The 115,343-nt window shown below is 59.9% G+C and carries 103 protein-coding genes and 2 tRNA genes (2 of these 105 only partly in view); 55 read left to right on the top strand and 50 right to left on the bottom strand.

The genetic code is table 11. The features are described from left to right. Nucleotides 1-897, top strand: the end of a protein-coding gene (locus M9924_04305) for a pyrroloquinoline quinone-dependent dehydrogenase (GenBank protein MCO5063620.1). Its footprint begins 1,053 nt before the window's first position; only the last 897 of its 1,950 coding nucleotides appear in the window; the start codon falls outside the window, past its left edge; it ends in the stop codon at nt 895-897. On the opposite strand, the gene M9924_04300 is transcribed toward M9924_04305, so the two are convergent. Beyond that, a complete protein-coding gene (locus M9924_04300) occupies nt 894-2,321 on the bottom strand; it encodes a mannose-1-phosphate guanylyltransferase/mannose-6-phosphate isomerase (GenBank protein ID MCO5063619.1) in 1,428 nt (475 codons plus the stop codon). The genes M9924_04305 and M9924_04300 overlap by 4 nt on opposite strands. 185 nt (nt 2,322-2,506) lie before the next feature. Between M9924_04300 and M9924_04295 the strand changes: the two genes are divergently transcribed. Further along, entirely contained in the window at nt 2,507-4,357 is a 1,851-nt protein-coding gene (locus M9924_04295) for an adenylate/guanylate cyclase domain-containing protein (GenBank protein MCO5063618.1), read from the top strand. A 185-nt stretch (nt 4,358-4,542) separates the two neighbouring features. Here the strand turns inward: M9924_04295 and M9924_04290 are convergent. Next, a tRNA-Arg gene (locus M9924_04290) sits at nt 4,543-4,619 on the bottom strand. Between the two features lie 224 nt (nt 4,620-4,843). Between M9924_04290 and M9924_04285 the strand changes: the two genes are divergently transcribed. After that, nucleotides 4,844-5,488 carry an OmpA family protein gene (locus M9924_04285; protein MCO5063617.1) on the top strand — a complete coding sequence of 215 codons (645 nt, stop codon included), beginning with the start codon at nt 4,844-4,846 and terminating at the stop codon, nt 5,486-5,488. Between the two features lie 6 nt (nt 5,489-5,494). On the opposite strand, the gene M9924_04280 is transcribed toward M9924_04285, so the two are convergent. Beyond that, nucleotides 5,495-5,686 carry a hypothetical protein gene (locus M9924_04280; GenBank protein MCO5063616.1) on the bottom strand — a complete coding sequence of 64 codons (192 nt, stop codon included), beginning with the start codon at nt 5,684-5,686 and terminating at the stop codon, nt 5,495-5,497. Nucleotides 5,687-5,777: 91 nt separating this feature from the next. On the opposite strand from M9924_04280, the gene M9924_04275 reads away from it, so the two are divergent. Together M9924_04275 and M9924_04270 are read left to right on the top strand one after the other, a co-directional pair. Next, entirely contained in the window at nt 5,778-6,107 is a 330-nt protein-coding gene (locus M9924_04275) for a hypothetical protein (protein MCO5063615.1), read from the top strand. Nucleotides 6,108-6,176: 69 nt separating this feature from the next. Further along, entirely contained in the window at nt 6,177-6,872 is a 696-nt protein-coding gene (locus tag M9924_04270) for a class II aldolase/adducin family protein (protein ID MCO5063614.1), read from the top strand. 4 nt (nt 6,873-6,876) lie between these two features. On the opposite strand, the gene rhaI is transcribed toward M9924_04270, so the two are convergent. The 10 genes from rhaI to M9924_04220 all read right to left on the bottom strand — a co-directional run bounded on the left by rhaI (nt 6,877) and on the right by M9924_04220 (nt 18,183). Beyond that, nucleotides 6,877-8,166 (bottom strand): L-rhamnose catabolism isomerase, encoded by a 1,290-nt coding sequence (rhaI, locus tag M9924_04265; GenBank protein ID MCO5063613.1) that lies wholly within the window; start codon nt 8,164-8,166, stop codon nt 6,877-6,879. Between the two features lie 11 nt (nt 8,167-8,177). Then, complete coding sequence (locus M9924_04260; protein ID MCO5063612.1) at nt 8,178-9,017, bottom strand: TIGR01459 family HAD-type hydrolase; 840 nt, start codon at nt 9,015-9,017, stop codon at nt 8,178-8,180. Beyond that, nucleotides 9,014-10,291: an FGGY-family carbohydrate kinase gene (locus M9924_04255; GenBank protein ID MCO5063611.1), complete on the bottom strand. Its 1,278-nt coding sequence runs from the start codon at nt 10,289-10,291 to the stop codon at nt 9,014-9,016. The genes M9924_04260 and M9924_04255 overlap by 4 nt, the downstream gene beginning before the upstream one ends. After that, the gene (locus tag M9924_04250; protein ID MCO5063610.1) at nt 10,288-11,328 is read right to left on the bottom strand and encodes a class II aldolase/adducin family protein; all 1,041 of its coding nucleotides are present in this window, start codon (nt 11,326-11,328) and stop codon (nt 10,288-10,290) included. Before M9924_04250 ends, M9924_04255 begins: the two co-directional genes overlap by 4 nt. 64 nt (nt 11,329-11,392) lie before the next feature. Then, nucleotides 11,393-12,499, bottom strand: coding sequence for a substrate-binding domain-containing protein (locus M9924_04245; GenBank protein MCO5063609.1), 1,107 nt, complete (start codon nt 12,497-12,499; stop codon nt 11,393-11,395). Between the two features lie 58 nt (nt 12,500-12,557). Further along, on the bottom strand, nt 12,558-13,502 hold the full coding sequence (locus tag M9924_04240) for an ABC transporter permease (GenBank protein ID MCO5063608.1): 945 nt from the start codon (nt 13,500-13,502) through the stop codon (nt 12,558-12,560). 4 nt (nt 13,503-13,506) lie between these two features. After that, complete coding sequence (locus M9924_04235) at nt 13,507-14,511, bottom strand: ABC transporter permease (GenBank protein MCO5063607.1); 1,005 nt, start codon at nt 14,509-14,511, stop codon at nt 13,507-13,509. Continuing rightward, complete coding sequence (locus M9924_04230; GenBank protein ID MCO5063606.1) at nt 14,511-16,025, bottom strand: sugar ABC transporter ATP-binding protein; 1,515 nt, start codon at nt 16,023-16,025, stop codon at nt 14,511-14,513. The genes M9924_04235 and M9924_04230 overlap by 1 nt, the downstream gene beginning before the upstream one ends. After that, nucleotides 16,022-17,407 (bottom strand): carbohydrate kinase, encoded by a 1,386-nt coding sequence (locus M9924_04225; GenBank protein MCO5063605.1) that lies wholly within the window; start codon nt 17,405-17,407, stop codon nt 16,022-16,024. The genes M9924_04230 and M9924_04225 overlap by 4 nt, the downstream gene beginning before the upstream one ends. Continuing rightward, a complete protein-coding gene (locus M9924_04220) occupies nt 17,404-18,183 on the bottom strand; it encodes a DeoR/GlpR family DNA-binding transcription regulator (GenBank protein ID MCO5063604.1) in 780 nt (259 codons plus the stop codon). The genes M9924_04225 and M9924_04220 overlap by 4 nt, the downstream gene beginning before the upstream one ends. Nucleotides 18,184-18,408: 225 nt before the next feature. On the opposite strand from M9924_04220, the gene M9924_04215 reads away from it, so the two are divergent. Then, complete coding sequence (locus M9924_04215) at nt 18,409-20,511, top strand: bifunctional rhamnulose-1-phosphate aldolase/short-chain dehydrogenase (protein MCO5063603.1); 2,103 nt, start codon at nt 18,409-18,411, stop codon at nt 20,509-20,511. Here the strand turns inward: M9924_04215 and M9924_04210 are convergent. Both M9924_04210 and M9924_04205 read right to left on the bottom strand, forming a co-directional pair. Then, a complete protein-coding gene (locus tag M9924_04210) occupies nt 20,501-22,990 on the bottom strand; it encodes a heavy metal translocating P-type ATPase (protein MCO5063602.1) in 2,490 nt (829 codons plus the stop codon). The genes M9924_04215 and M9924_04210 overlap by 11 nt on opposite strands. A gap of 91 nt (nt 22,991-23,081) precedes the next feature. Continuing rightward, nucleotides 23,082-24,230, bottom strand: coding sequence for an Mrp/NBP35 family ATP-binding protein (locus M9924_04205; GenBank protein MCO5063601.1), 1,149 nt, complete (start codon nt 24,228-24,230; stop codon nt 23,082-23,084). A gap of 95 nt (nt 24,231-24,325) precedes the next feature. On the opposite strand from M9924_04205, the gene M9924_04200 reads away from it, so the two are divergent. The 6 genes from M9924_04200 (at nt 24,326) to M9924_04175 (ending at nt 31,366) form a co-directional block, all read left to right on the top strand. Continuing rightward, complete coding sequence (locus M9924_04200) at nt 24,326-25,249, top strand: LysR family transcriptional regulator (protein ID MCO5063600.1); 924 nt, start codon at nt 24,326-24,328, stop codon at nt 25,247-25,249. Between the two features lie 96 nt (nt 25,250-25,345). Continuing rightward, complete coding sequence (locus tag M9924_04195) at nt 25,346-25,819, top strand: formate dehydrogenase subunit gamma (GenBank protein ID MCO5063599.1); 474 nt, start codon at nt 25,346-25,348, stop codon at nt 25,817-25,819. Continuing rightward, the gene (locus M9924_04190) at nt 25,816-27,378 is read left to right on the top strand and encodes an NADH-quinone oxidoreductase subunit NuoF (protein MCO5063598.1); all 1,563 of its coding nucleotides are present in this window, start codon (nt 25,816-25,818) and stop codon (nt 27,376-27,378) included. Before M9924_04195 ends, M9924_04190 begins: the two co-directional genes overlap by 4 nt. 37 nt (nt 27,379-27,415) lie before the next feature. Next, nucleotides 27,416-30,292 carry a formate dehydrogenase subunit alpha gene (gene fdhF / locus M9924_04185; GenBank protein ID MCO5063597.1) on the top strand — a complete coding sequence of 959 codons (2,877 nt, stop codon included), beginning with the start codon at nt 27,416-27,418 and terminating at the stop codon, nt 30,290-30,292. A gap of 17 nt (nt 30,293-30,309) precedes the next feature. Continuing rightward, nucleotides 30,310-31,134 (top strand): formate dehydrogenase accessory sulfurtransferase FdhD, encoded by an 825-nt coding sequence (fdhD, locus tag M9924_04180; GenBank protein MCO5063596.1) that lies wholly within the window; start codon nt 30,310-30,312, stop codon nt 31,132-31,134. Then, nucleotides 31,124-31,366, top strand: a complete 243-nt coding sequence (locus M9924_04175; protein ID MCO5063595.1) for a formate dehydrogenase subunit delta — start codon at nt 31,124-31,126, stop codon at nt 31,364-31,366. The genes fdhD and M9924_04175 overlap by 11 nt, the downstream gene beginning before the upstream one ends. 4 nt (nt 31,367-31,370) lie before the next feature. On the opposite strand, the gene M9924_04170 is transcribed toward M9924_04175, so the two are convergent. Next, the gene (locus M9924_04170) at nt 31,371-32,225 is read right to left on the bottom strand and encodes a sugar phosphate isomerase/epimerase (GenBank protein ID MCO5063594.1); all 855 of its coding nucleotides are present in this window, start codon (nt 32,223-32,225) and stop codon (nt 31,371-31,373) included. A gap of 273 nt (nt 32,226-32,498) precedes the next feature. Between M9924_04170 and M9924_04165 the strand changes: the two genes are divergently transcribed. Beyond that, nucleotides 32,499-33,383, top strand: coding sequence for a phosphotransferase family protein (locus M9924_04165; protein MCO5063593.1), 885 nt, complete (start codon nt 32,499-32,501; stop codon nt 33,381-33,383). An 11-nt stretch (nt 33,384-33,394) separates the two neighbouring features. Here the strand turns inward: M9924_04165 and M9924_04160 are convergent, their stop codons facing one another. After that, complete coding sequence (locus tag M9924_04160; GenBank protein MCO5063592.1) at nt 33,395-33,847, bottom strand: carbon monoxide dehydrogenase subunit G; 453 nt, start codon at nt 33,845-33,847, stop codon at nt 33,395-33,397. Nucleotides 33,848-33,992: 145 nt separating this feature from the next. Here M9924_04160 and M9924_04155 point away from each other — a divergent pair, with 145 nt between their 5' ends. Beyond that, nucleotides 33,993-35,792, top strand: a complete 1,800-nt coding sequence (locus M9924_04155) for a dihydroxy-acid dehydratase family protein (GenBank protein ID MCO5063591.1) — start codon at nt 33,993-33,995, stop codon at nt 35,790-35,792. A 19-nt stretch (nt 35,793-35,811) separates the two neighbouring features. On the opposite strand, the gene M9924_04150 is transcribed toward M9924_04155, so the two are convergent. Continuing rightward, on the bottom strand, nt 35,812-37,308 hold the full coding sequence (locus M9924_04150; GenBank protein MCO5063590.1) for a PLP-dependent aminotransferase family protein: 1,497 nt from the start codon (nt 37,306-37,308) through the stop codon (nt 35,812-35,814). A gap of 284 nt (nt 37,309-37,592) precedes the next feature. Between M9924_04150 and pgi the strand changes: the two genes are divergently transcribed. Next, nucleotides 37,593-39,158, top strand: a complete 1,566-nt coding sequence (gene pgi, locus M9924_04145) for a glucose-6-phosphate isomerase (GenBank protein ID MCO5063589.1) — start codon at nt 37,593-37,595, stop codon at nt 39,156-39,158. Nucleotides 39,159-39,241: 83 nt separating this feature from the next. Continuing rightward, a complete protein-coding gene (locus M9924_04140) occupies nt 39,242-39,949 on the top strand; it encodes an HAD family hydrolase (GenBank protein MCO5063588.1) in 708 nt (235 codons plus the stop codon). On the opposite strand, the gene M9924_04135 is transcribed toward M9924_04140, so the two are convergent. Both M9924_04135 and M9924_04130 read right to left on the bottom strand, forming a co-directional pair. Further along, a complete protein-coding gene (locus M9924_04135) occupies nt 39,946-41,814 on the bottom strand; it encodes a long-chain-fatty-acid--CoA ligase (GenBank protein MCO5063587.1) in 1,869 nt (622 codons plus the stop codon). The genes M9924_04140 and M9924_04135 overlap by 4 nt on opposite strands. Nucleotides 41,815-41,941: 127 nt before the next feature. After that, a complete protein-coding gene (locus M9924_04130; protein MCO5063586.1) occupies nt 41,942-42,496 on the bottom strand; it encodes a DUF924 domain-containing protein in 555 nt (184 codons plus the stop codon). A 219-nt stretch (nt 42,497-42,715) separates the two neighbouring features. Here M9924_04130 and M9924_04125 point away from each other — a divergent pair, with 219 nt between their 5' ends. From M9924_04125 to modA, 6 genes are all read left to right on the top strand, one after another. Then, nucleotides 42,716-44,308 (top strand): ABC transporter substrate-binding protein, encoded by a 1,593-nt coding sequence (locus M9924_04125; protein MCO5063585.1) that lies wholly within the window; start codon nt 42,716-42,718, stop codon nt 44,306-44,308. A 117-nt stretch (nt 44,309-44,425) separates the two neighbouring features. Beyond that, the gene (locus tag M9924_04120) at nt 44,426-45,436 is read left to right on the top strand and encodes an ABC transporter permease subunit (protein MCO5063584.1); all 1,011 of its coding nucleotides are present in this window, start codon (nt 44,426-44,428) and stop codon (nt 45,434-45,436) included. A 12-nt stretch (nt 45,437-45,448) separates the two neighbouring features. Then, nucleotides 45,449-46,369, top strand: coding sequence for an ABC transporter permease subunit (locus M9924_04115; protein ID MCO5063583.1), 921 nt, complete (start codon nt 45,449-45,451; stop codon nt 46,367-46,369). Nucleotides 46,370-46,371: 2 nt separating this feature from the next. Further along, complete coding sequence (locus M9924_04110; protein MCO5063582.1) at nt 46,372-47,256, top strand: ABC transporter ATP-binding protein; 885 nt, start codon at nt 46,372-46,374, stop codon at nt 47,254-47,256. Then, a complete protein-coding gene (locus M9924_04105; protein ID MCO5063581.1) occupies nt 47,253-48,089 on the top strand; it encodes a dipeptide ABC transporter ATP-binding protein in 837 nt (278 codons plus the stop codon). The genes M9924_04110 and M9924_04105 overlap by 4 nt, the downstream gene beginning before the upstream one ends. Before the next feature lie 198 nt (nt 48,090-48,287). Continuing rightward, the gene (gene modA, locus M9924_04100; GenBank protein MCO5063580.1) at nt 48,288-49,007 is read left to right on the top strand and encodes a molybdate ABC transporter substrate-binding protein; all 720 of its coding nucleotides are present in this window, start codon (nt 48,288-48,290) and stop codon (nt 49,005-49,007) included. A 3-nt stretch (nt 49,008-49,010) separates the two neighbouring features. On the opposite strand, the gene M9924_04095 is transcribed toward modA, so the two are convergent. Both M9924_04095 and M9924_04090 read right to left on the bottom strand, forming a co-directional pair. After that, nucleotides 49,011-49,307 carry a DUF167 family protein gene (locus tag M9924_04095; GenBank protein ID MCO5063579.1) on the bottom strand — a complete coding sequence of 99 codons (297 nt, stop codon included), beginning with the start codon at nt 49,305-49,307 and terminating at the stop codon, nt 49,011-49,013. Nucleotides 49,308-49,336: 29 nt separating this feature from the next. Further along, nucleotides 49,337-49,630 carry a YggT family protein gene (locus M9924_04090; protein ID MCO5063578.1) on the bottom strand — a complete coding sequence of 98 codons (294 nt, stop codon included), beginning with the start codon at nt 49,628-49,630 and terminating at the stop codon, nt 49,337-49,339. 121 nt (nt 49,631-49,751) lie between these two features. Here M9924_04090 and M9924_04085 point away from each other — a divergent pair. Continuing rightward, nucleotides 49,752-49,827, top strand: a tRNA-Ala gene (locus M9924_04085). A 167-nt stretch (nt 49,828-49,994) separates the two neighbouring features. Here the strand turns inward: M9924_04085 and M9924_04080 are convergent. Beyond that, nucleotides 49,995-51,026: a LacI family transcriptional regulator gene (locus M9924_04080; protein ID MCO5063577.1), complete on the bottom strand. Its 1,032-nt coding sequence runs from the start codon at nt 51,024-51,026 to the stop codon at nt 49,995-49,997. A gap of 368 nt (nt 51,027-51,394) precedes the next feature. Between M9924_04080 and M9924_04075 the strand changes: the two genes are divergently transcribed. The 9 genes from M9924_04075 (at nt 51,395) to M9924_04035 (ending at nt 60,933) form a co-directional block, all read left to right on the top strand. Continuing rightward, a complete protein-coding gene (locus M9924_04075) occupies nt 51,395-52,387 on the top strand; it encodes an ABC transporter permease (GenBank protein MCO5063576.1) in 993 nt (330 codons plus the stop codon). A gap of 26 nt (nt 52,388-52,413) precedes the next feature. Then, complete coding sequence (locus M9924_04070; protein MCO5063575.1) at nt 52,414-53,445, top strand: substrate-binding domain-containing protein; 1,032 nt, start codon at nt 52,414-52,416, stop codon at nt 53,443-53,445. 78 nt (nt 53,446-53,523) lie between these two features. Then, entirely contained in the window at nt 53,524-54,354 is an 831-nt protein-coding gene (locus M9924_04065; protein MCO5063574.1) for an ATP-binding cassette domain-containing protein, read from the top strand. Next, complete coding sequence (locus M9924_04060; protein ID MCO5063573.1) at nt 54,351-55,247, top strand: hypothetical protein; 897 nt, start codon at nt 54,351-54,353, stop codon at nt 55,245-55,247. Before M9924_04065 ends, M9924_04060 begins: the two co-directional genes overlap by 4 nt. Next, nucleotides 55,247-56,089, top strand: a complete 843-nt coding sequence (locus M9924_04055; protein ID MCO5063572.1) for a hypothetical protein — start codon at nt 55,247-55,249, stop codon at nt 56,087-56,089. Before M9924_04060 ends, M9924_04055 begins: the two co-directional genes overlap by 1 nt. Next, nucleotides 56,086-57,279 (top strand): CoA transferase, encoded by a 1,194-nt coding sequence (locus tag M9924_04050; GenBank protein MCO5063571.1) that lies wholly within the window; start codon nt 56,086-56,088, stop codon nt 57,277-57,279. Before M9924_04055 ends, M9924_04050 begins: the two co-directional genes overlap by 4 nt. Before the next feature lie 214 nt (nt 57,280-57,493). Further along, nucleotides 57,494-58,462 (top strand): substrate-binding domain-containing protein, encoded by a 969-nt coding sequence (locus M9924_04045; protein ID MCO5063570.1) that lies wholly within the window; start codon nt 57,494-57,496, stop codon nt 58,460-58,462. A 29-nt stretch (nt 58,463-58,491) separates the two neighbouring features. Then, on the top strand, nt 58,492-59,961 hold the full coding sequence (locus tag M9924_04040; protein MCO5063569.1) for a sugar ABC transporter ATP-binding protein: 1,470 nt from the start codon (nt 58,492-58,494) through the stop codon (nt 59,959-59,961). 9 nt (nt 59,962-59,970) lie between these two features. Beyond that, a complete protein-coding gene (locus tag M9924_04035) occupies nt 59,971-60,933 on the top strand; it encodes an ABC transporter permease (protein ID MCO5063568.1) in 963 nt (320 codons plus the stop codon). Nucleotides 60,934-60,971: 38 nt separating this feature from the next. Here M9924_04035 and M9924_04030 read toward each other — a convergent pair whose 3' ends face one another. The 5 genes from M9924_04030 to M9924_04010 are packed head-to-tail and all read right to left on the bottom strand — an operon-like array spanning nt 60,972 to nt 65,147. After that, a complete protein-coding gene (locus M9924_04030) occupies nt 60,972-61,784 on the bottom strand; it encodes a hypothetical protein (protein ID MCO5063567.1) in 813 nt (270 codons plus the stop codon). Next, nucleotides 61,781-62,683 (bottom strand): hypothetical protein, encoded by a 903-nt coding sequence (locus tag M9924_04025; protein MCO5063566.1) that lies wholly within the window; start codon nt 62,681-62,683, stop codon nt 61,781-61,783. Before M9924_04025 ends, M9924_04030 begins: the two co-directional genes overlap by 4 nt. 1 nt (nt 62,684) lies before the next feature. Next, entirely contained in the window at nt 62,685-63,446 is a 762-nt protein-coding gene (locus M9924_04020) for a 3-oxoadipate--succinyl-CoA transferase subunit B (GenBank protein ID MCO5063565.1), read from the bottom strand. Next, nucleotides 63,443-64,366 (bottom strand): hypothetical protein, encoded by a 924-nt coding sequence (locus M9924_04015; protein ID MCO5063564.1) that lies wholly within the window; start codon nt 64,364-64,366, stop codon nt 63,443-63,445. Before M9924_04015 ends, M9924_04020 begins: the two co-directional genes overlap by 4 nt. A 1-nt stretch (nt 64,367) precedes the next feature. Beyond that, a complete protein-coding gene (locus M9924_04010; protein MCO5063563.1) occupies nt 64,368-65,147 on the bottom strand; it encodes an ATP-binding cassette domain-containing protein in 780 nt (259 codons plus the stop codon). Nucleotides 65,148-65,284: 137 nt separating this feature from the next. Between M9924_04010 and M9924_04005 the strand changes: the two genes are divergently transcribed. From M9924_04005 to M9924_03970, 8 genes are all read left to right on the top strand, one after another. Beyond that, complete coding sequence (locus tag M9924_04005; GenBank protein ID MCO5063562.1) at nt 65,285-66,307, top strand: LacI family transcriptional regulator; 1,023 nt, start codon at nt 65,285-65,287, stop codon at nt 66,305-66,307. A 146-nt stretch (nt 66,308-66,453) separates the two neighbouring features. Continuing rightward, on the top strand, nt 66,454-67,416 hold the full coding sequence (locus M9924_04000) for a sugar ABC transporter substrate-binding protein (GenBank protein MCO5063561.1): 963 nt from the start codon (nt 66,454-66,456) through the stop codon (nt 67,414-67,416). Nucleotides 67,417-67,498: 82 nt separating this feature from the next. After that, the gene (locus tag M9924_03995; GenBank protein ID MCO5063560.1) at nt 67,499-68,470 is read left to right on the top strand and encodes an ABC transporter permease; all 972 of its coding nucleotides are present in this window, start codon (nt 67,499-67,501) and stop codon (nt 68,468-68,470) included. A 10-nt stretch (nt 68,471-68,480) separates the two neighbouring features. Next, nucleotides 68,481-69,374: a hypothetical protein gene (locus M9924_03990; GenBank protein MCO5063559.1), complete on the top strand. Its 894-nt coding sequence runs from the start codon at nt 68,481-68,483 to the stop codon at nt 69,372-69,374. After that, nucleotides 69,371-70,210: a hypothetical protein gene (locus M9924_03985; protein ID MCO5063558.1), complete on the top strand. Its 840-nt coding sequence runs from the start codon at nt 69,371-69,373 to the stop codon at nt 70,208-70,210. The genes M9924_03990 and M9924_03985 overlap by 4 nt, the downstream gene beginning before the upstream one ends. A gap of 33 nt (nt 70,211-70,243) precedes the next feature. After that, nucleotides 70,244-71,983 (top strand): acetolactate synthase catalytic subunit, encoded by a 1,740-nt coding sequence (locus M9924_03980; GenBank protein ID MCO5063557.1) that lies wholly within the window; start codon nt 70,244-70,246, stop codon nt 71,981-71,983. A gap of 15 nt (nt 71,984-71,998) precedes the next feature. Further along, a complete protein-coding gene (locus tag M9924_03975; protein ID MCO5063556.1) occupies nt 71,999-72,997 on the top strand; it encodes a dihydroxyacetone kinase subunit DhaK in 999 nt (332 codons plus the stop codon). After that, entirely contained in the window at nt 72,994-73,587 is a 594-nt protein-coding gene (locus M9924_03970) for a dihydroxyacetone kinase subunit L (protein ID MCO5063555.1), read from the top strand. The genes M9924_03975 and M9924_03970 overlap by 4 nt, the downstream gene beginning before the upstream one ends. Before the next feature lie 82 nt (nt 73,588-73,669). Here the strand turns inward: M9924_03970 and M9924_03965 are convergent, their stop codons facing one another. After that, complete coding sequence (locus tag M9924_03965; protein ID MCO5063554.1) at nt 73,670-74,398, bottom strand: cyclase family protein; 729 nt, start codon at nt 74,396-74,398, stop codon at nt 73,670-73,672. A 314-nt stretch (nt 74,399-74,712) separates the two neighbouring features. Between M9924_03965 and M9924_03960 the strand changes: the two genes are divergently transcribed. From M9924_03960 to M9924_03940, 5 genes are all read left to right on the top strand, one after another. Next, entirely contained in the window at nt 74,713-75,651 is a 939-nt protein-coding gene (locus M9924_03960; GenBank protein ID MCO5063553.1) for a substrate-binding domain-containing protein, read from the top strand. Between the two features lie 122 nt (nt 75,652-75,773). Then, nucleotides 75,774-77,303, top strand: a complete 1,530-nt coding sequence (locus tag M9924_03955; GenBank protein ID MCO5063552.1) for a sugar ABC transporter ATP-binding protein — start codon at nt 75,774-75,776, stop codon at nt 77,301-77,303. After that, on the top strand, nt 77,303-78,265 hold the full coding sequence (locus M9924_03950) for an ABC transporter permease (protein ID MCO5063551.1): 963 nt from the start codon (nt 77,303-77,305) through the stop codon (nt 78,263-78,265). Before M9924_03955 ends, M9924_03950 begins: the two co-directional genes overlap by 1 nt. Next, a complete protein-coding gene (locus tag M9924_03945; GenBank protein ID MCO5063550.1) occupies nt 78,265-79,251 on the top strand; it encodes an ABC transporter permease in 987 nt (328 codons plus the stop codon). The genes M9924_03950 and M9924_03945 overlap by 1 nt, the downstream gene beginning before the upstream one ends. Nucleotides 79,252-79,271: 20 nt before the next feature. Next, nucleotides 79,272-80,018, top strand: a complete 747-nt coding sequence (locus tag M9924_03940; protein ID MCO5063549.1) for an SDR family oxidoreductase — start codon at nt 79,272-79,274, stop codon at nt 80,016-80,018. 87 nt (nt 80,019-80,105) lie between these two features. On the opposite strand, the gene M9924_03935 is transcribed toward M9924_03940, so the two are convergent. Beyond that, the gene (locus M9924_03935; protein MCO5063548.1) at nt 80,106-80,312 is read right to left on the bottom strand and encodes a helix-turn-helix domain-containing protein; all 207 of its coding nucleotides are present in this window, start codon (nt 80,310-80,312) and stop codon (nt 80,106-80,108) included. A 159-nt stretch (nt 80,313-80,471) separates the two neighbouring features. Here M9924_03935 and M9924_03930 point away from each other — a divergent pair, with 159 nt between their 5' ends. Next, nucleotides 80,472-81,458 carry a restriction endonuclease gene (locus tag M9924_03930; GenBank protein MCO5063547.1) on the top strand — a complete coding sequence of 329 codons (987 nt, stop codon included), beginning with the start codon at nt 80,472-80,474 and terminating at the stop codon, nt 81,456-81,458. A 32-nt stretch (nt 81,459-81,490) separates the two neighbouring features. On the opposite strand, the gene M9924_03925 is transcribed toward M9924_03930, so the two are convergent. The 6 genes from M9924_03925 to M9924_03900 all read right to left on the bottom strand — a co-directional run bounded on the left by M9924_03925 (nt 81,491) and on the right by M9924_03900 (nt 88,868). Then, on the bottom strand, nt 81,491-82,915 hold the full coding sequence (locus M9924_03925; GenBank protein ID MCO5063546.1) for a terminase: 1,425 nt from the start codon (nt 82,913-82,915) through the stop codon (nt 81,491-81,493). Then, a complete protein-coding gene (locus M9924_03920; protein ID MCO5063545.1) occupies nt 82,902-83,375 on the bottom strand; it encodes a DUF5681 domain-containing protein in 474 nt (157 codons plus the stop codon). Before M9924_03920 ends, M9924_03925 begins: the two co-directional genes overlap by 14 nt. Beyond that, complete coding sequence (locus tag M9924_03915; protein MCO5063544.1) at nt 83,368-84,726, bottom strand: site-specific DNA-methyltransferase; 1,359 nt, start codon at nt 84,724-84,726, stop codon at nt 83,368-83,370. Before M9924_03915 ends, M9924_03920 begins: the two co-directional genes overlap by 8 nt. Before the next feature lie 906 nt (nt 84,727-85,632). Continuing rightward, on the bottom strand, nt 85,633-87,111 hold the full coding sequence (locus M9924_03910; GenBank protein ID MCO5063543.1) for an ethanolamine ammonia-lyase reactivating factor EutA: 1,479 nt from the start codon (nt 87,109-87,111) through the stop codon (nt 85,633-85,635). Between the two features lie 10 nt (nt 87,112-87,121). Next, a complete protein-coding gene (locus tag M9924_03905) occupies nt 87,122-88,360 on the bottom strand; it encodes a cupin domain-containing protein (protein MCO5063542.1) in 1,239 nt (412 codons plus the stop codon). Between the two features lie 190 nt (nt 88,361-88,550). After that, entirely contained in the window at nt 88,551-88,868 is a 318-nt protein-coding gene (locus M9924_03900; protein ID MCO5063541.1) for a non-heme iron oxygenase ferredoxin subunit, read from the bottom strand. Between the two features lie 290 nt (nt 88,869-89,158). On the opposite strand from M9924_03900, the gene M9924_03895 reads away from it, so the two are divergent. Genes M9924_03895 through M9924_03885 form a run of 3 tightly spaced genes read left to right on the top strand, consistent with a single transcriptional unit; the run spans nt 89,159 to nt 92,493 of the window. Next, nucleotides 89,159-90,358: an aromatic ring-hydroxylating dioxygenase subunit alpha gene (locus tag M9924_03895; GenBank protein ID MCO5063540.1), complete on the top strand. Its 1,200-nt coding sequence runs from the start codon at nt 89,159-89,161 to the stop codon at nt 90,356-90,358. Between the two features lie 30 nt (nt 90,359-90,388). Continuing rightward, complete coding sequence (locus M9924_03890; GenBank protein MCO5063539.1) at nt 90,389-91,462, top strand: IclR family transcriptional regulator; 1,074 nt, start codon at nt 90,389-90,391, stop codon at nt 91,460-91,462. A 32-nt stretch (nt 91,463-91,494) separates the two neighbouring features. Next, the gene (locus M9924_03885) at nt 91,495-92,493 is read left to right on the top strand and encodes a 2Fe-2S iron-sulfur cluster-binding protein (GenBank protein MCO5063538.1); all 999 of its coding nucleotides are present in this window, start codon (nt 91,495-91,497) and stop codon (nt 92,491-92,493) included. A gap of 104 nt (nt 92,494-92,597) precedes the next feature. Here the strand turns inward: M9924_03885 and M9924_03880 are convergent, their stop codons facing one another. From M9924_03880 to M9924_03870, 3 genes are all read right to left on the bottom strand, one after another. Next, the gene (locus M9924_03880; GenBank protein ID MCO5063537.1) at nt 92,598-93,533 is read right to left on the bottom strand and encodes a tripartite tricarboxylate transporter substrate binding protein; all 936 of its coding nucleotides are present in this window, start codon (nt 93,531-93,533) and stop codon (nt 92,598-92,600) included. 222 nt (nt 93,534-93,755) lie between these two features. Further along, nucleotides 93,756-94,544, bottom strand: coding sequence for an SDR family oxidoreductase (locus M9924_03875; protein ID MCO5063536.1), 789 nt, complete (start codon nt 94,542-94,544; stop codon nt 93,756-93,758). 73 nt (nt 94,545-94,617) lie between these two features. Continuing rightward, entirely contained in the window at nt 94,618-95,598 is a 981-nt protein-coding gene (locus M9924_03870; GenBank protein ID MCO5063535.1) for a tripartite tricarboxylate transporter substrate binding protein, read from the bottom strand. Nucleotides 95,599-95,833: 235 nt separating this feature from the next. Here M9924_03870 and M9924_03865 point away from each other — a divergent pair, with 235 nt between their 5' ends. Both M9924_03865 and M9924_03860 read left to right on the top strand, forming a co-directional pair. Further along, the gene (locus tag M9924_03865; protein ID MCO5063534.1) at nt 95,834-97,456 is read left to right on the top strand and encodes a GMC family oxidoreductase N-terminal domain-containing protein; all 1,623 of its coding nucleotides are present in this window, start codon (nt 95,834-95,836) and stop codon (nt 97,454-97,456) included. Nucleotides 97,457-97,546: 90 nt separating this feature from the next. Beyond that, nucleotides 97,547-98,476: a fumarylacetoacetate hydrolase family protein gene (locus M9924_03860; GenBank protein MCO5063533.1), complete on the top strand. Its 930-nt coding sequence runs from the start codon at nt 97,547-97,549 to the stop codon at nt 98,474-98,476. Between the two features lie 55 nt (nt 98,477-98,531). Here the strand turns inward: M9924_03860 and M9924_03855 are convergent, their stop codons facing one another. The 5 genes from M9924_03855 to M9924_03835 form a co-directional block, all read right to left on the bottom strand. After that, nucleotides 98,532-99,383: an NAD(P)-dependent oxidoreductase gene (locus M9924_03855; protein ID MCO5063532.1), complete on the bottom strand. Its 852-nt coding sequence runs from the start codon at nt 99,381-99,383 to the stop codon at nt 98,532-98,534. 46 nt (nt 99,384-99,429) lie between these two features. Beyond that, nucleotides 99,430-100,935: a tripartite tricarboxylate transporter permease gene (locus M9924_03850; GenBank protein ID MCO5063531.1), complete on the bottom strand. Its 1,506-nt coding sequence runs from the start codon at nt 100,933-100,935 to the stop codon at nt 99,430-99,432. Further along, nucleotides 100,935-101,492 carry a tripartite tricarboxylate transporter TctB family protein gene (locus M9924_03845; GenBank protein MCO5063530.1) on the bottom strand — a complete coding sequence of 186 codons (558 nt, stop codon included), beginning with the start codon at nt 101,490-101,492 and terminating at the stop codon, nt 100,935-100,937. The genes M9924_03850 and M9924_03845 overlap by 1 nt, the downstream gene beginning before the upstream one ends. Before the next feature lie 379 nt (nt 101,493-101,871). Continuing rightward, nucleotides 101,872-103,341 carry an aldehyde dehydrogenase family protein gene (locus tag M9924_03840; protein ID MCO5063529.1) on the bottom strand — a complete coding sequence of 490 codons (1,470 nt, stop codon included), beginning with the start codon at nt 103,339-103,341 and terminating at the stop codon, nt 101,872-101,874. Nucleotides 103,342-103,373: 32 nt separating this feature from the next. Next, nucleotides 103,374-103,886, bottom strand: a complete 513-nt coding sequence (locus tag M9924_03835) for a hypothetical protein (GenBank protein ID MCO5063528.1) — start codon at nt 103,884-103,886, stop codon at nt 103,374-103,376. Between the two features lie 304 nt (nt 103,887-104,190). Between M9924_03835 and M9924_03830 the strand changes: the two genes are divergently transcribed. Further along, nucleotides 104,191-105,579: an MFS transporter gene (locus tag M9924_03830; GenBank protein ID MCO5063527.1), complete on the top strand. Its 1,389-nt coding sequence runs from the start codon at nt 104,191-104,193 to the stop codon at nt 105,577-105,579. A gap of 52 nt (nt 105,580-105,631) precedes the next feature. Here M9924_03830 and M9924_03825 read toward each other — a convergent pair whose 3' ends face one another. Then, nucleotides 105,632-106,990: an MmgE/PrpD family protein gene (locus M9924_03825; protein MCO5063526.1), complete on the bottom strand. Its 1,359-nt coding sequence runs from the start codon at nt 106,988-106,990 to the stop codon at nt 105,632-105,634. A gap of 380 nt (nt 106,991-107,370) precedes the next feature. Here M9924_03825 and M9924_03820 point away from each other — a divergent pair, with 380 nt between their 5' ends. Continuing rightward, nucleotides 107,371-108,129: an SDR family oxidoreductase gene (locus tag M9924_03820; GenBank protein ID MCO5063525.1), complete on the top strand. Its 759-nt coding sequence runs from the start codon at nt 107,371-107,373 to the stop codon at nt 108,127-108,129. Between the two features lie 69 nt (nt 108,130-108,198). Here M9924_03820 and M9924_03815 read toward each other — a convergent pair whose 3' ends face one another. Further along, nucleotides 108,199-109,563 carry an MmgE/PrpD family protein gene (locus M9924_03815; GenBank protein ID MCO5063524.1) on the bottom strand — a complete coding sequence of 455 codons (1,365 nt, stop codon included), beginning with the start codon at nt 109,561-109,563 and terminating at the stop codon, nt 108,199-108,201. Between the two features lie 364 nt (nt 109,564-109,927). Here M9924_03815 and M9924_03810 point away from each other — a divergent pair, with 364 nt between their 5' ends. Then, nucleotides 109,928-110,872, top strand: a complete 945-nt coding sequence (locus M9924_03810) for an NAD(P)-dependent oxidoreductase (protein MCO5063523.1) — start codon at nt 109,928-109,930, stop codon at nt 110,870-110,872. Between the two features lie 107 nt (nt 110,873-110,979). Here the strand turns inward: M9924_03810 and M9924_03805 are convergent, their stop codons facing one another. The 4 genes from M9924_03805 to istA form a co-directional block, all read right to left on the bottom strand. After that, nucleotides 110,980-111,945 (bottom strand): LysR family transcriptional regulator, encoded by a 966-nt coding sequence (locus M9924_03805; protein ID MCO5063522.1) that lies wholly within the window; start codon nt 111,943-111,945, stop codon nt 110,980-110,982. Nucleotides 111,946-112,003: 58 nt separating this feature from the next. Continuing rightward, nucleotides 112,004-112,441, bottom strand: coding sequence for an ethanolamine ammonia-lyase reactivating factor EutA (locus M9924_03800; GenBank protein MCO5063521.1), 438 nt, complete (start codon nt 112,439-112,441; stop codon nt 112,004-112,006). An 81-nt stretch (nt 112,442-112,522) separates the two neighbouring features. Continuing rightward, complete coding sequence (istB, locus tag M9924_03795) at nt 112,523-113,317, bottom strand: IS21-like element helper ATPase IstB (protein MCO5063520.1); 795 nt, start codon at nt 113,315-113,317, stop codon at nt 112,523-112,525. Then, entirely contained in the window at nt 113,307-114,836 is a 1,530-nt protein-coding gene (gene istA, locus M9924_03790; GenBank protein MCO5063519.1) for an IS21 family transposase, read from the bottom strand. Before istA ends, istB begins: the two co-directional genes overlap by 11 nt. Nucleotides 114,837-114,887: 51 nt before the next feature. Here istA and M9924_03785 point away from each other — a divergent pair, with 51 nt between their 5' ends. Next, nucleotides 114,888-115,343 carry the 5' portion of an alpha/beta hydrolase gene (locus tag M9924_03785; protein ID MCO5063518.1) on the top strand. It continues 264 nt past the right edge of the window, so the window shows 456 of its 720 coding nt (coding positions 1-456); the start codon lies at nt 114,888-114,890; its stop codon lies off the right edge, out of view.

The raw sequence follows: 115,343 nt of genomic DNA, 5'->3' as shown, positions 1-115,343 counted from the left end.
CCCGCGCTGGTGCAGACCTCCAAGCAGGGCTTTCTCTACGTATTGAACCGCGAGACGGGCGAGCCGATCTATCCGATCGAGGAACGGCCCGTTCCGGCCTCGACCGTGCCGGGCGAGCAAGCCGCTCCGACGCAACCCTATGTCGCCCTGCCGAAATCGGTGGTTGAGGACAAATGGCCGGGCGTGTTCTGGCTGGCCGACGCAATGAGCTTCGGCTATTGCAGCCGCACCGCAGCCAAGCTGCGCGACGAGGGGCGCTTCACGCCGCCGAGTCTTGAAGGAACGCTTGTCTATCCCGGAACAATCGGCGGGACGGAATGGGGCGGCGGCGCCGTCGATCCGCGAACCGGCATTTTTGTCGTCAACTATTCGAGCGCGGTGCAGATCTACAAGCTCATACCGCGCGCCGACTATGAAACCGCCGCCCAAAAAGGATCGGAGACCGGAGGATATTTCCCGATGACGGGCGCGCCATACGGCGTGCAACTCACGACATTCCTGAACCCCATAGGCATGCCGTGCTGGAACCCGCCTTATGGTTCGATGGCCGCCTACGATCTCAAGACCGGCCAGCAGATCTGGAACAAGCCATTCGGCCAGGTGCAGCACTGGGGCTTCTACATGCCGGAACCCTGGGGGTCCATTACCCTCGGCGGCCCGGCGATCACCGCAAGCGGACTGGTTTTTGCCGGAGCATCGATGGATTCCTATGTCCGTGCCATCGACATTCGGACCGGCGACGTTCTTTGGAAGAGCCTTGTGGGCGCGCCTGCCGTCGCCCTTCCAGCGATCTATGAATACAAGGGCAAGCAGTATGTCGTCTTTACCGCCGGAGGCAATTCGATCCTCACGCCCCGCGTGAGCGATGAAATCGTCGCGTTCACCTTGCCTAACTAGACTCGGGCATAGATGTCGTCGAACCGGACGATGTCATCTTCTCCGGTATATGAGCCGACCTGCACCTCGATAATCTTCAGGTCGGTCGTACCCGGATTGCGCAGGCGGTGGACGCAGCCGATGGGGATGTGGACCGCCTCATTCTCATGAAGGTATCTGACCTCATCGGCGATGGTCACTTCGGCCGACCCCTCTATGACGACCCAATGCTCGGCACGAAGGCGGTGCATCTGAAGCGAAAGCGCAGCGCCTGCGCGCACGCAGATGCGCTTTACCTGAAAGCCCTGCCCGACATCGATCCGCTGATACCAGCCCCACGGGCGACGGGTGCGCGCATGCTGCGTGGCTTCTGCCCGACCTTCCTCGAGAAGCACGCCGACGAGGTCCTTGACCTTCGACATCTCGCCCCGCGACGTGACCAGTACGGCGTCCGGCATTGAGACCACCGCCACTTTCTCCAGCCCGACGACACAGGTCAAAGGGCCTTGCGACAGCACGAGGCTGTCTCTTGTGTCCACCACCGAAACCTTGCCATCCAGCACATTGCCGTCGGCATCGGCAGGCCCTGCGGAAAACACCGCTTCCCATGACCCCATGTCCAGCCATGAAAACCCTGCGACAATGACCGCGCCGCGCTCTGTCTTTTCCATGACGGCGCGGTCGATGGAGATTGCGGGCGCGGCACTGAGCGCTTTGGCGTCGAGCCGCAGGAAATCCGGGTCGCGCCGCGCACCTTCAAGGGATTTACTGACCGCCGCCAGCACACCAGACGCATGCATCCGCATTTCCTCGATCATCGTGGCGGCGGAGAACACGAAGTTGCCGGAGTTCCAGAGCAGTCCGCGTTCGATGAACGCCTGCGCAAGGACCGCGTCCGGCTTTTCCGTGAACGCCTTCAGGTCGCGGACGCCCCCTTCGGCCGGTGTGTCCGCCTCGATATAGCCAAAGGCGGTCGACGGATGATCGGGCCTGATGCCGAACACGACGATCCGCCCACCGCGCGCAATGGCCGCCGCATTGAGGCAATCCGCCAGAAAGGCATCGTTGTCAGCAATAAAATGATCGGATGCGAGCGCGAGACAAACGGAGTGCGGATTCTGCTCCGCCACTCGGGCGGCACCCGCCGCCACCGCTGCCGCGGAGTCGCGCGCGACTGCCTCCAGAATGATCTCGCCATCGACGCCGATTTCCTGCATCTGCGCCGCCGCAATGAAACGGCAGTCCTCGCGCGTCACGATGACCGGCGGCGCGAAATGGGGACCGTGCGAGCGCAGAAGCGTGCGCTGGAAGGTCGAATGGCCACCGACCAACATTTGGGAAAATTGCTTCGGCATGGACGCGCGTGAGACGGGCCACAAACGCGTTCCCGATCCACCCGCGAGAATGATAGGAACAATCAATCCGCACTGACGCGTACTCTCCATCGCGGATGACTCTCGAACAAGGACGTCCGGACTGCATATATGTATATTAGGCAACTATAATATTGTATGGCCGGGATATTCACCGCTATTTGCTGTGTCTGCCGACCGGACGCGGCCGAATGGACATCTCCGCACGGCGGAAATACGATCCGCTCCACGTTTCCGCCTCAGGTGCATCTCGCTCAATGACCGAAGAACGCGTCCAGCGCCGACTTGCAGCAATCGTCATGGCGGATGTCGTGGGATATTCGCGGCTGATGGAAACGGACGAACTGGCCACACTCGCCACCCTCAAGGATGTTCGCGCGACGATCCTCCAGCCGATTGCGCTGGCGCATGGCGGGCGGATCGTCAAGGTGATGGGCGACGGTTTCCTGATGGAGTTCACCAGCGCGGTAAACGCGGTTGCGGCGGGTATCGAACTACAGTCGCGGATGGCAGAGGCAAATTCGAGCCTGCCCGAAGCACGCCGCATCGTCCTGCGCGTCGGCATCAATCTCGGCGATGTGGTCATTGACGGCGGCGATCTCTATGGCGACGGGATCAATGTCGCCGCGCGGCTTCAAAGCCTGGCCCAGCCCGGCGAGATATATGTTTCCGCAAGCGTTCACGATCAGGTCAACCGCAAGATCGCCTCGACATTCGACGATCTCGGCCCAAAATCGCTCAAGAACATCGCAAGGCCCGTCCAGATCTACCGGGTTCGGACAGTTCCGCTCGACCGTGCACCGGAGCCATCGGTCGTCTCGCCGCCCGGCAAGCCGTCGATTGCGGTCTTGCCTTTTGAGACTGGCGGCAACGATCAGGAATGGTTCTCTGACGGCATTGCGGAAGACATCACCACGGCGCTGGCAAAGAGTCGGAGGCTGCGGGTCGTCTCGAAGAACTACAGCTTCGCCACAAGGGGGCGCGACCTGCGAGGAAGCGAGATCGCGCGGGATCTCGGCGTTCAATATCTTCTGGAAGGAAGCGTGCGCCTTCTCGACGAGCGCGTGCGTGTCTCCACGCGCCTGCTTGAAGGTGCAAGCGGCGAACTGCTTTGGGCCGAGCGATTCGACCGCAACTTCGCGAATGTGTTCGCAATTCAGGATGAGATAACCGAGGCTGTTGTCCGGCACCTTGAACTGGAACTTCTGCCGGATGAGCGACAGGCTATCCGGCAGGCGCGTACCGAGAACATCGAGGCGTACCATCATGAACTGCGCGGCAGGCAGTTGATGCAGGCCTTGACCAAATCCAACCTCCTGCTTGCCAGGCGCATGTTCGGAAAGGCGGCGGAACTTGATCCGGGTTACGCGCGCGCCTATGCGGGCATGGTCATTTGCGATTGCTATCTGCGCGATTGGCATGGCCAGCACGTGTCCGCAGACGATATCCTGCCGATTGCAGAAAAGGCGCTCGACCTCGACCCCGGTCTTCCCGAAGCACGTATCGCCCACGGTTTCGCGCAATTCTGCATGGAGAAATACGATGAGGCGGATCGCTCATACAAGGAAGCGCTTGTTCTCGATCCCAATTCGTTCGAAGCCAACTTCTTTTACGCGTCAACCATCGTCCGCTTCCGCAACGACCGGAAGCATATGGTTTCCTTGTTCAAGCTGGCTGCCCGCCTGCGACCGGACGACTACGTTTCACCGATCATGATCGCCGGCTTTGTCGACAAGGACGATCCCGACAGGATTGAATGGGCACGAGAGTGCGTCGAGAGGGCGGAACGGGCGTCGCGCCTCTATCCGGAAATGGCTTCGCCATTGCACCGGGGCGCGCTCGCATTTGCTTATCTCGGGGACAGAACGAAAGCTTATGCTTGGTTGGAGCGTGCGCTCGCGATCGACCCGGACGAATTCATAGCTCTGGTCAATGCCGCCGGTATCCACGCAAGGTTCGGCGAGGTGGAGGATGCGCTGCGCTATCTCGAAAGGGCGGGCCGGGACGTTCCTCAGAACACCATCGATATGATGAGAAACGACGCCGACTTCGATTCAATCCGGGAAGACCCGCGCTTCTCGCAAGTGTTGCGGCCGCGCGAATACTGACGCGTCACGAAGCGCGAGCGAACTTGAGAAATTGAGCCGTGCCACATTTGAGTATGCTCTTGTCCGGACAGTGACACTCACGGCGTGAACCGGGCGAATCGCCGGGACGGCTATGCCTAAGCTGCCGCCCTGCCAGAACGGGTGACCGTGATAGCCAAAGCTTCCTCGCTCTTTCTCAGGATGCCTGGCGCACCCGACAGGATTCGAACCTGTGACCTCTGCCTTCGGAGGGCAGCGCTCTATCCAGCTGAGCTACGGGTGCTGATGGCACGGCAGCGATGAAATATCAAACGCTCGCGCTACATAGCCGAAGCAATTGCGGCCATCAACAGCGAAACACAACCTGCCCGGAATGCGCGGTGCGGAAACTGCCGAACTGTGGAGATGGTGGGCATTGAGGTTGCCGCGCTTTCAATTCCGCCATATTCCGACAAATACAAATGGAATCGGTTGGTGCTCGCACGAGCGTTGGAAAGGGAGCCAAAGATGAAGAAACTGGTTGCGGGTGCCGTCGCGATGACCCTTATCGCAGGCTGCACCACCGATCCATTTACGGGCGAGCAAAAGCTTTCCAATACTGCCGGCGGCGCTGGCATCGGTGCGCTTGCCGGTGCAGGCATTGGCCTGCTTGCAGGCGGAAATGACCGGCGAAATGCGTTGATCGGCGCTGGCATCGGTGCGCTCGCGGGCGGCGCGGTCGGTAGCTACATGGATCGGCAGGAGGCTGAACTGCGCGGCTTCCTTCGCGGCACCGGTGTGTCTGTCACCCGCAACGGCGACCAGATCATCCTCAACATGCCGTCCAATATCACCTTCGCGACCGACCAGGATCAGGTGGTCCCGGCCTTCTATGAAACGCTCAACGCGGTGGCGCTGGTCATCAACAAATACAATCGCACAATCGTCGACATCAACGGCCACACCGATTCGACCGGCTCTGCGAGCCACAATCAGGCATTGTCGCAACGCCGCGCCTCATCCGTTGCATCCTATCTCGTGAGCCAGCGCGTGGATGGCCGCCGCTTGGCGATCAACGGTTTCGGAGACACGCGTCCCATCGCCAGCAACGCCACGCCCGAAGGTCGCGCCCAGAACCGGCGCGTGGAAATCTATCTTTCGCCGCTCACGTGAAGCGGTCTAGCTGAAGAACAGAATCCGGTAGAGCGCGAAAGCGCCAAGCCAGACTGCGGCAAGCATTGTGCCCGCCATGGCCAGCAGCCCGAGGCCGATGGGGTTGTCGCTTATGCCCAGCGCGCCCACGATAATGAGCGGCAACCAGCTCAGGACAAGCAAGGCAACTGTGATCTTTATCGCGGTGCTGACCCTCATTCATGCCTCCCGGATCGTCCACATATAAGTTCGTATGGACTGGCGCAAAGCGGGTTCCGCAACGTAAACGGGGTGTCCAGGATCGACATTCATGCCCCGCAAAATCTTCCCATTGCCAAGCGTCGAAGACCCGAAAAGCGCGCGAACGCTTGGGGAGTATATCGCGAGCGGCTATCAGGTGCGAGCGCGATGCACGAATGCCGGCTGCAATCACAATGTGAGCGTGAACCTCGTCGTCGTCGCACGTTATCTCGGCGCGACGCATGGCGCGGCGCCCGACGAGCTGAAGCCCTATTTCTACTGCCCTCCCTGCCGCGAGGCTGGGCTTGGAGACGACAATATCGTCTTTACGCACTATTCTCCGACTGCGCCTTGCTGCACGGTTTCGCAGCGTTGGGTCGTCGACAAAACTGCCGCGTAGCGACGGAGGCTGCAAGCCACTTGGCAATCTGAAATTTGGTCGATAACAGCATGGCCAGCATCAGATGGAGTGGCTGAAATGACGGATAACGCGGCGCTGCGCAGGGAAATGGTCGGTATCTGCCGCCGGATGAACAGCAGCGGCATCAATCAGGGCACGGCAGGCAATCTCTCCGTGCGGCTGGACAAGGGCTTTCTTATCACGCCCTCCGGCATGCCCTACGATACGATGAGCCCGGACGACATCGTGGAGATGGATTTTGACGGCACCTATATCGGCCATCGTCCTTCATCCGAGTGGCGCTTTCACCGCGACATCCTCAAGGCGCGCACCGATATCAACGTGGTGCTGCACTGCCACTCGATCTTTGCGACTACCCTGGCGTGCCATCACAAGACGATCCCGAGTTTCCACTACATGACGGGGGTGGCGGGCGGCACCACGATACGCTGCGCGGACTACGCCACATTCGGCACGCAAGCGCTTTCCGACAACGCCCTTGTCGCGCTCAAGGACAGGCTGGCCTGCCTGCTTGGCCAGCACGGCCAGATTTCGCTCGGCAAGAATATGGAAGCCGCGCTCTGGCTCGCAATCGAGGTCGAAACGCTCTCGCGCATGTATGTCCACGCGCTCATGCTTGGCGAGCCGCCGATCCTGCCCGACGCCGAAATGACGCGGGTCATCGATCAGATGAAGCGCATGAGCTATGGGCTGGCGCCCGATGCGGAAGGCACGAACGACAGCGCGCGTCCGCGCAAGGCCTGACCTTTCAAACTATCCCGCCGCCGCCTGATGCGACGGCGGGCCGTTCCCCGGCGACCTTGGCCCGATAGCCGCTCGCGCGATAGGTCGCAACCGGATCGATGGCGCCACCCGTCCTGTGCCGCGCCATGGCAAGAATAGGCTCGACATCCGTGCGAAACGCCGTCTTGAGCGCCTGCGAGGCCATCAGCGCATCGTTGCTTTCCTGGAATGACCGCAATGCGTCGCGGTCGACCAGCAGCGCGGCGGCATAGGCGCGCAGCACCTCGATTGCCGACATCATCAGGCTTTCAATCGGATCGGTCACGTTGTGGCTCTGGTCGAGCATATGCGCCGGATCGAACCCCTTCGTTCCGGCAAGCTCGGCATCGACCAGTTCGTTGAAAACGAGGAAGAGGCGATAGGGATCGATGGACCCCGCGTCGAGATCGTCATCGCCATATTTGGAATCGTTGAAATGGAAGCCGCCAAGCTTGCCGAACTGGATCAGCCGCGACACGATCATTTCAATGTTCACGTTCGGCGCATGATGGCCGAGATCGACAAGGCAAAAGGCGCGCTCGCCAAGCTCCTTCGCAATGATGTAGTTCGTTCCCCAATCCTGCACGACGGTCGAGTAGAATGCGGGTTCATACATCTTGTGTTCCGTAAACAGCCGCCAGTCCTGCGGCAGTTCCGCATAGATCGCGCGCATTGAGTCGAGATAGCGCTCGAACGCGCGCGCGAAATTGACCTGTCCCGGAAAATTCGAGCCGTCGCCGATCCAGACCGTAAGCGCCTTCGAACCGATCTCCCTGCCGATCTCGATGCATTCGATGTTGTGTTCGATTGCCTGTTGCCTTGTCGCCCGGTCGGCATGGGAAAGCGAACCGAATTTGTAGGACAGCTTCTGGTCCGCGGCGTCAGAGAAGGTGTTGGAGTTCATCGCGTCGAAGCCTAGGCCAAAGCGCGCCGCGGCCTGCTTGAGGCGCTTCGGATCTGCCTTGTCCCATGGAATGTGGAGTGAAACGGTCGGCGTCGCGCGGGTCAGTTGCTGGATCACCGCGCAATCCTCGATCTTGTCGAACACGTCGCGCGGCTCTCCCTGGCCGGGAAAGCGGGCAAAACGGGTGCCGCCCGTTCCCACGCCCCAGGAAGGAATGGCGACTCCGAACGCCTCGACCTTTTTCAGGATGGTGTTTATGTCGATCCGCCTGCGGTCGAGTTGCTCGCCAAGGGCGTCGAAATCGCTTTGGAGCGCCTTGAGGCGTGTGTCGTTTTCTTTCGCGACGACGTCGCGGCCAATCATTGTTTCCATATGATCGATCCTCACCACGCGAAGGCAGGCAGCAAATAGTCAGGGGCCGCGCCATGTTTCTTGTACAGTTCGGCCCGTTCGCCATCGGACAGGCTGTCCAGCACGCCCGTCGCGACAAGGACCGTCGACAGGCCCGCCTGCTGCCCGCCCGCAATGTCATGCTCGATGCTGTCGCCAATGCAGGCGGTTCGCGCGGCGAGCGCATGGCCGATGAGTTCCTTCGCCGCATCATAGATTTCCGGAAAGGGCTTGCCGATCCATTTCACCGGGCCGCCCATGCCGGCATAGACTTCGGCGATCTGCCCCGCGCCGAAACGCGGGCCAACCGGGGTCAGCATGATCTTGTCCGGGTTCGTGCAGATGCAGGGGACTTGTCGCGTAGCGGCAGGCTCGAGCAATCTGCGATAGTGGTCCATGTCATATGTGTCCGCCTCGCTGCCCGACAGCAGGACGACATCAGCATCGTTCCCGGTTTCGACGAGGTTGAGCGGCAGTCCCTCAATCGCAGACTTGTCCCCGCCGCGCGCGAGCAGCAGGCAATTGCGGCCAGCATGGTCGGGGGAGGTGGCAAGCATGCGCCAGGCGACTTCGCCGGATGACAAAAAGCTGTCCCAACTTCCCTTCCTGAAGCCAAGACGCAGCAATCGTTCTTCATTGGGCGCGGAGCGGCGGCCCGAATTGGAGAGCAGCACGATCGTCTTACCCGTACTCTTGAGGTTCGTCAGGGTCTCCACCGCGCCGGGGTAGGGCGCACTGCCATCGTGAAGCACGCCGAACTGGTCGATGAGGAACGCATCGAACATCGGAACCAGATCCCGCACGCCGCCGAGCTGGTGGTGCGGAAAACTCATGCCACTACTCCCGAAGCGATTGCGCCCTTGAGCGCAAGCCGAGCCGTGCCCACCGCCGCATCCGTGCTGTCGGCATCCGGCATTGGAACGCTCAGGAGTCTGTGTCGAATTGCTGTCCACACTGCGTTGGCGGCGCCGCCGCCGACCGTGCGCAGGCTCGACAATTGTGGCGCGCCAAGCTCAGCGAGACGCTGGTATCCCAATTGCTCGATGGCGGCTATTCCCTCCAGCAACCCCTGCAGAAACAATGCGTCATCGCCGGGGCGCGGTGACATGCGCGGCTCCAGACCGGGATCGGCGAATGGAAAACGCTCGCCGCGCGACGGCAGCGGGTAATAGTTCAGGCCGCTCGGGGTTGAGGGGTCGATCCGGGCCGACAGTGCGGCCAGCCGGTCTGCGTCGAAGAATTGGGCGAGCACCCGCCCGCCCGTGTTCGAAGCGCCACCCGCCAGCCAGGTGTCGCCGATGCGGTGGCTGTAGATCCCGAATTGGGGCGCGAAGATCGGTCGGTCGCAGAGAAGCTTGATGGTGAGCGATGAGCCCAGCGCGGTTACGCCGTCGCCCGGTTTGCTCGCGCCCGTGGCGAGAAACGATGCGCAGCCGTCCGTGGTACCCGCCACGATGACGACATCATCCGGCAGGCCAAACCGGCGGGCCGCGGCTTGGGCGATTGTGCCGAACGGACTGCCGGGTTCTCTCACCTCCGGCAGCAGCGCCGGAGAAAGGCCGGTCTCGGCGATCCAGTCCGGCCAAGCCCGAGTGACGGGGTCATAGCCTGTCTTGAGCGCATTGTTGTCGTCGCTCAGGTCGAAGCGGCCGGAGAAGTGGCCCGCAATCCAGTCGGCCTGATGGATGATCTTGCGGACATGCGCGACGTTCGAGAACAGGAGCGCTCGCGCAAGGCCGGAATTCGCGCCGTGGGCGGCGCTTTCGGCGGGCGCCAGTCGGGAAATGTTCGTGACGATGGATTGGTCGGAAACCGCATCATTGTACATGAGCGGCTGTGCCAGCGGCGTGCCTGCCGCATCAACGGGTAACACCGTACCTGACGTACCATCGACAGCGATGGCACGCACCGTCTTTGGATCGATCTGTTGCAGGACGGCGGTCAACGCCTTGCCGACCGCATCCCACCAGCGCTCGGGATTGCGCACCGTGCTGTCCGCCCGACCGAAGCTGGTTGCCGCCTGCGCCGCGATCGTTCCCCTGACGCCCATGGCTGCGGCTCGCGCGCCGGAGGTGCCGATGTCGATGCCGACGACGAGCGGGCTCATGCCGAAGCCGCGCGGTTCAGTTGCTGCCGGTATTTCTCGGCATCCCAGTTGAGAAGCTGGTCGTGATCCTCTTCAGAAAGATAGCGGATCGGCGCGCCTTCCGGGATGCGCAGTGTCACGTCCGAGAGGCAGCGCGCCATCGCCTGCGCGCCTTCCGTCGCATCGGAGCGCATCAATACGCCCCGCCCCGGAAAGACCAGTGCCGCGGGGGCGAAACCGAGGCGCGCCTCGACCTGTTCGAGGGTTTCACCGTCTTGCGCGACCGCAGTTCCGGCTCCGAGAAAGATGACGTGGTCGGGATAGAGGCTACCGCCTTCGGCCACCTTCAACGCCCATTCATCCAGCGCAACGCCGTGGACGGCCTCGTCGGTCGGCAGGCGATAGTCGCCTGCATTTGCGTGCCTCGCCAATGCCGTTTCGTCGAAGGAACCGACATTGCGCGGAGCGGCGCGCAGCCTTTGTTTGACTGTGTCGAGCAGACGTTCCGCTTCCTCAACCGTGTCGGCGGCGACGACCAGTCCGTGATTGGCAAGCACAAGCACATCCGGCTCTGTGCCGAGTTTCGCATCAATGGCGAGCGCCAAGGGTAGTCCGGGCCGCGCATAAGGGACCAGCGCCCATCTGATGCCGTCGAGGCGTTCTGCCAGCAGCGTTTCGCAATCGGTGCGGACGGCCAGCGCGATTGTGTCGACGCAGTGCACATGTACCACCACGCGATGCGGCATCAAGGCGTGAACCGTGGTCTCGATGGAAGGGCGCAAGCCGCCCGGATTGAGTTCGGTCAGTGTAAATTCCTGCGCGCGGTCGGCACGCGGGTCGAAGCTGCGTACCGCATCGATGAGGGGTGGAATCGCGACCGGAACCATGATCTCGCGCTCGCGCGCATGGGCGAGCCAGGTGCCCGATGCCTTGATCCACAAGACATCGCCAGCCTTGATCGACGTGTTCCCGCCCGCTCCCTGCGTCAGCAGCGGGTCGGCACCGATCCGTGCTGAGAAATCGCGAAGCGCCTCAAGTTCAGTGTGCCAGTCGGACATCGTTTTATTCCGGGAAAGGTTGCGGCCCGCCGCGATGCAGCGGACCGCCTCGACAAGAGATGTGTCAGAAGTCGAAATCGTTGATGTTGTCCTTCGTGAACACGAAGGGCGCGCCGAGCAGGATTTCCGAACCGTTGATGACGGACAGATCACCCAGCTTCCCGGCCTTCACCGAGGTCGCTCCGGCCTTGAGGTCGCCGTCGGCCACGGCGCGCAGCACATAGGCCGCCGCATAGCCGAGATCGACCGGGTTCCAAAGCACCACCGATTTGACGCAGCCGGAGGACACGTATGGCTTCATGGCATTCGGCGTCGCCAGTCCCACGACCGAGATGCTGCCGCACTTGTTGGCCTGTGTCACGGCGTCGGCGGCAGCCGGGGTGGCAACCGAAGTCATGCCGAAGATGCCCTTCATCTCATCGCCATATTTGTTGATGAGCGTATTCGCCTGATTGAAGGACAGGATATTGTCTTCCTGTGCTTCCACCGTTTCGAGCCACTTCATGTTTGGATGGCACTTGGCCTGATAAGCGGCCATCTCGGAGATCCAGCGTGCCTGGTTCGGCGTCGTGAAGGTCGAGGTCACGATGGCGAAAGCACCGTCGTCCCCGATCTCGGCGGCCATCGCGTCGACCATCGACTTGGCGATGCCGTTGAACTCCGCCTGATTGACGAACCACTGGCGCGCATCGGGCGTGGAGTTGGCGTCATAGCCGACCACGTTGATGCCGGCCGCGAGCGCCTTCTTCAGCACGGGCGCGATGGCCACCGGATCGTTGGCGGCGAACAGGATGCCGTCCACGCCGCTGGTGATGTAGTTGTCGATCAGCGTGATCTGGTCATCGATGTTCGCCTTGCTCGGGCCGTCCGTCTTGGCGTTCATCGTGCCCATTTCCTTGGCCGCATCGGCAATGCCTTTGGATGTGGCGTTGAAATAGCCGATGCCGACCAGCTTCGGCACGTCCACGACTTCGAGCGTCTTGCCCTTGCGGTCCGGCGCATTGGTGGGCTCACCGCCGTCATAGGGCTTGGCCGTCGCCGTCGGTGGGGTGGCGTCGCAGGCCAGCGGATTGGTAGGCAGGTCATCGCCGCCGGTCCATGCCGACTGCGCTTGGCTGAGGCTTGTCGAGAAGGACAAGGCCAGGAATGCGGATAGCAGTACTTTACCCATTTTCTCCTCCAGATATCGTCTCACCGGAGAGCGGCAGTGACGACGATCTACTCCCGAATTATCGAGTGCCGCTCCTCTCGAAGAGGTTGCTGGCGAGTATCGCCAGTATCAGAACTGCGCCGATCAGCATGATTGTGCCGTCGCCCTTGACGCCTGCCAGAGACAGGCCGTTCTTCAATGCCTGAATGAGGCACAGGCCGATCATGGTGCCGACGATCGTGCCGCGACCGCCGAAGATCGATGTGCCGCCGAGCACCACCGCCGTGATGGCGTCCAGCTCGATACCTGTGCCCATGTCCGAGCGGGTCGTCGAGACACGGGAAACGAAGATCACTGCGGCAACGGCAGCCGCGAAACCCGAGACGGTGTAAAGCGCAAGCTTTGTGCCTTCGACGGAAAGGCCCGAAAAGCGCGCTGCGACTTCGTTGTTGCCGATGGCGTACACCGTGCGTCCCCAGCGCGTATAGGCAAGGATGATCGAGGCAAGGATCGCGGCGACGAAGAGCAGCCACAACTGCGTCGGGACGCCAAGCACCTCGCCTTGTCCGAGCACGTAAAACCAGTCTGGATAGCCGCGCACGGAGCGCGCTTGGCTGATGCCTTCCGCCAATCCGCGATAAAGCGCGAGCGTGGCGAGGGTGGCGATCAGCGGCGGCACGCGGAAGCGCGTGATGATGACGCCGTTTACAAATCCCGCGAAGGTGCCGACGGCGATTGCCGCCAGCGCCGCGAAGGGGAGCGGCAGGCCGACATTCTGCCAGAAAACGCCAGTCAGGATCGCCGTCAGACCGAGGATCGAGCCGACCGATAGGTCGATGCCGCCTGTTGCGATGATGAAGGTCATCGCGATGGCGATCAGGCCTGTTTCGGTCATCAACCGTCCCTGGTTGAGCAGGTTGCTAACGGTGAAGAATTTGTCGGACTGGAATGACAATATGAGCAACACGACCGCCAGAAGGATGGCGAGTAACACTTCGTGCCTCAGCAGGGATGCGAGCCTCATCGCCTCAGATCCTCCTGCTGCGCCGGTACATGTCGGCAAGCACCGTCGCAAGGATCAGCAGGCCGATCACCGCGCGCAGCCAGTAGGCGGATACGTTCGTGAAGATAAGCGCCGAGCCGATGGTGGCGAACAGGATCGCGGCGAGCGTCGAGCCGATCACGGTGCCTGAGCCGCCGAGGATCGAGACGCCACCGATCACCGCCGCCGTGATGATGGTGAGTTCGAGGTTCGGCGGAACCGTCGACTGGATGACCTGCAATTGCGTGGCGAACAGGATGGTCGCCAGCCCGGCGAACATGCCGTGAATGACGAACACGGCAACGATGCGCCGCTCGGCGGGGATGCCGGTTGCGACTGCCGCTTCCGCATTGCCGCCAAGCGCGTAGAGCGAGCGCCCGAAGGCCGAGTAGCGCATCCATGCAGCCGCAAGCAGCGTCAGCACGACCATCGCCACGAGCGGCACCGGCAGGCCGAACAGCTTCTTCTGCGCGATCATGAAGGTTGGGGGCAGGTCGCTGATCCATGTGCCACCGGTCGCGCTGATGAGGCCTCCGCGCAGGATCGACAGCGCGCCGAGCGTGACGACGATGGACGGAATGCGGGCATAGGCAACGAGAGTGCCGATCACGCCATTGATCGCCATGCCGACCAGCACGGGGATGAACCACGCAACCCATACCGGATATCCAGCGACGGCGAGCGTGCCCGATATGGTCGCGAGAACGCCGATCAGCGCGCCGACGGACACGTCGATATTACCGGTGATGATGACCATCGACATGCCGATGGCGGCGATGGCGATATAGGCGTTGCCGGCGAAAATGGTGGTGAGGTTGTTGGCGCTGATGAAGCGCGGGTTGACGATGGTCACAACCACGAACAGCGCGACGATAGCGAGAAGGACGACGATCTCCTGCCCATAGTCGGACATCAGCCGCTGGAATGCGCCGGGCCGTTGGGCCACTCGGGCTGGCCGGACCGGAGGCAGGTCGAGGTCGGTCATGGCCATCATGCCGCCTCCGCCGTTCGATGCGCGGTCATCGCGGCGCCGACCCGTTCCGCCGTGGCGTCCGCGCGTGAAATCACGTCGGTGATGCGTCCGCCGCTCATCACGAGGATACGGTCGCTCATGCCGAGAACTTCCGGCAGTTCGCTGGAGATCATCAGGATGGCCACGCCGTTGCGCACCAACTCGCCCATGATGGAATGGATTTCGGATTTCGCGCCGACATCGACGCCGCGCGTCGGCTCGTCGAGGATCAGCACCTTCGGATGGGTTTCCAGCCATTTGGCGATGACGACCTTCTGCTGATTTCCGCCCGAAAGCTGGCCGACCGGCTGGTCGATGTCGCGGCAGCGCACGCCGAGCCGCTTCACCGCCGCGAGCGCCCGTTTTGCCTCTGCAGAAGCGCGGATGAAGATGCCGCTCGACACCTTGTCGATGGTCGCCATCGTGATGTTCTTGCGGATGGCCATCGCCTTGACGAGACCTTGCAGGCCGCGATCTTCCGGCACATAGGCGATGCCCAGGTCGCGCGCCTGTATGGGCGAACCGATGCGCACCGGCCTGCCGTCGAGCGTGACTTGGCCGCTCGTTGCGGGCGTCATTCCGAACAGGGTGAGCGCAAGTTCCGTGCGCCCGCTACCAACGAGACCCGCCACGCCGAGGATTTCACCCTTCCGCAACGAAAAGGAAATGTCCTGCACATGGCGTCCGTGATTGAGGCTCTTAACCTCAAGCACGGTCTCGCCGATGGGAACGTCCGCCTTCGGAAACAGGCTCTCGATGGAGCGTCCGACCATCAGCGACACGAGGTCCTGCTCGGTGACTTCGTGGATGTCCTTCGTCGCGACGAATGCGCCGTCGCGCAGCACGGTCACGCGGTCTGCCAGCGCGAAAATTTCCGGCATGCGATGGCTGACATAGATGATGCCGACGCCGCGTTCGCGCAGCTGGCGGACAATGGACATCAGCCGCTGGACGTCGGATTCAACCAGTGAGGCAGTCGGTTCGTCCATGATAAGGATGCGCGCATTTCGGCTGAGCGCCTTGGCGATCTCGACGCGCTGGCGTTGCGCGACCGACAGCGTCAGCACCTTCGCGTCCACGTCAAGCTCGTAGGTATCGAGCGAGTCCAGCAGGTCGCGGGTGCGTGCGCGCACAGCCGACCAGTCGATGATGCCCGCTGCCGTGCGCGGGTAGTGGCCAAGGAACACGTTTTCCGCGACGGACAGCTCGGGAAACAGGAGAAGCTCCTGATAGACGGTTGCGATGCCCGCCGCAGTCGCATCGCGCGTCGAGCCGAATTTCGTTTCTTCGCCGCCAACGAAGATGGAGCCGCCATCAGGTTGGTACAGTCCAGACAGGATTTTGATGAGGGTCGATTTTCCGGCCCCGTTTTCGCCGAGCAGCGCGTGAACTTCGCCGGGCCGCACGTCGAAGCTCACATCCTTCAACACTTTCACGCCGACGAAGGATTTGGAGATTTTCTCCAGCCTGACGAAGGGTTCGGAGGTCGTCATGCGCCGCGCTCCCTTGCCCGACGGGTTTCCGCGAGTTCGCGCCAGCGGTCCCGATAGGCTTCCAGACCGTCGATCGCACCCGCGTCAATTTCAACGGTTTCGTCGCTGAACGGGGCCAGCCCGAGCGCCTTGAACGCAAGCGCGGCGGCCCCCGTCGCGGAGCCTTCGCTCATCGAACTGCGGAGCATTTTCTGCCCTCTGCGAAGTTGTCCGAGCATGGAAGTGAAGGCTTCGATCCTCGCAAGCCCACCATCGACTATAATCGCATTGTCCGAGTGGATCAGGTCGAGCGACAGATCGGTCATCATCACCACATAGAGAACCGCCGCTGCTGCGCGCTCCTCGCCTTCCGCGTCGCCGCCGACGATTTCGCCACGCGTCTCGGGAAAGGGACCTCCTGCGGTCCAGGACGGCATGACGAACACACCCCGTGCAATGACGTTCTCGATCGCCGTGCGTGAGATCGGTTCGTTCCATCCGCCGCTTATGAGGTCATATTCGCGGCCGCCCATGAAGCGCAGCGAAGGCGCGGGTTCGCCGTCGACCGTGACATTCGAGATCATGTCCCGGTCCTTGTCGAGCGCATCGAGCGGACAGTCGAGATTGATGATGATGACCCAGGTTCCGGTTGAAACAAGCGTAAAACCGGTAAGGCCGGTCATGCGGTAATAGGCCAATGCGGCGTTCGAATCGTGCACGCCGTTGTGCACCGCAAGCGCGATCTCGCGTCCGTCGGAAAGCGCGATGCGAGCTTCGCCGACGATGGCGCCTGCGGGCGCAATCGGCGGAAACTTGCCTCGCCAGCCGAGCCGGTCCACCAGTGAAGAGAAGTCGCGCTTCAGCGGCGCCCACAAATGACTGTGCGCGCCAAGATAGGAAAATTCGGCAAAGGGCCTGCCGCAAAGTCGCCAGACCCAGAATTGCGGGTAGCAGAGAATATTGTCCGTCGCTGCAAGGCGTTCCGGCTCTTCGGCCTCAAGCCAGTAGAGATGCCGCGCAATGCAGAAGCCGAGCGGCAGATGGGGCGTAAAGGTCTCGGAAAAATCCGGAAGCATCGGGTCGATCACCGCTGCGACCGCGTCGGGAATTTCCTGCTCATAGTCGAGCACGGGATGCAGAAGCTCGCTCTCGCCCCGCGTCAGCGCGAAGGTGCAGCCATGGGCGGAGATCATGACGCCGGAGAGATCGAAGCGGCTCGCCGCGTCACTGAGTTCCTGTATCATCCAATCGCCGAGGCGCTGGTCGTCCAGCACGCTGCGACCCCGATACTGCATCCAGACCGGCTTCATACGCCGTTCGTCTAGCAATGCGCCCTCGTGCGAAAAGACGAAAAGCTTGGAATTGGTTTTGCCGAAGTCGAAGACGGCCAGCGCGCGGTTCATGGCGCACCTCCTGGCCCGGCGATCTTGATTGCGATGCCGGCATTCTCCAGCATGCGCGCGGCCTGATCGGTGAGGCCGTCATCGGTGATGACGGCTGCGATGCGCGACAGCGGAAGCGAAACGTTGCGGGCATGAATGGAGAACTTGCGGCTGTCCGCCAGAACGATGATCTGGTCGGAATTCTGACTCAGCTCGACGATCGAGCGCACCATCAGCGGGTGCGATTCGAGGAGGCCGTCCGGCCCGATGCCCTGCGCGCCGAGGAAGAATTTCGATGCATAGAATTGCGGCATGAACTGCGGTGAATAGATGACGCGCGGCTCACGGTGCAGTTCACCGCCTGCAACGGTCAGGCTGCACTTTCCGTGATCGCCCAGAAATGCCGCCAGCGGCATGGAATTGGTGAAGAGCCTGATGTTCCTGTCGGCAAGCTTGACGCCGAGGTGAAAGCAGGTCGAGCCGCCATTGACGATCACGGCGTCGCCATCCTGGACCATCGTGGCCGCAAGGTCCGCGATGGCGCGTTTCGCGTCCACCGCAAGGTCGCGGTTTTCGTCATAGGGGCGGGCATAGGCAGTCGCGACGCTGGCTGCTCCGTCCAGCGCGGAAACGCCGCCATAGACTTTGCGCGCCGTGCCGAGTTCATCGATCTTGTCGATGTCGCGGCGCACGGTTGCCGCCGAAACGCCCAGGCGTTCCTGCAATTCGCGAACCGACGCGAAAGGCCTGTCGCGCAACAGTTCCACGATCTGCCGCCGGCGGACCAAATCGCTCAAGCTGCTCCTCCCAAGCCTCTTATCAACAGAGGCATGATCTAACTTACGCATATTTGAAGTGCTGGCAAGCTCGTTGTGCATAAAATCAATCATTTCGCACTGCAAGCAAGCTGTATTGCACCGCAATATGATTGATTTTCATCTTTTTGTGATTGACTTTCGGCAAGTGTTGCGCATGAAATCATGCGGCTTGCGGACACAGGTTCGCACCGGGAGGATTGCCCCATGGTTGAAAAGCACACCGCCGCGCGGCTCTCGAAGCTGTGGGATGACGCGAAGGCTGCCGGCCTGTCGGAACCGGAGCGGCTGGTCTATCGATCCAACATCCTCGGGGCGGACAAGCGGGTCACCAACTACGGCGGCGGCAACACTTCGTCCAAGGTCCGGCAGAAAGACCCGCTGACCGGCGAAGAGGTTGAGGTGCTGTGGGTCAAGGGTTCGGGCGGGGACAGCGCGTCCATCAAGCTCGACGGCTTCGCGACGCTGTACATGGACAAGCTGCGCGCCCTGAAGAAGCTCTATCGCGGGTTGGAGCATGAGGATGAAATGGTGGGCTATTTGCCCCATTGCACCTTCAACCTCAATCCGCGTGCCGCCTCCATCGACACTCCGCTTCATGCATTTGTGCCGCGTCCATTTGTCGATCACATGCATCCGGACGCGATCATTGCGATTGCGGCCTCAAAGGATTCGAAGGCGCTGACGCAGAAGATTTTCGGTGACGAGATCGGGTGGCTTCCATGGAAGCGCCCCGGCTTCGAACTTGGTCTGTGGCTGGAGAAGTTCTGTGTCGAAAATCCCGGGGCGAAGGGTGTCGTGCTGGAAAGCCACGGCCTGTTCACATGGGGCGACACGCCGAAGGAATGCTACGAAACGACCATCAACACGATCAACAAGGCGATTGACTGGTTCGAGACGGAAACGAAGGGCAAGCCCCCCTTCGGAGGGCAGGCAACGGAGTCGTTGCCGGCGGATCAGCGGCATGCAATCGCGGCGAGGATCATGCCCGTCATTCGCGGGATGATCTCGGAGGGTGGCCACAAAGTCGGTCATTTCGACGATTCGGATACGGTGCTGGAATTCGTCAATTCGAGGAACCTGTGCCCGCTCGCCGCGCTTGGCACCTCTTGCCCGGACCATTTCCTGCGCACGAAGATCAGGCCGCTGGTCATCGAGTTCGACCCGGCAAAGCCGGATGTGGAAGACGTTCTGGCTGCGCTGCCCCATGCGGTCGAAGCCTATCGCGACGCCTATCGCACTTATTACGCGCGCTGCAAGCACGACAACTCGCCTGCGATCCGCGATCCGAATGCGGTGGTCTACCTCATGCCGGGCGTCGGTATGTTCACCTTCGCCGCCGACAAGGCCACGGCGCGCATTTCGGGCGAGTTCTATGTGAACGCCATCAATGTGATGCGCGGCTCATCGGGCGTCTCGACCTATATGGGCCTGTCCGAACAGGAGGCCTTCGACATTGAGTACTGGCTTCTCGAAGAGGCGAAGCTCCAGCGCATGCCGAAACCGAAATCGCTCGCGGGCCAGGTCGCCTTCGTCACCGGCGGCGCGGGCGGAATAGGCAAGGCAACGTCGATCCGCCTCCTGGGCGAAGGCGCTTGTGTCGTGCTCGCCGACATCGATGAAGGGGCGCTCGCCGAAGCAAGAGACGAACTCGGCAAGTCTTTTGGAAAAGATTTTGTCCACACCGTGAAGCTCGATGTTACCGATGAGGCGGGTGTGGCCTCCGGCTTTGCGGAAATGGCGGTTGCCTTCGGCGGAGGGGATATCCTGGTCTCGAACGCGGGCATTTCGTCATCGGCGCCGATCGAGGACACGCCGCTGACGATGTGGGACCGGAACATCGACATCCTGGCGAAGGGCTATTTCCTCGTGTCGCGCGAGGCGTTTCGGCTGTTCAAGCGGCAGAAGACCGGCGGCAACATCGTCTTTATCGCATCCAAGAACGGGCTTGCCGCGTCACCTAACGCGGCAGCCTATTGCACGGCCAAGGCAGCGGAGATTCATCTGGCGCGCTGCCTCGCGCTGGAAGGCGCGGAGCACCAGATCAGGGTCAACACGGTGAACCCGGATGCGGTGCTGCGCGGCTCGAAGATATGGTCGAGCGACTGGCGCGAAGCGCGTGCGGCGGCCTATTCGATGAAACCCGACGAGCTTGAGGAGCACTATCGCAAGCGCTCGATGCTCAAGCGTTCCGTCTTCCCGGAAGACATAGCCGAGGCGGTGTATTTCCTCGCTTCGGAAATGTCGTCGAAATCGACCGGCAACATCATCAATGTCGACGCGGGGAACGCTCAGAGCTTCACGAGGTGAGGTCGAGGCTGCGCAGGCGCAACGCATTGCCGATCACCGAAACAGAGGAAAGGCTCATCGCCGCCGCCGCCAGCATGGGCGAAAGCAGGACGCCCAGCAGCGGATAGAGAACGCCCGCCGCGACAGGCACGCCGACCGCGTTGTAGATGAACGCGAAGAAGAGGTTCTGCTTGATGTTGGCGATGGTTGCGCGGGCAAGACGATGCGCGCGCAATATGCCGCCGAGATCGCCCTTGACCAGCGTGATGCCTGCGCTTTCCAGCGCCACGTCCGCGCCAGTGCCCATGGCGATCCCGACATCGGCAGCGGCGAGCGCGGGCGCATCGTTCACGCCGTCTCCGGCCATCGCCACCTTGACGCCCTTTGCGTGCAGTTCGTCGACCAACGCTTTCTTGGCCTCGGGCAGCATCCCGGCGCGAACTTCGTCGATGCCGAGTTTTGCGGCAACCGCGTGCGCTGTGCGCTCGCTATCCCCCGTCGCCATGATGATCTTGATGCCGCGACCATGCAGTTCCCGGATGGCCTCTGCCGCGTTGGACTTGATCGGGTCGCTGACTGCGACGATCCCCAGCACCTGTCCGCCGGACGCGACATACATCGCCGTCTTGCCCTCACTGGCGAGCGACGTTGCGGCGTCGCTAAAGGGGGCGGTCGAAGCGCCCACCTCGTCCATCAGCGCGGCATTGCCCAGAGCGATCTCACGGTCCTCGATCAAACCGATGACGCCCTTGCCGGTGACGGCGTGAAAGGCGGAAACGGACTTAGTCACCACGCCGCGCTCCTTCGCCCCATCGACGATCGCTTCGGCGAGCGGATGTTCCGAACCCTTTTCGAGACTTGCGGCGAGCGTGAGCATATCCGTTTCCGAAATGCCTTCGGCCGCGACGACATCGGTCAGGCGCGGACGCCCTTCGGTCAGCGTGCCGGTCTTGTCCACGATGATAGTATCGATTTCCGCCAGCCGCTCCAGAGCGGCGGCTTCCTTGACCAGCACACCCGCCTGCGCGCCGCGCCCGGTCGCGGTCATCACCGACATTGGGGTGGCGAGGCCGAGCGCGCAAGGACAGGCGATGATCAGAACCGAAACGGCTGCGACGATGGCGTAGATCATGCTGGGCTGCGGCCCGAGCAGCGCCCATGCAACGAAAGCGATGGCCGCTACCGCGACCACCGCAGGCACGAAATAGGACGACACCTTGTCGGCGAGGCTCTGGATCGGCGCGCGAGAGCGCTGCGCCTTGGCGACCATTTCGACAATGCGCGAAAGCATCGTTTCGGAGCCAACCTTTTCGGCGCGCATGACAAGCGTTCCGTTGCGATTCAGCGTGCCGCCGATCAGCGCGGCTCCGGGCTGTTTTTCGACCGGCAGGGGTTCGCCGCTTATCATGGATTCGTCGACTGCGGATTGGCCGTCCGTGACGATTCCATCGACGGGGACGCTCTCGCCGGGGCGAACCCTCAACAGATCGCCGGATTTTATTTCTGAAAGCGGCACATCCGTCTCGTTGCCGTCGGCGTCGATGCGCCGCGCGAACTTGGGCGCAAGGTCGAGCAGGGCGCGAATGGCCGACCCGGTGCGCTCGCGTGCCCTCAGTTCGAGAACCTGACCGAAAAAAACAAGCGCGATGATGACAGCCGCCGCTTCGAAATAGACCGGCACCGAACCACCATGTCCCCGAAACTGGTGCGGGAACAGGTCCGGAAAAAGCGTGGCGAACACGCTGTAGAAATAGGCTGCTCCGACACCGACGGAAATCAGTGTCCACATGTTGGGGCTGCGATTGACGATGGAAGCCCAGCCGCGCCTGAAAAAAGGCAGGCCCGCCCACAACACCACGGGGGTGGCGAGCAGGAGTTCCAGCCACACGGTCCACTCTCCTCCGATCCACTCGCGCAAAGGCAGGCCGACCATCGGAGCCATGGCAATGACAAAAAGGGGAACGGAAAGCGCGGCACTTATCCAGAAGCGACGCGTGAAATCGACCAGTTCGGGATTTGGTCCCGAATCGGCGGAAGGGGAGACAGGCTCAAGCGCCATGCCGCAGATCGGGCAGTCGCCCGGCGCATCGCGTATGATCTCGGGATGCATCGGACAGGTGTAGAGCGTACCTTTCGGCATCGGGTCCGGCGCGGCGCGCTCACCGACGAACTTCGCCGGTTCGGCCTCGAAGCGTTCCTTGCACCGGGCCGAGCAGAAATAGAACTTCTTGCCCTGATGTTTCAGGAAATGAGCGGCACTTGACCGGTCGACCGTCATTCCGCAGACGGGATCGGTTGCGGTTAGATACTCCGCCGGTTCCTTCGCGAATTTCGACCGGCAGCCTTCGCTGCAAAAGTGGAACGTCCGGCCGGCATGTTCCACGCGCGGTTTGCCGGCTTGCGGATCGACGAGCATTCCGCAAACGGGATCGCGCGTGACATGGTTCTTAGGCTTGCCGCTACCGGAACAGCAGCTTCCATCGTGTGCGTGGGCGTGCATGGTGTGGGGGTCGTGACTGGTCATTCTCTTGCCGGATTCGTTGTACCCGGCTCAGATAGGGCTTCCAGTGACTGGAAGGTCAAGCGACGCGCTATTCGAAGATGATGGCTGGTCCCTGCGCGGCCTTCGTCTCGGCTTGCAGGCGTTCCCAGGCCTTCGCCGCGATTTCGCGATAGACCTTTGTCTGGGCGCTATTGGGACGCGACGCGACGACCGGTTCGCCGATGTCGGAAAGCTCGCGCGTTTCCATTTCCAAAGGTACTGCACCGAGGAATGGAACGCCGAGACGCTCCGCCTCTTTCTGCGCGCCGCCATGGCCGAAAATGTCGTAGCGCTTGCCCGTGTCGGGCGCGATGAAATAGCTCATGTTTTCCACCAGACCGAGCAAGGGAACATCGACCTTGCGAAACATGTTCAAGCCCTTGCGGGCGTCGATCAGGGCGAGGTCCTGCGGTGTTGAGACGATCACGGCGCCCGCCAGAGGAACCTGCTGTGCCATGGTCAACTGGGCATCTCCGGTGCCCGGCGGCATATCGACCACGAGAACGTCAAGCTCTCCCCATTCCACCTCGCGCAGCATCTGGGTCAGCGCCGACATCACCATCGGCCCGCGCCATATCATCGGCGTTTCCTCATCGACCAGAAAGCCCATGGACATGACCTTGAGGCCGTAATTCTCCATCGGTTTCAGGATCTTGCCGTCGACTGTCTGCGGCCGGCCATGGATGCCGAGCAGGCGCGGCATGGACGGGCCGTAAATGTCTGCGTCCAGCACTCCGACCTTGAGGCCGAGCGCCTGTAGCCCCAGTGCGAGGTTCACGGCCGTCGTGGATTTGCCAACACCGCCCTTGCCGGAGGCGACCGCGATGATCGCGTCGATGCCCGGCACGCCGCGCTTGCGTGACTCCGTCGGTTGGGCTTGCGGGCGTGGCGCTTGCGGCACAGGACGGGGCGGCGCAGGACGCGGCGGAGCATTTTCCATTCCGCCGCCCTTCTTCTCGGCGGTCAGCGCCACCATCGCGCTTGCCACGCCCGGCATTTCCTTGACCGCGCGTTCCGCCGCGGCGCGCAGCGGTTCCAGTTCGCGGGCGCGCGCGGCGGGAACCGTGATGGAAAAGAAAACCTTGGAATCGGCGATGAATATGTCGGACACCAATCCGAGGTCGACAAGATTGCCCGTGAAATCGGGACCCTGAATGGTCCTGAGCTTCGCGACGACGGCTTCCTTGGTAACGGACATATGCGGCATTCCCATGCGTTGTGCGCTATGAGATAGGGCAATTCGTCCGGCGAACCAAGCCGGCGCGGCGATCAGCCGCCAGGGACATCGACGAAATGATCGACAAGCTCGAATTCTTCATCGCCCTTGCCAAGGCGCAGCATTTCGGGCGCGCCGCGGAGGAACTGGGCATCACGCAACCGACCCTTTCGGCGGCGATCAAGCAACTCGAGGATCAGTTGGGCGTAATGCTGGTCAACCGGGGATCGCGCTTTCAGGGGCTGACCGACGAAGGCCAGCAGGTTCTCGGCTGGGCACGGCGGATCGTGGGCGACACGCGCGCCATGCGCGAGGAAATGCGGGCGGCGCGCAGTGGCCTTTCCGGTCGCATCCGCATCGCGGCGATTCCCACAGCACTGGCGATGGTCACCCACCTCACCACTCCGTTTCGCGAGAAGCATCCGGGCGTCAGCTTCTCGGTGCTGTCGCGCACCTCGATCGAGGTGCTTTCGCTGCTGGGCAACCTCGATATCGATGTGGGCATCACCTATCTCGACAACGAACCGCTGGGCCGTGTCGTTTCCGTGCCGCTCTATTCGGAACGCTATCAGTTGATAACGGCGGCAGGCACGCAATTCGCTGATCGAACCTCCGTCACATGGGCCGAAATGGCCGCCCTGTCGCTCTGCCTGCTGACGCCGGACATGCAGAACAGGCGCATCATCGACCAGCATTTGCAGGAAGCCGGCGTGGCGGTTCGCCCGACGCTGGAATCCAATTCCATGCTGGTTCTCTTCTCGCATATCCGCACTGGAAAATGGTCCTCGATCATGCCGCTCAATCTGGCGGAGACGTTCGGCTTCACGGAGCCGATCCGTTCGATCCCGATTGTCGAGCCGAACGCGAGCCATGTGGTCGGGCTGGTTGCCGCGCCACGCGACCCTCACACACCTCTGGTTTCGGCATTGCTGGATGAAGCGAGAGGTCTGGCCGCGACATTGCGTGACGAAACGGGAAAAGCGGCCAAGAAGCCGTCTTGATAGAAGGTTTCTATCAAACGACGATCCGCCTTTATTGATTTCGGGCTTACCCTTTGATCTGATAAGATAATGAAAATATAGGGAGGACGCTGCGTTATGCAGCCGGCGCGTACCGATATTGCGGCCCGTGCAGCCGCCGTGATCAGCGACTATCGCGGCCTTGAAGGTCCACTGCTGCCGATCCTGCATGGATTGCAGGAAGAGTTTGGCTACGTTCCGCAGGAAACCTATCAACTCATCGCGGAGGAACTGAACCTCTCTCGCGCCGAAGTCTACGGGGTCGTTTCGTTCTATCATGATTTCCGCAAGGCGCCCGCCGGGCGGCACGTGCTGAAGCTGTGCCAGGCGGAAGCCTGCCAGTCGATGGGTTCCGACCAAGTCGCCGCGAAGATCAGGCGACTGCTCGGCATCGATTTCCACGAGACGGCGGCGGACGGTTCTGTAACGCTGGAGCCTGTCTATTGCCTCGGCCTGTGTGCGTGCTCGCCATCGGCCATGCTGGACGGCGAATTGATCGGTCGCGTTGGCGACGACGAAATCGACAGCATGCTCGAAGTGATACGCACATGAGCGTCACCATCTATATCCCGCGCGATTCGGCGGCCCTTGCGCTCGGCGCGGACAAGGTGGCGCTGGCCGTGGAGCACGAGATCGCCGCGCGCGGCATGGATGCGCGCATCGTTCGCAACGGCACGCGCGGGATGATCTGGCTCGAACCTATGATCGAGGTCGAGACGACGTCCGGCCGCGTCGCCTACGGACCGGTGAAAGCAGGCGACGTGCCGGCGCTTTTCGACGCAGGCCTTGGGCTCGTCGCCCACAGCACGCACCCTCTCGCCCTTGGCGACCCGGAGAAGATCCCGTTCTTTGCCCGGCAGACTCGTCTCACCTTCGCGCGCTGCGGTTTGATCGATCCATTGTCGCTGGACGACTACCGCGCGCATGGCGGCCTGCGCGGACTGGGAAAGGCGATAGGCATGACCCAGGCCGCGATCGTGCAGGAATTGACCGATTCCGGCTTGCGCGGGCGGGGCGGCGCGGGGTTTCCGACGGGCATCAAATGGAAAACCGTGCTCGATGCGCAGGCGGACCGCAAGTACATCGTTTGCAACGCGGACGAGGGCGATTCCGGCACATTCGCGGATCGCATGATCATGGAAGGCGATCCGTTCGTCCTGATCGAAGGCATGGCCATTGCAGGCATCGCGGTCGGGGCGACCAAGGGGTATATCTACATCCGTTCCGAATATCCGGAAGCAATCAAGGTCATGAACGAGGCGGTGCTTGTCGCACGCCAGCAACATGTACTTGGCCAGCATGTGCTCGGCAGCGATTTAACCTTCGATATGGAGGTTCGTGTTGGTGCGGGCGCCTATGTCTGTGGCGAGGAAACGTCCCTGCTTGAATCGCTCGAAGGAAAGCGCGGACAGGTGCGCGCCAAGCCGCCGCTGCCAGCACACAAAGGCTTGTTCGGCAGGCCGACGGTCATCAACAATGTGATCTCGCTGGCCTCTGTCCCCGTTATTCTGGACAAAGGCGCTGCGTTCTACAAGGATTTCGGCATTGGTCGCTCGCGAGGCACAATGCCGTTGCAGATCGCAGGCAACGTCAAGCACGGCGGCCTGTTCGAGGCGGCGTTCGGCCTGACCCTCGGCGAGATCGTGGACGAGATCGGCGGCGGCACGGCGTCCGGGCGTGCGGTCAAGGCGGTGCAGGTGGGCGGCCCGCTCGGCGCCTATTTCCCGCGCGCGCTGTTCGACACGCCCTTCGACTATGAGGCGTTTGCGGCCAAGGACGGGCTGATCGGCCATGCGGGCATCGTTGTGTTCGACGACACGGCGGACATGCTGAAGCAGGCGCGCTTCGCCATGGAGTTCTGCGCGCTGGAAAGCTGCTCGAAATGCACGCCCTGCCGTATCGGTTCGACGCGGGGCGTCGAGACACTCGATCGCCTGGCGAAGGGCATCGAACCCGAGAAGCAGATCGAGCTTGTCACCGACCTCTGCAACACTATGAAGTTCGGCTCACTTTGCGCATTGGGCGGCTTCACCCCCTATCCGGTCATGAGCGCGCTCACACATTTTCCCGACGATTTCCGCCCGCATGCGGTCAGGGAGGCAGCGGAATGATCGGTTTGTGGCATCAATTGAACAAGGAGCTTTCGAGATGAGCCTCGTTCACGAGATAGACTACGGGACACCAGCCTCGGCGGCGGAAAAGACTGTCACGCTGACCGTGGACGGTGTCGAGATCACCGTACCGGAAGGCACGTCAATCATGCGCGCGGCGATGGAAGGCGGCGCGGAAATCCCCAAGCTGTGTGCAACCGACATGCTGGATTCATTCGGCTCCTGCCGTGTGTGCCTTGTCGAGATCGAGGGCAGGGGAGGGACGCCCGCCTCCTGCACGACCCCCGCGATGGAAGGCATGGTCGTGCATACCCGGACCGAGCGCCTGCAGGCTATCCGGAAGGGCGTGATGGAACTCTATATCTCCGATCACCCCATCGGCCATGATATTGCAGCGGGAACGGGTGCGAGCGAGTTCGACAAGACGATCAGGCAGATCGGACTATCCGAAGTGCGCTACGACCAGCATGGCCGCAACCATGTCATCTCGGAGAACGGCGCGGCAAATGCGGATTTCGTGCAGAAGGACGAATCCAATCCCTATTTCACCTTCGATTCTTCGCAATGCATCGTGTGCTCGCGCTGCGTCCGTGCGTGCGAGGAGGTGCAGGGCACATTCGCGTTGACCATTGAGGGCCGGGGGTTCGAAGCCCGCATCAAGTCGGGGGCAGCTGAACCATTTCTCGAATCCGAATGCGTGTCCTGCGGCGCGTGCGTGCAGGCCTGCCCGACAGATGCGCTACGCGAAAAGACGGTCCTCGAAAAGGGCATGCCGACCAGCTCGAAAGTCACGACCTGCGCTTATTGCGGGGTCGGCTGTTCCTTCAAGGCGGAGATGCAGGGAGAGGATATCATCCGCATGGTGCCTTACAAGGACGGCAAGGCAAATCGCGGCCACAGCTGCGTCAAGGGCCGCTTCGCCTGGACCTACGCTTCCCATAAGGACCGTATCCTGAACCCGATGATCCGCGAGAAGATCTCCGATCCCTGGCGGGAGGTAAGCTGGGACGAGGCCATAGCCTACATTGCCGGCGAGTTTCGTCGCATTCAATACCAGTATGGTCGCGGCTCAATCGGCGGGATCACGTCGTCGCGCTGCACGAACGAGGAGACCTTTCTCGTCCAGAAGCTTGTGCGGCAGGTGATGGGCAACAACAATGTCGATACCTGTGCGCGGGTCTGCCATTCGCCAACAGGCTATGGCCTCAAGTCGACCTTCGGAACCTCAGCAGGCACGCAGGACTTCGACTCGGTCGAACATACCGACCTCGCGCTCATCATCGGCGCGAACCCCACGGACGGCCATCCCGTATTCGCTTCGAGACTGAAGAAGCGGCTGCGCAAGGGCGCGAAGCTCATCGTCATCGATCCCCGCCGGACGGACATCGTGCGCTCGCCTCATATCGAGGCCGAATGCCACCTTGCGCTTCGCCCGGGGACGAATGTCGCCGTGGTCACCGCGATGGCGCATGTCATCGTCACCGAAGGGTTGTTCGACGAGAAGTTCATCAGGGAGCGCTGCGACTGGTCCGAGTTCGAGGACTATGCGGAGTTCGTTTCCGAGAAGCGTCACAGCCCCGAGGAAGTCGAGAAGCTTTCCGGCGTACCGGCCGATCTCTTGCGCAAGGCCGCGCGGCTCTACGCGCGCGCCGGAAACGCCGCCATCTATTATGGGCTGGGCGTGACCGAGCACAGCCAGGGTTCGACCACGGTAATTGCCATTGCCAACCTCGCAATGCTGACAGGTAATATCGGACGGCCCGGCGTCGGCGTGAATCCGCTGCGCGGGCAGAACAATGTGCAGGGGTCGTGCGACATGGGGTCGTTCCCGCACGAGCTTCCCGGCTATCGGCACGTGTCGGACGATGCGACCCGCGATATCTACGAAAGCCTTTGGGGCGTGCGGATCGACGACGAGCCGGGCCTGCGCATTCCCAACATGCTGGATGCAGCCGTCGATGGCTCATTCAAGGGCCTGTACGTGCAGGGCGAGGATATCCTCCAGTCCGATCCCAACACGCAGCATGTCGCTGCCGGTCTTGAGGCGATGGAATGCGTTGTGGTGCACGACCTCTTCTTGAACGAGACGGCGAACTATGCCCATGTGTTCCTGCCGGGTTCCACCTTCCTCGAAAAGGACGGAACTTTCACCAATGCCGAGCGCCGCATCAATCGCGTGCGCAAGGTGATGGAGCCGAAGAACGGCTTTGCTGACTGGGAAATCACCCAGATGATGGCGAAGGCGATGGGCTTCGACTGGAGCTACGAGCATCCTTCCCAAATCATGGAGGAGATTGCGCAGACCACGCCGAGCTTTGCCGGCGTGACCTTTGACCTGCTGGATCAGGAAGGTTCCGTGCAGTGGCCGTGTAACGAGAAAGCGCCGCTCGGCACGCCGGTCATGCATATTGGCGGCTTTGTTCGTGGCAAGGGCAAGCTGATACGAACGGAATATGTCGCCACGGATGAACGCACCGGCCCACGTTTCCCGCTGTTGCTGACAACCGGGCGCATCCTGTCTCAATACAATGTCGGCGCGCAGACGCGCCGCACCGAAAATGTGCTCTGGCACGAGGAGGACCGGCTCGAAATCCATCCGCACGATGCCGAAAATCGCGGCGTTCGCGAGGGCGACTGGGTCAGGGTGATTTCGCGTGCCGGTGAAACAACGCTGCGTGCGCTCATCACCGACAGGGTCACGCCTGGCGTCGTCTATACGACTTTCCATCATCCGGACACGCAGGCAAATGTCGTCACCACCGACTATTCGGACTGGGCCACGAATTGCCCGGAATACAAGGTGACCGCCGTTCAGGTAGGGCCTTCCAACGGCCCGTCCAACTGGCAGGAAGAATATGATGCGCTTGCGCGCCGCAGCCGCCGCATTTCGGGCCGGCTCGAAGCGGCGGAGTGATCGCGGCGGATGCAGCGATGAAGAAGCCGCCCGTTTCGTCCGCCAAGCGCATTGCGCGCCGCATTTCAGGCGTTCTCACGGCTGAGCGAAAAGTGCCGGAAGAAACGCCCGTGGCACTTTCTTTCGGGGGCACGACACATGCGGTCATGATGGCCAGTCCCTCCGCTCTGGAGGATTTCGCGATAGGCTTCAGCCTCACTGAAGGCATTGTCGGCAGCCCGCAAGAGATTGAATCCATTGAAATTATTGAAGCAGGCTCGGGTATCGACATTCAGATTGGCCTGAAGGACCGCGCCAATACGCGGTTCGAGGCGCGGCGGCGCAGGCTTGCCGGTCCTGTGGGATGCGGCCTTTGCGGCATTGAATCGATTGACGAAGCAATGCGTTCTGTGGCGGCTGTCGGTAAGGAAAAGATTACTTTAGACGAGAGGGACATTGCCCGGTCGGTTCGTGAGCTTGGGCGATATCAGCCGATGCATGCGGCGACCGGCGCAGTCCATGCGGCGGGCTTCTTCCGTCCGGAGGAAGGGATCGTCGCCGCGCGCGAGGATGTCGGGCGGCACAACGCGCTGGACAAGCTTGCTGGAGCGTTGGCGCGAGCCGGTGTCGAGGGCAGGAGCGGTGCGGTGGTGGTCACGTCGCGGGTGTCCGTGGAAATGGTCCAGAAAACCGCGGCCATAGGGTCGGCGTTCATCATTGCAGTCTCTGCGCCGACTGCGCTCGCGATCCGCACGGCGGAGCAAGCGGGCATGACGCTCGTGGCGCTTGTAAGGGGTGATGAGTTCGACATTTTCACCCGCGCGGATCGAATCGAGCTTGGAGCTGACCGGGATGTCGCATGAACATACCGCCATGAACACAGGCGAGAAGCTGTTCTACATGGCGAACCAGATCGCGGCATTCTTCCAGGCTCAGCCCAGGAGCGAGGCAGCGGACGGAGTTGCAAAACATATCAACGATTTCTGGGAGCCCCGCATGCGCCGCCAGTTCTTCGAGCTTGTCGATTCCGGTGCGAAGGGGCTCGCCCCACTCGTGATTGAAGCGTTGCCGAAGATCAGGCGTCCAAGGGACTAGCCGCTCAGCGCGCCGCCTTTTTCCAGTGATCCGCTATGTGCCGGTAGCCGTCGCGGTAAACCGCCTCCGGGCTTTCGGCAAAATCGCGCCAGACTTTCGTTGCGGCCGCAAGGTCCTTCAATCCGCGTCCGAAGGATTCGATCGTGAGCCAATCGTCATAACCGCTGGCGCGGATTGCGCGGAACGTCTCCTTCCACGGGATGTTGCCCCGCCCCGGTACCCCTCGGTCGTTCTCGGAAATATGGATATGGGCAATCCCGTCCACGTTTCGCGTATAGGCGCCGATGGGGTCTGTCTCCTCGATATTGGCATGGAACGTGTCGTACATGGCGCGGATGTTCGGATGGTCGACCTCCGAGAGGTGTTCGCAAAGCCCGTCCATCGTATTGACCAGATAGCATTCGAACCTGTTCAACGCCTCCAGCCCGATCGTCACCCCGCGCTTACCGGCATGGTCGCCTATGGCGCGCTGGGAGCTTTTCGAGCGCATGAACTCGGCTCGCGTGGGTCCGCTTCCGCTGAACAGCCCAAGTGTTGAATGGAGTGGTCCCGATAGCCTGTCCGCGCCAAGCGCTGCTGCGCAATCGATGACCCACCGCATATAGGCGATGCCGCGTTTGCGCGTCGCCATATCCGGGCTGATGAGGTTCATCGCCGGATCGCCCATCGCGCTGACGGCCGTGCGCTCAAGGCCTATGCGATCCAGCATTTCGCCGAGCTTGCGATAGTGGTCGGCATTGCCCTCGAAAATCGGAATCTCCACGCCGTCATAGCCGGTGGCTTTGATGTCCTTGAGCAGCCGCGCGTGGTTCTCCGTGACGTGGGTGGTCCACAGGAACATGCAGAACCCGATTTTCATGAATACCTCCCGTATCTGGTCCTACCAGATTGGCGAGAAGCGGGCAGAAACGCAATAGATGCAGGGCGGGAAGCAGGAAAAATGCCGAAGAATATTGTTCGTTATGTCTTACCGAGCATAGCCGGAACTATTCGCTTGACGTAACGTCACCTACATCAATGATATCGACTTCCGCCCGGAAATCGCAGCAATTGCATGTTGCATATGCGGTGATGTCATTGCCTTACAATTATCCCTTGCGGCATGTAGTCCGCGGTCATGAGCAACAGGCAGATGATCAGGAGTAACGAGCTTCGCATCCGGCAGCTCCCCATCTGGAAGGGCGGGGTGGCGATTGCGCCCCTGCGCGGCGGGCTCAGCAATGAGAGCTACCTGGTGACGGACGGCGCCGGCAAGCATGTCGTGCGCATGGGCAAGGACTACCCGTTTCATCATGTCTCGCGCGAGCGCGAACTGATGACGGCGCGCGCGGCTTTTGAGGCGGGATTTGCGCCTGCTATCGAACATGCGGAGCCGGGATTGATGGTCACCGCCTATGTCGACGGAAAGACGTTCGGCGCGGAAGACCTGTGCAAGGACCCCGAGCGGATCGGAAAGCTTCTTCGGCGGTTCCATCAGGCAATGCCGAAATATGTTTCCGGCCCGGCCTATCTGTTCTGGGTGTTTCATGTCATCCGCGACTATGCGCGCACGCTCCGAGACGGCGGTAGCCGCATGACCAAGGAGCTGGATTTCTATCTGTCGTTGAATGACGAGCTTGAACAGGCGCAGGTGTCGCTTCCGATCATTTTCGGGCACAACGATCTGCTTCCGAACAATTTTCTCGACGACGGCAAGCGCCTGTGGCTGATCGACTATGAATATGCCGGCTTTTCGACAGCCATGTTCGACCTCGCGGGGGCGGCGTCAAATTCGGGCATGAACGAATCGCAGTCGAACCTGCTTCTGGCGGCCTATTTCGGCGAGAAGCCCGACGATGCTCTCCAGCGGGCATACGCTGCGATGCAATGCGCATCCCTGCTGCGCGAGGCCATGTGGAGCATGGTGTCCGAGCTTTTTCTGAGCGCACCCGGCGCGGACTATGTCAGCTACACCTCAGACAACCTTTCCCGCATGCGCGAAAGCCTCACGCGCTATCGCGAGCGCTTTGCTGCCTGAGGAATAGGAAATCAGCTCTTCGCCACTTTTTCCCCGAAGCTGCTGAAGAACTGTCCGGCCAGTTTCTTCGAGGTCGATGTAATGAGCCGGCTGCCAAGCTGCGCGATCTTGCCGCCGACATCGGCCTTCGCGGCATAGCTCAGCACGGTTGCGCCCGGACCGTCCTCCGTCAGTTTGACGTCTGCGCCTCCCTTGGCGAAGCCCGCAATCCCGCCCTTGCCTTCGCCCGAAATGGTATAGGAATGTGGGGGCTTGAGGTTGGAGAGAGTGACCTCCCCGCCGAAGGTCGCCTTGATCGGGCCGATCTTCAGCACGACCTTCGCCGCCATTTCATTATCGGACTTCATTTCCAGTGACTCGCATCCTGGAATGCAGGCCTTCAGGATGTCCGGGTCGTTCAGCCCCCGCCAGACCTTTTCGATCGGGGCTTCGATGCGTTCGCTGCCTTCAATGACAAGTGCCATGCCACGGTCCTCCTGTTCATAGGCAAGCGTTAAACCGGCGCGCGAAACATGTCTACCACACCAAAGTCCCCACCCCACGCCGCGCGTGCTTGCCCACAAATCGCAGTACGGATAACGATGGGCAACCCAGTTCTCGGAGAGAATGATGTCGAGTGCAGGCAAGAAGCGGCTCCGGTCGCAGGAATGGTTCAACAATCCCGACAATCCGGGGATGACGGCGCTCTATCTTGAGCGCTACCTGAATTTCGGCCTGACGCGCGAGGAGCTTCAATCTGGTAAGCCGTTGATCGGCATTGCCCAGACCGGCTCCGACCTTTCCCCCTGCAATCGCCACCATATCGAACTGGCCAAACGCGTTCGCGCCGGGATAGAGGCGTCCGGCGGTGTTCCGTTCGAGTTTCCGTGCCACCCGATCCAGGAAACGGGAAAGCGTCCGACGGCTTCGCTCGATCGCAATCTCGCCTATCTGTCGCTGGTGGAGGTGCTGTATGGATATCCATTGGATGGGGTCGTCCTGACCATTGGCTGCGACAAGACCACCCCCGCATTGTTGATGGCGGCGGCAACCGTGGACATCCCCGCCATCGCGCTTTCGGTCGGACCAATGCTCAACGGCTGGCATAATGGCCAGCGCACCGGCTCAGGCACCATTGTCTGGGAGTCGCGCCAACGCCTGTCGGCTGGAGAGATCGACTACGATCAATTCATGGACATCGTTGCATCTTCGGCGCCGTCGGTCGGTTTCTGCAACACCATGGGCACCGCCAACACAATGAACTCGCTGGCGGAAGCGCTCGGCATGCAGCTTCCCGGTTCGGCGGCGATTCCGGCTCCCTATCGCGAGCGCGGCCAGATCGCCTATGAGACCGGAAAACGCATTGTTGCGATGGTTCAGGAGGATCTGAAGCCATCGGATATCATGACCCGTGATGCCTTTGAAAACGCGATTGTCGTCAATTCGGCGATCGGCGGCTCGACCAATGCCCCTATCCACCTCAACGCGATTGCCCGGCATCTCGGCGTGCCTCTCGACAATGATGATTGGCAGTCCGTCGGCTATCGGATTCCACTGCTGGTCAATCTCCAGCCAGCAGGAGAATATCTCGGTGAGGATTACCACCATGCCGGCGGGGTTCCGGCTGTCGTCGGTGAACTCATCAAGGGTGGGCTGCTGCCGCATCCCGATGTGATCACCGCCAACGGCAGGACCATGCGGGAAAACTGCGCTGCGGTGGGAATTCTCGACCGAAAAGTGATCCACTCCGTTTCCGATCCGCTCAAGAAATTTGCCGGCTTCATCAATCTGAAAGGCAACCTGTTCGACAGCGCCATCATGAAAACGAGCGTGATTTCGGATGAGTTTCGCGAGCGCTATCTTTCGAACCCCGACGATCCCGACGCATTCGAAGGCAAGGCCGCCGTATTCGACGGCCCGGAAGACTACCACGCGCGCATCGACGATCCTGCCGAAGGCATCGATGAGCACACGATCCTGTTCATGCGCGGGGCCGGAGCCATCGGATATCCCGGCGGCGCGGAGGTGGTGAACATGCAGCCGCCCAGCTATCTCATCACGAAGGGCATCCACGCTCTGCCGTGTATCGGCGACGGTCGGCAGTCGGGAACCTCAGGCTCCCCGTCGATCCTGAACGCATCGCCGGAGGCCGCTGTGGGCGGCGGCCTTGCGCTCGTGCGAAAAGGCGATCGCATCCGCATCGACCTGCGCGAGGGTACGGCGAACATCCTTGTTTCGGACGACGAAATCGCGCGCCGCCGCGCGGAACTGGAAAAGAGCGGCGGCTACAAATATCCGAAACACCAGACTCCGTGGCAGGAAATCCAGCGCGGCATGGTGGATCAGCTCGGCAACGGCATGGTGCTCAAGCCTGCCGTGAAATACCAGCATGTCGCGAGCGCGAGCGGAATACCGCGCGACAATCACTGACCTTCAGTCGGCACGGACCCTACGCTGCGACGGCCCTTGCACGCCCCGCAATATTAGCAAGCTCGCGAATGCCGGGCTCGATGTGCTGGAGGGAGATCGACGAGATGCCGAGGCGCATGAAGCGCGTCGGCTTGTCGATGCGATCGAAAAAGCGGTCGCCCGGTTCTATCAGCACGTTGCGCTGCGCGGCTGCGTCCGCGAGCCCGCGCACGTTGATGCCGCTCGGGCCTTCCAGCCAGATCGATGATCCGCCCGCCGGTTCGGTCGAGCGCCATTCCGGCATGAACGCGCCAAGCGCCTGCGACAGCCGCTTGCGTCGTTCGTCGAACGCCGCCGAGAGCCGGCGCACAAGCGCCTCATGGTGCCCGAGCGACAGAAACAGCGCAATCGCGCGCTGATTGTTTGCGGGAGGATGCCGGAACATGAAGCGGCGCAGCGCCCTGAGTTCCGCGATCAATTCAGCGGAAGCCACGATGTATCCGATCCGCAGGCCGGGCGCGAGCGTCTTGGACATCGACCCGACATGGATCACGCGGCCCGCGCGATCCATACTCTTGAGCGCCTGCTGCGGTGCCTGGTCGATCAACTGGCTGTCGTATCCGTCCTCGATGATGATCTGGTTGTTGCGCTGCGCGCGGGCGAGAAGGTCCTCGCGGCGCTCATTCGAAAGCGGCACCATTGTCGGGCAATGGTGGCTGGGCGTCACGAACACGACATCGGCGTCCGACGGAATTGCGGAGGTAACGATTCCGTCCTGGTCCACCGGCGTCGCGAAGATGTCCGCGCCCGCCAGCCGGAAGATCGAGCGGGCATCGGGATAGCCGGGGTCTTCCATAGCCACCTTCGTGCCCTTGCTCATCAAAAGCGCGGCAAGCATGTAGAGCGCGTTCTGGGCGCCGAGCGTGACGATGATCTCATCTGGATTTGCAAAAACACCACGGCGGGGGAGCAGGCGCGCTTGAATCTGTTCGATCAGCAACGGGTCGTCGCGGTCCCCCATGTCGGCGGCCCAGTTGCGGATTTCGAGCACGGCGAGCGCCATGCGGTTGCATTCGCGCCATTCGGCGGTGGGGAAGAGTGCGGGATCGAACTGGCCGTAGACGAACGGGTAAGTGGCCTTGATCCAGTTGTCATGCTTGAGCGGTGGAGGCATTTCGCTCGCGGCCACCTTTCGCATCGCCTTCCAGTTGACGTCGCTGTTGGACGCGGAGGGACGATCCTGCGGCTTCGGCGGGCTTGCGAGAACCTCGGGATTGACGAAATGCCCGCGCCTTTCGCGCGCCACAAGGAAGCCCTGGTCGACCAGTTGCTGGAAGGCGAGCACGACCGTGCCGCGCGCCACGCCGAGTTTCTCCGCCAATATGCGGCAGGAGGGCAGTGGCATGGATGCGGCGATCTGGCGGTCCAGAATCGCGGCGACGATGGCTTGACGAATCTGTGCCTGCAGGGTCTGGCCTGACTCGGCGGATATCCTGAAAAGCCCGGACCATATGGCCGTATCGTTTCTCTGCGGCATTTCTGTTCCTCATTGGCGCAGTCAAGTGACTGCGACTGGGCCAAAACGTAACCGTGGGCCAACACATTGCGCCAATGAATAATTCTGATCACAAGCATTTATGCCACTGATAGGTCACGCTTGAGCCAGAACCGGATGAGCGCGGGGCGCACGATTTCCTCTTGCGAATGCCGCAAGTCTGTTATTTTGCGGACGGTGTCATCGAAAAGGAAGCCAGCGTGACAAGATCCGTCGCTGAAATACGCAAGGGGCTGACTGCCGAACGCGGCAGGGGACCGAAGGATATGCGCAAGGCATTCGCGGACGATCCCCAACGCTTCAAGACATTCTCGCGCATGCAGGACGACATGCTGCTCGACTGGTCGAAATGTGCGGTCGACGCCGGCATCATGGAGTTGCTGTGGCAGTTGGCGGAGGCGACGGACCTGCCGGCGAAGCGCAAGGCGATGTTCTCTGGCAGGAAAATCAACATCACCGAGGACCGCGCCGTGCTTCACACGGCGTTGCGCAACCTTTCGGGCAAGGGCATTACGCTCGACGGTCAGCATGTTCAGGCGGACGTGCTCGCCGTTCTCGACGCCATGGCGCGCTTTTCGGATGCGATCCGGACCGGCAAGGCGACCGGATCGGACGGCAAGCCGATTACCGACGTCATCAATATCGGCATCGGCGGCTCCGATCTCGGTCCTGTGATGGCCACGCTGGCGCTGGCGCCCTACCATGACGGGCCGCGCTCCCACTATGTCTCGAACGTGGACGGCGCGCATATCCATGACACGCTGAAAGCCCTGGACCCGTCGACGACGCTGGTCATCGTCGCGTCAAAGACATTCACGACGGTCGAGACGATGACCAATGCGGAAACGGCTCGCAACTGGATCGCGCGGTCGCTCGGCAAGCAGGCCGTGCGCGACCATTTCGTGGCGGTGTCCACCGCGCTCGACAAGGTTGCCGCCTTCGGGATTTCGTCGGATCGTGTGTTCGGCTTCTGGGATTGGGTTGGCGGACGCTATTCGCTCTGGTCTGCGATCGGCCTTCCCATCATGATCGCAATCGGCGCGACACGGTTCCGCGAATTTCTGGCGGGCGCGCATGAGATGGACGAGCATTTCCTCAAGACCCCGGTTCAAAGGAACTTGCCGACTTTGATGGGCCTGCTGGGCTACTGGCATCGGGTGATCTGCAAATATCCGGCGCGCGCCGTCATTCCGTACGACCAGCGTCTCGCGCGGCTTCCGGCCTATCTGCAACAGCTCGACATGGAATCGAACGGCAAGAGCGTGAAGCTCTCCGGCGCGAAGGTGACGACGCCAACCGGCCCGCTTGTTTGGGGCGAGCCGGGTACCAACGGCCAGCATGCGTTTTTTCAGTTGCTGCATCAGGGGACCGACATCATTCCGGTCGAGTTTCTTGTTGCGGCGGAAGGTCATGAATCAGGCCTGAAGCAGCATCACGACCTCCTGCTGGCGAACTGCCTTGCCCAATCCGAAGCCCTGATGAAGGGGCGCACACTCGCGGAGGCACAGGAGCAGATGCGCGCGAAGGGCATGAGCGCCGAGGAGATCAGGAAGGTCGCGCCGCACCGCGTCTTTTCCGGGAACCGGCCTTCACTGACGATCCTCTACAGGAAACTCGACCCCCGCACGCTGGGAAGACTGATTGCACTCTACGAACACCGAGTATTCGTGGAAGGGGTGCTGTTCGGGATCAACTCGTTCGACCAGTGGGGTGTCGAGCTCGGCAAGGAACTCGCAACCAACCTGCTACCGGCGGTGGAAGGAAAACAGAAGGCGTCGAGCGATGCTTCGACGAACGGGCTGGTGGCCTATATCCACAAGCTGAGAGCGTGACCTGCGGCTCCGGTTCTTTGCGATACAGCTCCACATATGCGACATGCAGCCATTGCGGAGTCGCGGCATAACGGGAGCACTGCGTGGCATCGATTAGAGGCATACTTTTCGACAAGGACGGCACGCTTGTCGATTTCCATGCGACCTGGCATGCGATCGGCGATGCGCTGGCGCTGGAGGCGGCAGGTGGAGACCGAGGGCGCGCCGATGTGCTGATGGATGCGGCGGGCTATGATGCGGCGGGAGATCGCTTTCGCGCGGACTCTGTATTCGCGGCGGGCACCAATGCCGACATCGTCGCGCTGTGGCATCCGGGCCTGACGGACGGCCAGCGGCTCGCCCTGGTCGAGCGGTTCGACGAGGTCTGCGCCATTGAGGGTGCTTCGAAGGCGGTGGCGCTGCCGGGTGTGATCGAGGCGTTGACGAAATTGCATGCCGCAGGGATCAAGCTCGGGATCGCGACCAACGATTCCACTGCGGGCGCCGAGCGTACCTTGCTGACCATGGGCGTAGCGCAGATGTTCGACGCAGCCTTCGGCTACGATGCCGTCGCAAAGCCGAAGCCCGCGCCGGATTCCGTATTCGCTTTCTGTGATCTCATCGGCCTGAAACCTTCGGAGATCGCAATGGTGGGAGACAATCGCCACGATCTCGAACTGGGCCGTGCCGGAGGCGTGGGTCTCAATATCGGCGTGCTGTCGGGTACGGGGACACGCGAAAGCCTTTCACCGCTGGCCGATCTGGTCATTGATTCCGTGGCGGAACTGCCCGACCGTCTGACAAAGCTCTAGCCCCGCAATTCCCTTCTCAAGATCTTCCCGACCGGCGATTTCGGCAGATCGGTCCTGAACTCCACCTGCCGCGGCACTTTGTAGGCCGTCAGGTTCTTGCGGCAGAATTCGATGATCTCCTTTTCGGTCAAAGCCTCGTCCTTCTTGACGATGAACAATTTCGGCACCTCGCCGGACCTCTCGTTCGGCACGCCGATGGCCGCGACCTCGAGCACACCGGGGTGCGTCGCCACGACCTCCTCGAGTTCGTTGGGATAGACGTTGAAACCGGAAACCAGGATCATATCCTTCTTGCGATCCACGATCTTGATGTATCCCCGCTCATCCATGAAGGCCATGTCGCCGGTCTTGAAGAAGCCGTCCTTGGCGACGACCTTTTCCGTTTCATCGGGACGGTTCCAGTAGCCTGCCATCACCTGAGGGCCGCGAATGCAAATCTCCCCCACCTCGCCGAGCGGCAGGTCATCGCCATTGTCGTCGCGGATCGCCACTTCAGTCGACGGGATCGGCAGGCCGATCGTGCCGGAAAATTCCTCCACGTCGAAACGGTTCGCGGTCGCCACGGGCGATGTTTCCGAAAGGCCGTAGCCTTCGCTGACAGGCACGCCCGTGGTCTGGAACCATCGTTCGGCCATCGGACGCTGCGCGGCCATGCCGCCCGCAAAGGTGAGCAGCAGCGGCCTGAAATCCAGCTTCGCGAAGTCGGGATTGTTGAGCAGCGCTACAAACAGCGTGTTGAGGCCGGGGAACACGTTGACGGGATATCTGCCCAGTTCCTTCACGAAGGCGGGAATGTCGCGCGGGTTCGGGATCAGGATATTCTGGGCGCCCTGGCTCATGCCCATCAGCGCGTTCACCGTAAGTGCGTAGATGTGATAGAGAGGGAGCGGGCAGACGAATATCAGCCGATCGGGCCGAGGTTTCTTAACGTAAGCCGTTTCCTGCCACAGAAGGTTCTGCGACACGTTTGCCAGTATATTCCGGTGCAGCAGCATCGCGCCCTTGGAGATACCCGTTGTGCCGCCCGTATATTGCAGGAAGGCGATGTCGTCGGGGGCAGCGCTTGCCGGGACGAATGCAAGGTTCCTGCCCTTGTGCATCGCCGCAGGGAACTTGGCATGGCCCGGCAAAGACCATGCGGAAACCAGCTTCTTCACCCTGCGAACGACGAAATTCACAAGAACGCCCTTCAGGCCGAGCATGTCGCCCATGGTGGCAACAACGATCCGCTTCAACGGCGTTCTGGCAACCACTTTTTCCAGTGTTGCTGCGAAGTTCTCGAGAATAATGATCGCTTCCGCACCGGAATCGTTGAGTTGGTGCTCGAGTTCGCGCGGCGTGTAGAGAGGATTGACATTCACCACCACATAGCCCGCGCGCAGCACGGCCATCATCGCAATCGGATATTGCAGGATGTTGGGCATCATGATCGCGACGCGCGCGCCTTTCGAAAGCCCCAGCGATTGCAGGTAGGCGCCGAATACAGCCGACTCCTTTTCCATCTCGGCATAGGTGAGGGACTTTCCCATACAGGTGAAGGCCGGTCGCCCGGCGAACCTTCGGCAGGAATCGACGAGCAGGTCACCAATGCTCTTGAACACAAGCGGAGGAATTGTCGGAGGCACGACCTGCGAGTAGCTGGCAAGCCACGGCTTCGAAGCATAGGGCGATGATTTGGGCCTTTCGGCAGTTTTTGGGCCATTGACGGGTGAGGTCGCCCGCTTAGGTCTCGCCACAGCCTTTGGCGCAACCGCCTTTGCCGCGTCGGAATTGGCCGCTCTAGCGCGTGTCACCTTCGCGCTGCTGCTTGAGCCTTTCGATGCCTTGGCCAAACGATCCTCCCATCCTCTGTCCGCCGCCGGCATCTTGTCCTGCGCCGTTCGGCATTCGCGTATCCTTGCGCCTGCTTGCTTGCATCTATGGGGACCGCACGAAACATGCGCAAGCCTGCCGCTGCGGAACCGGATTTAGTTCATCCACCTCAAAATCGCGTTACTGCCCATAGCCTTTGTGCCCTCCCATGAAGCTCTTCTCGGCTTCGCTGCTGTCGCGGCCCAGTGCCCGATTCCGATGCGGGAATCGACCGAATTTTTCGACGATTTCGCGATGTTCGATCGCATATTTCAGCGCTTCCTCATTTCCGATCCCCTCAAACACGCTGACGCATTTCTGCTGGTCCGGCAGCTTTTCGGAATGCATCAGCGGCAGCGCCAGAAACATGCGCTCCTTGGTTGTCATATCCCGGTCGAACCCCCGTTCCAGCGCATTGTGCGCAAGCTCGAGAGCCATGTGGTCGGTTGCAAAAGCGCGTGCCGTGCCACGGTACATGTTGCGGGGAAACTGATCGAGCGCGATGATCGCGGCAAGCGCGGCTTTCGGCTCTTTCATCGCTTCGCCAGGCATGTCGGATGCGAGTTCTTCGCACAGCTCCGAGAAGCGACCGCGAATGCGCTCATCAAGTTCCTTGCCTCCCTCGAACCAGTCTTCGGGCGTCAGTTCGCCGAACCAGAATTGTAGAATCGCAGCACTCCAGTCAGACCTTATCACAGGTTGCACCTCCATTGTTTTCCACAATCAAGTCGTGTCGTTGCGCCAATGCGCGTCCTGAGGCAATTTGCGAGATAAAAATACCAGAGAATTGAAACATTTCGCAAACACATACCTCCTTCGGGCGCATGGGTAAAACGGGAGTTCCTTCCCTCGAAAAACGTGCTTATATGCGCGTTCGCGAGCCTCAGAGGGGCTTGGTCAATCAGGGAGTAAGCAATGAAAAAGACGATTTTCGCGGCCGCGTTGCTGGCCGCCACGGCGCTGAGCGGCGCCGCGAACGCAAAGACGTTCGTCTACTGTTCAGAGGCATCGCCGGAGGGTTTCGACCCCGGCCTCTACACCGCCGGCACGACCTTCGACGCCTCCGCTCACCCGGTCTACAACCGTCTGCTTGAGTTCAAGAAGGGCACCACCGAGGTGGAGCCGGGTCTCGCCGAGAGCTACGAGGTTTCCGACGACGGCCTCCAGTACACGTTCAAGTTGCGTCCGGGCGTCAAGTTCCAGACCACGGATTTCTTCACGCCGACCCGCGACCTCAACGCCGACGACGTGATCTTTTCCTATGAGCGTCAGTGGAAAGACGACAACCCGTGGAACAAATATGTCGAAGGCGGTTCCTGGGAATATTTCGCGGGCATGGGCATGCCGGACCTGCTCGACAAGATCGAGAAAGTCGACGACTTGACAGTACGCTTCACCTTGAAGCGTAAGGAAGCTCCGTTCCTCGCCAACGTCGCGATGCCTTTCGCGTCCATCCTGTCGAAGGAATATGCGGACAAGTTGCAGGCCGATGGAAAGATGAACGAATTGAACCAGAAGCCGGTCGGCACCGGTCCGTTCACCTTCGTCGGTTATCAGCAGGACGCCGTGATCCGCTACAAGGCCAATCCGGACTATTGGGGCGGCAAGCAGCCGATCGACGATCTGGTGTTTGCAATCACGACCGATGCTTCGGTTCGCTACCAGAAGCTCCAGGCCAATGAATGCCAGTTGATGCCTTATCCGAACGCGGCCGATGTGGCAGCGATGAAGGCCAACCCCGACCTTCAGGTGATGGAGCAGGAAGGGTTGAACGTCGCATACCTCGCCTACAACACCACGCAGGCGCCGTTTGACAAGGTCGAGGTGCGCAAGGCGCTCAACATGGCGATCAACAAGCAGGCCATCGTGGACGCGGTGTTCCAGGGTGCGGCGACGCCGGCCAAGAACCCGATCCCGCCGACAATGTGGTCCTACAACAACGCGGTCGAGGACGATAAGTACGATCCAGAAGCGGCCAAGAAGATGCTTGAGGATGCAGGCGTCAAGGACCTGTCCATGAAGGTCTGGGCGATGCCCGTCGCGCGCCCCTACATGCTGAACGCCCGCCGCGCAGCCGAACTGATCCAGTCGGATTTCGAGAAGGTGGGCGTCAAGGTCGAGATCGTGTCCTATGAATGGGCCGAGTATCTCGATAAGTCGAAGGCCAAGGACCGTGACGGCGCAGTCATGCTCGGTTGGACCGGCGACAACGGCGATCCGGACAACTTCCTCGACACGCTGCTTGGCTGCGATGCCGTGGGCGGCAACAACCGCGCCCAATGGTGCAACCAGGAGTTCGACGATCTGGTGACCAAGGCGAAGGAAACTTCCGACGTCGCGGAGCGCACCAAGCTCTACGAACAGGCGCAGGTCGTGTTCAAGCGTGAAGCACCATGGGCGACGCTGGACCACTCGCTTGCCATCGTTCCGATGCGCAAGAACGTGACCGGCTTCGTGCAGAGCCCGCTCGGCGATTTCACCTTCGACGGCGTAGACATCACCGAATAATGTTTGCCAACTGAACAAAAAGGGGCGTTCGCAGGACGGACGCCCCTTTTTGCTTTATCGTAGTTTGCCAGCTTGCGTGGCCCCGGCGGGTCGCGACGCTGTATTGGGGGTGCGGAAATGTTTCGCTTTTTGCTGGGACGGCTCGCGGTCCTCATCCCGACGTTCATCGGGGTTTCGATCATTGCATTTTCCTTCATCCGGCTGCTGCCGGGGGATCCGGTCGCGCTGTTGTCCGGCGAGCGGGTCATGTCGCCCGAGCGGCACGCAGAGATCAGTCACCAACTCGGCTTCGACAGGCCGATCGTGATTCAGTATCTGGACTACCTTTGGGGCGTGGTACGCGGCGATTTCGGCACGTCGATTTCGACGAAGGGATCGGTCGCGGAGCAGTTTTTCCAGCTCTTCCCCGCGACGCTTGAGTTGTCGCTTTGCGCGATCATCTTTGCCATCGTGCTCGGCATCCCGGCGGGTGTGTTGGCCGCGATCAAGCGCGGCTCCTTCTTCGACCAGTTGATGATGGGGACAGCGCTGGTGGGCTTCTCCATGCCCATTTTCTGGTGGGGCCTGCTGCTCATCATCCTGTTCTCCGGCATCCTCCAATGGACGCCTGTTTCAGGACGCATTTCGCTGATGTATTTCTTTCCTCCGGTGACGGGCTTCATGCTGATCGACTCGCTGCTGTCCGGCCAGGAGGGCGCTTTCAAGTCGGCCTTCAGCCATCTCATCCTGCCGACCATCGTGCTCGGCACGATCCCGCTCGCCGTCATTGCGCGCCAGACCCGCTCCGCCATGCTCGAGGTGTTGTCGGAAGATTTCGTGCGCACGGCTCGCGCCAAGGGGCTTTCGACCTTTCGCGTGGTCGGCATCCATGCGCTGCGCAACGCCATGATACCGGTGGTGACGACCATCGGCCTACAGGTTGGCGTGATGCTGGCCGGCGCAATCCTGACGGAAACCATCTTTTCCTGGCCCGGCATTGGGAAGTGGATGGTGGATTCCGTTTTCAGACGCGACTATCCGGTGATTCAGGGCGGTCTGCTCATCATCGCCGGCATGATCATGCTGGTTAACCTGATCGTGGACCTGCTCTACGGCCTGCTCAATCCGCGCATCCGGCACCAGAACTGAGGAGGGCGAACAATGGCACATTCCACGACGTCGTCCGCGACACAGATCACTCCTCCGATGGATGCATCGTTGCGCGCGCGGCTTGCCGAGTTCTGGTATTATTTCTCAGAAAATCGCGGCGCGGTCATCGGCCTGTTCTTTTTTCTGTTCCTTGTGCTGGTCGCGGTCTTTGCGCCAATTCTGGCGCCTCATCCGCCAACCATGCAATACCGCGACGCGGTTCTGATCCCGCCCTTCTGGCAGGAGGGCGGACGCCTGGCGTATCCGCTCGGCACAGATGCGGTCGGACGCGACATCCTCTCCCGCCTGATCTACGGCACGCGCTATTCGTTGTTCATCGGCGTCATCGTCACCACCATTGCGCTGATCGGCGGCATCCTGCTCGGCGTGATCGCAGGCTATTTCCGGGGATGGGTCGATACGGTCATCATGCGCCTGATGGACATCATCCTTGCCTTCCCTTCATTGCTGCTGGCTCTGGTTCTGGTTGCAATTCTCGGCCCCGGCCTGACCAATGCGATGATTGCGATTGCGCTGGTGTTCCAGCCGCATTTCGTGCGCCTGACGCGCGCGGCCGTCATCTCGGAAAAGACGCGCGACTATGTCGTTGCGGCAAAGGTTGCGGGGGCAGGGCCGCTGCGGCTGATGTTCAGGACGATCCTGCCGAACTGCATGGCGCCGTTGATCGTGCAGGCTTCGCTTTCCTTTTCGAGCGCCATTCTCGACGCCGCCGCGCTCGGTTTCCTGGGGCAGGGCGCGCAACCGCCGACCCCAGAATGGGGCACGATGCTTGCCGAGGCGCGCGAGTTCATCCTGCGCGCCTGGTGGGTCGTCACCTTTCCGGGTCTCGCAATCCTGATCACCGTGCTCGCCATCAACCTGATGGGCGATGGCCTGCGCGACGCGCTGGACCCGAAGTTGAAGAGGTCGTGACGATGGCGTTGCTCGAAATCGAAAATCTCGTCGTCGAGTTCCAGACTGCGGCGGGCATGTTCCGCGCTGTGGATGGCGTGTCGCTCAAGGTGCATGAGCGCGAGGTGCTGGCAATTGTGGGCGAATCCGGCTCCGGCAAGTCGGTATCCATGCTGGCCGTCATGGGGCTGCTGCCATGGACCGCGAAGGTGAGCGCCGACAAAATGTCCTTCAACGGGAGCGACCTCTTGAACATCAGCACGGCGGACCGGCGCAAGCTGGTGGGAAAAGACATGGCCATGATCTTTCAGGAGCCGATCGCCAGCCTGAATCCCTGCTTCACGGTCGGTTTCCAGATCGAGGAAGTCCTGCGTGTGCATATGGGCCTCGACAGGGCTGCGCGGCGCGCCCGCGCCATTGAATTGTTCAAGGCAGTCGGCATCCCGGATCCCGCCGAACGGCTTGGCCATTTCCCGCACCAGATGTCGGGCGGCCAGTGCCAGCGCGTGATGATCGCGATTGCGATTGCCTGCAATCCGAAGCTGCTGATCGCCGACGAGCCGACGACTGCGCTCGATGTGACGATCCAGAAGCAGATACTCGACCTCCTGATGCGGCTTCAGGAGGAGCATGGCATGGGCCTCATCATGATCACGCACAATATGGGGGTCGTCGCCGAGACGGCAGATCGCGTGGTCGTGCAGTACAAGGGCCGCAAGATGGAGGAAGCCGACGTACTTTCGCTCTTCGAATCGCCCAAGAGCAACTACACCCGTGCGCTGCTCGCAGCCCTGCCGGACAACGCCACCGGCGACCGGCTCCCCACCATTTCCGAACTGTTTGTCGATGAGCAGATGGTCGAGGATAACGCTGCCGTCAGGACACCGCCGCTGGAGGGCGCGCTATGAGTGAGCCGGTCGTACTGGAAGGCCGCAACATCGTCCGGGACTATCACATTCCGGGGACGTTGTTCAGCAAGCCGAAGACAGTGCACGCCGTCAAGGGCGTGAGTTTTTCCGTCGAGAAGGGCAAGACGCTTGCCATCGTCGGGGAAAGCGGTTGTGGCAAGTCGACATTGGCGCGTATCATTACGCTGATTGACCCGGCCACGTCCGGCGAACTTCTGATCGACGGGCAGAAAATTGACATCGCGAAGGGGGACCTTACGCCCGCAATGCGCCGCAAGGTGCAGATCGTTTTCCAGAATCCCTACGGCTCGCTCAATCCGCGCCAGAAGATCGGCGATGTCCTTGCGGAGCCGCTGGTCATCAACACCGACATTCCTGCCACCGAGCGCAAGGAGCGCGCCATGGCGATGTTGAAAAAAGTCGGCTTGCAGGAAATCCACTTCAACCGCTACCCGCACATGTTTTCCGGCGGTCAGCGCCAGCGCATCGCCATTGCACGCGCCCTGATGTTGAATCCGAGCCTTTTGGTGCTGGATGAGCCGGTCTCCGCGCTGGACCTGTCAGTGCAGGCGCAGGTGTTGAACCTGCTGGCCGACCTGCAGGACGAGTTCCATCTGACCTATGTGTTCATCAGCCACGACCTGTCGGTCGTCCGCTACATCGCCGACGATGTGATGGTTATGTATTTTGGCGAAGCGGTGGAATACGGCTCGCGTGAAGCGGTGTTCTCCGACCCCCAGCACAGCTACACAAAGACATTGTTTGCCGCCACGCCAAGGGCAACGGTGGAATCCATCAGGGCGCGGCTGGCTCGCAGGAAACACGCCGCCTGATATCCATCCAGCTATTTCGGACGGAGGGAAGCGTCCGATATTTCGAAAGATTTGTGAAGAACCCAAGTTGCGTGCCGCAAACTGTTGTGTTCATATGAACATAACGAATTGCGCACTCGGCGGGAGGTTCTCATGAAGCGTGGTCTGGTGTTCTCGGTGGTCGTGTCCGGATTGTTGAGCGTGCCGCTGGCTCCCGCGATGGCCGACGACGGTCTGGTCGTATTCGCTGCGGCGAGCCTCAAGAACGCGCTGGACAATGTGAATGCGGCCTGTGAGGCGGATGTCGGGGCGAAGGCCAATATCTCCTATGCTGCCAGCTCTGCCCTTGCAAAGCAGATCGAGGAAGGCGCACCTGCCGATATCTTCATCTCTGCCGATCTCGATTGGATGAAATATCTTTCAGACAAAGGTCTGACCCAGAAGCCGACCGAATTGCGATTGCTGGGCAATCGGATCGTGCTGATTGCGCCGAAGGATTCGAATGCCGAAGTGAAAATCGCGGAAGGGTTTGATCTTGGAGCAGTGGTTGGCGACGGCAAGCTCGCCATGGCGAATGTGGATTCAGTGCCTGCTGGAAAGTACGGAAAAGCGGCACTTGAAAAGCTCGGCGCCTGGGATGGCGTCTCAGCCAAGGTGGCGCAGGCGGAAAACGTCCGCGCGGCGCTCAGGTTCGTTTCAACCGGGGAAGCGGCACTCGGCATCGTCTACCAGACCGATGCGGCTGCCGATCCGAATGTGAAGATCGTCGATACCTTTCCAGAGGACAGCCACCCGGCGATCGTCTATCCGGTGGGACTGACGGCGTCGACCAAGGACCCGGAAGCCGCGAAGTTCGAAGCCTGCCTTCAGACTGACAAAGCAAAGGCCTTGTTCGAGAAGGAAGGCTTCAGTTGGCTCAATCAGCCGCTGTCGAATTGAGGCTCAACCGCGCGCACCAGCTTCCTTCACCCGTTCGAGCAACTGAAGCTCAAGGGAAGGGGCGTCGCCTGCGATAAAAACGGTCTTGATCCGTGACGTTGTGCCACCCGTTACGGCTACCGATCGCTTCGGCATTTCTGTCCATTGCGCGATCAGCTTTTCCAGCGCGGCGTTGGCTTTACCGCTTTCGGGGACGGCGCGGACGCGCGCAGCCAGATGTGTCGCGCCGTCTGCGCCGGTCAGTAAACCTTCAACCCTGTCGACGGAAGATCGGGGTGTGAGCCGCACGGTGATTTCCACGCCGTCAGTTCGAGTTCGTAGCCAGTGGCTCACAGCCCTGCCGAGGAATAGGCAATCTGCACCAGCACCTGTTCCAGGAAAAACAGGATGACGAGCACGACCAATGGCGAGATGTCGACCGTTCCCAGATTTGGCAGGAATTTGCGGATTCGCCGAAAGACGGGCTCGGTCATCTGGAAGAGCGCATTGCCGATCATGCCCACGAACTGATTGCGCGAATTGACGACATTGAAGGCGTAAAGCCAGGAAAAGATGACCGCCAGTATGACGATCCACCAATAGATGTTGAGGACGAACAGCAAGGTATTGATGATCGGTATCATAGCGCGCTCCGGGAACCTCGCGACATGTAGCCACTGATGCGCGCGGCGGCAAGTATCCGGCTGTTCTCAAGTGCCTTGACAGCCGTGGGGAGCGCAACATAAATGCGCGCATCTGGTGGACGGGGCTGTAGCTCAGCTGGGAGAGCGCATCGTTCGCAATGATGAGGTCAGGGGTTCGATCCCCCTCAGCTCCACCAACGGCGTATCGCCAAACCCAAGCCCACAGTTTGTGATTGGAATAGCTGCGTGACTTCCGTGGTTTAGCCGATATTCATCTGGTCTGCTTCGTCAAGGAGATCCCCTGATGAGTTAGTATTCCAGCGATTAAGGTCACCGAGATTGGCTGACCGGCGCAAAGCGCAAATCATCGGCGTGGCGCCGTTGTACTGCCGGACAGGAGCGATACGGGAACGATCTCGCGTTGGGGTGCGGAACTTGGATTTGCTATGCGATTGAGCAAAAGCTGCGCTGCCTTGCGGCCGATTTCGCGCCGTGGTTGATTGACGGTCGTTATGCGCGGCGCATCGGGAAACACCCTATGCCACGCCGGGTCACCGAACGCGTCGTCGAAGCCAGTAACGGAAAGATCCTCGGGAACGGACAATCCAAGCTCGCGAGCCCTGTCGATCAAACCAAGGGCTGCGAAGTCATTGGAGGCGATGATTGCCGTGGGCCGCTGCTCAGGGGGCATGCGAAGGAGGGCGTCGGCTGCGGCGCGGCCGCTTTCCAGATCGTAGCCGCCATCGAAGATCGCCGTCGAGGGTTGGGACAGCCCGAGTTGGTCGATGCGCTTCGCGAACTCGGCGAATCGTTCGCGCGCCGTCGAAGAACTCGCCGGGCCGCGAACGAAGCCCAGACGGGAATGACCGAGGCCCACAAGGTGGTCGACAAGGGCGATCATTCCCTGCGCATTGTCGGGTCCGACATAGTCGAAATTCCCGCTGGCCGGCAGCCGGTTGACAAAAACCGTCGGTGGTCCATTTCGCAGCATGTCGACGATTTCGTCGCCGATGGATTGCGACACGAAGATCAGCCCGTCTGCAAGGCGCTTGATCATTTCGCGCACGAAGGCCAACTGGCGTTCGGGCTTTTCATCGGTATTGCAGAGCAGCAGCGTGCGGTCCGCTGCCGTCAGGATTTCGTCGGCGCCGCGCACGATCCGTGGGAAAATCGGATTGGTGATGTCCGCGATCAGGATGCCGACAGTGTTCGAACGACGCGTGCGTAGTGTCCGCGCTGCCTCCGAACCGCGATAGCCGAGGCGCGCCGCGGTTTCCTCGATCAGCTGGCGCTTGGCCTTCTCGACATATCCGGATCCGGACATTGCCCGGGCCGCCGTCGAGCGGGAGACCCCCGCCTCGCGTGCCACATCCTCCAGTGTCGGAATCTTGTCCATTCAAATCGTCCAATCGACAACGTTGCTGCTTACCGTTCATGGGGGGATGGATCAAGTTGAGCGGAAGTCGGCTTGACGCGGGCCGGCATGTGTGAGATGCATCCCATATGAGATCGATCCCATCTGGTGTTTGGAGGCGCCGGGATCGCTGGGAGGAAGCAGCTGTCGATACGCACGAAGGAGCGAGAGCCTGACTTTTCAGGTCGTCTGAAGGAACTGGCTTGCCGCAGGCGAATGTCGTTTGCGAGCGGAACGCCGCAAAGCTTCTGGCGTCGCGGCTGCATGGTTCTCCCTGATATTGACATATCCCTCCATACACATCGCGGACGTCCAACAGACGGCCGCAGGTCGCAACAGGAGGGATCGATATGACCGATACGCCCAGCCGAATCGATACCCGTGTCTCCACGGCTGCTCAGCCGCCGAGAGGGCCTCAGGCTTCCGTCCTGTGGCAATACAGCCATGTCATCACCTTCGTGGTGCTGTTCGCCCTTGCCAGCGTGATCTCGCCCTATTTTCTCGACGTTACGAACCTTTTCAACCTGGTGCGCGGCGCGTCGATGACCGGCATTGTCGCCATCGGCATGACGATCGTCATCCTTTGCAGGGGCATCGATCTTTCCGCCGGGTCATTGGTCGGGGTGTCGGCCATCACCGCCGCCGCGACCGCCTCGTATGGATCGCCCGTCGCCTGGGCCATCGCGCTCATCCTGTGCACGCTGCTTGGCCTGATAAACGGACTTATCATCACCAAACTGAAGCTTCAGCCCTTTATCGCGACCCTTGCGATGATGATCTTCGCGCGCGGCTGCATCTATCTCTATTCGGATGGTGGAGACGTCTATGCGGACGGCGCGGACAATATGTTCCGCTGGCTGGGATCCGGCTATATGTTGGGCGTGCCCGTGCCGGTCGTGATCTTCGTCGGAACATGGGCGTTGTTCGTCTATTTGATGCACAACACCCGCTGGGGGCGTCATGTCTATGCGGTGGGGGCTAATGAGGAAGCCGCGCGCGTCTACGGCATCCCGGTCGACCGCATCAAGATACAGGTCTATGCGCTGGCCGGCTTTCTGGCCGGTGTCGGCGGCCTGCTTCTGGTCAGCCGCATTTCGGTGGCCGAGGCTAATGCCGGCAATCTCTATGAACTCGACGCCATCGCGGCGGTGTTAATCGGCGGCACGTCCTTCGACGGCGGCGTTGGCGGTGTGGCCGGCACCATTCTGGGTGTCCTTATTCTCGCGATGATTACCAACCTTTTGAACCTTCTGAGCGTCTCGCCCTTCGTGCAGATGCTGGCGATGGGGCTGATCATCGTTGTCGCGGTCGTCATAAGCGACCTGCGCAATCGCAAATCGTGAAACGTCATCCCAAAGGAGGAAAAGCGATGGCCGACAAGACGACGAAATATACTTTATCCACCACCCGACGCGGACTGGTGAAGGCGGGTATCGGGCTCGGTCTCGGTGCGCTGGCGATGCCCGCCCTGATGCGCGCCGCCTTCGCGGAGGGTTCGCTCGCCGGCAAGACCATCGGCTTCTCGCAATCCTATGCCACCGACGAATGGCTCCAGGTCCAGCGCAGCGACGTGCTCGAAAGCGCCAAGGCGAAGGGTCTCGAAGTCATTGCCACCGATGCGCGTGACAAGCCTGCGCAGGAAATCCGCAATCTGGAGGATCTGGCCGTTCGGGGCGTCGATGCGGTGATCCTCATCACCTACTACAAGGACGCCATCGGGCCGGGCATCCAGGCGCTCAACGAGAAGAATATCCCTGTCATCGTGATGTCCTCGGCGCTTAACGAAGGGCAGGAATTTGCGGCTCATCTGGCCGCCGATACCTACGGCACGGCACAGAGGGCGGGGAAGTACTACATCGAGAGGGCCAAGGGTTCCGGCAATTTCGTCCACATCAAGGGCAAGCCCGGTTCGGTGGTCAGCCAGGCGCGCGGCAAGGGCTGGACCGATGCGCTCGCCAAGGAGCCGGACATGAAGATCGTGGCCGAAGCCATCGCCAACTATTCGCGTTCGGAGGCGCTGACCACGATGGAGGATTTCCTGCGCGCCAATCCCAAGATCGACGGTGTCTATTGCCACAACGACAACATGGCCAAGGGCGCGTTGCAGGCCATCGAAGAAGCGGGGCGGCAGAAAGAAATGTTCGTCACCGGCTTCGACGGCATTGCGGTCGAGACCTTCCAGATGATCAAGGACGGGCGGCTGGGTGGCACCTTCGTTTATCCGACATTCGGTGGCGAAGCGGTGGAAGTCGCCTCACGGGTCATCCAGGGACAGAAGGTTCCCAAGGAAATCGTTTTCCCCTCGCCGATGATCAATCAGCAGAACATCGACGAATTCTACGACGCCAAGCAACAGAAGCGCATTGTGCCCAAGGTCGATCTCGCGGCGCTCGGACTTTGAACCGTCCGGGCATCCTCCCCGGCCGGGCGCGCCATTCGTGCGCGCCCGGTCGTTATCAGCCAGGTTCGTGAGGAAAGAATGACGCTTGCCGAAACCAGTGACCGGGTCAGCCCGCAACGGCCCTTGCAGCCCTTCGTTTCGATCCGTGGCCTGACCAAGAAATATGGCGGCCATTTCGCCAATGATTCCATCAATCTCGACATCTATCCCAACGAGGTATTGGCGCTCGTCGGTGACAATGGCGCGGGAAAATCCACCTTCATAAAAATGATCTCGGGCGTACAAAGACCGACCTCGGGAAGCATCCGCATCGACGGGACAGAGGTCGAGTTCCAGTCGCCGCAGGCGGCGCGCGATGCCGGCATCGAAACGCTGCATCAGAACCTTGCGCTGGTCGACGTTTTCACGGTCCAGGAGAACGTCTTCATGGGGCGCGAGCTTCAGCGCCGGGTCGCAGGCTTCATTCCCGCGCTCGATCGCGCGACGATGCGCGAGCGCACGGAAGCGCTTTTCGATGAACTCGGCCTGCCTCGTCCGGACATGAACCGCACCGTTCGCGCGCTTTCGGGCGGCCAGCGACAAGCCGTCGGGATTGCGCGGCTGCTGCTCAATTCGGATGTGCGCCTGCTCATCATGGACGAGCCGATGGCGGCGCTCGGGGTCGAGGAAAGCCGCCTTGTGCTTGAGTTGATACAACGGCTCAAGTCGAAGGGCTTCGCGGTCCTCATCATTTCTCACAATCTCGATCACGTTTTCCAGGTGGCTGACCGGATTGCGATCCTCAAGACCGGGCGGATGGTGGGCACGGTCGAGCGCGACGAGGTCGAGCACGACGCCCTCGTGCACACGATCGTCGGTGGGCGGCTGCCGCCCCACCTCTCGCACAGAAGGGCGGAGCTGCTTGCATGAAATCCAAACTGATGTCGGCCGAGGAGGCCGTCTCACGCATTCCCGACGGATCGTCGATCGCAGTCGGCGGATCACTCCTTCGCCGCCAGCCGATGGCGTTCGTTCATGAACTGGTGCGGCAAAACAAACGTGACCTGTCGCTGCTGACATGGGCGACGACGCTGGCGACGGACATGCTCGCCGCCGCAGGCGCCGTCCGGCGCTGGGACGGCATCTATGCCGGATTCTTCCGGCTTGGCATGGCCCCCAACTTCCGCCGCGCTGTGCAGGATGGCGTGATCGAGGCGCATGACTATTCCGAAAGTGCCATGGTTGCGCGTTTCCGAGCCGCGGCAATGGGGCTCGATTTCCTTCCCAACAAGGCGCTGCTCGGCACCGGGATGGAGGCGAAGAGCCCAGACGAGATCAAGCGGATACCGTGCCCGTTCACCGGCAAGCCAGTTCTGGCGTTGAAGGCGGCGCGGGCGGACTTCACGATACTGCACGGCTATGTCGCGGACGAAGCGGGCAATGTGCAATGGCCGGTTGTGCGCGACAGTGACGACATCGACCAGATGATGGCCTCGGCCTCGCGCCGATTGTTTGTCTCGGTCGAGCGGATCGTTCCGCATGCCCGGATCGCGGCGCGACCGGCACTCACCTACATCCCGCACACATTGGTCGAAGGCATCGTGCATGCGCCGCGCGGCGCCTATCCCACCGCCACGGATGGATTCTACGACGAGGACGAGGCCGCGCTGGAAGACTGGCTGGACGCGGCGCGCGCCGGTCGTTCCCGGGAGTGGCTGCACAGCAACATCAGACCCCTTGCCGACCATGCCGCCTATATCGACCGCAACGGCGGCGAGGAGAGACTTGCGCAATTCGATGTCGCCGAAAGGGAATATCTCTGATGGAACAGCGCGTCCCTGACGTCGACTATACCACCGAAGAATTGATGATCGCGGCCATCGCGGCCGTCCTGCGCAACGGCGAACTTGGCTTTGTTGGGTTGGGCACGGCCTCGCGGGCCTATACACTGGCCGTCGGCATTCCTATCGCAGCCGCGCGTCTCGCCCAGATGACGCATGCGCCCGACTTTTCGATCTACTGGGGCAACCTGCTCACACCATCGCTGGAAGGCATCCCGGAAGCGCAGCTCCAGGATGTTTATACGCGCTGGCCGGCTGCCGCGTCGCCGGTCGATGTCGGCTACAAGATTGATATGGTCACGTCCGGTCGCTTTGACGTCAGTTTTGAAAGTGCGCCGCAAGTGGACCGCTACGGTAATCTCAACATTACCGAGATTGGCGACGCGGGCCACCCGCCCAAAGTCCGACTTGTCGGCTGCCTGGCACAAACCGAACATCTCGCATTCATCCGCAGGCCCATCATCGTCACCGACCTTTCGCCCCGCACTTTCGTGGAGCGGGTGGATTTCGTGACCTCGTTCGGGCACGCTCGGGACGGTGAGGCGCGCGCTTCGCTCGGCCTACCGGGGCCGGGACCGGAATTGTGCGTCACCGACAAGGCAATCTTCGATTTTCGTACGCCGGACGGCTCGATGCGGCTGCGCTCAACCCATCCGGGAACGAGCGTGGCGGAGGTGCTGGCGTCGATGTCCTTCGAACCGATCATCGACGGCGACGTGCCGCTGACGGCCGCGCCGACACCACAGGCAATTCAAATGATCAGGCGGGAGATCGACCCTCATGGTGTGCTCACCGCCCGCAGCAGTCAGGAAAAATCGAAATGAGCGAATCCATTCTGGCGGGGGTCAAGGTTCTCGACCTGTCGCGTTTTATTGCCGGTCCGCACTGCGCGATGATCCTCGGGGACATGGGCGCCGATGTGGTGAAGGTCGAGAAGGCGGGCTTTGGTGACGACAGCCGCCATCTACCGCCTTTCCAGGAAGGCGAGAGCTTTTATGCACTTGCGCTCAATCGCAACAAGCGTTCCATAACGCTCAATTTCCGCGAGCCGGAGGCGCAGGAACTGCTGCGTCGCCTTGCGGGCGAGGCCGACATTTTGGTCGAGAATTTCAGGCCGGGCACGATGGAGGCGATGGGCTGTGGCTGGGATGTGCTCAAGGAGATCAATCCCCGCCTGATCATGACGCGCCTGTCCGGTTTCGGACAGGACGGCCCCTATGCGATGCGGCCCGGTTTCGACGGCATCGCACAGGCGATGAGCGGGCTGATGTCGCTGACGGGCGATCCCGACGGGCCGCCAATGCTCGCCGGAACTTTCTACATCGACTACATGACCGGCATGTACGGCGCCACGGCCACGCTCGGCGCACTTCTGGCGCGCAAGGAGAGCGGTCGCGGCCAGATCGTGGACGTGTCCCTGCTGGAAAGCGCGGTCGCCATGCTCACCACTGCGCTGGCCAGCCAATTGAACCGCAACCAGACGCTGTCGCGCATCGGCAATCGTGACCGCTATTCGGCTCCGGCGAATGTTTTCAAGACCTCATCTGACGACCATGTCCTGCTGCTTTCGGGGACCAATGCGCTGTTTCGCAGGCTGACCGCGATCATGGGCCGCGAGGATATGCTCGCCGACCCGCGCTTTACGTCCGTCGACGACAGGCTGGAGAACGTCGAGGCGCTTGAGGCGGAACTCGCGGCATGGTTCTCAGAACATGACACCGAGACGGTGCTATCCAAGCTCGACAAAGGCGGCGTGCCTCATGCGAAAGTCGCCACTCCCGCCGATGTTGTCCAGAACCCCCAACTCCGGCATCGCAACCAGATCATGGAGATCGACCATCCCAAGATCGGCCACTTCGCCATGCCGGGCCTGACGATGCATTTATCGCTCACGCCGCCGACCCTGCGGCGGATGCCTCCCTCCCTGGGCGAGCATACCGGAGAGGTTCTGGGAGAATGGCTGGGACTGGACGCGGAAGTGCTGGACAGGCTGCGAACTGGAAAGATCTTGTAGGGGCGACTACCCGCGGCAGCGGCAATCGAGCCGCGGCCCCATGCGCGCACGGCGGATGCGCTACGGCTCCGTTTCGAGCGCAACGCCGCTTGACACGACGAGCTTTCTGACGCAATAGAATAAAAACGTTTTTATTTCTGTTCGATCCGGGGCAGGACTGCAATGGGAATTTACTGATCGGTCGCGCTCCTGCGACTATTTTGGGAGGAACTACATGTTGACGATTTCAAAACCGTTCGCGGTCGCCTGCGCTTGCGTTGTGGGTCTGATTGGCCTTGCGGGAAGCGTTCACGCTGCCGACAAGCTGGTTATCGGCGCTGTCCAGATGGATTCGCAGTATGAATGGTATCGCACCGTCGAGATGGGCGCGAAGGAGAAAGCTAAGGAACTGGATGTGGAACTCGTCCTTGCCAACTCTGCCGGCAAGATCGACAAGGAAGATGAAAACGTTTCAAACCTGATTGGTCGCGGTGTAAATGCGATCGTGATCAGCGTGGTGGATTCGAAGGCCTCCATCCCGGCAATGCAGCGCGCGCATGAGGCCGGCATCCCGGTGACCAACTATGACTCCTTTGTCGATTCCGACGTGATGGACACTTTCGTCGGCGTGGACAACACCGAACTTGGCGCGATGATGGGCCGCTACGTGGTCGACTATGTCAACAAGAACATGGACGGCAAGGCCAAGATCGCCCTGCTGACGGTCGTGCGCTATGCGCAATCGGTGAAGCGCCGCGACGGTTTCGTGGCCGAGATCAAGAAAGCGCCCGGCATTGAGATCGTCGCGGAGCAGGAAGGCGTTGTGCCGGAACAGGCGTCCTCGAACCTGGAGACGATGTTGCAGGCCCATCCGGACATCCAGCTCGTCTGGACCGCGAATGAAGGCGGCACGGTTGGCGCTCAGGTCGCCAAGAACTCGACCGGCGCGGACATCAAGATATTCGGCACCGACATGAGCCTTCAGACCGCCGCTTCTCTGCGCGATCCCAACAGCGGCATTGTGGCCGTGGCGACGCAGGACCCTTATTCCATCGGCGTGAAGTCGGTCGAGCTTGCCGTGGAAGCGGCAAAGGGCAACGCGAAGCCGGGCGACTACACGATCCCGCTCGTCCTCTACACGCAGGATGAAGGCGACAAGATCAGCGGCTATCTGGAGAAGTACAAGAGCCTCGCCGGCAATTGACAGGCAACCGCAAGGATTTGCCCGGCGCCATGCTACGGATGCATGAAATCAGCAAGAGTTACGTTGGCGTGCCGGCTCTCCGGCATGTCGACCTCGAACTCACGGCGGGAAGCATTCATGCCCTTATCGGCAAGAATGGCGCTGGCAAATCGACGCTGATGAAGGTGTTGAGCGGAGTGGTGCAGCCCGACGGCGGCACCATCTCCATCGATGGCGAGGAGGTTCGCTTTCGTGGACCCGCCGATGCGCACGCCGCGGGCATCGCCATTGTCCATCAGGAACTCAGCCTCGTTCCCCATCTCTCCATCGCCGAAAACATCTTTCTCGGCGGCTGGCCGCTCAGGGGCGGCCTGTTTCTCGACCGCCGCCATCTCCACGAGGACGCGCGCGCTGTTCTCGCGCGCCTCAACGTGAGTCTCGATCCACGCCTGACCGTTGCCGGCCTGAGCGTGGCCGAACAGCAGTTCGTCGAGATCGCAAAGGCGCTCAGCCGTCATCCACGCATGCTCATCCTCGACGAACCCACATCCGCGCTCGGTGAGTCGGATGCGCGCCGGCTACTCGACCTGCTGAAGGAATTGGCGGGGCAGGGCATGGGCATCATCTATATCTCGCACCGGCTGTCGGAAATCGAGGCCGTTTGCGACCGGGTCACGGTTCTTCGCAACGGCTCGACGGTCGGCGAGACCACCGTGGGCGCTTTCAGCCGTGCCCGGATTGTTGAGATGATGGTTGGTGAGGCCGTAGCCAAGACCCGGCCCGCGGGCGCTGCCCGGCAACAGGTCGTGCTTGAGGTGAGGAACCTGAGCGGCCACGCATTCGAGGATGTCAGCTTCGATCTCCATGCAGGAGAAGTGCTCGGCATTGCGGGCCTGGTCGGTGCTGGCCGGACCGAACTGGTGCGCGCCCTGTTCGGCGCGGATGGTATCCGTTCGGGAACGATAACGGTCCACGGCAAAGAGGTTGCGCATCCTTCCATATCGCGAATGAAGAAGCTCGGCGTCGCATTCCTCCCCGAGGACAGGAAGCAGCAATCGCTGGTGCTCGACCTGTCGGTGCGCGAAAACGGAACGCTGGCAATGCTCGACAGGCTGAAGACCGCAATTGGCCTGTTCGACCATGAGCGCGAACGCGCAATGGTGGCGGACATGGTCGAGCGGCTCGACATCAAGCTCTCGAATCCCGAGACGCAGATCAGGACGCTGTCGGGCGGCAACCAACAGAAGGTCGTGTTCGGCAAGTGGCTTGCGACAAAACCCGGCATCCTGCTCCTCGACGAGCCGACTAGAGGCATCGACGTTCAGGCGCGCGCACAGATCTTCGCCCTCCTCCATGAGCTGGCAAGGGAGGGGTTGGCGGTCATCTTCATCTCCTCGGAAATCGAGGAAGTGCTGGAAGTGTCCGACCGCATTCTTTCAATGGCGCGTGGCCGCATCACTGCCACGCACACAGCCGAAAACGCCGATCTGAACAGCCTCGTGCTTTCGGCCACCGCCTGAGGTTTCCTGATGTCCACAGCTCCCGCAAACAGCCACCGACTGTCCGCGCTTTCGCGCCACATCCTTCTGCTGCTCGTCGCCTATCTCATCCTCTATGCAGTGCTCGCGCTGACGGCGAATAATTTCCTCAGCCCGTTTAACCAGTTCAACATCCTTCGCCAGACCTCGATGATCGCCATCATCGCTGTCGGCATGACCTATGTGATCATCGGCGCCGAGATCGACCTGTCTGTCGGCGCACTGGCGGCGTTTTCGAGCATATGCCTTGCCTATATGGCGGTGAACCTCAACCTCAGCCTCTGGCTTGCCATCCCGGCGACGCTGGCCGTCGGCGCGCTGTCGGGATGCCTGATCGCCTTCTTGCGCGTCAAATTCAGGATTCCGAGCTTCATCACCTCGCTCGCGCTCCTGACGGCGCTGCGCAGCGGCTGCTTCCTCATCAGCGGAGGCTTCCCGATCTCGCCGATGCCGCTCGGCTTCACGGCTCTGGACGGCACCTATGTCGGACCGATACGCCTGCCGATCCTCATCATGGTCGCGGTCTATTTCGTAGGCTTCATTGGACTGCGCCACACACCTTTCGGGCGCTCGGTCTATGCCGTGGGCGGCAATGAGGAAGCAGCGCGCCTTTCCGGCATCAATGTCGGAGCGATCAAGACAGCGATCTTCATCATCAGCGGCGTCCTGTCCTCCTTCGCCGGCATCATGCTGGCGTCACGGCTGAACTCGGCCACGCCCACTGTTGCGGAAGGGTGGGAACTCGACGTCATCGCCGCCGTGATTATCGGTGGCACAAGCCTGTTTGGCGGAAGGGGCAGCGTGATTGGCACGTTCCTCGGCGTGCTTTTCATGACCACGCTCAAGAGCGGCATGGTGCTTCTGGGTGTCCAGCCCTACAGTCAGGGACTGATAAGCGGCGTTGTCATCCTGATTGCCGTTCTGGCCGGCGCGATAGAGTTTCGTCGCCGCTGACAGAGCACTTCCGCAAGGCTTCAAAGCCTTGCGGGACGTCACCTGATCCGGGCGTCGAGGAACAGGCTGTCGGGATCGATCTGCCGCAATAACTCCAGTTCACGCGCATCCGGGACGGGTGTCGTGCCAACCTTTTCGGGCCAGCGGATCGTGAAGCCGACGCTTTCCTCCATGTCGGCACGGGTGACGCCGGGATGAAGCGATTGCGGCTCCATCACTCCGTCATCGGCAAACTGCCAGACGGCCTTGTCCGTGAACACTTTGCGGGGACCGCCGCCGGGGATTCCCAAACGCTTCCGGTCGCCGGGTGCATCTCCGTGACCGAGGGCGGAGCGGAAGTCCAGCTTTTCAACAAAACTGCGGCTTGTCTGGACCATCATGACGAAGGTGCATTGCGCGTAGGAGCAATGATCGGCCTGCGCGATCGAGCCGACGAGGCGAACCTTGGGCCGCGCATGATCGCCGATGCAGACCGTGTTGAGATTGCCGCGCGCGTCGATCTGGGCGCCTGAGGTGAAGCCGACGCTCATCTTGCCCCGTCGGAAATATTCGAGGCATTCCTCGACCCGCACCTGCGCTTTGCTCGGCCACGCGATCAGATAAGGATCGGCGAAATTCGACGGTGTTCTGGCTAGGTCCGGCTCGAAGGTCACGCCATATTGGGTGACGAAGTCGATGCCCCGCATGCGCCGCGCAAGCTCGGAGGCGACGGAGGGCACACCGACCGCCAGCATGAAAGCGCGCCCGCCGGTGCCGAGCCCGATGAAGCCCTGGCCCCCGTCTGGCAATTCGCGCGCGACGCAAACTGCGAGCATGTCGGCAAGTTGCCGGTCTTGCGCGCTGAGGCTCATGATCTGGCAGTCCTCTTCGTTGAAATGTCCATCAGCCGGGCGCTGCCCAGTTTCTGGAGATAGGCGTCATGGCTGCCGGGTTCGGTGATCCAGTCCTTTACCCATGCTTCAAAGCCTTCGGCGCTGGCGCTCGCCTTGTGATAGGCTTCGAGCGCGACGAGGTCGTAGTCGTAGCGGGCATCGCAGCAACAGGGATGCGCGCCATAGGGCGCCTCGACCACACAGGTGACATCCGTCCGCGGAAGAATGGTGTCGATCGGGCGCGCCATGATCGCCTCTTCACTGACGATCTGCTCGACGGTGACGATGACGGTCCGCGCCGAACGGGCGACGAACACGTCGACGGAATTGTCGTGCCAGCGGTCCGCATCGAGCTGGACATTGCCGAACCTGTCGGCGGTGTGGGCATGGATGATGGCCACATCGGGAACGATGCGCTCGACCGCCAGCCAGGTCTCGCCCGTAAACGGATCGGTTACTGGTTTCAAATGTGGGTTCGTCTTCGGCAGGTCCGTGCCCAACCCGGTTTTGCCCGGCAGGTAGGGAACACCCATGGCGGTCGCGCGGAAGCGGTCCATCGCGGTGATCTCCGAATGCTCGATGATCTCCAGCGCTCCGGCCTCGGCCTTGCGACGATAGGCCAAGGCAAGGCCGAATGAGCCGATGCCCACATAGGACGTCTCGACCTTTTCGGCGCAACCAGCGCCGATCAACAGGTCGAAATCCATGCCGTTGTTCCAGCCCACAATATGCAGCTTTCGCCGCTCCTGGCGGATGATTTCGGCCACCATCGCCATCGGATGGCGGCGGCTGGTGTGCCCGCCGATTGCCAGCACATCGCCGTCCTTGATGAGCGATGCCGCTTCTGCAAGCGTCGCGGTCTTGTCTTTGGCGGCCAACTCAGTCCTCCTGCTTGATGTAGATGCCGGCCGGGTCGATTGCGCGCAGCAGGTCCAGAATTTGCGAATCGGGCTGCGGTTCTTCCGCCAGCGTCTCGCAAGGTTCCAGATGGAACCCGATGCCTTCCTGCAACTGCGCCAGCGTGACGCCGGGAAACAGCCGCTCGGCGCGCATGCGTAGCGTTTTCGGATCGAAGCCGAGCACGCCCATGTCGGTGATGATATGCACAGGTCCGCCGCCCGGCAGCCCGGCGGCTGCGCGCGCTCCGGGTCCGGTCAGGTGTCCGGGCGTCGTTATGTAGTTCAGCTTCTCCACGAAACGGCGCTTCCCGGTTCGCGCGATGATGACGGTTCGCCCGGCCATCGAGGCAATGTCGTTCGCACCGCCCGAACCGGGCAGCCTCACCCGCGGCTTTCGGTAGTCGCCGATCACGGTGGAGTTCAGGTTGCCGTAGGGGTCGATCTCGGCGGTTCCCAGAAAGCCGATGTCGATCTTGCCCTGTTGCAGCAGCGACAGGGCCGCGCGGGTTCCCTTGATCGAGGTTGCGCCGTAGGCCAGCCGGTATTCGCCCACCCCAGTTGCAAGCTCCAGCGGCGCGGGATCGATGATGCCGGACTCGAAGACGAGCGTGACCTCAGGCGCATGGGTGGCCTTGGCCAGATAGGCGGCCACCATCGGCAATCCGGTGCCGATGAAGGCGACCTCGCCGTTTGCGATCTCGCGGGAGGCGGCAATCGCCATCAATGCATCGGGATTGCTCATCGCGCGCCTCCGGGACGATAGCCGAGCGCAGGGTCCGGCCTCAGCGCCAGAAGCCTCGTCACGCCTGCGCGGTCCAGCCAGTCCCAGTGGTTTCGCGGCGATTTCAGATGCTGTTCGATCCATGCGGTGCAGCTTTTCGCGTCACGTGAGGCTTCGTAGTAGCTGCGCAGGAAGTCGAGATCGGGGTCGTAATAGCCGTAGACGCCGGTCGGCCACGCTCCGAATGGCAGATGAACCACGGCATCCACCATCAGGCCGGGCAGAAGGGTTGCTTCCGGCCTGCGCGCGAAGGTCTCGCCGGGCACGATCTCCTCGACGGTGACGATCACCTTCTTTGCCGCCGCCGCCTGTTCCTCGATCACCGACGAAGCGCCGAAAAGCTGGACATTGCCGCGTTTGTCGGCGCGCGCGGCATGAATGATGGCGACGTCGGGCGACAGGGGCGAGGTGACGGTCACCTGCCGCGCATCGGCGAAGGGGGAAGCAAGCCGCGCGGTCTTTTGATCCGGCCTTTCAAAGCCTGCAACCGCGACGATATCGGTTCCTGCTTCGGCGAGCAGCGGCATGAAGGGCAAGCGCTGCCCGGCTGCCACGAAGCGCATGACCATGCCGAAATGGCTGTGGTCCTCCACCTCCAGTTCGCCTGCCTCGATCGCCTCCGAAAACCGCCGGCATCGTCCGAATCCCTCGAACATGAAATTGGAGAACCAGCAGCGATCGAGCATGCCTGCGGCCGCGAGCCATTCCGCTGCCCAGCATTCCGCGACGCCCATCAGCGCAAGTTTCGAGCGCCCCTGAGCGATCAGCGCGCGCAGGAAGCCGAGGGGCTGGTGTGAATGGGCGAAGCCGCCTGCCGTGATCGCGCTTCCGTCCGGCACCATTGCCAGCGCTTCATCGAGTAATATCAGCTTGCCGCTCATGTCAGGCCGCTTCGATCTGGCGCTCGCGCGCACCGGTTATCAACGCCACGATATTGTCTCCGGTCACTCCCCGGGACGGCAGGTCGCCGACCTTTTCGCCACGCCGCAGCACAATGATCCGGTCCGCCAGATCGAGCGCCATCGGCATCTGGTGGGTAATCAGGATGATGGCGACGCCTTCCGATTGAAGTTTGCGCACGGCCTGCATCGCCCTTTCGGTTTCCTGCACGCCGAGGGCAGCGGTTGGTTCGTCGAGCACGACGAGCGCGCTCTTCCAGAGCTTCGTGCGCGCCAGCGAAACAGCCTGGCGCTGGCCCCCGGAAAGGCCGGACACGTTGGCACGTGGCGAAGGCACGTTAATTGTCAGGCCGTGAAGAGCCTCGGCGCTGCGGCGGACCATTGCCCGCTTCGCCAGAAATCGCAGCGGGCCGAAGCCGACGGTTTCCTCGCGGCCGAGAAAGATGTTTTCCCAGACCGAAAGATTGTTGCAGAGACCGAGGTCTTGGTAGACCGTCTCGATGCCGAGCGAACGCGCCGCGTCGGTCGAGGCAAGGCGCACCGGCTGGCCCTTGAAATTCATTTCGCCCGCGCTCGGCTGGATCGCGCCAGAGATCAATTTGACCAATGTCGATTTGCCCGCGCCGTTGTCGCCCACCAGCGCAACCGTCTCGCCGCTCCGGATGTCGAGATCGACGCCCCGCAGTGCTTCGATGCTGCCGTAATTCTTCTTGAGGCCGCGAATCCTCAGCAGGATTTCGCGAGGTGAATCTTCACCTGCCATGACTTCCTCCCTTGATCCCTTGTCCCTCCTTTGATCCCTTGTCATCGACACAGAAGCGGAAACACGGTATCTCTAAAACAAGCAGATCATAAAAACGTTTTTACGCGGTACACTTATTCGCTGTCAATGAGGTCGGGGTGCAAGATCGTAAACGTGTGACAATCAAGGACGTCGCAAGGGAAACCGGGCTTGCGCTGTCAACCGTTTCGAACGCACTCGCCGGCAAGTCGCTTGTCAGGCCCGAAACCCGCGCCCAGGTCATGGAGGTGGCGGAACGGCTGGGCTATAGGGCGTCGATCGTTGCCCGCTCGCTTCGTGCGCATCGCAGTTTCGCGCTCGGCATCCTCATCGAGGATGTCGCGAATCCGTCTGCTTCCGCCTTCGTCAGGGGTGTTGAGGATGTTGCGCTCAAAGCCGGCTGCACGCTCCTGCTGGCCAGTACGGACGGCGACCTCGACCGTCAGGTGAATGCCATGCGCACGCTGATCGACCATCAGGTGGACGGGCTCGTGATGATTTCCCAGCATCTTGACGACGACAGGGTGCGGGACCTGCTGGCCGCCGGTGTGCCCGCGGTGCTCCTGCAAAGGCGTCATGCCAGCCTTTCGCTGGATTATGTGGGGTCCGACAATCGCGGCGGTCTGGTCGAGGCGCTGCGCTATGTGAAGCGCATCGGCCATCAGCGAGTCGGTTTCGTCACGGGACCGCTGAAGTCGAGTTCTGCTCAGGAAAGGCTGTGTGCCTTTCGCGAAACGGCGGTCGAGTTGGGTTTTGAGGATCCGGAGAACTACATTTTTGAGGGCCGCTACAGCTTTCAGAAGGGTCTGGAAGCCGCAGGCTTCTTTTCCAGCCTGCGCACCCCTCCGACCTGCGTCTTCGCAAGCAACGACATGAACGCCATCGGCCTGATGCAGGGGCTTTCAGAGCGCGGGATAAGCGTGCCGGGCGATATCTCGGTGGTTGGGCTGGACGATATCGACCTTGCCGCGCTGAAGTCGATCGACCTGACGACGATCCGGCTGGAGAAGCGCGCCATGGGGACGAGCGCGGGTCAATTGCTGCTGAAAAGGATCGACGATCCGTCGCGTCCGCCCGAAACGCTGATCCTGCCGACGCGGCTCATTGTGCGCGGCTCGACGACTTCCGCTCAACCTCGCTGAACTTTTCGGTTGACACTTTTTGTTGCTCTTGCGTATTCCTGAATAGAAACGTTTCTATTGATCGTCGCCGACCGGCTTTGCATGCATGTCGGCGACGGTGAACGAGAAAAAATCGCGTCGAGCGGAAACGTTAAGGGAGGAATACAATGATCAACAGATTGGTGAATGCGATTGCATCGGTCGCGGTGACCGGTGTCATGCTCATGTCGACGCCTGTCTTCGCGCAGGACGGGAAGCTCTCCATCGGTGCGCTCATCTATGCCCGCGACTCGCAATTCTGGCAGCAGGTCGAGCGCGGCATGTCGGATGCCGCCGCGAAATATGATGTAGACCTCGCCGTCGGCCTCAACCGCAGGCAACTGGCAACGGAGGCGCAGGTCGTCGAGGATATGGCGACGCGCGGCGTGAAGGCAATCATCCTTCCGCCGCTCGATGCGCAGGCGTCCGTCGCCGCCGTCAAGCGGGCCAAGGACCGCGGCATCATGATCGTCGACTACGACGCGCCTCTGGCCGATGCGGACGTGGCGAGCCATACGATCGGCGTCGACAGTGTCCAGCTCGCCGCGACGGTTACGAAGAAGATGCGCGAGGAGCTGGACGCGGCAGGCGGCGGCAAGATTGCGCTGATCACGCTTCCGCCGACCAATCCCAACATGCAAAACCGCCTCACCGGGGCGATGTCCAATCTTGAGGACGGTTCGATCGAGATCGTCAACAAGATCGCGGCGGCGACCCCCGAGCAGGGCGCCAACGCGCTGGAGACGATCCTGCAGCGCACACCGGACGTTTCGGCCGTCTGGGCGTCCAATTCGGGCTCGATGTCGGGCGCTGCCGCTGCGGCGCGGCGCACCTCCAGCAAGGTAAAGCTCTACGGCGTGGACATGAGCCAGGAACTGGCCGAGGCGATGCTGGACAAGGACGGCAATGTCTACGCGGTATCCGACCAGCAGCCCTACAAGATCGGCTATGTGGCGGTCGAGACCGCGGTCAAGAGCCTTAAGGGCGAGGCGCAGCCGCGCAAGGTTTCGGTCGACGTCAAGCTCTACAGCCGCGACGACCCTGACAACATCAAGTCCTATCTCGATCTGGTGAAATCCTTGGCGAAATGAGGACTTTGGGGACGCGGCGGCGTGGGCCAGCATGCAGCCGCCAGCATCCCCGGAACGGAACGCCCGAAAGCAGATGATCGTCATGCAATCCAGCATCAAAAGCGGAAGGGGGGTTCCAAGCCCCGGCGTCGACCTTTCGGCATGGCGCGCGGAGATCGGCGTCGCCGTTGCCCTTGCGGCGCTGGTCGTGCTTTTTTCCCTAAACGCCCAGAATTTTCTTTCCACTGAAAATTTCACCACCCTTCTGCAACAGACCTCGGTGATCGCGATTATCGCGGTCGGCATGACGATGGTGATCGTGACCGGGGAGATTGACCTTTCGGTCGGGGCACAGGTCGGGCTGGCGGGCACACTGTTTGCCGTATTCACCGTACAATTCGGCATTCCGATCTACCTGTCGGCACTGCTCGTACTGGCGCAGGCGGCGCTCGTCGGCGCCTTTGTCGGCATGCTGAGAGTCGTCTGGGAAATTCCGACCTTCATCACCACGCTCGGCCTGTTGTCCGCCCTGCGCGGCGTGGCGTTCTACGTCAGCGACGGTCTGACCATCGGACCGATGCCGCGCGATCTTGAAGTCATCTGGTATGGCAGCTTCCTTGGACTTTCCTTTCCCGTCTGGGCCATGATGGCGGTCATCGCGGCAGGCTGGATCGTGCTGTCGACAATGCCCTTCGGGCGCCATCTCTATGCAATCGGCGGCGACGCCGAAACGGCGCGCAGATACGGCGTCAAGGTCGCGCGGCTGCGCATCGCGGTGATGGTCATCGTCCAGATGCTCAGCGCGGCGGGCGGCATGATGCTTGTCGCGCGGCTCAATTCGGGCAGTCCGACCGTGGGCGAGTTGATGGAACTCGACGTGATCGCCGCGGTCATCGTCGGCGGCACCCTGCTTTCGGGCGGCAAGGGCCGCATCATTGGCACCATTCTTGGCGTCTTCTTCGTCGCCGTTCTCCGCAACGGTCTCGTTCTCAACGGGATTGATCCCGTCATCTTCCTGATTGCCCAAGGCCTCGTGATCATCCTCGCGGTCTGGTGGTCGATGCTCCGCAGATAGGAAACGGAAAGTGTCACGCTCTAAAGTCATCTCAGCAGCGGAAGCCGCTCAAAGCGTGCCGGACGGCGCGCGCATCGCCTTCGGCGGATTCGCTGTCTATCAGAAGCCGATGGGCTTCGTGCGCGAACTCGTGCGGCAGGGGCGCAGGAACCTCACCGTCATCGGTTCGGCCCAGTCCTATGAGGTCGACCTTCTGGCGGCTGTCGGTGCGCTTGCCTGCGTGGAGACATCCTATGTCGGGCTGGAAGCATATGGTCTGGCACGGCAGTACCGGCGCGCGGTCGAGGCGGGCAGGCTGCGCGTCGTCGACTACCCGGAAATGGTGAGTTGGGACAGGTTTCGCGCCAATATGGAGAACCTGCCGTTCTGGCCCGTTCCGTTCCTCGGCGGTCTCGACATCCTGACCTCAAACCCCGACATCAAGAAGTTCGATTGTCCGCTGACGGGTCGCATCATGTATGCGGTTCCAGCCGCCAATGCCGAGGTCGCCGTCATCCACGCGCTTGCCGCCGACAGGCGGGGCAATGTGGTGTTGCCGCGCCGCTACCTGCTGCCCCAGTCGAACGACGTTCTGATCGCGCGATCCTGCGACCGGGTCATCGTGACCGCGGAGAAGATAGTCGACGAGGCCTTTATCCGACGCCACGCGGACCAGGTGCAGATCGCATCCTATCAGGTGGAGGCGGTGGTCGAAATGCCGTGGGGCGCACACCCGACACCGGCCCTCGGCGCCTATAACGCCGACCGCGATGCATATGGCGAATGGGTTGCCGCATCCGAGAGCGACGAAGCGCTCGATGTGTGGCTCGAGGCATTTGTGCGCGTGGATGGCAACGATGCCTATCTGGACCGCATAGGCGGCGCCCGCCTGGCCAAGCTTGTAGATCTGGGAGATTTGTCGTGAGCGCTGAAATCGCACCGCGCCGTACCGGCGATGTCACGCTTTACGAGACATTGGCCGCGCTGCTTGCCATGGACATGGCCGACCGCGAGGTGGGCTTCACGGGACTGCTGACCGGCAAGGCGGCGGCGATCTGGGGCACCGGCATTCCCGTCGTCGCCATGGAGCTTGCGCGACGCCTGCACGCGCCCGACCTGACGATGTTGCTCGCGGGCTGCTATCACAATCCCGACCTCAGCGTGCTCGACAGGATGCCGGATTGCGAGCATGACGCGCAGCTCAGGGACCTTCCGGCCGAGGCCCGCACGCGGGATTATCCCGGCCATTGGGCGCTGAAGCGCGGTGACATCACCTTCGGCTTTTCGTCGGCGGTTCAGGTCGACAAGGTCGGCAACATCAATTCTGTCTGCATCGGGCCGCATGACCGGCCGAAGGTCAGGCTCGTCGGACCCATCCTGCAACCCGAGCACATGGTCTGCTTCCGGCGCGAATACGTGATGATGCCGCGCCACGAGCGAAGGATCTTCGTGGACAAGGTCGACTTCGTTTCGGGCGTCGGCTTTCCCGGCGGCCGCAAGGGTCGCGAGGCGCTCGGTCTCGACTGGGGCGGTCCGCGCTTCGTGCTGACGCCACTTTGCGTTTTCGATTTCGACGAGGATACGGGACGGATGAAGGTCCGTTCCATCCACAAGGGCGTTGATCCGCAGGAAGTGCGCGACGCCACGGGATTTGATTTGGGTTCCCTGGACGGCGCGCCGCAAACGCCTGAACCGGATGCCGAAATCGTCCGCTTGATCCGGGAGGTCATCGATTCTCGCGGTCTGCTGTTGCCATCATAAGCCAAGGGCATTGCCCAATACTGGAACGAGACTATGAACGCTTACGCAAAAGAACCAGAACAAATCTCGAATATGACCGGCGCGCAGGTTTTTGCCGCCGCGCTCAAACGACATGGGGTGGAGGTCATCTTCGGCCAGTCCATTCCCTCAGCACTTTTTCTCGCGGCCCCGGACTATGGAATCCGGCAGATCGGATACCGCACGGAAAATGCAGGTGCTGCGATGGCTGATGCCTATGCGCGCACCAGCCATAAGGTGCCGGTGGTGACGGGCCAGAACGGACCAGCCGCGACGCTTCTGGTCGCGGGCCTCGCGGAAGCTCTGAAGGCGTCGATACCCGTGGTAGCGATCGTGCAGGACGTGCACCGCAAGATGACCGACCGCAACGCCTTTCAGGAGCTCGATCATCTCGACCTGTTCAAGGGTGTGGCGAAGTGGATACGCCGCGTGAGCGAAGCCGAGCGCATCGACGACTATATCGACATGGCCTTCACGGCGGCTGCATCCGGGCGTCCGGGTCCGGCGGTGCTTATCGCGCCCATCGATATGTTCGATGAGCCAGTGGCACGCTATGAGCATCCGCGGCAGGCCAATCTCGGCAGCTTTCCGCTGGATCGTTCGGGTCCCGATCCAAAGGCGATAGAACAGGCAGCCGAACTGCTGGCGTCGGCCAAGGCTCCTCTGGTGATCGCCGGCGGCGGCGTGCATGTGTCCGATGCCGCCGACGAGCTTGCCGAGCTGCAGGAAGTCGCATGCCTGCCGGTCGCAACAACCTCGATGGGCAAGGGTGCGGTCTCGGAAGAACATCCCCTCAGCCTTGGCCCCGTCGGCTATTTCATGGGCACGCGGGCGCGCGGCAAGTTCCTGCGGCCAATGGTCGAGAATGCCGACGTCGTTCTTCTTGTCGGAAACCGGACCAACCAGAACGGCACCGATTCCTGGTCGCTGTATCCGCGCGACGCACGATACATCCAGATCGACATCGACCCGCAGGAGATCGGCCGCAACTACGAGGCCGAGGTGCGCATCGTCGCCGACGCCAGGCTGGCGTTGCAGGCGCTGACCGAGGCAATGAAGACTCTCGACCTCTCTGCTCGCAAGAAGGCGCGTGCGGGGGTCGAAAAGACCATCTCGGAAGGCATCCAGGCGCATCGCAAGGAAGTTGCCCGAGTTGTGGACATGGACAAGTCGCCGCTCAGGCCCGAGCGTCTCATGCGCGATCTGAACACCATACTCACGCCGAACGACATCGTCGTGGCCGATGCGAGCTATTCGTCGATCTGGGTTGCCAATTTCCTGGAAGCCAGGAAGGCGGGGCAGCGTTTCCTCACGCCGCGCGGTCTTGCCGGGCTGGGCTGGGGACTTCCCTTTGCGCTTGGCGCGAAGGCCGCCCGTCCGGACGCAAGGGTGGTCGGCCTCGTCGGTGACGGTGGGTTCGCGCATGTCTGGTCCGAGCTTGAAACCTCGCAGCGCATGGGTCTACCGGTGACGCTGATCGTGCTGAATAACCAGATTCTCGGCTACCAGAAGCATGCCGAGAAAGTGATCTGGGGCGACCACACCGATGTCTGCGATTTCGCAGCTGTCGATCATGCGGCCATCGCCCGGGCGTGCGGACTGACCGGCATTCGCGTTGACAAGCCGGAGGAGTTCCTGCCCGCCCTTGAAAAGGCAATGGCTTCCCGGTCGACGGTCGTCCTCGACGTCATCACGGACGAGCGCGCTTTCCCGCCGGTCACGCTGTTCGAGGACAAGGAGAGGCTCGATTACTAGAGAGGGAGCGCGGCCATGAAGAAACTGATCAACAACCCCACGGACTATGTTCCGGAAATGCTGGCCGGGCTGACCGGCGCCCATCCCGAACTGGTGCTCGGCGGCGAAAGCCGCCGCTGCATCTCCCGCGCAAAACCTGCCGGTAAGGGCAAGGTGGGCATCGCCACCGGCGGCGGCTCCGGCCACCTGCCATTGTTCACAGGCTTTGTCGGTGAAGGGCTGCTCGATTCCTGCGCCATCGGCAACGTCTTTGAAGGGCCGAACGTCCAGAGCTGCATCGATGCGATCAAGGCCGCCGAAAGCGGCGCGGGCGTGCTTTGCCTCTATGGCAACTACGGCGGTGACCGAATGAATTTCGACATGGCCTGTGAGATGACCGAGATGGAAGGCATCGCCACGGAGACGGTGCTCGGTGCCGACGATGTGGCAAGCGCCGGGCCTGAAGAGGCGCAGAAGCGGCGCGGCGTGGCCGGCATCGTCCTCGTCTACAAGGTCGCAGGGGCGGCAGCGACCGAAGGAATGGACCTTGCCGAACTGGCCGGCCTTGCACGAAAGGCGTCTGCCGCAACCCGGTCGATCGGCGTCGCGCTTTCGCCGTGCCGGGTTCCCACTGCCGACGCGCCCAACTTTGAAATCGGCGACAACGAAATGGAAATGGGCATGGGCATTCACGGCGAGCCGGGCATCTGGCGCGCTGCCCTTGCGCCTGCCGATACCGTGGCCGACGAGATGTTCGACCGCGTGACGGCTGAACTGAACCTGTCAAGCGGCGACCGCGTGGTGCCTTTGGTCAATGGGCTCGGCGCAACTCCGCTCGAAGAGCTTTTCATCCTGTATCGGCGCTTTGCCGAACGGCTCAATCAGAAGGGCGTGGAAATCGTCAGCCCGCTCGTCGGCAATTTCGTCACATCGATGGAAATGGCCGGGGCGTCCTTCTCGCTCATGAAGCTCGATGCCGAACTCGAACGGCTCATCAAGACGCCGGCCAGATGTCCGTTCTGGAGCGTGGCATGAAGACGCTTTCGGCAACCGACCTTGCCGGCTTCATCAGCCGTCTGAGTGTCGCCATCGACGGCTGTGAGCAACCGCTCAACGCCGCCGACGCGCGCCTTGGCGACGGCGATACGGGATCGATGCTGCGGCGCGTCATCAAGGCCATGGAGGCAGCCGATGTGTCGAATGCGCCGGATGTGGCGGCGGCCGCGATGGGTCTGGCGCAGGCTGCCATGAAGGAGACCGGGTCGAGCCTCGGAACCCTCGTCGCGACGGGTGCGATGGCCTTTGCCAGGCAGGCGAAGGCGCTGGGCAACACGGTTTCGGCCAGCGACATGCCGGCAATTGTCGCGGCCATGCGCGATGCGGTCGCGGCGCGGGGCAAGGCGGAGCCGGGAGACAAGACCGTGATCGACAGCCTCGACGCCATCGCCACGGCGAAGGCGCCACTGACGGTGCAGGCGGCAGGCGAGGCAGCCGAGGCAGCGCTTGCCGATTTCCGCGACCGCTCCTGCCGCATCGGCCGCGCGCGCATGTTCCCGGAGAAAAGCAAGGGGTCGGATGATCCCGGCATGCTGGCGATTGCTCTTCTGCTGAAAAGCCTCCGGTGATCCGAAATTCCCGTTCGGCGAACCGGATCGCGCGCTTCCGCCGCTTGCCCGTCGGGGTCAGGCGGTGGAAACGCGGAGCCTGTCAGCGTTCGGTGAATCCGATCGGGCGCAGCGGCGAACCTGAACCGCCGATGATCGGCAGCGGAGCAGCGGCGAAATAGCTTCGCAGCGCGAGCTTCTCCAGATTGGTCAGCATCTCTATGATCAGGATGTCGTTCGGCAACCAATGAATGAGGTGGCCGGCAGCGGCTCCCGCCTTTCCTTCGACAAGCGGGATTTCGACTGCGACAGTATCCGCGCCAATTGCCTTGATGCCGCGCTCCTTGAAGAAGATGGCTGATTCTTCAGTCATTCCCGGCGCGTTGGTCGCGTACCATTGCGCCTTGTCGTCGTTGCGCCAGTACCGGCTCATCCAGCCGAAATTGATCAACGCGATTTCCCCGGGGCCGACCTTCACGCCTTTCTCGCGTTCGTAGTTCTCGAACATCTCGGGCGTCAGCATATCTCCCGGCGCCATGTTCAGCGGGCCAAAATCGTAGAGCACCGCCGGCGCCATCAGGCAGGTAAGGTCGAGGTTCTCGACGGTGGTCAGGCCCGGATGGTTGTGAAAGGGCGCGTCGACATGACAGCCGCAATGCTCGGGCAGCATCAGGCATTGGCAGGCATAGCCGTCATGCGCATGGTTTACGGTCGGATCTATGATCAGATGTGGATGGGTGGGCCATTTCGGGATTCCGGGCTCTAGCTTCGGCGCCAGATCCACCGCTGTCATGGCGGAAAAGAGAGCATGGATCTGATTGGGCTTGTCCATTGGAATCCTCCACAAAAAACGTTTTCTATTTCGCTGACCAACGTATTCCCGCTTTCGCGTTCAGTGATAGCTGGAGTGATGTTTATAGCCTAGAAACTAGGCGTTAAAGTTTTTTATTTTCGCTTCTTTTTGCGTTGATCACGGAAAGAAACGTTTTTATAAGGAAGACGCTCGCGGTTTCCGCCGTGACGAATTTTGCGTGCATGGGAGACTGGATGGGTCCACTCCGTGCGAATATATCGGGAGGAATAGAAGTGAGACGTCGTCAACTATTGCAATTTTTCGGCGCTGCCGGCATTGCCGGTGTCGCAGGCATGCCCCGTTGGGCCTTTGGAGCGGATTCGTTCAAGGTCGCTTTCTCGCAGGCCGACCTCGTCAACGATTGGCGCGTGGTCAACCAGCGCGACATGGAAGCGGCTGCCAAGAAAGCCGGCCTCGATCTTGTCTCGGCGGTCGCGGATCAGGATGTGGCCAAGCAGCTTGCCGACATTGAGAGCATGCTGGCGCAGGGTCCGAAGGCCATGATCGTGGCACCCATCGAATTTGTGGCCATTGCTCCGGCTGCCGCGATGTGCGCGGATGCGGGCGTGCCGCTCATCACCATCGATCGCGTCATCGACGCACCGCTGGGCGAGGGCGAATACAAATGCGCGATTACCCAGAGCCACACGGAATCTGGTCGCATCCATGCGCGGAAAGCCATCGAACTGCTGAAGAAGAAATATGGCGAACCGAAAGGCAATGTCGTGCACGTCCAGGGCATGGCAGGCGCCTCCCCCTGCATCGACACGACGGCGGGGTGGAACGAGGTGCTGAAGGACTATCCCGACATCAAGACGATTGCGACCGCCGACACCGGCTTCACCAAGGAAGGTGGCATCCGGGTTATGCAGGACTTCCTGCAGCGTTTCCCCAAGGGCGAGATCGACTTGATGCGCACGGACTATTGCGACATGGCGCTCGGGGCGATCGATGCGATCAACGCGGCGGGGCGCACTGAAATCCTCGGTGGCATCCTGAGCAAGGGCGGCTATGAGCCCGCCATCGAGTCCGTCATCAAGGGTGACATCGCGATCGAGGTCCAGGTGCCGCCCTTCTATGGCGACATCGCCATTGCCAACGCCATCAAGCTGGTGAACGGCGAGACCGTGGAGAAAGAGCAGTCGGTGCCTGTCAAGACGTTCGATGCCGACCGCCCCGACGAAGCAAAGGCATACCTGGCGCAAATGCGCGAGCAAGGCCTCAAGTTCTGATTCCAAGGCTGGTGCCGGCTGCAAGGGCAGGGGTGTGCGGTCATTTTTGACGGCACGCTGAAGCCGGCGGCCGGCACCTGTCTTGCGCCGGAGGCTCGGTCGTTTTCGGGAATGCAATCGCAATGACGAATATTTCGGACCCTTCCGGCGCGCCGGAAGTCGAACCGCTTTACCGGCTCAAGGGTGTCGGCAAGGCATTCGGCAGCGTAACGGTCCTCAACGCGACCGACTGCGATCTCTTTGCCGGCGAGGTGCACTGCATTCTGGGCGAGAACGGCGCCGGAAAATCGACCCTTATCAAGATTATGTCGGGCGCCTACAGCTTGAATGAGGGCGAACTTTGGCTTCTCGGCAGCAGGCTGGAGCAGCTTTCTCCCCGCAAGGCCAAGGCGCTGGGCATTGCCACCATTTATCAGGAGCTCGACCTCATTCCGAACATGAACGCCGTTGACAACATCTGCCTTGGCGTCGAGCCGAAAGCCGGCATGGGCCGGGTCGACCACCGGCGGATGCGGGCGATGGCAAAGGATGCCCTCAACGCAATTGGCTTGAGCGTGCCGCTCGATGTGCCGGTGCAGGAACTCGGCGTCGCTCAGCAGCAGATGATTGCAATTGCCAAGGCATTGCTGTCGAACAACAGGGTGCTCATCCTCGATGAGCCGACGGCGGTATTCACGAAGTCGGAAAAAGACATGCTCTTCCGGCTGGTTCGCGACCTGAAGGCGAGGGGCCTGGCGATTGTCCTGATATCGCACCACCTCTCGGAGGTTTTCGAGATCGGCGACCGCATCACCATCATGCGGGATGGACGTGTGATCGACAGCGGGCCGATTGCGCGTTTCAGCCATGACGAAGTCGTGCGAAAGATGGTTGGGCGGGATGTCGACCTGGGCCGCCGCGCAACCGCCGCGCCGCGCGGCAAGCGCATTCTGGAAGTGCGCGACCTTGGCCTGAACGAACGCATCCGCAATGTTTCCTTCCACGTCGATGCAGGCGAGATCGTGGGCATCGCGGGGCTGGTAGGTTCGGGGCGCACGCGACTTGCCCGGATTATCTATGGCGAAGAGCAACCGACGACCGGCGAGATCGTGTTCAATGGCGTCGCGTTGAAAGGCCATTCCCCCGCCAAAGCCGTTGCGCTTGGGATGGCCATGGTTCCGGAAGACCGCAAGCGCGACGGCCTCGCGCTGGAACGGCCTGCCGGGGAGAACCTGGCCTATGCCTTTATCGACCGCGTGCGCCGTTTCGGACGCGTGCCGTGGAAGCTCGTGCGCGACGGCGTAGCGCGACAATATCGCGCGCTTAACATCCGTCCCGCCAACCCGTCCCAGATCGCGCTTCGGTTAAGCGGTGGCAACCAACAGAAGCTCGTGCTTGGCCGGTGGCTGATGCGGGGCTCCTCGCTGCTGATCCTCGACGAACCGACGCGCGGCGTCGATGTCGGAGCGCGTACCGAAATCTATGCCATCCTCGACGATTTGAAGCGGCAGGGCCACGCGATCCTGATGATCTCGTCCGACCTGCCTGAAATCCTTTCCCAGTCCGACCGTGTGCTGGTCATGTCGCGGGGCCGCATCGCCGGAGAACTGGACGGCAAAACCGCCACCGAGGAGGCGGTCGCGGCACTTGCCTTCCAGACGGAGGCGGGGTGATGAAGCAGGAAACGACACCATCGCGCCGCGCCCTGTCATGGATTGCGAACTACAATCAGGTCATTGTCCTTCTGCTGCTCGTGGCGGCTTCGGCCATCTTCGTTCAAGGCTTCTTCTCGAAGTTCAACCTGTCATCGGTCTCTTACCAATATGCCATCATCGGCCTGATCGCGCTCGGTCAGTTCTGCGTGGTGCTGACGAGGGGCATCGATCTCGCGCAAGGTTCGGTGATCGCCGTCGCATCGATGGTCACCGCGCTCACCATACCACATGTCGGCATAGCCGGAGCTCTTGTCATGGGTTGCCTTGCTGGAACCATGCTCGGCATGGTCAGCGGCCTGCTGGTGGCCTACACACAGATCGCCCCGTTCGTGGTTACGCTCGGCATGATGGGCATTGCGCGCGGCATTGCGCTCACGATGACCAATGCGAGCCCGGTTCCGGTGCGCGTCGCAGGCTTTGCGGAGATTGCACGCGGTCGCCTTTTCGAAATCCCATATCCCTTCATCGTCTTTATCTGCTTGGCAATCGTGTTGGCCGTCTTTCTGCGCTACTGGCGTCTTGGCCGGTATTTCTATGCCGTCGGCGGGCATGAGGAAAATGCGCGGCTGTCCAGCGTGCCGGTCAAACGCGTGAAGATCCTCGCTTATATGATCTCGGGTTTTCTCGCCGGCCTGGCAGGCGTCATCATCACCGCGCGCATTGGAACCGGCCATCCGCTGACGGGAATAAACTACGAGCTGGAGAGCATCGCTGCCGTCATCGTCGGAGGCGCAAGCCTGTTCGGCGGATCGGGCCGGGTCATCGCAGTCGTCGCGGGTGTGCTCATTCTCGGTGTCGCCAACAGCGACATCACCCTTTCGGGCATCTCGCCCTATCTCCATGGCACGCTCAAGGGATTGATAATCCTGTTCGCGGTTGCGCTTGGCCAACTGAGTTTCGGCAGGAGGAAGGCTGCGTGATGACCCACAACACCGATCATCAGGGGGGCGAACCGCTCGCGCGCCGTCTAACGCCCGATCAGAAAGATCTGCTCAGCGTGCTGGCCATCCTCGCCCTGACCATCGTCATCGCAGCGATTACCTCGGGCGGTACGTTTCTCAGGCCGCAGAACATCATCAATATCCTCCAGCAGAACGCGGTCCTGCTCGTCCTGACGGTCAGCCAATTGCTGATCGTCCTCACCCGCGGCATCGACCTCAGTGTCGGCGCGGTGGTTGCTTTCACGAGCGTGGTCTTCATCGGCATGACCGACTACGGAATCGTGCCGGCCCTTCTGGCGGCAATCGCTGTCGGCATCTTTTTCGGACTGCTCAATGGGGTTCTTGTCGCCTTCCTGCGGCTGCCGCCGTTTCTTGCGACCATGGGGTCGATGCAGATCATCTATTCCGGAGCCAAGGTCGTGAGCGGCGGTGGAACATTGAACGCATCCTTCGACAAAGCGCCCATCCCGTCCGAGGTTCTGACGCTCTATGAAAGGTTCGTGGGACCTTTTCCGGTGCCCACCCTGATATTCCTGCTGGTCCTGATTGCGTCGTGGCTGTTCTTCCGCTCCGCCACCGGACACTACCTCTATGCGGTCGGGGCCAACGACCGCATGGCGCGTCTCGCTGGTATCCCGGTCAACCGGATACGCCTGATCGCCTATTCGCTGGCGGGTGGCGTCGCTGCCATCGGTGGCGCGCTTTTCTCCGCCCGTGTGGGATACGGCGATCCGCAGGCGGGGTTGTGGCTGCCGCTCGACACCATCGCGGCGGTGTGCATCGGCGGCGTCAGCCTCGCGGGTGGCCGCGGCACGCTGGTCGCGGCCATGTGCGGCGTGCTCATCATAGCAATCCTGAACAATGCCATGAACCTCATCGGCCTGCCGCCGACGCTGCAGCCGGCCGTCAAGGGCGCGATCATCCTCGCCACCGTCTATCTCTATTCGCATCGATCGAACTCCTGATCCGGACCGGAGAGACAGCATTGGAAAAGCCGACAGCATTGATAACCGGCGCAGCAAGGGGAATAGGCGCGGCAACAGCGGCGCGGTTCCTCCAGGACGGCTATCGCCTTGCGCTGATCGACCGCGTGCCGATAACGAGCGGCCAGGCGGGTGAAGATGGCCTTGACCTGATGTGCGACCTTGGTCATGCGGACCAGATCGAGAGCACAATAGATCTTGTTAGCAAGCGCTTCGGAGCGCTTGACGTAGTGGTGAACAATGCGGGCATGACCCTGCCCAGTTCGCTCGGCAAGACCTCGGTAGAGGATTGGGACAGGATACAGTCCGTCAACTTGCGAGCTTCGTTCCTCATTCTTAAGCACACGGAGCATCTGCTGGCGGCTTCCAGAAGGCGCGCCGTGGTCAATGTCGCCTCCTTTCATGCGATGGCGACTATCGAGAACTTCTCGGCATATGCGGCCTCGAAATCAGGCGTTATGGGATTGACCCGCAGCATTGCACTCGAATTTGCGCCGAAGGGCATCAGGGTCAACGCCGTCTGCCCAGGTGTCGTCCACACAGATATGGTTGATGCTTGGCTCGAAACACAGGCCGATGCGCAGGAGGCGCTGCGCAGCATGGTACGGACCCAGCCTCTGGGCCGTCTGGGGCGTCCGGAAGAGATCGCCGCGGCGATTGCGTTCCTCGCCAGCGAGCAGGCCAGCTACATAACCGGAACCAGCATTCTGGTCGACGGTGGCGTGACCGCCCGACTACATCACGCTTGATCAGCGTCATCGCCGCGCATTTCAGACGTCTTCATTTGTGTCCCGTTAAGTTTACAATGCCTTTCCCGAAGTTGTAGTTGGCGAACGTTACTCATCCAGCAGTTGTCCGGGTCTGACACCCAGAAACTCCGCGATCTTGTCGACCACAGTAATAGTGGGATTTCTTGCACCGCGTTCGAGATCGCTGACATAGGTGCGATGGATACCTGCCTCATGTGCGAAGGCCTCCTGAGACAGGCATTTCTCCTGCCGCAGGCGCCGCAAATTCTTCGCAAGGCGCTTCCTGATGTCCACGGGTGGACCATCGAAGTCCGCATACGATCGGTCTACAGACGATCAGAGACATTCCGCTTGACTTCCCGCTGCAGCCAAGCGCTTTGCGGTGTCACTGATCGTCTGCACCATGCGGGTTCCCGCGACGCAGACAGATCGGCAATGTGGGGAGTGCAATCGATGATGCCTTTAGCTGTCGGATTACTTGAGGTTGAGCAGAAGCCTATACAAATCAGGGCGGATGATCTGGCCGGAATGCAGTTTCGCTACATCAAATTCGGCCCAAACGGTGCATGGGCGGCAAGGGCGATTGAGGAACGGGCTCTGTTTCTGGGGCACAAGGAAGTGCCGCACGAACTCGCGATGTCACTTGATCGGGAGAATATCGCAGCGCATCTGCGGGCACGTGGCAAGACGCCAGGCAAGGCCAGCGATTTCGCCCGTGAAATACTGGACTTCCACAGCCTTGGTCCGGACACGGTGTGGATCACGTTTCACAATGGCCGGCTCTACTGGACGATAGCAGAAGCGCAGGTGAGATGGCTTGGTGAGGATGCGCCTTATGGTGCGCGAAGACGCGAAACAATGTTTGCATGGCGCGACACCGACTTTGCAGGCAAGGTTCTGGTCCAGGAGGAACTGAGCAGCCTTCTGACACGCGTTTCGGCGTACCGGCAAACCATCTGCAGCATTGCCAATGCGGACTATCTGCGTCGCAAGCTTGCGGGACAGGATGATCCCGATATTGAAGCTGCGCGTGACGCACTTGGAGCACTTTCAGACACGGCAGCGAGACTAATCGGCAAGCTGCATCAGGACGATTTCGAAACGCTTGTCGGGCTGTTGTTCGAACGGCAGGGTTATCACCGCATATCGCGGCTGGGCGGAACCATGAAGGACATCGACATGGTGGTGGAACAGCCGTTTACGCAGGAGAAGATACTGGTACAGGTGAAGTCGCGGGCAACGCAGGCTGTCATCGACGATTATGTCGAGCGGTTCGAGGTGCGACCGGACTTTTCGCGGATGGTGTTTGCCGTGCACTCACCAACCGTGGACATCTCGGCAAAAGGGCGGGCGAATGTCGAGATATGGGATGGGCCAAGACTTGCCCAGGCTGTCGTCCGCGCCGGTCTGATCGAATGGCTGATGGCACGCGCTGCCTGAACTGGCGAAGGCCACCCTGCCGGGCGCTGCTATCAGACGCCGAACATCGCTGTTGGCGTTGACCTGAAATCTTCCCACCAGTCGATCATCTGGGTCATCGAATCGACCTGATCGTCGTGCTGACCGCCTGGGAACGCCAGAACCTCATCCATGAACGCGTGGAGCATCGCATCCGCCCGGTCGTCCAGAAACAGCCGTCCCTGGTTGATCGCAACAGAGGCACGGCCCGCCCGCACTTCCTTGGGATCATTGCAGCGATAAGGCTCAACGGGAATCTTCTCCTTCCAGAATTCCTGAAGCAGGCTGGTACCGGCGCCCTTGTCCTCGATGATCAGGTGATCCGGATTGCAATCCTTGCGCAATCGAAGGATTGCCTCTTTCAGATCTGGATAGACAAGCCGCTTGCGAAAGATATCGATGAGATAAAAGCAATCGTTGACAACAAGCCATGTCGTGCAGACCGACCAGTCGGCGGTTTCGTTGGAAACCATTGCCGTGTCCCAGCTTTGAACGATCTTCCAGCCGGGTGCATCATATGGATACTGCTCCTGGTCGATGAAGCGAAACCACTTGCGCTTAAAGGTGCCGCCATCCGGCAGTTCTGGCGCCTGCAGATACTGGGCCGTAAATGCATAGTCGCCCATCGAGTGGCGAAGCTGGTTGAGCACTTCAAGCGGCTCGCGGTTTTCATCGAGCACAGACCCCGCCAAACGGCAATGCGTTCTGCCATAGGAAAGCCGGTAGACTTCGCTACGTGCAGCAATGGCAGGCAGGTTGAGGTGACGCCACTGCCCGGTTGCCAATGCGGCACCTGCCGGATCATAGGCGTGCACACGCTGCATCAGCATAATCATCTTGTCCCTGAGCTTGTCGTCAGGCCGTGAGGCCAGCGTGTTGCCCAGCCAGTCGTTCGTCTTTTGCCGCTTTGTCTGCGAAAGCGCATCTGCCGGCTTGATCGGATCATCGATGATGAACAGATTGCCACCCCGGCCGGTCAGCGGGCCGTCGATTGAGGTCGCAAAGCGGCTGCCGCCCCGCGAGGTTATCACTTCCCGTTCCGAATTCCGGGTTACAACCATGTTCGGGAAGAGACGTCGGTACCAGTTGCTCGCAATAATCTTGCGGAACATTCCCGCCAATTCAAACGCAAGGTTCTCGGCATAAGAAATACAGATGATGCGACGGGTCGGATCGCGCCCAAGCAACCATGCCGGCAAGGCAACGGATATGATGATCGACTTGAGCGAGCGCGGAGGCAGGGTGACCAGCAGACGCTGGTCGGGACCGTCGATCGTTTCCACAACGGCCTGACACAGTGCATCGAGGTGCCAGTTCGGCCGGAACCTGTCGCCCGGTCGAACCTCGGCAAACACCCGCTGTACAAACGCGTAAAAATCGCTGCGCAGGATTGCGTCGCGTTCTGCAACGGTCGGAGAAGTCAACTCAGCCGTTGCCATCGTCATCACCTTCAGATTTCTGCGTCCGCGCTTCGAGCACACGTGCGTCGCGCTCGGCGATAATCTGTCTGTCGACGTCCTCGACAATTTCCACTTCAGGCTCGAGCGACTGCGGAAACAGACCGAGTGATGCCGCCCGTGCGTGGCTTTCGTGCAGGGACTTGAAGTCGCCGGCCATTGCTTTTGAATGAAGAACGTGAAGCTCCGCCAGATAACGTGGCATCTTCTGCAGTTTATCGCCAAGGCGCACCAGTATCTTCTCGAGATAAAACGCTGTTGCCAGATCGGGCAGGCTCTTTCTGCCGCGTGGCCGGCCCTTCGGATTGCGGATCTCGCCGTCCTTGATGCGGTTCTCGACGGGCGGCTTGAACTTTCCCGTTTCGTATGTCCGGTTGCGGGACTTGTGATCTTCGGGCAGATGGGAAAAATTCTCATCCCCGTCTTCTTTATCGTCACTCATCTGCGCCTCCCGAAACAGGCACTGAGGCCTGGATTGAGGCTGCCCGCTGATTGAAGGTTTCACCCGTCACTGCATGGATGGCGTCCTCCTTGCCAAACAGCTGCCATCGCCGAACCGTGCGATCGACGTAGACCGGATCGATTTCAATCAGGCGTGCGCGCCGTTTTGTCTTTTCTGCGGCGATCAAGGTCGAGCCACTGCCTGCGCAGGGATCAAGAACGATGCCGCCGCGCCGTGAACAGTCGAGCAAAGCATCGGCGACCATCTGAGCTGGCTTCACCGTCGGGTGCAGCTGAAGCTCCGCCAGGCGATTTCCGGCAGCCCCTGCCATGCCCCGGTACTGCCAGACATTGCTCCGATGGCGTCCGAACTGGCCAAGCTCGAAATTGCTGATATGACGTGCGTTGCCGTTCTTGAACACGAAGACAAGTTCATGCCGGCTCCGATAGAACGTGCCCATGCCGGCCACGCCCTTGTCCCACACGATCAAATTCTTCAATTCCGAATAGACGTCTTTGGCGGCGTTCGTTATTTCGCTGATATGCCGCCAGTCCATGCACTGGAAATGGATCGACCCGTCGACCGAGTGGCGGACCAGAAGCTCGAATATGGACTTCAGAAAGCCTATGAACGCTGCTTCATCCATTTCGCCGCTGGCCATCGAAAATTCGCGATGGCGAACCTTGCCCAAACCGCTCACATGGCCGTTGACCGGGACATTGTACGGCAAATCCCCGAACACCATTTCGGCCAGATCGCCGCTCATTAAAGAAGAGTAGGTTTCGTGCTCAAGCGCGTTGCCACAAATGACCTTATGCGCTCCGCAAATCCAGATATCGCCGACGGCACTGACAGGCTTGTCATCTTCTGTGGGAGGCAGGACGTCATCCTCCGGCACGCCGTCTTTTTCCATCGGAGCCACGGCACCCTGAAGAAGATCGATCTCGACTGGATCGAAGCCAAGGATCGCAACCGGAACGACCGCCTCCTCGCCGACAATGTGAATCTCGGCAGCCAGGATCGCTTCGTCCCAGGTCGCGTTGAGCGCGAGCTTGTTGTCGGCAATGACCAGCGCACGCTTTTCGGCGGCGCTCAGGCCGGCAATGATACGACACGGGATTGAAGAAAGCCCGATATCAGTCGCGGCAAGCATCCGGCTATGGCCGGCGAGTATGATGTCGTCCTCGTCGATCAATACCGGGTTGGTGAAGCCGTAGCGCTGTATGAGGTCGGCCAACTGGCGTCTCTGCTTGCGCGAATGCAGGCGTGCATTGTTCGGCCATGGCTTCAGCTGCCGCGGATCGCGATCAGCATTTGAGATTGCAGGCAAATTTATAGTGTCCGGGCGCATGGGTGCGACTCCTTTGACAGCGAAGACCCGGCCGCGAGAGGCCGAGATAAAATCGTCTTGCGGCCACGCAAAAGCGAAGCTGCATGACAGCTCGAAATGTCAGAAAGAAATCGCCCTCAGTCGCTAAGGCATCCGCCAAAGAAGCCATCCGGCTTCCCGTCCTACTCGGCAATTCGGCTGGTCCGTCTCTCCTACGCCAAAGACATCCGTCACCAGTTTTGTTTCTTTGCCATCCGCCGCCGAAACAAACTTTGCGCAGTCGTCAACATACAGCACAACGGAACAATAGTGGAACACCAGAGACTGTCAATATCTCCCCTTGCGCCTACCGTTTGCGCATTTCCCGTGCGTACACGCACGCAACATCCGCTAATCAAAGCGACAGGACTTGCATTCCCTTTTCCGTGAAGTTTTTTCCCATTTAACGATTCATGGGAAAACGTCTCTGCCTGACTGCAAATTCAAGGACCTGGAAGGGGCGAATGTCGAATTTCGCGCCAAAATGCGCGATATTCCCATTAATATATGGGAAAATAGACAGAGACCGGTTCGCTCCGGACTGCAAACATCACCAACGGCTTATAGTCAAAAACCTGCCCACAGTTTGCGATCGGAATGGCTACGGGATTTCCGTGGTTTAGCCGATGTGTAGCTATCGCAAACGGAGGTTCTGTTGCGGCGAGGTCGCCGGGGTCATGGGTTTGGTCGGTTGGGCTCCATCGAGTAACGCACCGACATGGTCCTCGTCTTGGCCTCGAAACGAATTGACGAGGTGGATAGGTTGATGGACTGGGGCATCATCGTGAACGTCATATCTCGGCAAGAGGCGCCACGCTTTCCGGATTGGTCGACGCTGCGCTGTTAGGAGCTCGGCTCGTGGCCGATCAAACCCGCAGTGACGAGTTGTCAGCGCGGAAAAACGAGCGATTTGACCACGACCGGGACGGCACCAGAGGCAGGGAGTATCTTGCCCACATCAATGTAGTCGAATTGCTCCAAACTGATTCCATCTACAGAGATAAGTTTTTGAAGTTTGAGTTCTTGAGCACAGTGAATGCCGATCAATCCTCCGATATCGCGATTGCCGGCCAACACGATGGGGTGTCCGGCCGCCAAGGTGGATGCCAAGCCAGCTGCGATCCCGCGACAAAAGCCGTCGAGACGATGGAACGTCGCGGAACCCTCCCACTCATAGCTGATCGTGACGGTGCCTTCGCGTCCGTCAAGTTCGCGCTCCTCCAGCGCCTTCTGAATCTGTTCTGCGACCTCCCCGGGATTGATTTCTTCCGCGAAGGTGAAGGCGGGCTTCACGACAGGAATATTGCGCACGGGCAGAAGGTCGAGCGGCTCCACAAATATTGTGCTTCCGCTAACTTGCACCGTATATTGAGATACGCCGACAACAGTCGCCCTTATCCCCGCTGGGGCCTGTTCAAGTTTGGGAGGCCAACCTTTCAGCCGCGCACGTAAGCAAGTCGCCAGCTCACGGCCGAGGTCATTGAAATCTGACTCAACTTCTCCGTTGAGGAATTCGGAAACACCGCCGGACACGATAATGAGATCGGGCGGATCAACCGGCGGCAAAGGCGGCAGTCGATACAGATCCAAAGTCTGCTTATCCGCTGAGCGACCCTGCATTGCTTCAAAAAGTCGATCAGCCATGCACTCGCAAATCTTGCGAGCATTTTGCGGGCTCAGGATTGTTCCCAACTGCGCGTTGACACCTGCCAAATCTGCAAATTTCGCGCCCGCTTCTTCAACCCTCACAATTCTGCGGTCGTCATCGAATGCGAGCAAGCGCGCCCCAACGTCGATCGCGGTGATGTGGCGAATTGTTCCATTCTCGCACAATGCAAGCTTTGATGTGCCGCCGCCTATATCGACATTGAGAATACGCCGACGTTCAAGTTCGGAACGAGCGACAGAGCCGGATCCAAATGCAGCCAGGGTGGTTTCCAAAGCATCGCCCGCACTGAGTACGACAAATTTCCCAGCCTGCACCGAGAAGAGTTCGCCGATAGCCCTGGCATTCTTGCGCTGAACCGCCACGCCGGTCAGGATCAATGCTCCGGTATCGATCCCTTCGGCGTCGATGCCTGCGGCCTTATATTGCTCAGCAATAAAGGCGCCGAGAGCCTGCGCATCAATTGTGCTTTCTTTTGTATAAGGCGTCAAAAGCACGTCGGACTGGTGGAGCAATTTTCGCTCCACCACCATGTAGCGCGTGTCTAGCCTCTCCAGCACAATAAGTGAAAAGGCGAGGTGTGATGTGGACGAACCGATATCGATGCCGACGCTGGTCAGACGGATTTCGTCCTCCAACTCCATGCTCCGGCCGGCACTGGAAAAGAATATGCGGCCGCCTTGATCTTCGTCCTGGGACATCACGAGCTGCTTACACGACAGTTGACATCTTTTTCGTCGTGTCGTCCGGCTTTACATACCATTCAGGCTTCATGCGCACTTCGACGCCGTTCTTGTTGAGCAGGGCCTCGTACTCTTCTCGAATATGAGGATCTTCCATCCAATATGGAATCGCCGTGCCGCCCTCGTTCACATCGATCGCGGTGTAGTCAGTGTGTTTTTCGCCCGGTGCGCCTGGGTCGCGACCAGGATTGTGCGGACCGAACCACGCCATAAGCCGGAAGGGTTCTTTCGAAACACTGAAATGTTGATGGTACCATCGCGCCCCGCCAGGCGCAGCTGTCACCATCCCGAACGGACCGTAATCCAGCCGACGTATCTTGTCAGCGTGACCATCCTTCCACGGCGTCACTCCATATCTTTCCGGCCAGGTGTAAGTGTAACCCTGACCCTTCAGGCAAATGAGGACGGCCGCCGAGGTATGTGCATGGCCTTTGGAATATCGGCCGTTTTCGTGCTGTCCAATCCAGTAGTAGAAGGCATTGTTTGTCATAAACGGCTCGACGCGGCGATAGCCCGGCGAACGCCGATTGTCCAAAGGGAGTTCGCAATTCACGGCATCGGGCATGAAATTGGTCCGCCGCATGGCGAGTCCGCGAACAGGATCCGGCTCGATCTCCTCCCTATACTTGTAGAAGTCGTCGTCTCCTGAAAAACGGTCTCGAAACACGTAGGGATTGTCATAGACCGCATCGACACTCTGCAATTGGTTCAGCACGTTCGGAGCTGTTGTGCCGCCCAGCAGAAGGGCCGGACTGTTCGTCGCGTTTACTATGCGATGCCAGCTATTGATGGGAATGGAAAACACCGAACCCTGTTGCCATTCGAAGGTGTGTTTTCGCCCTTCTCCTTCTAGCCAAACCTCGGTAGAGCCGCGCCCTTCAACAACAACGTAGATCTCCTCATACATGTGTTTTTCTGCATGGAGTGCCCCAGCGGCGGGAACCTCCACAAGATGACAACCCCATTTCGTCTCGGTTCCATAGAGCTGAATGAAGGTGCCGTTGCCGCCTTTCCGTTTCCAGGGCTTTAGCGGGAGATTTTTCACACTGGAAACCCCCAGATCCCGAAAGACAGGGATGCCTTCTTCTTCCATGAATTGGTCGTAGGGGGTTGGCTGTTTTCGGAATTCTCCAAATCCGGCCTTTTTTGTGCCGGCTGGTTCGTGCCAATGAACGCCCGGGCCACCGTCGGCAGAGTCCTGATGCATGTGCCAATCTCCTTCGGCGCTCGCCGATCCTGAATCTGTCGACATGTTGCGATGAGCCACCCGACCAGAAGGCTATCAGGCCACACAATGGAGGGGGTAGGGCAATTTGAGAAAGTCAACTTTTCCCACCCGCCCGAGCGGGCTGAGTTTCAACTTCCGTTGCAGGGCGAGAAAGCAGACCCTTGAACGTTCAAACTTCGATCAAGATATCGTCCCCTTCCACGACAACCTTGTAGGTCCTGACCGGTATCATACAGGGGGGTGCGGCCACCTCACCGGTGCGGATGTCAAATGCTCCATTGTGGAAGTCACACTCCACGGTGTGGCCGTCGATGTAGCCCTCGGAAAGCGAGCCCGGACCATGGGTGCATTGGTCGTCAGTCACATAGATCACGCCGCCGATGTTGAAGACGGCCAGGACCAGCTCCTCTGTCTCCACCCTGATCGCACAACCGAAATCGACATCGTTCAGCTTACACAACCGAATCGTACGACGCGCACTATTCATTGCCATTCCTCGTCCGCGTGGGTCCGCCATACTTGACGAGACCCCTACAAATTTGTAATTTATAAGAACGTTGTTCTGTATAGAAGAACACACCAGAATGATAGGTAATTTCGACGAGTCGTCAACCCAGTTGGGAAGGATATCCCGAGTGACGAAATGCATCGGGATGTCGGGCAGGCGAATGCTAGGGAGAAGCTGAAGTGCTGAGGAAAGAACAAAACGATCTGCTAACCCAGACTGGACCCGGAACCCCTCTGGGTGATTTGTTCCGATGCTATTGGATTCCGGCATTGCTCGCTGAGGAATTGCCGAACAATGACTGCCCGCCTGTGCGCGTGAAATTACTTGGCGAACGGCTCTTGGCCTTTCGCGACAGCGAGGGGCACTATGGGTTGATCGACGAGTTCTGCGCCCATCGCGGTGTATCGCTGTGGTTTGGGCGCAATGAAAAGGGCGGGTTGCGCTGCCCCTATCACGGCTGGAAATATGATCGTACAGGCCAGTGCGTGGAGGTCCCTTCTGAACCGAAGGAAAGCGGTTACTGCGACCGAATAAAGCTGAAATCGTATCCGCTTATCAAGATCGGCGATCTGCTGTGGACCTATATGGGCCCCGCGGAAAAGCAGCCGTCTTATCCCGAATGGGAATTCGCCTCAGTGCCATCCGAGCAGACGTTTACCTCGAAGCGTTGGCAAGAGTGCAATTGGCTTCAAGCGATGGAAGGCGGCATCGATTCCAGTCACGTATCATGGCTGCACAGCGGAAATCTCAACAGCGACCCTCTCTTTAGGGGCGCTCAAGGAAACAAATACAATCTGAACGATCAGAAGCCTTTCTTTGAAGTTTCGGAAATGCCCGGCGGGTTGTTCATTGGTGCCCGGCGCAATGCTGAGGAAGGCCATTATTATTGGCGTGTGACGCCGTGGGTAATGCCTTCCTTCACGATGGTGCCACCGCGCGGCGATCATCCGGTTCACGGGCACTTCTGGATACCCATTGACGACCACAATTGCTGGGCGTGGAGCTTTGACTACCATCCTGTCCGGGCCCTGACACCGGAAGAGCGGCAGGCGATGAAAGATGGCAAAGGCATCCACGTCGCCTACGAGACGGGTTCAAATTATCGCCCTCGAGCCAACAAGGATAACGACTATCTCATGGATCGCGAGGCGCAGCGTCTGGGCGTCAGCTATTCCGGAGTTGAAGGCATAGCCATGCAGGACGCGTCGCTCCAGGAAAGCATGGGCCCGATCGTCGATCGGACCAAAGAAAATCTGGTATCCACCGACAATGGAATCATTATGGCCCGGCACCGGCTGATGAAGGCTGCGCGGGCCTTGCGTGACAAGGCAACTACGCCGCCCGGGGTTGATCCAATTCACCACAGGGTGCGCTCCGCATCCATGGTTCTTCCTGTCGACAAGGCCTACATCGATTTGGCGGAAGAGGCGCTTTCCGTGATCCCGGGCAAGGCTCCAACGACTGTGTGAGTTCGATTCCGACGGTGAAAAGTGGAACCAATGGAAAACGTTGCTGAACGTGTTCCTGCGGGGTCGAAGACACGATTGTTTTTGCCTTCGGAGGAAACTGCCGATCGACGGCGGAAGAACCGCGGTCGTGTCGATTGCCGGTTCGGAATATCCTTGAACTCCGGTCTGAAAAGCCGCCATTTTCTCGGGTATTCCTTCACGTACCCAGCCCGCGTGCGCTGTCGCAACAGCTATGCTATGGACGATGCGTTATCTCCACGCATGCGGGCAAAGTACATCATGATCGGAATGAACAAGAAAAAAATTGCGACGAAGGAAATTATCGAAAAGCCGGCCAAGGCCGACCGAAACCGCTTATCTTCGGTAACAACGGCGATTAGGGTTTTGAAGGCGTTCTCCGAGGATGAGGCGGAGATCGGGGTGAGTGCTCTGGCCCAGAAACTCAAGATAGCCAAGAGTACCGTGCACAGGTTGGCAACGACGTTGGTTGCCGAAGGTCTGCTCGAGCAGAACCCGGAAACGGAGCGCTATCGCCTTGGTGTGGCTCTTTTCGGATTGGGTACGTTGGTTCGTCGCCGCATGGATCTTTCGACGGAAGCGCGACCTTATCTGTTTGATCTGCGCAAACTGACCGGTGAGACGCTTTTGCTCGGTATCCCGTCCGATATGGAGATCATGTACGTCTACAACTTACAGAGTCCACAAGCCCTCTCGATGAAATCTGACATCGGCGTGAGACGCCCGGCGCATTGCACCGCCGTAGGGAGAGGCATCTTCGCGTTTGCACCGGAAGAAACAATCGAGAAACTGCTGGCGGGACCTTTGGTACGGCGTACCCCCAAAACTGTAACTGACCCCAAGCAACTGCGCCGAATTCTCTCTGAGGTGCGCGAGCGCGGCTACGCGATCGAGGACGAGGAGAGCGAGCCCGGAATTCGCGCGATCGCCGCGCCGGTGCATGGTCCTGATGGTGCGGTCATCGGTTCGGTGGGTATCGCCGGGCCATCGCAAAGACTCTCGAAGGAAATTCTGGAAAGCTACTCTCAGCCGCTTATGGATGCCGCCGAAGCGATCTCGTTTCGTCTTGGTTACGGCCGACGCTGAAGGCTTCCAAAGGCGAAGCGGAAGGGAATTTGATGCCGGTAATTGCATTGCAGGGCACTGATACAAAGTGGACCTGCGCGGATGATGATACATTGATGCGTTCCGCACTACGAGCTGGCCTCGGATTTCCTTATGAATGCAATGTGGGGTCGTGCGGCAACTGCCGCTTCGAACTGGTCGAGGGCGAAATTGAACACCTTCGCGCTGATCCTCCGGGCCTCACCGAGCGGGATCGCGACCGGGGACGCCGGCTCGGATGCCAGGCGAGGCCTCTGAACGACTGCACCATCAAGGTGCGGCTCATGCCTCGATATAAGAGCAAGATTCCGCCGGCCCGGCATGCTGTTGAACTCGTTGGTACTTGCGACATAACCCACGATATTCGTCAGTTCCGGTTTCGGCCGCTCGACGGATCATCCACTTTCCTCCCCGGCCAATATGCATTGCTGGAAATTCCGGGTGTTCAGGGCAGCCGCGCTTATTCCATGTCCAATACCGGTTGCGATGGAGAGTGGCAATTTCTGATCCGCCGTGTCCCCGGAGGCCAGGCGACGAACAGACTATTTGAAGCTATCGAACTCAAGGATCGGATTGTGTTGGATGGTCCGTACGGTATGGCCTATCTGCAGGAAGATTCTCACCGCGATATAATCTGCCTCGCGGGAGGGTCGGGATTGTCGCCGATGATCTCTATCGCGCGGGCAGCGGCGCAAGCTCTTGGAGGCCGTCGTCTCGACTTCTTTTTTGGCGGCCGTACCGCTCGCGACATCTGCGGAAGCGACATGCTGGAAGAACTACCTGGCTTTGGCTCGTCAATCCACTATCATCCTGCCGTATCGACATCAGAAGCCGAGGGCTGGAATGGCTATCGCGGGTTCGTCCACGTGGTCGCGGCAAATCTCGTCGGTCAGCGCTTGCCAGATTGCGAGATTTATTTCGCCGGACCTCCAGCCATGGCGGAAGCGGTTCAGAAGATGCTGGTGGAGCGTAAGGTTCCAGCGGAGCAAATGCACTTTGACCAGTTTTTCTGAGGAATGTTTCTTCGCGCCGCGAAGTGACTTTCGTCAGGTCCCAAAGAAGCATAAGCGGCCGCCAATGGCGGCCGCCGCAATTTGCACTGAGTGCCGGCTCTTGGTCAGTTGGCGGTCAGGCCGATCTTCTTTGCGATGTCGACATATTGGATCAGGTCCGTATGGACGGTATTGGTGAAATCCTCTGCCGTGCTTGCCGGTTGCGGTTCGAGACCTTGGTCTTTGAGGGCCTTCTGGACCTCCTCGCTCTTGACCACCTCCTGCATTGAATCGACGAGCTTTTTCTTCACGTCCTCCGGTATCCCGGACGGAGCAAACATGCCGTACCATGCCTTGTAGTCATATCCAGGCACCCCGGCTTCGTCGATCGTGACAACGTCAGGCATCGACGAAAGACGGTCTTTGCTGCTGACTGCCAAGACCCTGATCTTTCCCGAATCGACAAGCGCCTGAGTTCCTGCGATCCCCGGATAAGAAATATCCACCTCGCCACTCGCAAGGGCGACGACGGCTTCCGCCCCACCCTTGTACGGCACGTGATTGATATCGACACCAGCCATGGACTTGAAGACTTCACCTGCGAGGTGACCGGCGGATCCGACGCCTGACGATCCATAGCTCAGTTTGCCGGGATCTGATTTGGCAAGCGCCACCAACTCCTTGACGTCCTTGGCCGGCAGGTCTGCTTTTACAGCAAGCAGGACAGGGCTGGTGGCCACAAGCTTGATGGCAGAAAGGTCCTTTTCAAGGTCAAACGGCACGTCGTCGCGCATCTTTATTGCGAGGATCGAGCTCGTGACAAACAGCAAAGTGTAGCCGTCTGGCGCTGCCGTGGCGACGTTGCCGGCCGCTATGGACTGAGATGCGCCCGGTTGGTTCTCAACCACTACGGGCTGGCCCCATATCTTCGAAAGTTCCTTGGCGACGAGACGTGTCGTGAAGTCGCCACCACCGCCAGGCGTCGATCCGGAAATAATCGTTACGGGCTTTTCAGGATACCCCTCTGCGAATGCTTGATTGCTGACGAATGCAGTCACCATGGCGGCGACGGCTAGTGACCAAAGCCTATTCCTTCTAGTCATGGCTAATCCTCCCATTTGCTACACATGACACCGCTGGCCCGCCATCTCTGGGAAGCCAACTCATGAAAGCTTATATAGACCGCAGCACGTTCCATATAGAAGAACGACGGTCCAAAAATACGGTAGTGGTGCCGATCCAAGCTGTCAACCATTATCGGTGACCGCGAAAGCGGGCGCATCTTACATGTACGCACCGCCAGCCACGATCAGACAGTCGCCCGTGATGTAGGCGGACTCGTCGGAAGTGAGATAGAGGACCGCGTCGGCGATATCTTGAGGCGTGCCCTTGCGCCCAAGAGGCGTACTTTCACCTCCACGACCAGGTTTGCCGAGGTCGGCGCCTTCGGCCGGATACCATTCAGGGTTCAGGCGCTCCGTATCAATGAGGCCCGGCGCAACCATGTTCGCACGGATGCCGTAGGGGCCGAGTTCAAGAGCCAGGGAACGCACGAGACCCCGCAGGCCGGTTTTGGATGCTCCGACTGCGGCGCGGTTGGTCCCGGCCGTTAGGCTGGACATCCCGCCCAAGGCGACGATGTTACCAGTTCTGCGTTCCATCATGGACGGTGCAAGGGCCCTGGCCAGATAGAAAGTTGCGTACATGTTTACGGCCATGACCTGGTGCCACTCCTCGTCGGAAACTTCCCAGAAGGGCCTGTTCGGCCGAATGCCGGCAACGCTTGCCAGTATGTCGATCTTTCCGAAGTGACTGAGTCCCTCGGCCACCATGCGATTCACGTCAGCGGACTTACTTACATCTCCGAATACGGGCAGGGCGCGCACGCCGAATTCTTCGCATTCGGCTGCAACCCGCTTTAGCTCTTCACCGGATTTGTTGGCGACGAGAACCACATGCGCGCCTTCCCGGGCCAGCGTGTGAGCAATCGTCCTTCCAATATTCCGGCTCGCCCCAGAAACCATTGCCACTCTGTCTTTCAATCGCATAGATAATTGCCTCGTCTCATTCATGCTGGTTTTTCAGTAGGCTGTCCGCCTGCGAGCAGGCAGACGGACAATCTGTATCGACCGGTTGGCTGATCGGTCAGGGTTGAAGGCCAATTTCCTTGGCAAGCTCGACAGTTTGCTGCAGGTCCTCATGCAGCTTCGTCGCAAACTGCTCGGGCGTATAGTATGGCGAAGGTTCATAGCCCTGGTCAGCGAGCGCCTTTTTTATTTCAGGATTGTCGGAAACTTTGATGATCGTCTGATGCAATTGATCGCGAAGCTCTTTTGTCACTCCGCTTGGCGCGAACATTCCATGCCAGGAACCGTAGTCGAAACCTGGCAGGCCGGATTCGTCAACCGTTGGAACATCGGGCAACGCCGAAAGCCGCGTCTTGGTCGTGACGGCAATTGGCCTGATTTTGCCAGCTTCGATCATAGCCTCCGTTCCTCCGACCCCCGGCGTTCCGATGTCGATTTCGCCATTCGCCACGGCCACAATGGAATCCACCCCACTTTTGAAGGGGACATGCTGAAGCTGTATGCCCGCCATCTTGTTGAGCAATTCGCCGGCGAAGTGGCCCGGGCTGCCGACACCAGCGGTGCCATAGGTGATTTCGCCGGGTCGCGCTTTTGCTTGCTCGATCAAATCCTTGATATTCTTGATTGGGGAATTCGCGTTGACGATCAGCACGCCTGCGCTGGTTGTCAGCAATGCCAGCGGAGCTAGATCTTTTTCAATGTCGAACGTTAGATCGGTCCGCAAAGCGGCGCTAAGTATCGTGCTGGGCACAAGAAGCAGGGTGTAGCCATCGGGGGCCGATTTAGCCACATAGCCCGCGGCTATGGATTGCGCTGCACCTGGTTGATTTTCGACGACCACCGGTTGCCCCCAGGCTTCGGACAGCACCTTCGCCATCAGTCTTGAAATCAGGTCACCGCCACCGCCGGGACTGGAACCCGTCACAATGGTCACGGGATGATCGGGAAATCCCGCCGCCATTGCGCTCTTCCCCAGAAGTGGCAAGAGCGCGGTTGATGCGGTTAGGCTCAGAAACTGCCGACGTGTACTGTTGTGCATGATCTTCCTCCCTAGCGGCCGGATTCGGCCATGAATTGTCATGATCTCTGCAATGTAAAAACGCTGGCTAACAGCAACAGACCGCCACATGGCGACGCGCACACGCGTCACCAGATCAATCCTCCCAGTTTGTTCCTTTATATGGAACGACGGTCCAAAAAATACTTTACAGACTGGCGTTACATTGTCAATGTCGCGCTCCAACAAAGCGGCAGCACAGTTAGCGGAGCATTCGATGGCGCAAGCCGAGCAGTTTGATTATGTGGTGGTGGGTGCCGGCTCAGCCGGATGTGTTGTAGCTGCAAGGCTCAGTGAATCGGGCCTCAGCAGCGTCGCGTTGCTGGAGGCGGGCGGAGAAGACGACAACTTCTGGATTCGTCTTCCGGTAGGCTATAGCAAGCTCTACGACAGCCCAGAGTACAACTGGCTCTTCCAAAGTGAACCTGAGCCTGGGCTGCACGACGGACGGAGTTTCCAACCGCGCGGAAAGGTTCTGGGAGGCTGCGGATCCATCAATGGGAACGTATATCAGCGAGGTCTCACTGAGGATTTTGAATATTGGGCGCAGCTAGGCAACATTGGCTGGGGACCGGACGACGTCATACCGCATTTCAGGAAGGCTGAGGACAACGAGAAAGCGAAGCAAGATCCGCTCTATGGCTCGGATGGCCCACTGAAGGTTACAAACTTGAGGCGCGACCCGCTTTCGGACGCCTTCATTCAGGCTGCCGATGAAGCTGGATATCGCAAGAATGGCGGATTCAACGGCCGCAACCAGAACGGTTTCGGCTACAATCAGGTCACCATCGCCAAAGGTCGTCGCGTCAGCACTTCGTCCGCATATCTTCACCCGGCGAGACGACGCAGCAATCTAAATGTCCTCACGCGCACGACGGCGACCCGAATTCTGTTTGAAAACGGCGAGGCCAAGGGGATTGAATTCGTTCGCGACGGCATAACGAAGACAATACTTGCCCGTCGCGAAGTCGTGTTGTGCGGTGGCGTCTTCAACTCCCCCCAGCTTCTACAGGTTTCAGGTGTCGGGCCGGGCGAATTGCTGGCTCAGTGCAACGTACCGCTTGTCAGCCATTCACCCGGCGTCGGTGAAAACCTGCAGGATCACATCGGTGTAGGCATGACCTACCAATGCGCCAAGCCGGTCACAATCAATGATATCGTCAACAATCCATTTCGGCTCGCGCTGTCGATTGCAGAATATGCGCTCTTCCGCAGGGGTCTGCTGACATCGACGCCTGTCGCTGCGGCGGGCCTCATCTGTACCGATCCCTCGCATCATGAGCCTGACGTAAAGCTCCAACTACGCAACTGGAACCGGTCACACAGCGGACGGTCCAAGGAGCGCATGGGCCTCAGCCCGCTCTCCAGTTTCGGCGTCGCAGTGCATCTCATGCATCCGGAAAGCCGGGGCAGCGTGCGCATCAAGAGTGCATCTGCCGAAGTTCCCCCTGAAATACGCTTTAACTTCTTTCTGTCGGAGCGGGATCATCAGTCTGCGCTCATCGGTCAGCGCATCAACCGGCAGATCATGTCGATGCCCGCCATGCGGCCGTTCATCGTCAAAGAGCTCTCGCCTGGGCCGGACTGCAACAGCGATGATGAACTCGTTGAAAATTTCCGCAAGCGCGCGATTTCGGGTCATCACGCGACGGGAAGCTGCAAGATGGGAGTTGACGAATTGGCAGTCGTTGATCCGCGGCTGCGTGTCCGGGGAGTTGGGCGTTTGCGCGTCGTGGACGCTTCGATCATGCCTCGGCAGGTTGCAGCAAATACAAACGCGACAACCATCATGATCGGTGAAAAGGGCAGCGCGATGATCATGGAGGATGCCCGGCAATAGCATTCCTTGCGGGCAACAAGGGAGGTCTCAGCTTGCCCCACCTTGCCGCGTCGAATTCCCCATATTGACAAAATTCCAAGGGAGACAGTGATGAAATTGGTGCGTTTCCACCATTTGAAGAATGAGGCGATTGACCGGCGATTTCCACGTACAGGCGTGCTTCTTTCGGAAAACACGATCGCCGACCTGAGAGTAGGCTATGCTCGCTACCTCACGCAGGAACTGAGGGATGGCCAAGGCAGGGAGATAGCCGCGCTTCGAATTGCCGGCGACATTGTCAGCATGGTCGAATTGGGCAAGCCGGCCAGCGAAGCGATGGAGATATCGTTTCGCTATCTTACCGAATTGCTTGAAAAGAACCCGGAAGCAAAGGGGCCAGCCGGAGAGCCATTGTTCATGCGCCTTGCCGACTGCAAGCTGCACGCTCCTATTCGACCAAGCAAGGTCGTCGTAGTGGAAAGCGGTGTGGACACCGCTGCCAGGCCAAGACTGAGGATCAAAGCCAACAACACCATCAATAGCCCGTATAGAGATATCGTTCTTCCTGAGGGAGTTCACCGCATAGCATGTGAGACAAAGCTGGCCATAATCATGGGTAAGGGGGGATCCAACATTGCCGAGGAACAGGGCCTGGAAAAAGTCTTCGCATATATGGCTGCGAACGACATTTGCTCGGCTGATGGTGGAGATGCGGTCGATATGTACAATACCTTTCTACCGATTGGACCGATCGTCGTCACCCGGGATGAAATCGCGCGCCCGACTGAAGTCGGAATAAGAGTTAGCGTCAACGGCCAGACGAAGCGTGAAGGAAGTTTGACGAGCCCGCTATCGATTGCGCGGACCGTTTTCGAAGTCTCCAAGGTGATGAAACTGGAGGTCGGCGATGTGATTCTTACCGCGGTTCAGCCGCGTGAACGAGACGATCGAATTCTCCTGCAACTCGGCGACCAGATCGAGTGCTTCGTCGAGGGCATCGGTGAACTGCGTCACAAGGTCGGTAATGATCCGAAGAAGTGATCCGATTTGCCGTCACGCAGACGATCACCGGTCTTATCGATTTGATGGACCGATCTCATAGGTCGAGAGGTTCAAGCAGGCTTTTCATCTTTGGCTGGTCGATCGTCTTGATCAACTGGTCGACCAGGCCGTGAAGAGGCAGTGAAAGCCTCGCTTGCTGTGCGAGATCTAACGCCACGTCCATGTCTTTTTCCGCCCATTTGCCGGTAGCTCTGCCCCATCGCGCGAGAGGCGCGTTAGCTCCGCTCGAATAGCCCATCGCCTCAATCAGGCGCGGCACGTCGGCACCGAGTTGGCGTGCGAGGGTGAGCGCTTCATAATTCGCGCAAATGCAGGCCCACAGGAGCATGTTGTTTACGGACTTCGCGATTTGCCCGTGGCCCACACCGCCGACCAATATGATATGCTTGCTGAATGCCTCCAAGGCGGGCCTAGCACGGGCGAGCCATTTTTCCTCACCACCTGCCAGCACTGTGAGCGTGCCATTGTTCGCTCCTTCCTGCCCATGGACCACTGGGGTATCCAATATGCCGATCCCCCTTTCGAGCGCCCGCGCGGCCAGTTGCCTGCAAGTATCCGGCGCTGTCGAACTTGCAATGCAGATCACGGACCCTGAAGGCATGACTGAGATCAGCTCCGAGCCTACAGCCTCCACTTGAGCATCGTTCTGGACCATGACGATGGCCACATCGACATCTCGGCCAAGTTCCGCAATGGAAGCGCGACATTCGATTCCATCCTGCAACGCCTTTGCGGACGCTTCAGGGAAAACGTCATAGCCGAGGACTGCAGCTCCTTTGTTCTTCATATGCCGCGCCATCTGCAATCCCATGGCGCCAAGCCCGATCATTCCAACACGCATCAATTGGTTTCCTTGCAATCGGTAGGAGATCTGCTGATCGTCCAAAAACGGGTGAACGACATTGGCTCTGCGACATCGCGCTCGGGAGCCGTTATTCAGCTTCCGCGGCGGCGCGCTCTTTCTGTTTCCGGACCGCAGGGATCAGCATTGTTGCAATGATGATCGCGGTAAATACCAGAAACACTGCCGAGATCGGACGCTCCACGAACACAGCAAGATTTCCGCGTGAAATCACCATGGCGCGGCGAAAATTCTCTTCCACCATGGGACCAAGAACGACGCCGAGAATGAGCGGAGCCAGCCCGCAATCAAGCTTGACCAAAATGTAACCGAAGAGACCGAAAAGGGCTGCGAGAAACACGTCGAGTTGTCGATTGGCGAGCGTATAAATGCCGATACAGGAAAGGACCAGTATGCCCGGATAAAGCCACCGGTAGGGAACCTTGAGCATAGACACCCAAATTCCAATCAACGGCAGGTTGAGAACCACGAGCATCAGATTGCCAATCCACATGGATGCAATCAGCCCCCAGAACAGATCGGGTTGCTTCACCATCATTTCCGGGCCGGGGGTAATACCCTGAATCATCAAAGCGCCCAGCATCAGGGCCATTGTAGCGCCGCCCGGAATACCAAGCGTAAGCAGCGGAATGAACGATGTCTGCGCGGACGCATTGTTGGCGGCTTCCGGACCGGCGACGCCCTCAACCGCGCCTTTCCCAAAACGGGAAGGATCCCGACTTACCCGCTTTTCAACCATGTACGAAGTAAAGGATGATATGGTTGCGCCGGCACCTGGCAATATTCCAAAAAACGTTCCTATCGCTGTACCGCGCACAACCGGCATCACGGAGCGACGCAAGTCGTCGAGTGAGGGCATGAGGTTTTTGATCTTGCCTGCGAGAACATCGCGATGCTCCTCGCTTTCAAGGCTGGTTATGATCTCTACGAATGCGAACACCCCCATCGCAACGATAACGAAATCCAATCCATCCATGAGTCCGGGGAGGCCGAACGTGAAGCGCAAGGCGCCCGAATTCACGTCGGTGCCGATGAGACCGATCAGCACTCCGATAAAGATCATCCCCAACGCCTTGAGCACCGAACCGTGAACAAGGGCGGCAGCCAGGACCAAGCCCATGAGCATGAGTGAGAAATATTCCGCAGAGCCGAACTTCAATGCGACTTCAGTGAGCGGCGGCCCGACCAGCGCGATAAGCACGGTTCCAAATGTGCCGGCCGCGAAAGAAGCGAGCGCAGCGACAGCAAGTGCAGCTCCGGCACGGCCTTGTCTCGCCATCTGGTAGCCGTCAATGCAAGTGACGACTGATGAGGATTCACCGGGAAGATTGACGAGTATTGCAGTGGTCGAACCACCATAGGCGGCACCATAGTAGATGCCCGCCAGCATGATCAGCGAGCCATCAGCGGGCAGCCCATAAGTCAATGGCAGCAGTACCGCGATCGTCACAAGGGGACCAACGCCGGGCAGTACGCCAATGAACGTACCGAGCAAGACCCCGACGAAGCAATATATGAGATTCATCGCGCCAAACGCGACTGAGAATCCCAGAGCAAGATTGTTGAGAACTTCCATCAGAAAGGCCAGACCTTGAAGGGAATACCAAGGCCATAGACAAAAATGGCCAGCGGGATGATTGTAAGAACCACAATCATGAGCAGAGTTTCGAACACCGACCCTTCACGTTTTGCAAACCGGCTGACCACGATCAGTCCGACAATTGCGGCAACCAGACCCCACGATCGGATCAGAAGGCCAAACGTAACCACGCCGAGCAAGACCATCAGGAGCGGTCTTAGTGCGAAATCGGGAAGAGGTTCGGAAGAAGGCGGATCGAGATAGGCGCGGATTGCGAGAACTGCTCCGAAAGCGGTCAACAATATGCCCAGCGATACTGGAAAATATCCCGGTCCGGTTCGCGCCATCGTTCCGATCTGATAGCGCGAGGCTATGAGCGTGGCCCCAACACCGATCAGGATGAACAGCAGTCCCGCGATAAAATCCTTCGTAATCCGAGAGACCGGAGTTCGTGAGGCGTCAGCATTCCTATTCGATCCTTCCTGAATTCTGGAAGTCGACGGACCATCGATATAGGTCTGTGATTGCACCGACGATGTTTTGGAAGAGCTCATTGGCCTCGTCCTCCAGATATCGGGATTTCTTCTGACGGGAGGGCAATGGCGATCGAATTGAAGCGAATAACATCATTCGCTTCCACGCTTTTTCCAAGCATGGCCTCCACCCTGTCTTGTTGAGGCGCAGTTGCGACCTCTTTATCGCGGCGTCGAAACAATGTTCCGGCTAACCGCGTCCTCCAACCGTGTTCCGTATAGAAGAACAAAGGTCCATTTTCAGAATACTACCGTTGCGTGTACTCGTTGTCAAACTTTCAGCCAGCTTTTTGGGCAATGTTGATACGCCAATCCGCCGAAAGTTCCGATCCAGGTTTATCATCTAGAACTGATCGGCATGTCCGTAGCGCAATCAGGTTGCGTCGTGAACTACATGGGTTCATTCGTGTTCGTAGGTCGTCAGGGTCTGGATCTGCATATACTCCCTGATTCCCTCGATGCCGGACCTCCGGCCCATCCCGCTCTGTTTTATGCCGCCATAGGGAGCTCTGCGATTGACGCTTTGAGTGCCATGGGTATTCACGAAGACAGTTCCGGCCTCAATTCGTCTGGCGAGGCGGGCAGCCTTGTCGATGTCGCGGCTCCAGATAGAGCCACCTAGACCGAAGATGGTGGAGTTTGCCCGCGAAAGTGCTTCTTCAACGTCCTTATAGGGGATGACCGGAACGATCGGGCTGAATTGCTCTTCTGCGACAAGCGGGGCGCTATCATCCAGACCCGTAACGACAGTCGGGCGCATGAAGTGGCCTTCTGCAAACGAACTTTCGTCGTCGACGACACCGAGTTCGTGGACCGCGCCCCCCCTGTTGCGCGAATCCTCAACCAGACCTTTGGCCCTTTCAAGCGCGTGTCGTGTATGTAGAGGACCCATCACCACTGATGGATTTAGGCCATTTCCTACGATAACCCGGCCTGCAGCTTTCTTGAATGCGTCGACAAAATGATCGTGCATATCCTCCGGAACGTAGATGCGCTTGATCGCCATACATACCTGGCCAGCCATCCTGTAGACGATCGTTGTCATCCGCCTCATGGTGTCGTCGCTGATGTCCGCATCATCCAGTACGATCGCGGCATCGTTCCCACCCAGCTCCGCTGTTATAGCTTTGATGGTCTGAGCGGCATTTACAATTATCTTGCGCGCTGAAGGGATGCTCCCGGTGAAGCCAATCTTACCCACATCCGGGTGTTGCGTAAGGGTGTCGCCAATCTCCGATGGAAGACCGGTCACAATATTGAGCAATCCCGGCGGAAGTTCTTGCGCGATCAATTCCATCGTCTTTGTGAGCGCAAGTGGGCAACTTTCCGGAGGTTTTACCACCACGGAATTTCCGGCCAACAATGCAGGAATCACCTGCATGGAGGCCAGACCAACGGGACCGTTCCAAGGCACAATCGATACAACGACGCCAAACGGGATGTAGCCGATGAAGGTGCGACCATTGGGTGCCGCAAGTTCGCGCGCGCTATCCAGCTCTTCTGCAAGCTCAAGCGTCAGGCGCTGGCGCACCGCTACGCTGCGCAATTCTCCGGTCGCTTCAGCGAGGGTTTTACCGTTCTCACGAACGAATAGCTTTGCGCGCTCCTCGATTCCTTCATCGGCAGATGCGATTGCGCGGCCCAGGATGGCGGCCCTTTGGGAAAAAGTCATGCCAGACCAAGAATTCTGAGCCTTTTTGGCTGCCGTGATGGCATCTACAACGTGCTCTGGCGTGCCCCGAGCTATGGTTCCGACAAGCTCACTTGGCTTCGCAGGGTTGAACACCTCAATTCGGCGCGAAGAATTGACTCGCCTCCCGCCGATCAGCATGTCTGCACGAACGGGCGTGGTGTCATGTGATACGTCCATATCTTGGATCTCCCCTTCGTCTGTAGTCAAAGTCAGGCGCGAAGCGCCGTCAGCATTGCCGCGATGTAATCGTCCTCACTCGATACGACGAGCATGGGGGCGTACGGGCGCAGTGTCTTGAGGCTTGCCATCATCTGCGCATCACTGATATTGCCGGCTCCAAGCAGCAAACCGGTAATCATGACTCTGTTGCGCTGACATGCCTCAGCAATAAGCGGGACCGCGTCCGAATGGTTTCCGGCCGAAACGACGATCACGATCAGATTAGCGGTTGCGACCTCCTCGCCGATATCGCGACGCCCGCCATCGAGAGCAACAAGACTTGCTTCAATCGGAGTGCCGCGAGGCGTCTTGGGATCCCAGGCAACTGCTACGTCAACGAAGAACAAGGTATTCTTCCACCCGCTTCGCGCGAGCTGATTCACTGTGTTGCCGCTACGCTTGTCCAAAGCGATAACCTTGATCGCGCGCGGCAGTGAATTCGGAGCATCAATACGATAGGCCGCTTCCTCAGCAGTTGTTACCCTGGCCGATTCACTAATCATTCGCCTTCCTCCCTGCCCACCGTAACACGAAAGCCGAAGCGCTAAAGCCGGCTCCAACTATTGACGCGACCAGCGCAGCAACTGTATTAATTCCTTTATGCGGAACGATGTTCCTATAAACTATCACTGTGGCCAGCACATCGTCAACGCTTCAAGAGGACTTGTGCTGCCTGCCATCCAATGTAGTTCGCATATGGAAGGTCCTGCCTTTCAACATGCGAACCTCGATCTCAAATTCTGACGCATCATTTCGCGCTGGGCGTGGATAGGGCGCAATAGAGGACGCAGCATTGCAGGGGGGACGATGATACCCAGATCGTACGTCGTCGCGATGGTGATCGGTTGCGCCTACTTCATGCAGAATCTCGACACGTCCATCGTGACGACGGCTCTTCCCCAGATGGCAACATCAATGGGGGTTGCGCCGGTTGAACTCAGCATTGCGATCACAGCCTATCTGCTGAGCCTGGCGATCGCGATTCCGGTTAGCGGCTGGCTCGCAGACCGGTTTGGAGCGCGACTCGTTTTCCAAATTGCCATTGCGGTCTTTACGTTGAGTTCAGCCCTTTGCGGACTTAGCAGTACAGTCCTCGAACTGACCGCCGCGCGGGTCATGCAGGGCTTTGCGAGCGCCATGGTGGTTCCTGTCGGACGACTGGTCCTTCTTCGGAGCGTTAAGAAATCGGAGCTTGTCCGCGCAACCGCATTTCTAACGGTGCCTTCGCAGATCGGATCGATCGCAGGTCCGGTTCTCGGGGGTGCGATAACCACCTATGCGTCTTGGCATTGGGTCTTCTTCATGAACATTCCCGTGGGGATTCTCGGCATCGTATTGGCGACGATTTATATTGATGACTTTGGCGACGTGAAACGGCGCCCGTTCGACTGGCTGGGGTTCGCCCTCACGGCAATTTCGCTTGCGCTAATCATCTATTCCATCGAATTGCTCGGCCGAAGAAGCGACGCCATCTGGGCTCCGCTAGGACTGTTGACCTGTGGGCTCGCCTCAGGAATCCTTGCGATCCTGCATGCGAGAAGAACACCTCATCCCCTGCTGGATCTCTCGCTAATGAAGGTGCCAACCTTTGCATCTACAGTGACCGCCGGCTCTTTGTTTCGAGTTGGTTGGGGCGCGCTGCCGTTCCTGCTTCCTCTGCTGTTTCAGGTGGTATTCGGAATGGATGCCCTTGCATCCGGGCTGCTTGTATTCGCCAGTGCAGTGGGCTCGGTGTTGATCAGGATCGCGGGACCGATGATTATCAGAAGGCTCGGATTCCGCAGGCTGCTGGTTTGGAATGGCGCTCTGGCGGCTGTTACGATTCTGATGTGCGGCTTCTTTTCAGTGACGACGCCAACGATCGTCATCATTGTCGTCTTGTTCATCAGCGGGGTGTTTCAGGCGCTTCAGATTACCGCTCTCAACACGCTCGCCTATGCAGATGTTGAAGAATCTCAAATGAGTTCTGCGACAGCGATCGGGCAACTCACGCCGCAAATTGCGCGAGCTGTGGGCGTCGCCGCCTCAGCAGGATTGCTGCAACTCTCCCTGAATTGGAACGACCACAGCCGTCTCGAATCCAGCGATTTTCTTTTCACTTTCGCAACAATCGCGCTCATATCTGTGCTGGCAGCGCCACTCTTCGCCAAGCTTCCACGCGACGCGGGCTCCGAGATCAGCGGCCATCGATCTTAGAGACGAACCGGCGATCTGTTCAATCCCGAGCTTTCCGATCCAGAAACTTGATTCATGCACGAATGAGTGAAGCCAGATCAGCCATGTCGGTCAGGCGCTCCAGATCCTGCACCTTATCGATGATTTCTTCGACACGGCTTCGACCGACAACATCAGTTCCATAGCGCAAGATCTTATCGGCTACATCGGCAAAGCCATATGGCGTTTCGGGCATCCCCTTGAAGCCCGTTGCGTTTACAACATGGCGTTTGCCATTTTCGACGATGACAATCTCGGCATGAGGCCCTTCAGACGAGTAAGTCGCGGCGAATCGTCCATCTATGACGGTGGCCACCTTCTTCGCCATTTCGCGTACAGCCGGATCCCATAGCGTTTTCTCGTTGAGGGTATGTGGATTGGTTATGTCGCCAACGAGGGCTACAGCGACGATAAAGGGCATGCTGTACTGGGCGCCCATGATCGATGTCGGTTCCTGATTATCGTGCAGGTGTATCATCGAGCGGCTGCCGGACACCCGTATCTCTTCTATATTTTTTGGATCGATCGGGTTCTCGTCGAGGAAGCCAAGCAATGCCTGCACTACGGCTTGCTGAGTTCCATGACATGTGTAGGGCTTGATGAATATCTGCTTCTGCATGAGCCAGTCTTGCCCGATCCCTTCGATGATTTGACCGGGATTGTAGACCGTGGAAAATACCCGCAGATAGCCGTGGTCGCCCTCAAGAATCGTCGTCGGGCCAGTAAACCCTCGCGACGCAAGCAAAGCGCTTTCCAAGCCCATCTGGCCGGCCCGACCCAAGTGAAGCCGTTTGGTCATTGCGCCTTCAACCACGAATTCGAGAAGTCCGGCGCAGTGCGATCCCGCTATTCCCATCGCATTGGCGAGTATCAATTCGTCGAAATCGAGGAGCTTACCAACAGCAATTGCCGCACCGAACTGGCCGTTGGTGGCCGGCGTGTGATAGCCGCGCTCGTCCTCCACGGCCCGGGTAGCTGCCTGGGCAATACGGCATACAACTTCGTATCCGAGGACGAAGGACGTTAGAAAGCTCTTGCCATCCTTCCGATCACGCTCGGCGATTGCGAGAAGCGGGGGGAAAACATTGCCGCTTGGATGACCTCCTATTGGAGCGGCGTGCTCGGCCTCGAAAGCTCCGATCATCACACCGTTGACCAGAGCAGCGTGTGACGGGTTCGCGCGCCATGACCTGCCGAATACCGTGCATTGCTCTGAACTCCCTGCCTCCCGCGCCAATTCACCGACAATTGTCGCCCAAGGCTGATTGGCACCCACAAACCCACTCGCAAAGTTGTCCAGAACGAACACCTTTGCGTAATCAATAATCTCGGATGGCAAATCATCGAACCGCAATGAATGTGCAAATGCCGTCAAGTGTCGCGTTTCACGCATAACTTCCTCTCCCTGGATCACGAACCCCGCCGGCAATTACTCAGCGAAATGCGCCTTTGTTCTGTATAACGGAACAGCGGTCCATTTTCTACGTAGCATGGACCTGCACTGTCAATAGTCATAGCCGGTTGATTTCCTGCCGTGCCGCATTGCCGTCTTCCGTGCGGGTCAATCGACACGATTGGCACAACATCGATTGACAGTTTCCCAAGCCTGACAGTAGTCTCTTTAAATTGGACCATCGTTCTTATATACGGAACAACACGTTTCAGCTACAAACCGGACGCTCGCAAAGCGGCTATGTGCCGGAGGTGGTTCAAGGGAGAGAATGAACCTTCGTTCGATGAACGACCAAGCAACACAAGGGCAAGCAAATGCAATTGGAAGGCAAGACGGCTTTTATTTCCGGTGCCGGGCGGAACAATGGCAAGGCAATCGCGCTCAAATTTGCGAAAGAGGGCGCCGACCTGATCCTCGTCTCGCGGTCGCTGAGCGAAGAACTCAATGACGTGGCGGCACAATGCGAGAAACTTGGCGTGAAGGCTTTGCCGCTACTGGGCGATATGACCAACGCGGCAGACGTGGACAAGACCGTCAAGGCAGGGCTTGAACGTTTTGGCAAGATCGATGTGCTCGTCAACGTTATCGGCATGCGGCCTCACAAGCCCATATTCGATTTCACCTATGAGGAGTGGCTGGAAGTATTTGCCGTAAACTGCCATTCGCTCTTCCATCTTGCGCGCGCTATCGCGCCGGGGATGATCGAGCGAAAGACAGGCGGCAGCATCATCGCCCTGGGCGGCATGGCAGCGATGCGTCCCCAACCGCTCGGAGCGCTTGTCGTGTCGTCCAAGCATGCGCAATATGGGTTGATCAAATCGCTTGCGCTTGACCTCGGACCCTATGGAATTCGGGCAAACCTGTTGAACCCTGGCTATACCGCAAACGTGCGCCGGAACCCCGAATGGTACAAGCACCTCGGTGGAGAGCCGAGCACAGATGCGGAACTCGCTGTTACGCCTCTTCGGCGCGTTGCGACCAACGACGAAATCGCCAACGTCGCCTTGTTTCTTGCGTCGGACCAATCGTCTTACGTCACTGGCGATCGCATCTTGTGCGTCGGTGGGCGATACATCTGAGATAGTCGCAGCCCAATGCTGACCGAAACGAGGCTTGCCGCTCATCGACCAGATGAGCGGCAAGGTTCTTTAGCCGGCAACGGCACTGAGTGAGAAGCTGGGCTGATCTTCCAGGGTTTCGAGTCTTTCGAGCATCCTTTCCGACTCTGATCTGCCGAGGCTTTCGCACAGCAACATGAATCTGTTTCGAAGCTCTTGTCGCGTGAGCGGATTGCTCGGCTGTCCCTTGAAAGACGAGTTTTCCCGCTCGTAGCAACGTCCATCTTTAAGGCGCACTTTCAGATGAGTGCTGTATCCCGAACGTCCTTCCTGTGAACGCGCATTGATTTCCACAAGTGTGCGGCAGGCAGAGCGAATATCGGGGTCGTGAAGTGCGTCGACGGAGAATGATCTCGGGTCATCCGGATCTCGGTACAGCGCAAGCGAGATGCAGAAGGGCAGGCTGTACTGCGCCTGCATGATGTCATTCGGTTCCAGGATGTTGTGGTGGCTAACCAGCTTTTCCGCACCTGTCACGGTTACTTTCTCGACATCCGATCCGGTAAAGCCGTGGGCATTCATCAATTCACGCGTTCCCTCTACCGAGCTGTGAGCAAACATTGCACAAGGAAAGCGCTTCATTGACAGGCGAAGAGTTGCCCAATCCTCGCCCAGTCCTGCGGTAAGCAATTTTGGATCAGCGCCCCTGCAATAGGCTTCCAGAAATCCAAACTTGCCCTCTAGAACCGTTTCCGGTCCCGTAAATCCGTCGCCTGCAAGCTCAGCTGCGAGGTAGCCGGATTCAGCTGAGCGTCCAATGTGAAGGCGTTTGACCATCCCTCCCTGGTTTGACTTGGTAAAAGCAAGAATGCCTGACGCTAGTGAACCTGCAATGCCCAAGCCCCCGGCAATTTGTTCGCTGTTGTGTCCAAATACGCGGCCAACAGTAGCGGCCGCACCAAACGGCCCGTTCAACCCGGGGACGTGAAAGCCGAAGCTTTCCGGCGCCGTTTCACAATAGTGCGACGCTGCGCCGACGCGGAGGAGAACCTCCAAACCCGCGACCAAAGCGGCAATCGCGTTTTTTCCATCGGCGCCAGTTTCCTCGCAAGCCGCCAGCAATGCGGGAACCAGCGAACCTCCGGGATGAACGCCGACATTGGGCTCGCACGATCCATCCTGCTCAAAGGCATGAGCAAGGACGCCGTTTGCAAGAGCCGCGAAAGGTGCCTGCACCAAATTGCCGGGCGATCCTATGATCGAGCATTTGCCTCCGGCACTGTGCCGGCGCGCATAGTCTGCGATCTTGATGCTCCATGGAAACTGGGCTCCAAACGTGCTGACCCCGATCGTGTCAATGATGCAAGCCTTGGCATTTTCGACAACCTCTGGCGGTATATCCGAGTAATTCAAGTTTGCGGCAAACCGACCAAGTGTCTGTGCGGATGTTGGCATTGTTCCTCCGTGCCAATTGCATCGGACAATCGATTGACCTCCCGGTCAATCGATTGTCCGAAGGTGAGAGTTGCAGGCGACGCTTGTGCCGGCTTCGCTGTTATATTGACAGGCGCAGGGCGCTCCTGTAAAGCCAAATATGGACCGATGTTCCTTTATGCGGAACGCAAAATTTCAGGATGTGAAGTGAGTGAACACAGGTCGATGGGCCGCTTGTACTGAACCTTGGTCCTGCAACAAATACCGCCGACGCATGCATGCGGACAAACGTTCGCATACTTCGTCGGCTCGCTTCGAAGCGCTTTTGCGGCGATACCACCGGCGGTGAAGGGTCTGGAACGACCGTGCTTGAGAGGAGGAAAATGTGAGTGAACAGGTGAAGGTGGGATTGATCGGACTTGGCATGATGGGCAAGCCGATGGCGCTGAGAATACTAGGTGGAGGCTATCCGCTGACAGTGTTCGATGTGCGTCCGGAACCCATAAAGGAGCTCGTCGATGCCGGCGCAACAAGTGCTGGAAGTCCGAAAGAGGTTGCGGAACGATGCGACGTCATCCTGACCTCGCTGCCTACTATCAAGGCTTGCGAAGCAGTCTATTTCGGGGACACAGGGCTGCTTAAAGGCGCCCGCAAAGGACAGGTTCTTGTCGAAACCAGCACCGTTCCGCCACACATCGTGCGCCGTGTCGCTGATGAGGCCGAGAAGCTTGGCGTTGGAGCGATCGATGCGGCACTCCTGTCCCGAACCAAATTTCATCCCGGACTATCGCAGCTCAAATCCTTCGAGGTTGTCGCAAAAGGGCAGCTCACCGTCATGATCGGAGGAAAGCCGGAAGACATCGAAAAGGCGCGGCCTGTGCTGTCCACATTCGCCGATCCTCTTTTCGAAATGGGGCCGATCGGATCGGGCGTCTTGATCAAAGTCTTGAATGCAGCGCTGACCCACGCCTATTTCGCAATTGCTTGCGAGGTGATGGCTGTCGCTAGGAAATCCGGCATCGATCTGAGAAAGCTGGAGGAGATATTCAGAAATACCAGCGCCTACAGTGGCGCACTCAACAATAACATGCCGCACTACCTGGAAACGGGAAAGGGAAAAATGATGAGTATCGAGTCCGCCATCAAGGACTCTGAGGCAATCCTGGAAGTCGCGCGTGAACTGAATATTCCTTTGCTGATGCAGAGCGTCAATCATGCATATTACGAGATGGCGCTGCAGAAGGGCGGGTCAAGAGAAAGTGCGTGGGACGGAGAATTGATGAAGCTCTGGGAAGGCTTTATCGGCCAGGATATGCGCTTCGACCAATAAGTCTCATTGATGGAGACGGTATCGAGCGAAAGCCATCCATCGATCAAGCCGATGTCAGCAGTCTAGCAAACGCGCATGTGCGACTAGCGAGCAAGCGCGTTTGTGCTCTACGCGGCTTCGACGGTCATCGTCTTGAGTACTTTCTCAATGATCTCCAGAAACGCTCGGACCTTCTTCGGTACATACCTGCTCTTGGGATAGAAGGCCTTTATATATCGGTCGGAGACAACTTGACCCTCGAATAGAGAGGTCAGTTGTCCGTTGTCTATTTCCTTTGCCACGCTGTACCGCGGCAGGCGAACGATTCCGGCTCCTTCGAGCGCAGCCGAGAGGATCGCACTTTCGAGGTTGGACTGAAAGTTGCCGGCGACGTGAATGTCTGTTGCGCTCTTCGCATCGTTGAACCGCCATGTGGCCGGGTCGCGCTTTTGTGTCATGTGCAGAAGGCAATTATGCTTCTGTGATGCCAAAGCCTCCGGAGTATCGGGTGTACCATGGCTGGCGAGATAGCCAGGCGAAGCGCACACAACATAGGGGACCTGGCCCAGATTTCGCTCGAACAAACCGCTTGGAAAGAGCACGTCATCTTCAAAATAGCGGCTGCCGACAACCACATCGACGCCGGTTTCCATCAGGCTGATCGAGCTTGCGGAGACTGTGAGTTCGACATTGACGGACGGATATTGTCTCGAGAATGCGATGATGGCAGGCGCAACAAGTCCGTTTCCTACACCAGGGGTGCTGTGAATGCGCAAGGTGCCGATGAATTCCGAACTAAGCCCGCTGGCATCGGCCTTGGCTGCATCCAGCTCAGCCAGGATGCGTACGCAGTGCTCGAAAAACACTTTGCCGGGTTCGGTCAGAAAGACCTTGTGGGTCGAACGATGCAAAAGCGTAAGCGCGAGCGTGTCCTCGAGCTGTGAAATGTGCTTGCTGATGTAAGAAGGCGTCTTTGCAAGAAGCTTCGCCGCCGCCGTGAAGCTGCCATGCTGCACGACGCGCGTGAAAATTACGAGGTCATTGAGATCAATTCCGTCGATTCCCGAACGGGTGGCTGCGGAAGCATGGGGCATTTTTTGCCTTCGGCGACATTAAGGCCGCACAGGCCCTTGCCCTATGCGGCGCGTCGAATCAAGAAAAAAGCAAAGATTTGATGACCACCGGAACAACTCCGGGTGGCTCAATTGGTTCGCCAACATCAACAAAATCAAGCTCCCTCAAATGCAGTCCATCAATCGAAATCAGAGCGGTGTCGAAGCCAAATTCCCGATGCAGGATCCGACCAAGTGTCAGCGCAATATCGCCGTCGATCGCAAGCACAAGAGCCTCCTGACGCGTACCGTGTGGCGCGGCGATGGTTTTGATGGCGCGGGCGAGCGTGGCCAGGTCTCGATAGTCCGGAGGTTCGGTCCACGCAAAAGCCAGCGCGATGAGCTCGTTCGGGCTCCGATTCTGGCGCAGCATGGCTTGTTCGAGAGCGGTGGTCAGATCATCCAGGCTGATCATTCCTGATATGTCGACGTGAACAACTGGCACATTGCGCAATGGCAGAATCGCCGGGTCGCTCAAGTAGATCGTCTGTTGATTTCCGCTGAGAACTGACCCGGGATTTTCGCCGAGAAGTGACCCGTCTCATGTATGGTTTGGGTCTCAGGATTTGGTCAAGGTGGGCGCTTTCTCCTTCTTTGCGGCGGGTGTCTTTGCCGAGCTGTTCTTGAAGCGGAAGCTGTCGTTTCCGGTCTCCAGGATGTGACAATGATGGGTGAGGCGATCGAGGAGCGCCGTCGTCATCTTGGCATCGCCGAAGACGGTGGCCCATTCACTGAAGCTCAAGTTGGTGGTGATGACGACGCTGGTGCGCTCGTAGAGCGTGCTCAGCAGATGGAACAGCAGCGCTCCACCTGACGCACTGAAGGGCAGGTATCCGAGTTCGTCCAGGATGACGAGATCGGAATGGGCGAGCCGGTTGGCGATCTGGCCGGCCTTTCCCTGGGCCTTCTCCTGCTCAAGGGCGTTGACGAGTTCGACGGTGGAGAAGAAGCGGACACGCTTGCGATGATGCTCGACCGCCTGCACGCCGAGAGCTGTGGCGATGTGGGTCTTTCCGGTGCCTGGACCTCCGACAAGCACGACGTTGTTGGCCTCGTCCATGAACTCACAGCGATGGAGCTGGCGCACGAGGGCCTCGTTGATCTCGCTGCTGGCGAAGTCAAAGCCGGCCAGGTCGCGATAGACAGGGAAGCGGGCTGCCTTGAGCTGATAGGCGGTGGATCTGACCTCCCGTTCTGCCATCTCCGCCTTCAGCAGTTGCGACAGGATCGGGATGGCGGCCTCGAAGGCTGGAGAGGCCTGCTCGGTGAGCTCGGCGACGGCTTGCGCCATGCCATGCATCTTCAGGCTCCTGAGCATAATGACGATGGCGCCGCTGGCGGGATCATGACGCATGGCGCACCTCCCGAGCTTGGCGCAGCGCATCGTAGCGCTCGACATTGGCCTGCGGCTCCTTGGCCAGGCTCAGCGCCTGCGGCGCATCCACGACCGGCGTCGCGATCGGCTTGCCATCGACCAGCCTGTGCAGGAGATTGAGGATGTGGACCTTGGTCGGAACCCCGGCCTCGAGTGCCATCTCCACTGCCGCCAGCACGGCCTGCTCATCATGCTGCAGGACAAGGGCCAGGATCTCGACCATCTCCCGATCGCCGCCGGACTTCCTGAGCAGATGCTGCTGCAGCCGTTTGAAGGCTTCGGGAAGCTCTGTGAAGGGTGCGCCGTTGCGCAGAGCACCTGGCTTGCGCTGGATGACCGCCAGATAGTGACGCCAGTCGTAGACGGTTCGACCGGGACCGTCATGCGACCGTTCGATGATGCGGCGGTGCTCGCAGAGGAGCTGCCCTTCGGCGGCAACCACAATCCGTTCCGGGTAAACCCTTAGGCTCACAGGCCGGTTGGCAAAGGAAGCCGGCACGCTGTAGCGGTTGCGCTCCAGATGGACCAGGCAGGTAGGCGAGACCCGCTTGGTGTATTCGACGAAGCCGTCGAAGGGGCGAGGCATTGGCATCAGGAACTGGGCCTCTTCGGACCGGGCGTCCTCGATCGTTCCGGGTCTGAGGCCATGGGGAATCTGTTGCCACAGCTCCCGGCACCGCTGCTCCAGCCAGTCGTTCAGCGCCTCCAGAGATGGAAAGCGCGGCATCGGCTGCCACAACCGGTGGCGGGCATCCTGGACGTTCTTCTCGACCTGTCCCTTCTCCCAGCCCGAGGCTGGATTGCAGAACTCGGCCTCGAACAGATAGTGGCTGGCCATCGCCGAGAAGCGGGCATTGACCTGGCGATCCTTGCCCCGGCCGATCCTGTCGACCGCAGTGCGCATGTTATCGTAGATCCCGCGCCGCGGCACGCCACCCAGAACCGGGAAGGCGTGGTTGTGTGCATCGAACAGCATCTCGTGCGTCTGAAGGGGATAAGCTCGCACGACAAAGGCACGGCTGTAGCTGAGCTTGAAGTGCGCCACCTGTAGCTTCGTGCGCTCGCCGCCGATGACGGCCCAGTCTTCCGACCAGTCAAACTGGAACGCCTCACCAGGCTCGAACGCCAACGGCACGAAGGTGCCGCGACCGCTCGTTAGCATCTGCCGCTGACGCTCTTCTTTCCAGTCACGCGCAAAGGCGGCGACACGGCCGTAAGAGCCCTCATAGCCGAAGCTCATCAGGTCGGCGTGCAACTGCTTGACCGTGCGCTTCTGCTTGCGCGGCCTGTTTGCTTCCGTCCTCAGCCAGGCAGATAGCCGCTCGGCATAGGCATCGAGCTTGCTCGGCCGCTCCGGCACCCGAAAGCGGGGCTCGACCTCGTCGGATCGCAGGTATTTGCGGATCGTGTTCCGCGACAGTCCCGTGCGCCGCGCAATCTCCCGGATCGAAAGTCCATCCCGCAGATGCCAGCGCCGGATAACGCTCAGTAACGCCATGTCTATCACTCCAAAGTCCCCTGCGATCGTCAAGCAGGGGTGAGTTCAAACATGGGTCACTTCTCGATGGAAAAATCCCGCAATCCCGGGTCAGTTCTCGGCGGAAATCAACAGACCGGTCTTTCCGGCGGTCGGATCGAAATCATGTCATGGCGGCACTACGCGGCGCAGGGGAAGGCGCTTCTTGAGCATCTGAACATTTCGCAAGCCCTTCTGATGGGAGGCTGCATGGGATGCAGCGCTGTGACGGCATTTGCGGCGGCCTTTCCTCAGTCAACCATTGGAATGGTGCTCTTCTGGCCCGTGGGCGGCGCCAGATACCGTCTTGCAAGCCAACAGAGATTTGCCGAACATCTTGCCTATGTCCGCCAGAATGGACTTCCGGCTGTACTCGACCTTGCGCAAGCCGGTGGTGAAACTTTCGGTATCGACGCGCGAGTAGGACCATGGGCTTCCGTGCTGAGGCGCGATGCCCAATTTGCAAATCTATATGTTCAACAGGATCCC

The sequence above is a fragment of the Rhizobiaceae bacterium genome, assembly GCA_023953835.1.
Lineage (GTDB): Bacteria > Pseudomonadota > Alphaproteobacteria > Rhizobiales > Rhizobiaceae > Mesorhizobium_G.
The sequence above is the reverse complement of the archived record's forward strand: the minus strand, read 5'-3'. Positions and strand labels throughout refer to the sequence as shown.

Coding starts and splice junctions, on each gene's coding strand:
- M9924_04300 (MCO5063619.1), bottom strand. CDS start 2,321: ATGGAGAGTACGCGTCAGTGCGGATTGATTGTTCCTATCATTCTCGCG.
- M9924_04295 (MCO5063618.1), top strand. CDS start 2,507: ATGACCGAAGAACGCGTCCAGCGCCGACTTGCAGCAATCGTCATGGCG.
- M9924_04285 (MCO5063617.1), top strand. CDS start 4,844: ATGAAGAAACTGGTTGCGGGTGCCGTCGCGATGACCCTTATCGCAGGC.
- M9924_04280 (MCO5063616.1), bottom strand. CDS start 5,686: ATGAGGGTCAGCACCGCGATAAAGATCACAGTTGCCTTGCTTGTCCTG.
- M9924_04275 (MCO5063615.1), top strand. CDS start 5,778: ATGCCCCGCAAAATCTTCCCATTGCCAAGCGTCGAAGACCCGAAAAGC.
- rhaI (MCO5063613.1), bottom strand. CDS start 8,166: ATGGAAACAATGATTGGCCGCGACGTCGTCGCGAAAGAAAACGACACA.
- M9924_04260 (MCO5063612.1), bottom strand. CDS start 9,017: ATGAGTTTTCCGCACCACCAGCTCGGCGGCGTGCGGGATCTGGTTCCG.
- M9924_04255 (MCO5063611.1), bottom strand. CDS start 10,291: ATGAGCCCGCTCGTCGTCGGCATCGACATCGGCACCTCCGGCGCGCGA.
- M9924_04250 (MCO5063610.1), bottom strand. CDS start 11,328: ATGTCCGACTGGCACACTGAACTTGAGGCGCTTCGCGATTTCTCAGCA.
- M9924_04245 (MCO5063609.1), bottom strand. CDS start 12,499: ATGGGTAAAGTACTGCTATCCGCATTCCTGGCCTTGTCCTTCTCGACA.
- M9924_04240 (MCO5063608.1), bottom strand. CDS start 13,502: ATGAGGCTCGCATCCCTGCTGAGGCACGAAGTGTTACTCGCCATCCTT.
- M9924_04235 (MCO5063607.1), bottom strand. CDS start 14,511: ATGGCCATGACCGACCTCGACCTGCCTCCGGTCCGGCCAGCCCGAGTG.
- M9924_04230 (MCO5063606.1), bottom strand. CDS start 16,025: ATGACGACCTCCGAACCCTTCGTCAGGCTGGAGAAAATCTCCAAATCC.
- M9924_04225 (MCO5063605.1), bottom strand. CDS start 17,407: ATGAACCGCGCGCTGGCCGTCTTCGACTTCGGCAAAACCAATTCCAAG.
- M9924_04215 (MCO5063603.1), top strand. CDS start 18,409: ATGGTTGAAAAGCACACCGCCGCGCGGCTCTCGAAGCTGTGGGATGAC.
- M9924_04210 (MCO5063602.1), bottom strand. CDS start 22,990: ATGCACGCCCACGCACACGATGGAAGCTGCTGTTCCGGTAGCGGCAAG.
- M9924_04205 (MCO5063601.1), bottom strand. CDS start 24,230: ATGTCCGTTACCAAGGAAGCCGTCGTCGCGAAGCTCAGGACCATTCAG.
- M9924_04200 (MCO5063600.1), top strand. CDS start 24,326: ATGATCGACAAGCTCGAATTCTTCATCGCCCTTGCCAAGGCGCAGCAT.
- M9924_04195 (MCO5063599.1), top strand. CDS start 25,346: ATGCAGCCGGCGCGTACCGATATTGCGGCCCGTGCAGCCGCCGTGATC.
- M9924_04190 (MCO5063598.1), top strand. CDS start 25,816: ATGAGCGTCACCATCTATATCCCGCGCGATTCGGCGGCCCTTGCGCTC.
- fdhF (MCO5063597.1), top strand. CDS start 27,416: ATGAGCCTCGTTCACGAGATAGACTACGGGACACCAGCCTCGGCGGCG.
- fdhD (MCO5063596.1), top strand. CDS start 30,310: ATGAAGAAGCCGCCCGTTTCGTCCGCCAAGCGCATTGCGCGCCGCATT.
- M9924_04175 (MCO5063595.1), top strand. CDS start 31,124: ATGTCGCATGAACATACCGCCATGAACACAGGCGAGAAGCTGTTCTAC.
- M9924_04170 (MCO5063594.1), bottom strand. CDS start 32,225: ATGAAAATCGGGTTCTGCATGTTCCTGTGGACCACCCACGTCACGGAG.
- M9924_04165 (MCO5063593.1), top strand. CDS start 32,499: ATGATCAGGAGTAACGAGCTTCGCATCCGGCAGCTCCCCATCTGGAAG.
- M9924_04160 (MCO5063592.1), bottom strand. CDS start 33,847: ATGGCACTTGTCATTGAAGGCAGCGAACGCATCGAAGCCCCGATCGAA.
- M9924_04155 (MCO5063591.1), top strand. CDS start 33,993: ATGTCGAGTGCAGGCAAGAAGCGGCTCCGGTCGCAGGAATGGTTCAAC.
- M9924_04150 (MCO5063590.1), bottom strand. CDS start 37,308: ATGCCGCAGAGAAACGATACGGCCATATGGTCCGGGCTTTTCAGGATA.
- pgi (MCO5063589.1), top strand. CDS start 37,593: ATGCGCAAGGCATTCGCGGACGATCCCCAACGCTTCAAGACATTCTCG.
- M9924_04135 (MCO5063587.1), bottom strand. CDS start 41,814: ATGCCGGCGGCGGACAGAGGATGGGAGGATCGTTTGGCCAAGGCATCG.
- M9924_04125 (MCO5063585.1), top strand. CDS start 42,716: ATGAAAAAGACGATTTTCGCGGCCGCGTTGCTGGCCGCCACGGCGCTG.
- M9924_04120 (MCO5063584.1), top strand. CDS start 44,426: ATGTTTCGCTTTTTGCTGGGACGGCTCGCGGTCCTCATCCCGACGTTC.
- M9924_04115 (MCO5063583.1), top strand. CDS start 45,449: ATGGCACATTCCACGACGTCGTCCGCGACACAGATCACTCCTCCGATG.
- M9924_04110 (MCO5063582.1), top strand. CDS start 46,372: ATGGCGTTGCTCGAAATCGAAAATCTCGTCGTCGAGTTCCAGACTGCG.
- M9924_04105 (MCO5063581.1), top strand. CDS start 47,253: ATGAGTGAGCCGGTCGTACTGGAAGGCCGCAACATCGTCCGGGACTAT.
- modA (MCO5063580.1), top strand. CDS start 48,288: ATGGCCGACGACGGTCTGGTCGTATTCGCTGCGGCGAGCCTCAAGAAC.
- M9924_04090 (MCO5063578.1), bottom strand. CDS start 49,630: ATGATACCGATCATCAATACCTTGCTGTTCGTCCTCAACATCTATTGG.
- M9924_04080 (MCO5063577.1), bottom strand. CDS start 51,026: ATGGACAAGATTCCGACACTGGAGGATGTGGCACGCGAGGCGGGGGTC.
- M9924_04075 (MCO5063576.1), top strand. CDS start 51,395: ATGACCGATACGCCCAGCCGAATCGATACCCGTGTCTCCACGGCTGCT.
- M9924_04070 (MCO5063575.1), top strand. CDS start 52,414: ATGGCCGACAAGACGACGAAATATACTTTATCCACCACCCGACGCGGA.
- M9924_04065 (MCO5063574.1), top strand. CDS start 53,524: ATGACGCTTGCCGAAACCAGTGACCGGGTCAGCCCGCAACGGCCCTTG.
- M9924_04060 (MCO5063573.1), top strand. CDS start 54,351: ATGAAATCCAAACTGATGTCGGCCGAGGAGGCCGTCTCACGCATTCCC.
- M9924_04055 (MCO5063572.1), top strand. CDS start 55,247: ATGGAACAGCGCGTCCCTGACGTCGACTATACCACCGAAGAATTGATG.
- M9924_04050 (MCO5063571.1), top strand. CDS start 56,086: ATGAGCGAATCCATTCTGGCGGGGGTCAAGGTTCTCGACCTGTCGCGT.
- M9924_04045 (MCO5063570.1), top strand. CDS start 57,494: ATGTTGACGATTTCAAAACCGTTCGCGGTCGCCTGCGCTTGCGTTGTG.
- M9924_04040 (MCO5063569.1), top strand. CDS start 58,492: ATGCTACGGATGCATGAAATCAGCAAGAGTTACGTTGGCGTGCCGGCT.
- M9924_04035 (MCO5063568.1), top strand. CDS start 59,971: ATGTCCACAGCTCCCGCAAACAGCCACCGACTGTCCGCGCTTTCGCGC.
- M9924_04030 (MCO5063567.1), bottom strand. CDS start 61,784: ATGAGCCTCAGCGCGCAAGACCGGCAACTTGCCGACATGCTCGCAGTT.
- M9924_04020 (MCO5063565.1), bottom strand. CDS start 63,446: ATGAGCAATCCCGATGCATTGATGGCGATTGCCGCCTCCCGCGAGATC.
- M9924_04015 (MCO5063564.1), bottom strand. CDS start 64,366: ATGAGCGGCAAGCTGATATTACTCGATGAAGCGCTGGCAATGGTGCCG.
- M9924_04010 (MCO5063563.1), bottom strand. CDS start 65,147: ATGGCAGGTGAAGATTCACCTCGCGAAATCCTGCTGAGGATTCGCGGC.
- M9924_04000 (MCO5063561.1), top strand. CDS start 66,454: ATGATCAACAGATTGGTGAATGCGATTGCATCGGTCGCGGTGACCGGT.
- M9924_03995 (MCO5063560.1), top strand. CDS start 67,499: ATGCAATCCAGCATCAAAAGCGGAAGGGGGGTTCCAAGCCCCGGCGTC.
- M9924_03980 (MCO5063557.1), top strand. CDS start 70,244: ATGAACGCTTACGCAAAAGAACCAGAACAAATCTCGAATATGACCGGC.
- M9924_03975 (MCO5063556.1), top strand. CDS start 71,999: ATGAAGAAACTGATCAACAACCCCACGGACTATGTTCCGGAAATGCTG.
- M9924_03970 (MCO5063555.1), top strand. CDS start 72,994: ATGAAGACGCTTTCGGCAACCGACCTTGCCGGCTTCATCAGCCGTCTG.
- M9924_03965 (MCO5063554.1), bottom strand. CDS start 74,398: ATGGACAAGCCCAATCAGATCCATGCTCTCTTTTCCGCCATGACAGCG.
- M9924_03960 (MCO5063553.1), top strand. CDS start 74,713: ATGCCCCGTTGGGCCTTTGGAGCGGATTCGTTCAAGGTCGCTTTCTCG.
- M9924_03955 (MCO5063552.1), top strand. CDS start 75,774: ATGACGAATATTTCGGACCCTTCCGGCGCGCCGGAAGTCGAACCGCTT.
- M9924_03950 (MCO5063551.1), top strand. CDS start 77,303: ATGAAGCAGGAAACGACACCATCGCGCCGCGCCCTGTCATGGATTGCG.
- M9924_03945 (MCO5063550.1), top strand. CDS start 78,265: ATGACCCACAACACCGATCATCAGGGGGGCGAACCGCTCGCGCGCCGT.
- M9924_03930 (MCO5063547.1), top strand. CDS start 80,472: ATGATGCCTTTAGCTGTCGGATTACTTGAGGTTGAGCAGAAGCCTATA.
- M9924_03925 (MCO5063546.1), bottom strand. CDS start 82,915: ATGGCAACGGCTGAGTTGACTTCTCCGACCGTTGCAGAACGCGACGCA.
- M9924_03920 (MCO5063545.1), bottom strand. CDS start 83,375: ATGAGTGACGATAAAGAAGACGGGGATGAGAATTTTTCCCATCTGCCC.
- M9924_03915 (MCO5063544.1), bottom strand. CDS start 84,726: ATGCGCCCGGACACTATAAATTTGCCTGCAATCTCAAATGCTGATCGC.
- M9924_03910 (MCO5063543.1), bottom strand. CDS start 87,111: ATGTCCCAGGACGAAGATCAAGGCGGCCGCATATTCTTTTCCAGTGCC.
- M9924_03905 (MCO5063542.1), bottom strand. CDS start 88,360: ATGCATCAGGACTCTGCCGACGGTGGCCCGGGCGTTCATTGGCACGAA.
- M9924_03900 (MCO5063541.1), bottom strand. CDS start 88,868: ATGAATAGTGCGCGTCGTACGATTCGGTTGTGTAAGCTGAACGATGTC.
- M9924_03890 (MCO5063539.1), top strand. CDS start 90,389: ATGGAAAACGTTGCTGAACGTGTTCCTGCGGGGTCGAAGACACGATTG.
- M9924_03885 (MCO5063538.1), top strand. CDS start 91,495: ATGCCGGTAATTGCATTGCAGGGCACTGATACAAAGTGGACCTGCGCG.
- M9924_03880 (MCO5063537.1), bottom strand. CDS start 93,533: ATGGTGACTGCATTCGTCAGCAATCAAGCATTCGCAGAGGGGTATCCT.
- M9924_03875 (MCO5063536.1), bottom strand. CDS start 94,544: ATGAATGAGACGAGGCAATTATCTATGCGATTGAAAGACAGAGTGGCA.
- M9924_03870 (MCO5063535.1), bottom strand. CDS start 95,598: ATGCACAACAGTACACGTCGGCAGTTTCTGAGCCTAACCGCATCAACC.
- M9924_03865 (MCO5063534.1), top strand. CDS start 95,834: ATGGCGCAAGCCGAGCAGTTTGATTATGTGGTGGTGGGTGCCGGCTCA.
- M9924_03860 (MCO5063533.1), top strand. CDS start 97,547: ATGAAATTGGTGCGTTTCCACCATTTGAAGAATGAGGCGATTGACCGG.
- M9924_03850 (MCO5063531.1), bottom strand. CDS start 100,935: ATGGAAGTTCTCAACAATCTTGCTCTGGGATTCTCAGTCGCGTTTGGC.
- M9924_03845 (MCO5063530.1), bottom strand. CDS start 101,492: ATGAGCTCTTCCAAAACATCGTCGGTGCAATCACAGACCTATATCGAT.
- M9924_03840 (MCO5063529.1), bottom strand. CDS start 103,341: ATGGACGTATCACATGACACCACGCCCGTTCGTGCAGACATGCTGATC.
- M9924_03835 (MCO5063528.1), bottom strand. CDS start 103,886: ATGATTAGTGAATCGGCCAGGGTAACAACTGCTGAGGAAGCGGCCTAT.
- M9924_03830 (MCO5063527.1), top strand. CDS start 104,191: ATGATACCCAGATCGTACGTCGTCGCGATGGTGATCGGTTGCGCCTAC.
- M9924_03825 (MCO5063526.1), bottom strand. CDS start 106,990: ATGCGTGAAACGCGACACTTGACGGCATTTGCACATTCATTGCGGTTC.
- M9924_03815 (MCO5063524.1), bottom strand. CDS start 109,563: ATGCCAACATCCGCACAGACACTTGGTCGGTTTGCCGCAAACTTGAAT.
- M9924_03805 (MCO5063522.1), bottom strand. CDS start 111,945: ATGCCCCATGCTTCCGCAGCCACCCGTTCGGGAATCGACGGAATTGAT.
- istB (MCO5063520.1), bottom strand. CDS start 113,317: ATGCGTCATGATCCCGCCAGCGGCGCCATCGTCATTATGCTCAGGAGC.
- istA (MCO5063519.1), bottom strand. CDS start 114,836: ATGGCGTTACTGAGCGTTATCCGGCGCTGGCATCTGCGGGATGGACTT.